The sequence below is a fragment of the Pseudomonas sp. B21-017 genome (assembly GCF_024749245.1).
GTDB lineage: Bacteria > Pseudomonadota > Gammaproteobacteria > Pseudomonadales > Pseudomonadaceae > Aquipseudomonas.
In genome coordinates, this window is the sequence record NZ_CP087194.1 from 3,058,888 (window position 1) to 3,174,230 (window position 115,343).

General features: G+C 58.3%; 95 protein-coding genes and 5 pseudogenes (1 of these 100 running past the window's edge). 36 read left to right on the plus strand and 64 right to left on the minus strand.

Translation table 11 applies throughout. The annotated features are described in order from the left end of the window. The 3 genes from LOY28_RS13855 to nudC all read left to right on the plus strand — a co-directional run. Positions 1-378: the end of a class I SAM-dependent methyltransferase gene (locus LOY28_RS13855; RefSeq protein WP_018929116.1), read on the plus strand. The gene continues 396 nt to the left of window position 1, outside the view; only the last 378 of its 774 coding nucleotides appear in the window; the start codon falls outside the window, past its left edge; the stop codon is at positions 376-378. 216 nt (positions 379-594) lie between these two features. Continuing rightward, a complete protein-coding gene (locus LOY28_RS13860) occupies positions 595-1,407 on the plus strand; it encodes a crotonase/enoyl-CoA hydratase family protein (protein WP_018929117.1) in 813 nt (270 codons plus the stop codon). A 6-nt stretch (positions 1,408-1,413) separates the two neighbouring features. Continuing rightward, positions 1,414-2,244: an NAD(+) diphosphatase gene (gene nudC, locus LOY28_RS13865; protein ID WP_018929118.1), complete on the plus strand. Its 831-nt coding sequence runs from the start codon at positions 1,414-1,416 to the stop codon at positions 2,242-2,244. Here the strand turns inward: nudC and LOY28_RS13870 are convergent. The 3 genes from LOY28_RS13870 to LOY28_RS13880 form a co-directional block, all read right to left on the minus strand. Then, positions 2,212-2,991, minus strand: a complete 780-nt coding sequence (locus LOY28_RS13870; RefSeq protein ID WP_018929119.1) for a TSUP family transporter — start codon at positions 2,989-2,991, stop codon at positions 2,212-2,214. The two genes, nudC and LOY28_RS13870, sit on opposite strands and share 33 nt — an antisense overlap. 133 nt (positions 2,992-3,124) lie before the next feature. Continuing rightward, the gene (locus LOY28_RS13875) at positions 3,125-3,601 is read right to left on the minus strand and encodes a nuclear transport factor 2 family protein (protein WP_018929120.1); all 477 of its coding nucleotides are present in this window, start codon (positions 3,599-3,601) and stop codon (positions 3,125-3,127) included. A 56-nt stretch (positions 3,602-3,657) separates the two neighbouring features. Then, the gene (locus LOY28_RS13880) at positions 3,658-4,221 is read right to left on the minus strand and encodes a TetR/AcrR family transcriptional regulator (RefSeq protein WP_086944324.1); all 564 of its coding nucleotides are present in this window, start codon (positions 4,219-4,221) and stop codon (positions 3,658-3,660) included. A gap of 228 nt (positions 4,222-4,449) precedes the next feature. Here LOY28_RS13880 and pssA point away from each other — a divergent pair, with 228 nt between their 5' ends. After that, complete coding sequence (gene pssA, locus LOY28_RS13885; RefSeq protein WP_258614298.1) at positions 4,450-5,793, plus strand: CDP-diacylglycerol--serine O-phosphatidyltransferase; 1,344 nt, start codon at positions 4,450-4,452, stop codon at positions 5,791-5,793. 89 nt (positions 5,794-5,882) lie between these two features. Here the strand turns inward: pssA and efeO (LOY28_RS13890) are convergent, their stop codons facing one another. Genes efeO (LOY28_RS13890) through efeU form a run of 4 tightly spaced genes read right to left on the minus strand, consistent with a single transcriptional unit; the run spans position 5,883 to position 10,098 of the window. Continuing rightward, complete coding sequence (gene efeO / locus LOY28_RS13890; RefSeq protein WP_111453294.1) at positions 5,883-6,707, minus strand: iron uptake system protein EfeO; 825 nt, start codon at positions 6,705-6,707, stop codon at positions 5,883-5,885. A 26-nt stretch (positions 6,708-6,733) separates the two neighbouring features. Beyond that, positions 6,734-8,032: an iron uptake transporter deferrochelatase/peroxidase subunit gene (gene efeB / locus LOY28_RS13895; RefSeq protein ID WP_258614299.1), complete on the minus strand. Its 1,299-nt coding sequence runs from the start codon at positions 8,030-8,032 to the stop codon at positions 6,734-6,736. An 18-nt stretch (positions 8,033-8,050) separates the two neighbouring features. Next, positions 8,051-9,250, minus strand: coding sequence for an iron uptake system protein EfeO (efeO, locus tag LOY28_RS13900; RefSeq protein ID WP_026286644.1), 1,200 nt, complete (start codon positions 9,248-9,250; stop codon positions 8,051-8,053). Positions 9,251-9,258: 8 nt separating this feature from the next. Further along, complete coding sequence (gene efeU / locus LOY28_RS13905; RefSeq protein ID WP_258614300.1) at positions 9,259-10,098, minus strand: iron uptake transporter permease EfeU; 840 nt, start codon at positions 10,096-10,098, stop codon at positions 9,259-9,261. Between the two features lie 274 nt (positions 10,099-10,372). Between efeU and LOY28_RS13910 the strand changes: the two genes are divergently transcribed. The 6 genes from LOY28_RS13910 (at position 10,373) to LOY28_RS13935 (ending at position 17,318) form a co-directional block, all read left to right on the plus strand. After that, positions 10,373-11,389, plus strand: coding sequence for an AraC family transcriptional regulator (locus LOY28_RS13910; protein ID WP_258614301.1), 1,017 nt, complete (start codon positions 10,373-10,375; stop codon positions 11,387-11,389). Positions 11,390-11,557: 168 nt separating this feature from the next. Beyond that, the gene (locus LOY28_RS13915) at positions 11,558-13,222 is read left to right on the plus strand and encodes an AMP-binding protein (protein ID WP_018929128.1); all 1,665 of its coding nucleotides are present in this window, start codon (positions 11,558-11,560) and stop codon (positions 13,220-13,222) included. A gap of 16 nt (positions 13,223-13,238) precedes the next feature. After that, positions 13,239-14,000, plus strand: coding sequence for an SDR family NAD(P)-dependent oxidoreductase (locus LOY28_RS13920; RefSeq protein WP_018929129.1), 762 nt, complete (start codon positions 13,239-13,241; stop codon positions 13,998-14,000). A gap of 12 nt (positions 14,001-14,012) precedes the next feature. Then, a complete protein-coding gene (locus tag LOY28_RS13925) occupies positions 14,013-15,206 on the plus strand; it encodes an acetyl-CoA C-acyltransferase (protein ID WP_018929130.1) in 1,194 nt (397 codons plus the stop codon). Positions 15,207-15,386: 180 nt separating this feature from the next. Then, on the plus strand, positions 15,387-16,514 hold the full coding sequence (locus LOY28_RS13930; protein ID WP_019649660.1) for an acyl-CoA dehydrogenase: 1,128 nt from the start codon (positions 15,387-15,389) through the stop codon (positions 16,512-16,514). Positions 16,515-16,544: 30 nt separating this feature from the next. Further along, positions 16,545-17,318 (plus strand): enoyl-CoA hydratase, encoded by a 774-nt coding sequence (locus LOY28_RS13935; RefSeq protein WP_019649661.1) that lies wholly within the window; start codon positions 16,545-16,547, stop codon positions 17,316-17,318. A 108-nt stretch (positions 17,319-17,426) separates the two neighbouring features. Here LOY28_RS13935 and LOY28_RS13940 read toward each other — a convergent pair whose 3' ends face one another. From LOY28_RS13940 to argH, 11 genes are all read right to left on the minus strand, one after another. After that, positions 17,427-18,578, minus strand: coding sequence for an acyl-CoA dehydrogenase family protein (locus tag LOY28_RS13940; protein WP_018929133.1), 1,152 nt, complete (start codon positions 18,576-18,578; stop codon positions 17,427-17,429). A gap of 3 nt (positions 18,579-18,581) precedes the next feature. Then, positions 18,582-19,688 (minus strand): enoyl-CoA hydratase/isomerase family protein, encoded by a 1,107-nt coding sequence (locus tag LOY28_RS13945; RefSeq protein WP_192379116.1) that lies wholly within the window; start codon positions 19,686-19,688, stop codon positions 18,582-18,584. Positions 19,689-20,033: 345 nt separating this feature from the next. Beyond that, positions 20,034-20,729, minus strand: a complete 696-nt coding sequence (locus LOY28_RS13950; protein WP_086944471.1) for an HPP family protein — start codon at positions 20,727-20,729, stop codon at positions 20,034-20,036. Between the two features lie 160 nt (positions 20,730-20,889). Further along, on the minus strand, positions 20,890-22,068 hold the full coding sequence (locus LOY28_RS13955; protein ID WP_258614302.1) for an MFS transporter: 1,179 nt from the start codon (positions 22,066-22,068) through the stop codon (positions 20,890-20,892). Positions 22,069-22,123: 55 nt separating this feature from the next. Continuing rightward, complete coding sequence (locus LOY28_RS13960) at positions 22,124-23,467, minus strand: MmgE/PrpD family protein (RefSeq protein ID WP_258614303.1); 1,344 nt, start codon at positions 23,465-23,467, stop codon at positions 22,124-22,126. Between the two features lie 17 nt (positions 23,468-23,484). Next, entirely contained in the window at positions 23,485-24,372 is an 888-nt protein-coding gene (locus LOY28_RS13965; RefSeq protein ID WP_018929138.1) for a polysaccharide deacetylase, read from the minus strand. After that, complete coding sequence (locus LOY28_RS13970) at positions 24,365-25,213, minus strand: polysaccharide deacetylase (protein ID WP_018929139.1); 849 nt, start codon at positions 25,211-25,213, stop codon at positions 24,365-24,367. The genes LOY28_RS13965 and LOY28_RS13970 overlap by 8 nt, the downstream gene beginning before the upstream one ends. A gap of 77 nt (positions 25,214-25,290) precedes the next feature. Next, positions 25,291-26,115 carry an ABC transporter substrate-binding protein gene (locus tag LOY28_RS13975; RefSeq protein WP_018929140.1) on the minus strand — a complete coding sequence of 275 codons (825 nt, stop codon included), beginning with the start codon at positions 26,113-26,115 and terminating at the stop codon, positions 25,291-25,293. Positions 26,116-26,154: 39 nt separating this feature from the next. Further along, positions 26,155-26,919, minus strand: coding sequence for an amino acid ABC transporter ATP-binding protein (locus LOY28_RS13980; RefSeq protein WP_018929141.1), 765 nt, complete (start codon positions 26,917-26,919; stop codon positions 26,155-26,157). Between the two features lie 10 nt (positions 26,920-26,929). After that, a complete protein-coding gene (locus LOY28_RS13985) occupies positions 26,930-27,808 on the minus strand; it encodes an amino acid ABC transporter permease (protein WP_018929142.1) in 879 nt (292 codons plus the stop codon). Positions 27,809-27,953: 145 nt separating this feature from the next. Further along, positions 27,954-29,381, minus strand: coding sequence for an argininosuccinate lyase (gene argH, locus LOY28_RS13990; RefSeq protein ID WP_258614304.1), 1,428 nt, complete (start codon positions 29,379-29,381; stop codon positions 27,954-27,956). A 296-nt stretch (positions 29,382-29,677) separates the two neighbouring features. On the opposite strand from argH, the gene LOY28_RS13995 reads away from it, so the two are divergent. Continuing rightward, a complete protein-coding gene (locus tag LOY28_RS13995; protein WP_026286387.1) occupies positions 29,678-30,643 on the plus strand; it encodes a LysR family transcriptional regulator in 966 nt (321 codons plus the stop codon). A gap of 142 nt (positions 30,644-30,785) precedes the next feature. Here the strand turns inward: LOY28_RS13995 and LOY28_RS14000 are convergent, their stop codons facing one another. From LOY28_RS14000 to LOY28_RS14065, 14 genes are all read right to left on the minus strand, one after another. Further along, the gene (locus LOY28_RS14000) at positions 30,786-32,408 is read right to left on the minus strand and encodes a glycosyltransferase family 39 protein (protein ID WP_258614305.1); all 1,623 of its coding nucleotides are present in this window, start codon (positions 32,406-32,408) and stop codon (positions 30,786-30,788) included. Further along, a complete protein-coding gene (locus LOY28_RS14005; RefSeq protein WP_018925828.1) occupies positions 32,381-33,760 on the minus strand; it encodes a UDP-glucose/GDP-mannose dehydrogenase family protein in 1,380 nt (459 codons plus the stop codon). The genes LOY28_RS14000 and LOY28_RS14005 overlap by 28 nt, the downstream gene beginning before the upstream one ends. Further along, positions 33,757-34,170, minus strand: a complete 414-nt coding sequence (gene arnF, locus LOY28_RS14010; RefSeq protein ID WP_019578860.1) for a 4-amino-4-deoxy-L-arabinose-phosphoundecaprenol flippase subunit ArnF — start codon at positions 34,168-34,170, stop codon at positions 33,757-33,759. The genes LOY28_RS14005 and arnF overlap by 4 nt, the downstream gene beginning before the upstream one ends. After that, a complete protein-coding gene (arnE, locus tag LOY28_RS14015; RefSeq protein WP_018925830.1) occupies positions 34,167-34,511 on the minus strand; it encodes a 4-amino-4-deoxy-L-arabinose-phosphoundecaprenol flippase subunit ArnE in 345 nt (114 codons plus the stop codon). Before arnE ends, arnF begins: the two co-directional genes overlap by 4 nt. Then, positions 34,508-36,163 (minus strand): lipid IV(A) 4-amino-4-deoxy-L-arabinosyltransferase, encoded by a 1,656-nt coding sequence (gene arnT / locus LOY28_RS14020; RefSeq protein ID WP_018925831.1) that lies wholly within the window; start codon positions 36,161-36,163, stop codon positions 34,508-34,510. The genes arnE and arnT (LOY28_RS14020) overlap by 4 nt, the downstream gene beginning before the upstream one ends. Then, entirely contained in the window at positions 36,160-37,044 is an 885-nt protein-coding gene (gene arnD / locus LOY28_RS14025; RefSeq protein WP_111453311.1) for a 4-deoxy-4-formamido-L-arabinose-phosphoundecaprenol deformylase, read from the minus strand. Before arnD ends, arnT (LOY28_RS14020) begins: the two co-directional genes overlap by 4 nt. After that, positions 37,044-39,038, minus strand: a complete 1,995-nt coding sequence (gene arnA / locus LOY28_RS14030) for a bifunctional UDP-4-amino-4-deoxy-L-arabinose formyltransferase/UDP-glucuronic acid oxidase ArnA (RefSeq protein ID WP_258614309.1) — start codon at positions 39,036-39,038, stop codon at positions 37,044-37,046. Before arnA ends, arnD begins: the two co-directional genes overlap by 1 nt. Beyond that, positions 39,035-40,054, minus strand: coding sequence for an undecaprenyl-phosphate 4-deoxy-4-formamido-L-arabinose transferase (gene arnC / locus LOY28_RS14035; protein ID WP_258614310.1), 1,020 nt, complete (start codon positions 40,052-40,054; stop codon positions 39,035-39,037). The genes arnA and arnC overlap by 4 nt, the downstream gene beginning before the upstream one ends. Then, the gene (gene arnB / locus LOY28_RS14040) at positions 40,051-41,199 is read right to left on the minus strand and encodes a UDP-4-amino-4-deoxy-L-arabinose aminotransferase (RefSeq protein WP_018925835.1); all 1,149 of its coding nucleotides are present in this window, start codon (positions 41,197-41,199) and stop codon (positions 40,051-40,053) included. Before arnB ends, arnC begins: the two co-directional genes overlap by 4 nt. Before the next feature lie 416 nt (positions 41,200-41,615). Beyond that, positions 41,616-42,686 (minus strand): ABC transporter ATP-binding protein, encoded by a 1,071-nt coding sequence (locus tag LOY28_RS14045; RefSeq protein WP_018925836.1) that lies wholly within the window; start codon positions 42,684-42,686, stop codon positions 41,616-41,618. Beyond that, positions 42,683-44,281, minus strand: a complete 1,599-nt coding sequence (locus tag LOY28_RS14050) for an iron ABC transporter permease (RefSeq protein WP_111453405.1) — start codon at positions 44,279-44,281, stop codon at positions 42,683-42,685. The genes LOY28_RS14045 and LOY28_RS14050 overlap by 4 nt, the downstream gene beginning before the upstream one ends. 3 nt (positions 44,282-44,284) lie before the next feature. Beyond that, positions 44,285-45,301: an iron ABC transporter substrate-binding protein gene (locus tag LOY28_RS14055; RefSeq protein ID WP_258614311.1), complete on the minus strand. Its 1,017-nt coding sequence runs from the start codon at positions 45,299-45,301 to the stop codon at positions 44,285-44,287. 265 nt (positions 45,302-45,566) lie between these two features. Beyond that, positions 45,567-46,982 (minus strand): HAMP domain-containing sensor histidine kinase, encoded by a 1,416-nt coding sequence (locus tag LOY28_RS14060; RefSeq protein WP_258614312.1) that lies wholly within the window; start codon positions 46,980-46,982, stop codon positions 45,567-45,569. Next, entirely contained in the window at positions 46,972-47,637 is a 666-nt protein-coding gene (locus tag LOY28_RS14065; protein WP_064617807.1) for a response regulator transcription factor, read from the minus strand. Before LOY28_RS14065 ends, LOY28_RS14060 begins: the two co-directional genes overlap by 11 nt. Before the next feature lie 188 nt (positions 47,638-47,825). On the opposite strand from LOY28_RS14065, the gene secF reads away from it, so the two are divergent. Then, the gene (gene secF / locus LOY28_RS14070) at positions 47,826-50,399 is read left to right on the plus strand and encodes a protein translocase subunit SecF (RefSeq protein ID WP_258614314.1); all 2,574 of its coding nucleotides are present in this window, start codon (positions 47,826-47,828) and stop codon (positions 50,397-50,399) included. Between the two features lie 3 nt (positions 50,400-50,402). Here secF and LOY28_RS14075 read toward each other — a convergent pair whose 3' ends face one another. The 3 genes from LOY28_RS14075 to LOY28_RS14085 all read right to left on the minus strand — a co-directional run bounded on the left by LOY28_RS14075 (position 50,403) and on the right by LOY28_RS14085 (position 54,549). After that, positions 50,403-51,932 carry a glycosyltransferase family 39 protein gene (locus LOY28_RS14075; RefSeq protein ID WP_258614316.1) on the minus strand — a complete coding sequence of 510 codons (1,530 nt, stop codon included), beginning with the start codon at positions 51,930-51,932 and terminating at the stop codon, positions 50,403-50,405. A gap of 27 nt (positions 51,933-51,959) precedes the next feature. Continuing rightward, positions 51,960-53,681: a lipid IV(A) 4-amino-4-deoxy-L-arabinosyltransferase gene (arnT, locus tag LOY28_RS14080; RefSeq protein ID WP_018925843.1), complete on the minus strand. Its 1,722-nt coding sequence runs from the start codon at positions 53,679-53,681 to the stop codon at positions 51,960-51,962. A 187-nt stretch (positions 53,682-53,868) separates the two neighbouring features. After that, on the minus strand, positions 53,869-54,549 hold the full coding sequence (locus LOY28_RS14085) for a histidine phosphatase family protein (protein ID WP_258614318.1): 681 nt from the start codon (positions 54,547-54,549) through the stop codon (positions 53,869-53,871). 298 nt (positions 54,550-54,847) lie between these two features. Here LOY28_RS14085 and LOY28_RS14090 point away from each other — a divergent pair, with 298 nt between their 5' ends. Beyond that, entirely contained in the window at positions 54,848-56,119 is a 1,272-nt protein-coding gene (locus LOY28_RS14090; protein WP_111453316.1) for a HAMP domain-containing sensor histidine kinase, read from the plus strand. A 6-nt stretch (positions 56,120-56,125) separates the two neighbouring features. Here LOY28_RS14090 and LOY28_RS14095 read toward each other — a convergent pair whose 3' ends face one another. The 7 genes from LOY28_RS14095 to LOY28_RS14125 form a co-directional block, all read right to left on the minus strand. After that, positions 56,126-56,680, minus strand: coding sequence for a membrane integrity-associated transporter subunit PqiC (locus LOY28_RS14095; RefSeq protein WP_064617815.1), 555 nt, complete (start codon positions 56,678-56,680; stop codon positions 56,126-56,128). Between the two features lie 15 nt (positions 56,681-56,695). Continuing rightward, positions 56,696-58,351, minus strand: a complete 1,656-nt coding sequence (locus LOY28_RS14100) for an intermembrane transport protein PqiB (protein ID WP_258614320.1) — start codon at positions 58,349-58,351, stop codon at positions 56,696-56,698. Further along, positions 58,332-59,000 carry a paraquat-inducible protein A gene (locus LOY28_RS14105; RefSeq protein WP_086944304.1) on the minus strand — a complete coding sequence of 223 codons (669 nt, stop codon included), beginning with the start codon at positions 58,998-59,000 and terminating at the stop codon, positions 58,332-58,334. The genes LOY28_RS14100 and LOY28_RS14105 overlap by 20 nt, the downstream gene beginning before the upstream one ends. After that, a complete protein-coding gene (locus tag LOY28_RS14110) occupies positions 58,997-59,593 on the minus strand; it encodes a paraquat-inducible protein A (protein WP_019578875.1) in 597 nt (198 codons plus the stop codon). The genes LOY28_RS14105 and LOY28_RS14110 overlap by 4 nt, the downstream gene beginning before the upstream one ends. A 174-nt stretch (positions 59,594-59,767) precedes the next feature. After that, positions 59,768-61,069, minus strand: coding sequence for an FAD-binding oxidoreductase (locus tag LOY28_RS14115; protein ID WP_258614321.1), 1,302 nt, complete (start codon positions 61,067-61,069; stop codon positions 59,768-59,770). After that, positions 61,066-62,154 carry a polyamine ABC transporter substrate-binding protein gene (locus LOY28_RS14120; RefSeq protein WP_258614323.1) on the minus strand — a complete coding sequence of 363 codons (1,089 nt, stop codon included), beginning with the start codon at positions 62,152-62,154 and terminating at the stop codon, positions 61,066-61,068. The genes LOY28_RS14115 and LOY28_RS14120 overlap by 4 nt, the downstream gene beginning before the upstream one ends. A gap of 50 nt (positions 62,155-62,204) precedes the next feature. Then, on the minus strand, positions 62,205-63,563 hold the full coding sequence (locus tag LOY28_RS14125; RefSeq protein WP_018925852.1) for a glutamine synthetase family protein: 1,359 nt from the start codon (positions 63,561-63,563) through the stop codon (positions 62,205-62,207). Between the two features lie 162 nt (positions 63,564-63,725). Between LOY28_RS14125 and LOY28_RS14130 the strand changes: the two genes are divergently transcribed. Together LOY28_RS14130 and LOY28_RS14135 are read left to right on the plus strand one after the other, a co-directional pair. Further along, positions 63,726-64,652, plus strand: coding sequence for a helix-turn-helix domain-containing protein (locus tag LOY28_RS14130; RefSeq protein WP_019578879.1), 927 nt, complete (start codon positions 63,726-63,728; stop codon positions 64,650-64,652). Further along, positions 64,649-65,101, plus strand: coding sequence for a YMGG-like glycine zipper-containing protein (locus LOY28_RS14135; protein ID WP_064617823.1), 453 nt, complete (start codon positions 64,649-64,651; stop codon positions 65,099-65,101). Before LOY28_RS14130 ends, LOY28_RS14135 begins: the two co-directional genes overlap by 4 nt. Here LOY28_RS14135 and LOY28_RS14140 read toward each other — a convergent pair. The 3 genes from LOY28_RS14140 to LOY28_RS14150 are packed head-to-tail and all read right to left on the minus strand — an operon-like array spanning position 65,086 to position 68,777. Further along, entirely contained in the window at positions 65,086-66,117 is a 1,032-nt protein-coding gene (locus LOY28_RS14140) for a DUF2955 domain-containing protein (protein ID WP_258614324.1), read from the minus strand. The two genes, LOY28_RS14135 and LOY28_RS14140, sit on opposite strands and share 16 nt — an antisense overlap. Next, the gene (locus LOY28_RS14145; protein WP_258614325.1) at positions 66,107-67,246 is read right to left on the minus strand and encodes an HlyD family secretion protein; all 1,140 of its coding nucleotides are present in this window, start codon (positions 67,244-67,246) and stop codon (positions 66,107-66,109) included. Before LOY28_RS14145 ends, LOY28_RS14140 begins: the two co-directional genes overlap by 11 nt. Beyond that, positions 67,239-68,777 (minus strand): efflux transporter outer membrane subunit, encoded by a 1,539-nt coding sequence (locus LOY28_RS14150; protein ID WP_258614326.1) that lies wholly within the window; start codon positions 68,775-68,777, stop codon positions 67,239-67,241. Before LOY28_RS14150 ends, LOY28_RS14145 begins: the two co-directional genes overlap by 8 nt. Before the next feature lie 203 nt (positions 68,778-68,980). On the opposite strand from LOY28_RS14150, the gene LOY28_RS14155 reads away from it, so the two are divergent. Further along, positions 68,981-69,502, plus strand: a complete 522-nt coding sequence (locus tag LOY28_RS14155) for a transporter suffix domain-containing protein (protein ID WP_018925858.1) — start codon at positions 68,981-68,983, stop codon at positions 69,500-69,502. Positions 69,503-69,508: 6 nt separating this feature from the next. Here LOY28_RS14155 and LOY28_RS14160 read toward each other — a convergent pair whose 3' ends face one another. After that, complete coding sequence (locus LOY28_RS14160; RefSeq protein ID WP_018925859.1) at positions 69,509-70,141, minus strand: response regulator transcription factor; 633 nt, start codon at positions 70,139-70,141, stop codon at positions 69,509-69,511. Between the two features lie 33 nt (positions 70,142-70,174). Then, on the minus strand, positions 70,175-71,536 hold the full coding sequence (locus LOY28_RS14165) for a cache domain-containing protein (protein WP_018925860.1): 1,362 nt from the start codon (positions 71,534-71,536) through the stop codon (positions 70,175-70,177). A gap of 242 nt (positions 71,537-71,778) precedes the next feature. On the opposite strand from LOY28_RS14165, the gene LOY28_RS14170 reads away from it, so the two are divergent. From LOY28_RS14170 to LOY28_RS14180, 3 genes are all read left to right on the plus strand, one after another. After that, positions 71,779-73,836: a carbon starvation CstA family protein gene (locus LOY28_RS14170; protein WP_258614327.1), complete on the plus strand. Its 2,058-nt coding sequence runs from the start codon at positions 71,779-71,781 to the stop codon at positions 73,834-73,836. 14 nt (positions 73,837-73,850) lie between these two features. Beyond that, positions 73,851-74,048: a YbdD/YjiX family protein gene (locus LOY28_RS14175; RefSeq protein WP_007938220.1), complete on the plus strand. Its 198-nt coding sequence runs from the start codon at positions 73,851-73,853 to the stop codon at positions 74,046-74,048. Between the two features lie 323 nt (positions 74,049-74,371). Continuing rightward, complete coding sequence (locus LOY28_RS14180) at positions 74,372-76,135, plus strand: SulP family inorganic anion transporter (protein ID WP_258614328.1); 1,764 nt, start codon at positions 74,372-74,374, stop codon at positions 76,133-76,135. 75 nt (positions 76,136-76,210) lie between these two features. Here the strand turns inward: LOY28_RS14180 and LOY28_RS14185 are convergent. Further along, positions 76,211-76,321 (minus strand): annotated as a pseudogene (locus LOY28_RS14185) (ornithine carbamoyltransferase); the annotation flags it as partial. Positions 76,322-77,499: 1,178 nt separating this feature from the next. Here LOY28_RS14185 and LOY28_RS14190 point away from each other — a divergent pair. From LOY28_RS14190 to LOY28_RS14205, 4 genes are all read left to right on the plus strand, one after another. Next, positions 77,500-78,909 (plus strand): circularly permuted type 2 ATP-grasp protein, encoded by a 1,410-nt coding sequence (locus LOY28_RS14190; RefSeq protein ID WP_111453329.1) that lies wholly within the window; start codon positions 77,500-77,502, stop codon positions 78,907-78,909. 3 nt (positions 78,910-78,912) lie between these two features. Next, positions 78,913-79,863: an alpha-E domain-containing protein gene (locus LOY28_RS14195; protein WP_019578892.1), complete on the plus strand. Its 951-nt coding sequence runs from the start codon at positions 78,913-78,915 to the stop codon at positions 79,861-79,863. Then, positions 79,860-80,657: a transglutaminase family protein gene (locus LOY28_RS14200; protein WP_018925906.1), complete on the plus strand. Its 798-nt coding sequence runs from the start codon at positions 79,860-79,862 to the stop codon at positions 80,655-80,657. The genes LOY28_RS14195 and LOY28_RS14200 overlap by 4 nt, the downstream gene beginning before the upstream one ends. 80 nt (positions 80,658-80,737) lie before the next feature. Further along, positions 80,738-81,490, plus strand: a complete 753-nt coding sequence (locus LOY28_RS14205; protein ID WP_258614329.1) for a peptidase — start codon at positions 80,738-80,740, stop codon at positions 81,488-81,490. A gap of 72 nt (positions 81,491-81,562) precedes the next feature. Here LOY28_RS14205 and LOY28_RS14210 read toward each other — a convergent pair. After that, positions 81,563-81,697 (minus strand): annotated as a pseudogene (locus LOY28_RS14210) (OprD family outer membrane porin); the annotation flags it as partial. Between the two features lie 216 nt (positions 81,698-81,913). Between LOY28_RS14210 and LOY28_RS14215 the strand changes: the two are divergent. From LOY28_RS14215 to LOY28_RS30115, 6 genes and pseudogenes are all read left to right on the plus strand, one after another. Further along, positions 81,914-82,645, plus strand: coding sequence for a GntR family transcriptional regulator (locus LOY28_RS14215; protein ID WP_018925909.1), 732 nt, complete (start codon positions 81,914-81,916; stop codon positions 82,643-82,645). Between the two features lie 136 nt (positions 82,646-82,781). After that, on the plus strand, positions 82,782-84,071 hold the full coding sequence (locus LOY28_RS14220; RefSeq protein ID WP_258614330.1) for an MFS transporter: 1,290 nt from the start codon (positions 82,782-82,784) through the stop codon (positions 84,069-84,071). 28 nt (positions 84,072-84,099) lie between these two features. Continuing rightward, the gene (locus tag LOY28_RS14225; RefSeq protein ID WP_258614332.1) at positions 84,100-84,945 is read left to right on the plus strand and encodes an amidohydrolase; all 846 of its coding nucleotides are present in this window, start codon (positions 84,100-84,102) and stop codon (positions 84,943-84,945) included. 157 nt (positions 84,946-85,102) lie between these two features. Then, entirely contained in the window at positions 85,103-85,246 is a 144-nt protein-coding gene (locus LOY28_RS14230) for a hypothetical protein (RefSeq protein ID WP_168206167.1), read from the plus strand. Further along, the gene (locus LOY28_RS14235; protein WP_032833722.1) at positions 85,243-86,628 is read left to right on the plus strand and encodes a GntP family permease; all 1,386 of its coding nucleotides are present in this window, start codon (positions 85,243-85,245) and stop codon (positions 86,626-86,628) included. Before LOY28_RS14230 ends, LOY28_RS14235 begins: the two co-directional genes overlap by 4 nt. A gap of 108 nt (positions 86,629-86,736) precedes the next feature. After that, positions 86,737-86,856, plus strand: a pseudogene (locus LOY28_RS30115) (hypothetical protein); the annotation flags it as partial. Positions 86,857-86,989: 133 nt separating this feature from the next. On the opposite strand, the pseudogene LOY28_RS30120 reads toward LOY28_RS30115, so the two are convergent. Next, a pseudogene (locus LOY28_RS30120) lies at positions 86,990-87,116 on the minus strand (hypothetical protein); the annotation flags it as partial. Positions 87,117-87,302: 186 nt separating this feature from the next. On the opposite strand from LOY28_RS30120, the gene LOY28_RS30125 reads away from it, so the two are divergent. The 5 genes from LOY28_RS30125 (at position 87,303) to LOY28_RS14255 (ending at position 93,261) form a co-directional block, all read left to right on the plus strand. Beyond that, the gene (locus tag LOY28_RS30125) at positions 87,303-87,476 is read left to right on the plus strand and encodes an ATP-binding protein (RefSeq protein ID WP_408981042.1); all 174 of its coding nucleotides are present in this window, start codon (positions 87,303-87,305) and stop codon (positions 87,474-87,476) included. Positions 87,477-88,210: 734 nt separating this feature from the next. Further along, a complete protein-coding gene (locus tag LOY28_RS14240; protein WP_138867536.1) occupies positions 88,211-89,146 on the plus strand; it encodes a LysR substrate-binding domain-containing protein in 936 nt (311 codons plus the stop codon). Between the two features lie 173 nt (positions 89,147-89,319). Continuing rightward, positions 89,320-90,771: an FAD-dependent tricarballylate dehydrogenase TcuA gene (gene tcuA, locus LOY28_RS14245; protein ID WP_026286398.1), complete on the plus strand. Its 1,452-nt coding sequence runs from the start codon at positions 89,320-89,322 to the stop codon at positions 90,769-90,771. Beyond that, positions 90,758-91,915, plus strand: a complete 1,158-nt coding sequence (gene tcuB, locus LOY28_RS14250; protein WP_192350496.1) for a tricarballylate utilization 4Fe-4S protein TcuB — start codon at positions 90,758-90,760, stop codon at positions 91,913-91,915. Before tcuA ends, tcuB begins: the two co-directional genes overlap by 14 nt. 47 nt (positions 91,916-91,962) lie before the next feature. Then, entirely contained in the window at positions 91,963-93,261 is a 1,299-nt protein-coding gene (locus LOY28_RS14255; protein WP_192350718.1) for an MFS transporter, read from the plus strand. 608 nt (positions 93,262-93,869) lie between these two features. On the opposite strand, the gene LOY28_RS14260 is transcribed toward LOY28_RS14255, so the two are convergent. From LOY28_RS14260 to LOY28_RS14280, 5 genes are all read right to left on the minus strand, one after another. After that, a complete protein-coding gene (locus LOY28_RS14260) occupies positions 93,870-95,000 on the minus strand; it encodes an alpha-hydroxy-acid oxidizing protein (protein WP_032833723.1) in 1,131 nt (376 codons plus the stop codon). A 103-nt stretch (positions 95,001-95,103) separates the two neighbouring features. Next, positions 95,104-96,351 carry an MFS transporter gene (locus LOY28_RS14265; protein ID WP_225609188.1) on the minus strand — a complete coding sequence of 416 codons (1,248 nt, stop codon included), beginning with the start codon at positions 96,349-96,351 and terminating at the stop codon, positions 95,104-95,106. Positions 96,352-96,380: 29 nt separating this feature from the next. Further along, on the minus strand, positions 96,381-97,388 hold the full coding sequence (locus LOY28_RS14270; RefSeq protein WP_258614337.1) for a carbon-nitrogen hydrolase family protein: 1,008 nt from the start codon (positions 97,386-97,388) through the stop codon (positions 96,381-96,383). 144 nt (positions 97,389-97,532) lie between these two features. Beyond that, the gene (locus LOY28_RS14275) at positions 97,533-99,758 is read right to left on the minus strand and encodes a beta-glucosidase (RefSeq protein WP_258614338.1); all 2,226 of its coding nucleotides are present in this window, start codon (positions 99,756-99,758) and stop codon (positions 97,533-97,535) included. Positions 99,759-99,769: 11 nt separating this feature from the next. Next, positions 99,770-101,107, minus strand: a complete 1,338-nt coding sequence (locus LOY28_RS14280; RefSeq protein ID WP_258614339.1) for a carbohydrate porin — start codon at positions 101,105-101,107, stop codon at positions 99,770-99,772. Positions 101,108-101,493: 386 nt separating this feature from the next. Here LOY28_RS14280 and LOY28_RS14285 point away from each other — a divergent pair, with 386 nt between their 5' ends. Further along, the gene (locus LOY28_RS14285; protein WP_081626502.1) at positions 101,494-102,450 is read left to right on the plus strand and encodes a helix-turn-helix domain-containing protein; all 957 of its coding nucleotides are present in this window, start codon (positions 101,494-101,496) and stop codon (positions 102,448-102,450) included. A 63-nt stretch (positions 102,451-102,513) separates the two neighbouring features. On the opposite strand, the gene LOY28_RS30130 is transcribed toward LOY28_RS14285, so the two are convergent. The 5 genes and pseudogenes from LOY28_RS30130 to mdlC all read right to left on the minus strand — a co-directional run bounded on the left by LOY28_RS30130 (position 102,514) and on the right by mdlC (position 108,546). Then, positions 102,514-102,636 (minus strand): ketopantoate reductase C-terminal domain-containing protein, encoded by a 123-nt coding sequence (locus LOY28_RS30130; RefSeq protein ID WP_167331178.1) that lies wholly within the window; start codon positions 102,634-102,636, stop codon positions 102,514-102,516. A 16-nt stretch (positions 102,637-102,652) separates the two neighbouring features. Then, entirely contained in the window at positions 102,653-103,930 is a 1,278-nt protein-coding gene (locus LOY28_RS14290; RefSeq protein WP_018925925.1) for an OprD family porin, read from the minus strand. 118 nt (positions 103,931-104,048) lie between these two features. After that, positions 104,049-105,509: an aldehyde dehydrogenase family protein gene (locus LOY28_RS14295; protein WP_018925926.1), complete on the minus strand. Its 1,461-nt coding sequence runs from the start codon at positions 105,507-105,509 to the stop codon at positions 104,049-104,051. 50 nt (positions 105,510-105,559) lie between these two features. After that, a pseudogene (locus LOY28_RS14300) lies at positions 105,560-106,893 on the minus strand (MFS transporter). Between the two features lie 63 nt (positions 106,894-106,956). Continuing rightward, positions 106,957-108,546 (minus strand): benzoylformate decarboxylase, encoded by a 1,590-nt coding sequence (mdlC, locus tag LOY28_RS14305; RefSeq protein WP_018925928.1) that lies wholly within the window; start codon positions 108,544-108,546, stop codon positions 106,957-106,959. A 118-nt stretch (positions 108,547-108,664) separates the two neighbouring features. Between mdlC and LOY28_RS14310 the strand changes: the two genes are divergently transcribed. Next, positions 108,665-109,579, plus strand: a complete 915-nt coding sequence (locus tag LOY28_RS14310) for a LysR family transcriptional regulator (RefSeq protein ID WP_258614341.1) — start codon at positions 108,665-108,667, stop codon at positions 109,577-109,579. A 67-nt stretch (positions 109,580-109,646) separates the two neighbouring features. Here LOY28_RS14310 and LOY28_RS14315 read toward each other — a convergent pair whose 3' ends face one another. The 4 genes from LOY28_RS14315 to LOY28_RS14330 all read right to left on the minus strand — a co-directional run bounded on the left by LOY28_RS14315 (position 109,647) and on the right by LOY28_RS14330 (position 114,964). Next, positions 109,647-110,948: a carbohydrate porin gene (locus LOY28_RS14315; protein WP_258614342.1), complete on the minus strand. Its 1,302-nt coding sequence runs from the start codon at positions 110,946-110,948 to the stop codon at positions 109,647-109,649. A gap of 68 nt (positions 110,949-111,016) precedes the next feature. Next, positions 111,017-112,528, minus strand: a complete 1,512-nt coding sequence (gene iaaH / locus LOY28_RS14320) for an indoleacetamide hydrolase (protein ID WP_258614343.1) — start codon at positions 112,526-112,528, stop codon at positions 111,017-111,019. 98 nt (positions 112,529-112,626) lie between these two features. Continuing rightward, a complete protein-coding gene (locus LOY28_RS14325) occupies positions 112,627-113,346 on the minus strand; it encodes a LuxR C-terminal-related transcriptional regulator (protein ID WP_258614344.1) in 720 nt (239 codons plus the stop codon). Positions 113,347-114,046: 700 nt separating this feature from the next. Further along, the gene (locus tag LOY28_RS14330) at positions 114,047-114,964 is read right to left on the minus strand and encodes a ketopantoate reductase family protein (protein ID WP_018925933.1); all 918 of its coding nucleotides are present in this window, start codon (positions 114,962-114,964) and stop codon (positions 114,047-114,049) included. Positions 114,965-115,343: the final 379 nt, after the last annotated feature.

Below are 115,343 nucleotides of genomic sequence, written 5' to 3' on the forward strand. Positions count from 1 at the left end.
GGCGGCAAGCTGGGGCTGGTGTGGAACCTGCGCGACGCCAAGGTCAGCTGGATGCCAAAACTGGATGCGATTGTCAACGCGCTGGAAGGCGACACACCGCGTTATTACACCGGCGCGTGGCGCGAAGCCTTTCCACATCAGGCATTCGGGCCGTTGCAGGTGCAGTATTTCAGTCATGGTCATACGGGGTCGCTGGAGGATGTAATTTTCAATCGGGTGCGCTCCATCAGTTATATCGCTGCGTTGCCGGTGGCGGAGCGGGCGAAGGTTGATGCACAACTGCGGGCATTGATTGCCGGGGAACCGGCGCTGAGGGGGCGGGATGTGGTGACCGTGCCTTATGAAACCGTAGCGTTTGTGGCGGTGAAGGGCCGTTAGATCGGCGGTGCGGCCTTCGCGAGTAAGCCCACACACAGGGAATTTGTGAGCGCCAAAGACCCCCTGTGGGAGCAGGCTTGCTCGCGAAAGGGCCGGTCCAGACGCTAAAAAAACCTGAAGCCAGTCCCGCATTTGGCCGAACCGCTGCCTTACTGCCGGCACGGATGCCTTGTTATAGTTCGGGCTTCATTTTCTGCCCGGTAAAGGATCACTGCCATGTCTCAATACACCGCCTTCAGCGTCGAACTGGCCGATAACATCGCCCATGTGCAGATCAACCGTCCGGACAAGATCAACTCGATGAACGCCGCGTTCTGGAGCGAGATCATCGAGATTTTCCAGTGGATCGACGATACCGATGAAGTCCGGGTGGTGGTGCTCAGTGGCGCCGGCAAGCATTTTTCTTCCGGTATCGACCTAATGATGCTCGCCGGTGTGGCCAATGAACTGGGCAAGGACGTCGGCCGCAATGCGCGCCTGCTGCGGCGCAAGATCCTGGCATTGCAAGCGTCGTTCAACGCCGTCGACAACTGCCGCAAACCGGTGCTGGCGGCGGTCCAGGGTTATTGCCTGGGCGGCGCCATCGACCTGATTTCCGCCTGCGACATGCGTTACGCGGCTGAGGACGCGCAATTTTCCATCAAGGAAATCGATATCGGCATGGCGGCCGATGTTGGCACTTTGCAACGCTTGCCGCGGATCATCGGTGACGGCATGCTGCGTGAACTGGCTTACACTGGTCGCACCTTTGGCGCCGAAGAAGCGCGTAACATTGGCCTGGTCAATCGCGTCTACAGCGACACCGCCAGCCTGCTTGAAGGCGTGATGGGGATTGCCCGCGAAATCGCCGGCAAGTCGCCGATTGCCATCACCGGTACCAAAGAGATGATCAGCTACATGCGCGACCATCGCATCGACGACGGCCTTGAATACGTCGCCACGTGGAACGCCGCCATGCTGCAGTCCACCGATCTGCGCGTGGCCATGGCCGCCCATATGAGCAAACAGAAACCCGAATTTCTGGATTGATTAACCATGACTTCACGCTGGACCACTGCAGTACTGGACACCGATCAACCCGGCGGCTGGGCCGTGGCGCGCAGCCCCGAAGGCTTTTTGTTCGATGACAATGGCGCCCTGTTTCCACGGGAATGGCTCAAGCGTCAGGACTTGTCGGTTCTTGCCGAGCACGGCATCGGTCACCTGGATGGCGAACCGGTGTACCTGCTGGAACTGCGCAGTCACAGCGACGTGCCGGGTTGTAACTGGAAAGGCCTGCGGGCGTTCATGCTCGAGGGCGATCACACCGTCTACAAGGTTCTGGGCTATGCCGCGCAAATCGGTACCTGGGCCCGTGAGCACCGTTTTTGCGGCAACTGCGGGCAGGCGATGATCCAGGTGCCGCGCGAGCGGGCAATGTACTGCGAGCCATGCGATTTACGCAGCTACCCACGTATTTCGCCGAGCATGATTGTGCTGGTGACCCGTGGCGACGAGGTTCTGCTGGCCCGTTCGCCGCGTTTTGTCACCGGGGTCTACAGCACGTTGGCGGGGTTTGCCGAGCCGGGTGAGTCGGCCGAAGATTGCCTGATTCGCGAGGTTCGCGAAGAGGTGCAAATCGAGGTCAAGAACATCCAGTACATGGGCAGTCAGTGCTGGCCGTTCCCGCATTCGATGATGCTCGGTTTTCATGCCGAGTACGCCGGTGGCGAGATTGTCTGTCAGGAAGATGAGATCGAAGACGCCCAGTGGTTCAACGTGCACGAGCTGCCGCCGTTGCCGGCGTCACGCTCGATTGCCCGCTACCTGATCGACGTCTACGTGGCGCGGCGCTTAGGCCACGCTGAACCAGTGCTGCCAGGCTAGGCGCACGGTCAGGCCGAGCACCACCGTAATGAACACCGGACGAATGAATTTCGCACCGCCGCTGATGGCGGTGCGCGCGCCGAAGAAGGCGCCGACCATCACCGACAGGCCCATGCTCAGGCCGATAATCCAGTCCACTTGCCCGGAAAAGATGAACACCGACAGCGCCGCAATGTTGCTGACGAAGTTCATGCTGCGCGCCACGCCGCTGGCCTTGACCAGGTCGATGGGGTAGAGCAGCAGGCTGCTGACGGTCCAGAACGCCCCCGTTCCCGGGCCGGCCACGCCGTCATAGAAACCGAGGCTGAAGCCTTGACTCGATTGCCACTTTTTCTTGATCGGTGCATCGCTGTCCAGCGGCGCTTTCGGTGTGCCGCCGAACAACAGGTACAGGCCGCAGGCGAACACAATTACCGGCAGCATCTTGTTCAGCCATTCCGCCGGCAAATAATGAGCGACGATGGCGCCGCTGAGCGCACCAACCAACGTGCCGACGATGGCGTGCATCCACTGCCGTGGATGGAACAGCTTGCGGCGGTAGAAGGTGAAGCTGGCGGTGGCCGAGCCAAAGGTCGAACTGAGTTTGTTGGTGCCCAGTACCAGATGCGGCGGCAGGCCGGCGGTCAGCAGTGCCGGGGTGGTCAACAGACCGCCACCACCGGCGATGGCGTCGATGAAACCGGCAATGAAAGCGACGAGAGCCAGAACGGCCAGGGTAGTGGGGTCAACGCTGAGTTCGAAAGGCATGGAATGGGGCTTATTCGGCAGGGCGCAGAAGAGGGCTGCGGGGAAAGGCCGGTATCTTACCCATAAAGTTATCCGGGTACAGCCGATCGTTCCCAAGCGGGAGCGCGGGAACGATCGGTCAGGGGGATTGTGTCTACAGGCCTAGATCGGAGAGACCTGGGTGATCATCCGGCCGGCGACCCAGTGGCCAGTGGAATTTGCGCTCGCTTTCCTTGATCGGCAGGTCGTTGATGCAGGCGTAGCGGTTGAACATCAGGCCGTTCTCGTCGAACTCCCAGTTCTCGTTGCCGTAGGAACGGAACCAGTTGCCTGAATCGTCGTGCCATTCGTAGGCGTAACGCACGGCGATGCGGTTGTCGCCATGGGCCCAGAGCTCCTTGATCAGTCGGTAGTCCAGTTCCTTGGCCCATTTGCGGGTCAGGAAAGCTTTGGCTTCTTCGCGGTTGTGGGCGAACTCGGCGCGGTTACGCCACTGGGTGTCCAGGGTGTAGGCAAGAGACACCCGTTCCGGGTCACGGGAGTTCCAGCCATCTTCGGCCAGGCGAACTTTTTCGATGGCCGATTCACGGGTAAACGGCGGCAATGGCGGACGAACTTCGGCAGTAGACATATTAAGTCTCCCTATCAAATTAACGTTCAAGCAAGTTGTCGGGCTTATTTAAAGTGTTACAGGTCCAATAACTTTCGCGCCATGCATTGCGCATTATCGGCGGCACTGTGATCACCCATCACAAGCGCTACGGTAATGGCACCGTCGATCAGGATCAGCAGCTGTCTGGCCAGCGTCTCCGGGTCTGTTGCGCCATATTCGGTACAGAGCTCGCGCACGTAGTCGAGCAGTTTCTGTTTGTGGTCTTTGGCGACCAGGCGAACCGGGTCTTGCGGGTCGCCGGTTTCGCCGCTGGTATTGATGAATGCGCAGCCGCGGAAGCCTTCGGAGACGAACCAGGCCTTGAGCACGGTAAACAGGTTGAGCAGCCGCTCGGCCGGGGTTTGGGCCGTGCCGACTTCGCTCCGGTACCAGTGCATCCAGCGCTCATCGCGGCGTTGCAGGGCCGCGACGACAAGCTCCTCCTTGTTGGCGAAGTAGCGGTAAATACTTTTTCTGGAGACGCCGGCGGTTTTCACCAGAAGATCCATGCCGGTGGCAGCGATGCCACTTTTGTAGATCAACTTTTCGGTGACATCCAGAATGATGTCGCGTGTGTCGTTGCTAATGATTTCGTTCATGTGGCTAACAGTAGAATGATCGTTCTTCATGGTCAAGTAGTTATTTGTAGTGCCTATGAAATTGCCTTCGCGGGCAAGCCTCGCTCCTACAGGATTTGTGTTCCAAACGACGAAAAACCGTAGGAGCGAGGCTTGCCCGCGAAGAGGTCTTTACAGACAGTAACAAGACCCAAACCCATCCATGGTGTAAGCTCTCAGGCTCTTCGGATTCGACCCTTTGCGAGCCCTATGCCGTTGCTTTTCAAACGTTCTCTGCTGCCTAAATTGCGCAGTTTTCCGCTGACCGCCGATGCCGTCACCATCCTCTCTGGCGCTGCCGAGTTCCGTCGTTGCCTGCTGGAAAAAATCGCTCAGGCGACCCGGCGTATCTATATCGTTGCGCTGTACCTGCAACAGGATGAGGCCGGCCAGGAAATCCTCGATGCGCTGCACGCGGCCAAACTGGCACGTCCGGAACTGGACGTGGTGGTGGTCGTGGACTGGCTGCGCGCCCAGCGCGGCTTGATCGGTGCCGGCAAGCAACCGGGCAACTCAGCCTGGTATCAGGAAACCACCCGTACCCACGAAAGCGAAGTGCCGGTGTACGGCGTGCCGGTGCAGACCCGCGAACTGTTCGGCGTACTGCATTTGAAAGGCTTCGTGATCGACGATTGCGTGATCTACAGCGGCGCGAGCCTGAACAACGTTTACCTGCACAAATTCGACAAGTACCGCTTCGACCGTTATCACCTGCTGCAGAATCAGACGCTGGCCGATTCGATGCATCACTTGATCCAGCACGGTTTGATCACCTCCAAAGCGGTGCATCGCCTAGACCTGCCGAACCTGCCGACCACCCGCAGTCTGCGTCACGACATCGGCGACCTGCGCAGCCGTCTCAAGCACGCGGCGTACGACACCACGGCGGGCAGCACGGCAAAGGGCGGTTTATCGGTCAGTCCGTTGCTCGGTGTGGGCAAGAACAACCCGTTGAGTCGAGTCATCTGCGAGCTGATCGCCAGTGCGCAGCATCAGCTGACCATCTGCACGCCGTACTTCAACCTGCCGCTGGCGGTGACCCGGGAAATCAATCGGGCCCTGGCTCGCGGCGTGAAGATCGACATCATCGTCGGCGACAAGACCGCCAACGATTTCTACATCCCGCCCAGCGAGCCGTTCAAGGTGATCGCGGCGCTGCCATACCTCTACGAAATCAGCCTGCGACGTTTCGCCAAGCGTCATCAGCGCAACATCGACAGCGGCAAGCTGAACCTGCATCTGTGGAAGGATGGTGACAACACCTATCATCTCAAGGGCATGTGGATCGATCAGCGCTACACCTTGCTGACCGGCAACAACCTCAATCCACGGGCGTTCCGTCTCGACCTGGAAAATGCGTTGCTGATTGATGATCCGAAAGGCGAGTTGCTGGAGCCGCGTGGCAAGGAACTGGCGGAGATTTTCCAGCACACCCGCCGTATTGAGCGTTACCTGGATCTGCAAACGCTACCGGATTACCCGGCGGGAGTGGCCAAGTTTCTCAAGCGTGTGAGTCGGGTGCGGATCGAGCGGTTGTTGTATCGGATTTTGTAGGGTTCAAAAGCAAAGATTGCAGCCTTCGGCAGCTCCGCGCCTGTGGGCGCCGCCGAAGGCTGCGATCTTTTCACAGACAACGCCGATATTCAGTTCAACCCCAACTTCCCCCGCAACATCGACAAGTCCTCAGCCAAGGTATTCACCGGCCCGACCAGCGCTTTGCGGTCGCTGTCCTTCACCTTGTCATACGTTTCAAAACCACCCCCTGTAGTTTTGTACTTGGCTAACGTCTTGTTCACCGTAGCGAAGTTCTTGTCGACTTTGGCCATGAATGCCGCGTCTTGCTTCTCGATCTGCGGACGGAACAGGTCGACGATTTTCTTCGCGCCGTCGATGTTGCCCTGGAAATCATAGAGGTCGGTGTGGCTGTAGCGATCTTCCTCGCCGGATATCTTGGTGGCGGCCACTTCTTCAAGCAGCGCAGCGGCGCCGCCGACGACTTTTTCCGGTGGGAAGGTCAGGCCGGCGACGCGGGTTTGCAGGTCTTTCACGTCTTTGTTCAAGCCGTCAGCCAGCTTGTCCAGACCCTGGGTGCTGCTCTCTGAAAACAATGAATATTCGATGCGATGGAAACCGGTGAAGTCTTCGGCCTTCACGCCTTTTTCGTGGTCGTCGACCCGCGAGTCGATGGACGCATCGAGGTCACTGAACAACTCGGCAATCGGTTCGATCGACTCGTAATAGACGCGGGTCGGTGCGTAGAGCTTTTTCGCGGTGGCCAGGTCGCCTTTTTTCACTGCATCGGTGAATTGCTGAGTGTGGCTGGCGAGTTCATCCAGTTGTTCGGTGACGTAGATCTTGTAGTCAGAGATCGGCCCCACCAACTCCAGTGGCGCCGTCGCCGCGAAAGCCGAAAACGGGGTGTTGAGCAAACCAAGGGTCAGCAGTAACGCGAGGGGCGACTTTTTCATGGGACGGTTCCGTGGAGTGGTAAGGGTCAGACTGAGGCTTTGGGTTGTGTAGCGTTGAGCAGCGAGCGGCCGATGAAGTCCTTGTCGCCGGTCACACCCGGCAGGGTGAAGAAGTACCCGCCGCCAACCGGTTTCAGGTATTCCTCCAACGGCTCGCCATTGAGTCGGGTCTGCACGGTGATGAAGCCTTTTTGCAAATCCGCCTGGTAACAGATGAACAGCAAACCCATGTCCAGCTGACCGTTCTTGTTCACGCCGTTGGAGTAGTTGAACGGCCGGCGCAGGATCAGATTGGCCTGGGTTGCGGCGGTGCGCGGGTTGGCCAGGCGGATGTGGGCGTCGAGTTTGGTCAGCTTGCCTTTCGGGTCTTTGGCGTAATCCGGGACTTGGGTTTCATGCGCACCATCCATCGGTGCACCGGTGCTCTTGACCCGGCCGATAATGCTTTGCTGTTCTTGCAGCGGCGTGCGGTCCCAGCGCTCGACGAAGTTGCGGATGATCCGCACCGCCTGGTAGCTGCCGTTGACCGCCCAGGCCGGTTCGTCGCTGCCGGGCTGGACCCAGACGATGCTGTCCATGGCCTTGGCGTCGTTGGAGTCGGGGTTGGCCGATCCGTCGCGAAAACCCAGAAAGTTGCGTGCGCTTTGCGCCGGCACACCGGGTTTCGTCGGGGCTTGCGGAGGCACGCTGCCTTCCTGTTTCCAGCGCACCAGCAACAGGTCCGGCAGGTTTTTCACGATGTCGCGCAGGGCGTGGATGTTGGTGTCGGCGGTGTTGGAGCAGAACTGCAGGCTAAGGTCGCCGTGGCAGCAGTCGGCCTCCAGTGCGTCGTTGGGGAAACCGACCATGCGGACCAGCCGCTTGGGCTTGGCGCTGGCCAGACCGAAGCGCTCGTCGAACAGCGACTCGCCCACCGATACGGTGATGGTCAGGTTGTCCGGTGTGACCACCGGGCCAAGAATCCCCGAGTCCAGCGGCGGCAGTTTGGGGTCGACCTGGGCCACCGGACCGCCCTGCATCAGGAACGCGATACGCTCGTTGAGCGTGCGAAACAGCCGCTCCAGATCTGCGCGGTCGCTGGCCAATACGTCGAACGACACCAGCATGCCGGATGTTGGGCGCGGGGTGACGATGCCGGTCTGGTGCGGGCCGTGGAAGGCGTGGCGGTCCTCGGTCTTGTCGCTGCTCGGTGCTTCGGTGACTTGCGCCGGGGTCGCAGCCATGACCGGGCAACTCAGGGCCGAACCGGCTATCGCCACACCGGCGGCTCCCATACCCATCAATACACGACGGCGTTGTGCTGAAAACTGTTCTGAGTCGTTCATCTGTCTGAGGTCTTCTGCTTACAGGCCGGAAAGGCCAAGGGCGGGATCGATTCCATCGAGTGCATCGGCCAGAACCTTGGCCTTGTCGGCGATACGTTTGCGCTGTTCGGCGCTGACAGTGTCGTAGCTGGCGTAGCCATCCTTGACCTTGAAACCGTTGAGTTCGGCGTCGAAGGCCGTGACCGCGCTGTCGATTTTCGCCAGTAGTTCAGCGGCAGGTTTGCTCAGCAATGGCCGCAACAGGTCGACGACTTTGCGGGTCGCGTCGAGGTTGGCGGCGAAACCGTTCAGGTCGGAGTGGCTGTAGCGTTCTTCTTCGCCGCTGCTGGCGCGTACCTCGGCGAGGCTGTTGAGGTTGCGCACCAGCATGCTCACCAGTTGTTCCGGTGGCAGCGACTGAGCCAGCAGTTGCTGTTTGAGATTGGCGACATCCATGCTCAGGCGTTGTGCAACAGGCGTCAGACCGTCGAGGTTGCGTTGTTGGAACAGCGCGTATTCGAGGCGGTGGAAGCCGACGAAGCCCGGATCCTGCTCGCGCTTATCGAAGTAATCGGCGCGGGCGTTGATCGCGTTGTCCAGCTCCGCGAGGCGCTGGGCTGCTGGAGCCAACCGTTGATAGGCCGCACGAGCCGGCACATACAAGGCTTGTGCCTGGCTCAGGTCGCCGGCCTCGATCGCTTGCTCAAGCGCGGCGACGGCTTTGATCAATGCGGTGCTCTGGCTGCTCAGGTACACGCGAAATTCCGACAGCGGGCCAATGAACGCCACCATCGACGGACGCGCCTTGGCCGCCGCATCGGATGCGGCGGTCGGACTGACATGTAAGGTGCCGCGCGGGTTGCTCAGCAAGCCGCAGGTGATGGCGTAGTCGCCGGGCAACAGGTTGGCGTTGATCACCTGGCTCAGGCCAGGGGCGATGTTCTCGCGCTCTTCGACCACCAGCACGCCGTCAAGAATTTCCCATTCGACGGCACGGTCCGAGCGGTTGACGATACGGAAACTGGTGCGACCGGCCGGAACCGTCAGCGCATTCGGTTCGCAGCTGTGCGGGTGAAGGGTAACCAGCACTTGGTCGTGGTTGCTCTGGCGCTTGGCGGCGGCCATTTTCGAGGCGTAGTAGAACAGGCCGCCGGCGGCGATCATCACGATCACCGAGCCGGCTACCGCCCAGCGCAAGGCGCGCGGAGGTGAAGCCACTGGAGGAACTGGCGTTGACATGAAGGCCCTTATTGGCTGGAAACGGAAGAGGGTGTTTGCGCGGGCGTGGCCGCCGGGAGAAAAAACATCACCAGCGCCACCAACAGATAAAGCAGATACGCCCCGAGGGTGCTGACGGTCGGCGCGTCCTGGTAGCCGAACATGCCGGCCAGCACCGAGCCCAGCGGGCCGTCCATCGGCAGCGTGGCACTGAAATCGAAGAGCACGGTTTGCAGGTGATTCCACACGCCGGCTTCATGCAGGGCTTGCACCGAGTTGGAGAGAATCCCGGCGGCTACCACCAGAATGAACAGACCGGTCCAGCGCAAGAACGCCGAGAGATTCAGGCGCAGGCTGCCGGTGTAGATCAGGAAGCCGACGATGATCGCCAGGGCCAGGCCGAGCAGGGCGCCGAGCGGTGCGGCCGGGCCTTCGCTTTGCTGGAACACGGCGAGCAGGAAGAACACTGTTTCCAGGCCTTCCCGGGCGACGGCGAAAAACACCATGGCGATCAGCGCGGTCACTTGATGCCTGGAGCCGGTCAGCGCCTGATCGAGGGAAACGTGCAGCGAATGCTTGATCGAACTCGCCATCTTGCGCATCCAGAACACCATGGAGCTGAGAATGCCGACGGCCAGCAAACCGACCACACCTTCAAACAGCTCTTGCTGCTTTTGCGGGAATTCAGCACTGATCAGTTCCAGGCCACCGCCGACCAGCAGGGCCAGCGCGGCGGCGAGGAATACACCGACCCACACTGCCGGCATCCATTGGCCGCGACCGGTCTGCTTGAGGTAACTGGCGATAATGCCAACGATCAACGCGGCTTCGATGCCTTCGCGCAGCATGATCAGAAAAGGAACGAGCATTCAGCACCGGGGAGTAATTAGATAGGGTGCTAATTTGTAACATGATGAAACTCATTCTCATATGGTAGTTATTGCTAATTGCCTGAACCTAAGCTGAACAACCCTGAAGATCCCACCATCCCGTAGGAGCGAGGCTTGCCCGCGAATCAGGCAACTCGGTCTGTCGGTGAAACCGCGTCATCGTTCTTCGCGGGCAAGCCTCGCTCCTACGGAATCGGTTTGGTGTGCGCTAATATGCCCATCACTCAAACACGAACAAGGCTCACCCCGGTCAATGTCGGAAAAAGACACCATCGCCATTCAACTGGTGCGTGAAGCACTGTTGCAAAGTTGCGCCCCTGGCGCTGCCACCGCAGAGGTGTTGAACAAGGTCGGCATCGATCCGGCGCTGCTGGACAGCACCGACGCCCGTGTCCCGGCCGCCGCCTATGCGCGCCTGTGGCGTTTGCTGGCCCGGCGTGGGGACGATGAGTTTTTTGGCATGGACCCACGCAAGCTCAAGTCCGGCAGCCTGGAGTTTCTCTGTCGCTGCTCCATGGTTCAGCCGAGCCTGGCCGCCGGGCTGACCTCGGGCCTGAGCTTTCTGTCGTTGATGCTCGAACGCCTGCCCGCACAACTGGTTCGCCAGCAAAGCCTGGCGGAAATCGTCCTGCTGGAGGAGGACGAAGAACCACGCCGCGCCTTCACCTATTTCACTTACTGGATGATCGTGCACGGCGTTGCTTGCTGGCTGGCGGGGCGGCGGATTCCGATCCTGGCCATCGAGTTGCGTTGCCCGGAGCCGGATTTTTGCGATGACTATCGGGTGATGTTTTCCGAGAACCTGCGATTCGACCGGCCGCGTACGCGGATGATTTTCTCCGCCGATTGCCTGGATTTGCCGATCAAGCGCAGCGCTGAAGAGCTCAAGCGCTTTCTGGCCCATGCGCCGGCGAACATTCTGGTCAAGTACCGCGACCCTGAGAGCCTGGCCAGCCGGATCAAGCACGATCTGCGGCAATTGCCCGCCGAGCGCTGGCCGGAAACCGAAGCGCTGGCGCAGCAACTGTGCATGTCGGCCTCAACGTTGCGCCGCCGCCTGGCCGAAGAAGGGCAGACGTATCAGGGGCTCAAGGACAGCGTGCGCAAGGAACTGGCCATCGTCTGGCTGGCCGAACCGGCCATCAGCTTCGCTGAAATCGCTACCCGTTTGGGGTTTGCCGATGCCAGCTCGTTCTACAAGGCGTTTCGCAAATGGTCGGGGTCCAATCCTGGGCATTATCGGAGTTTGATTCTTAACGAGGCGGACTGATCCGGATCCTGGGGGGCTGACGCCATCGCGGGCACGCCCTCGAACCTTGGCCAAACCAGTCACACAACTTGATAGCTTTGACCATTGTCCCGCTCCCCGCGCAGAGCGAGTATTTCCCTGTTGATTACGGTTCCCCCAACCTAATAAAAATACAGAGGGATTCTGGCAATGCGCGATTACTTGTCTGCTACGTCACAGTTCAATTATCAGCACACCGTCGATGCCGCGCTCACAGGGTCGTTGACCGCGCTCAACGCCTGCGTCGAGTGTTGCGACCGGCATGCCTTGCCGGGGCGCATTGCGCTGTTCTGGGAAGGCCGCGACGGTAGCAGCGCGACCTATACTTTCAGCGACTTGCAGGACAAGGCCGCGCGTTTCGCCAACTTTCTGGTGGCCCAGGGCGTGAAGAAGGGCGACAAGGTCGCAGGCCTGCTGCCCCGCAACTTCGAATTGCTGATCACCGTGTTTGCCGCCTGGCGTATCGGGGCGGTTTATCAGCCGCTGTTCACCGCCTTTGGCCCCAAAGCCATCGAACACCGTCTGAACAGTTCCGGCGCCAAAGTGGTGGTCACCGATGCGGTCAATCGCCCGAAACTGGCTGAAGTGGCCGACTGCCCGACCATCGTCACCGTCGGCGGCGCGAAAGGCCAAGGTATTGTTCGGGGTGATTTCAGTTTCTGGGCGGAACTGGCCAACTACTCCAGCATCTGCGAACCGGTATTGCTGACCGGCGAAGACCCGTTCCTGCTGATGTTCACCTCGGGCACTACCGGCCCGTCGAAAGCGCTGTCGGTGCCGCTCAAGGCCATCGTTGCGTTCCAGAGTTACACCCGCGACGCTGTAGACCTGCGCCCCGAGGACGCCTTCTGGAACGTCGCCGATCCGGGTTGGGCCTACGGTATTTATTTCGGTGTCACCGGGCCGATGGCGATGGGGCATCCGATCACCTTTTACGATGGCCCGTTCACCCTGGAAAGTACCTGCCGGGTGATCAACAAATACGGGATTACCAACCTCACTGGCTCACCGACCGCCTATCGCTTGCTGATTGCCGGTGGCGATGAATTCGCCCGTTCGATCAAGGGCAAGCTGCGCATCGTCAGCAGCGCCGGCGAGCCGCTGAATCCGGAAGTGATCCGCTGGTTTGCCGACAACCTCGGTGTGGTGATTCACGACCATTACGGCCAGACCGAACTGGGCATGGTGCTGTGCAATCACCATGGCCTGGAACATCCGATCCACATGGGCGCCGCCGGTTTTGCCTCGCCGGGCCACCGTATCGTGGTGCTGGATGAGGAATACAAAGAACTCGGCGTTGGCCAGCCAGGAATCCTGGCCATTGACCGTACCCAGTCGCCGATGTGCTGGTTCGGTGGTTACGAAGGCGTACCGACCAAAGCGTTCGTCGGCAATTATTACCTGAGCGGCGACACCGTCGAGTGGAACCCGGACGGCAGCATCAGCTTCGTCGGCCGCAGCGACGACGTGATTACCACCTCGGGCTACCGCGTCGGCCCGTTCGACGTGGAAAGCGCGCTGATCGAACACCCGGCGGTGGTCGAGGCGGCGGTGATCGGCAAGCCCGACCCGGAGCGCACCGAACTGGTGAAAGCCTTCGTCGTGCTCAGCCCGCAATACCGCGCCGAGCCTGCGCTGGCCGAAGAACTGCGGCAACACGTGCGCAAGCGTCTGGCGGCGCACTCGTACCCCCGTGAAATCGAATTTGTCAGCGAATTGCCGAAAACCCCAAGCGGCAAATTGCAGCGCTTTATCTTGCGCAACCAGGAAATCGCCAAGGCTCAAGAGGCCGCCGCGAAGAACGTTTCAGCTTGAATCCAAGGAAACAATGATGCAGATCGAAAACAAGGTTTTTCTCGTCACCGGCGGTGCTTCCGGCCTCGGTGCCGCCACTGCTGAAATGCTGGTGGCGGCCGGCGCCAAGGTGATGTTGGTGGACATGAATGCCGAAGCCGTTGCGGCGCAGGCGGCACGTCTCGGCGCGCAAAGCGTGGTAGCCGACATCAGCAATGAAGCGGCGGCCGAAGCGGCGGTGCAGGCGACGGTCAAAGCGTTTGGCGGCCTCAATGGCCTGGTCAATTGCGCCGGCATCGTGCGTGGCGAGAAGATCCTCGGCAAGACCGGACCCCATGCGTTGGCCAGTTTCAGCCAGGTGATCAACGTCAACCTGATCGGCAGCTTCAACATGTTGCGCCTGGCTGCGGCGGCGATTGCCGAGACCGAAGCCGATGCAGACGGCGAGCGCGGGGTGATCATCAACACCGCATCGGTGGCGGCCTTCGATGGTCAGATTGGCCAGGCCGCGTATTCGGCGTCCAAAGGCGCGATTGCCAGCCTGACCTTGCCTGCCGCCCGTGAGCTGGCGCGTTTCGGCATCCGCGTGATGACCATCGCACCGGGCATTTTCGAAACGCCGATGATGGCCGGCATGACCCCGGAAGTACGTGATTCACTGGCCGCTGGGGTGCCGTTTCCGCCACGCCTGGGCAAGCCGAGCGAGTACGCCGCGTTGGCCAGGCATATCATAGAAAACAGCATGCTCAACGGTGAGGTGATCCGTCTCGACGGTGCCTTGCGCATGGCCGCCAAATAAGGAGTATTTGTCATGACATTGTCCAACGATCCGATTGTTATTGTCAGCGCCGTCCGCACCCCGATGGGCGGTTTCCAGGGCGAACTGAAAAGCCTGACCGCACCGCAACTGGGCGCTGCTGCGATTCGTGCCGCGGTCGAACGCGCCGGTATCGCCCCTGAATCCGTCGAAGAAGTGCTGTTCGGCTGCGTGCTCTCCGCCGGCCTCGGCCAGGCCCCGGCGCGGCAAGCGGCACTGGGCGCCGGGTTGGATAAATCGACCCGCTGCACGACGCTGAACAAAATGTGCGGCTCGGGCATGGAAGCGACGATCCTGGCCCACGACATGCTGATCGCCGGCAGCGCCGACGTGGTGGTCGCTGGCGGCATGGAAAGCATGTCCAACGCGCCGTACCTGCTGGACCGCGCCCGCAGCGGTTACCGCATGGGCCATGGCCAGGTGCTCGATCACATGTTCCTCGATGGTCTCGAAGACGCCTACGACAAGGGCCGCCTGATGGGCACCTTTGCCGAGGATTGCGCCGAGACCAATGGCTTCAGCCGTGAAGATCAGGACGCGTTTGCCATCGCGTCGACCACCCGCGCCCAACAGGCGATCGAGGAAGGTAGTTTTAACGCCGAGATCGTGCCGCTCACCGTGACGGTCGGCAAACAGCAAGTGCTGATCAGCCACGACGAACAACCGCCGAAAGCCAAACTGGACAAGATCGCTTCGCTGAAACCGGCGTTCCGCGAGGGCGGCACGGTGACGGCGGCCAACTCCAGTTCGATTTCCGACGGCGCGGCGGCACTGGTGCTGATGCGCCGTTCCGAAGCCGAGAAACAAGGCTTGAAACCACTGGCAGTGATTCATGGCCACGCGGCGTTCGCCGACACCCCGGGGCTGTTCCCGGTGGCACCGGTGGGTGCGATCAAGAAGTTGATGAAGAAAACCGGCTGGTCACTGGACGAAGTCGAGTTGTTTGAAGTCAACGAAGCTTTTGCCGTGGTGAGCCTGGTGACCATGACCAAGCTGGAAATCTCCCACGAGAAGATCAACGTCCACGGCGGTGCCTGTGCCTTGGGCCACCCGATTGGTGCATCCGGCGCGCGGATCCTCGTCACCTTGCTCTCGGCCCTGCGCCAGAAAGGCCTGAAACGTGGCGTTGCAGCGATCTGCATCGGTGGCGGCGAAGCGACGGCCATGGCCGTTGAATGCCTGTACTGAGGCTAATGAGGCGCAACCTGTGTGTGGGTTTTATGTGGCGAGGGAGCTTGCTCCCGCTGGGTCGCGAAGCGGCCCCAAAAGCTTTGCGACTGCTGCGCAGTCGAACGGGAGCAAGCTCCCTCGCCACACAAGCCCGCTCCCACAGGTCTTGCGTTTCAACTTGATTTTTAAGGAATTGGCATGATCCCCAACGACGAACAACTTCAGATCAGCGACGCGGCCCGGCAGTTTGCCCAGGAACGGCTGAAACCGTTCGCCGCCGAATGGGACCGCGAACATCGCTTCCCCAAGGAAGCCATCAGCGAGATGGCTGACCTGGGCTTCTTCGGCATGCTGGTGCCGGAGCAGTGGGGCGGTTGTGACACCGGATACCTGGCTTACGCCATGGCCCTGGAAGAAATCGCTGCCGGCGACGGCGCCTGCTCGACCATCATGAGCGTGCACAACTCGGTGGGTTGCGTGCCGATCCTCAAGTTCGGCAACGACGACCAGAAAGAACGTTTCCTCAAACCGCTGGCCGGCGGCGCGATGCTCGGTGCGTTTGCGCTGACCGAACCGCAAGCCGGCTCCGATGCCAGCAGCCTGAAAACCCGTGCCCGGCTGGAAGGCGATCACTACGTGCTCAACGGCTGCAAGCAGTTCATCACTTCCGGGCAAAACGCCGGGGTGGTGATTGTGTTTGCGGTGACTGACCCGAGTGCCGGCAAACGCGGGATCACCGCGCTGATCGTGCCCACCGATTCGCCGGGCTATAAAGTCGCGCGGGTCGAAGACAAGCTCGGCCAGCACGCCTCTGATACCTGCCAGATCCTCTTCGAGGATGTGAAAGTGCCGGTGGCCAATCGACTGGGTGAGGAGGGCGAAGGCTACAAGATCGCCCTGGCTAACCTCGAAGGCGGACGTGTCGGCATCGCCTCGCAATCGGTGGGCATGGCCCGCGCCGCATTCGAAGCGGCCCGCGACTACGCCCGCGAACGCGAGAGCTTCGGCAAGCCGATCATCGAGCACCAGGCGGTAGCGTTCCGCCTGGCCGACATGGCCACCCAGATCGCCGTGGCCCGGCAGATGGTGCATTACGCGGCGGCATTGCGCGACAGCGGCAAACCGGCGCTGGTCGAAGCGTCGATGGCAAAACTGTTCGCCTCGGAAATGGCCGAAAAGGTTTGTTCCTCGGCGTTGCAAACCCTTGGCGGTTACGGTTACCTGAACGACTTCCCGCTGGAGCGGATCTACCGCGACGTGCGGGTGTGCCAGATCTACGAAGGCACCAGCGACATTCAGCGCATGGTCATTTCGCGCAATCTTTGAGAAGGAGTCCCGTCTGTGAGCAATAAAGAGCTGAACTACGAAACGATTTTGCTGGAAACCCACGGCCGTGTCGGCCTGATCACCCTCAACCGTCCGCAAGCCTTGAACGCGTTGAATGCCCAAATCGTCAGTGAACTGAACCACGCCCTCGATGGCCTGGAAGCCGATTCGAACATCGGTTGCATCGTGTTGACCGGCTCGAAAAAAGCCTTCGCCGCCGGTGCCGATATCAAGGAAATGGCCGAGCTGACTTACCCGCAGATCTACCTCGATGATCTGTTCAGCGACAGCGATCGCGTGGCTAACCGCCGCAAGCCGATCATTGCCGCGGTCAACGGTTTCGCCTTGGGCGGTGGCTGTGAACTGGCGCTGATGTGCGACTTCATCCTGGCCGGCGACAATGCAAAATTCGGCCAACCGGAAATCAACCTCGGCGTATTGCCGGGCATGGGCGGCACCCAGCGCCTGACCCGCGCCGTGGGCAAGGCCAAGGCCATGGAAATGTGCTTGAGCGGGCGCTTGATCGATGCGGTGGAAGCCGAGCGTTGCGGGATCGTGGCGCGCATCGTGCCGGCGGATGATCTGGTGGACGAAGCGCTGAAAGTCGCGGCGCTGATTGCGAAGAAATCACTGCCGATTGCGATGATGATCAAGGAAAGCGTCAACCGCGCTTTTGAAGTCAGCCTGTCCGAAGGCGTGCGTTTTGAGCGCCGGGTGTTCCATGCGGCGTTTGCCACGCAGGATCAGAAGGAAGGGATGGCGGCGTTTATTGCCAAGCGTGAGGCCGAATTCCAAGGCAAGTGATGTAGCGTTCTCACGGACGTATTCGCGGGCAAGTCGGATCGCCGCACCGCTCGCGCCTACAGAGGATATGCATTCCCCTGTAGGAGCGAGGCTTGCCCGCGAAGCTTTTTAGATCAGGTAGTTCTTGAGTTCCCGGGCAATCACCATCCGCTGTATCTCGCTCGACCCTTCATAAATCTGCGTGATCCGCGCATCCCGGTAGTAACGCTCCACCGGGTAGTCCTCCAGATACCCATACCCGCCATGAATCTGAATCGCCGACGAGCAGACTTTCTCCGCAATCTCCGAAGCAAACAGCTTGGCCTGTGAAGCCTCCGACAGACACGGCTTGCCGGCACTGCGCAAGCGCGCGGCGTGCAGGATCAACAGGCGCGCGGCGTTCAGTCGGGTCTGCATGTCGGCCAGCATATTGGCGATGCTCTGGTGTTCGATGATCGGCTTGTCGAACTGCACCCGATCCCGCGCGTAAGCCAGCGCCGCTTCGAACGCCGCACGGGCGATGCCCAGGGCTTGCGCAGCGATGCCGATGCGGCCGCCTTCGAGGTTGGAGAGGGCGATGGCCAGGCCTTTGCCGCGTTCACCCAGCAAATTGGCTTCAGGGACGGTGCAGTTGTTCAGGGTGACGGCGCAGGTGTCGGAAGCGCGGATGCCCATCTTGTGTTCACTGCGGTCGACGATGAACCCCGCTGTTTCGGTCGGCACCAGGAATGCCGAGATGCCACGCTTGCCCAACTCCGGATCAGTCACGGCGAAAACGATTGCCAGCTTCGCCCGTTTGCCGTTGCTGACGAATTGCTTGGCGCCGTTGATCACCCACTGGCCGTCGCGCAGTTCGGCGCGGGTGCGCAGGTTATGGGCTTCGGAACCGGCTTGCGGTTCGGTCAGGCAGAAGCAACCGATGGCCTGGCCGCTGGCGAGGTCCGGCAGCCATTGCTGTTTTTGCTCTTCGGTGCCGTAGTTCAGCACCGGCCCGCAGCCGACAGAGTTGTGGATGCTCATCAGCGCGCCGGTGGCGCCGTCACCGGCGGAAATCTCTTCCACCGCCAGCGCGTAGGCCACGTAGTCGACATAGGTGCCGCCCCATTCCTCGGGCACCACCATGCCCAGCAGACCCAGTTCCCCCATCTTCGCCACCAGACCGTCATCGATCCAGCCGGCCTTTTCCCAGGCTTGTGCGTGGGGCGCGATTTCGCCGCGGGCAAAATCCCGGGCCATGTCGCGGATCATCACTTGTTCTTCGCTCAATTCGATATCGTGCATGGCTCAGCTCCCGCTCTGGTCAAACCCGGTGAAAAAACTCGCGACGTGCTCGGCGTCCAGCGCCTGCAAGGTCGGCGGGTTCCAGCGCGGGTTCTTGTCTTTGTCGATCAGCAAGGCGCGCACGCCTTCGATCAGGTCGCCGCGTTCGAACCACTGGCGATCCAGGTGCAGTTCGAGGGCGAAGCACTGTTCCAGGCTCAGGTGCCGACCGCGCCGCAGCATTTCCAGAGTCACGCCCATGGCCAGCGGTGAACGGCTTTCCAGCAAGTCGGCGGTGGCCATGGCCCACTCATGGCTGTCGGCGACGGTCACTGCACGCAGTTGTTCCACCATACTCGGCACATCGGGCAGGGCGAAGAAGTGGTCGATGACCGGCCGCAGCGCCGCCAGCGGCGCTGCCGGCAGTTGCTGCACGGCGAGTTTCGCCAGCGCGCCTTGCAGGTCCTTGAGCGGGGTGTCGTGCCATTCCAGATGGTCGAGTCGCTCGTCCAGCTCGCCCAGGCTGGCGCTCTCCAGATACCAGTCGGCCAGGCCGCAATAGAGCGCATCGGCGGCGCGGATCTGCACGCCGCTGACGCCGAGATAGATGCCCAGCTCACCGGGAATGCGCGGCAGGAAGTAGCTGCCGCCGACGTCCGGGAAATAACCGATGGCCACTTCCGGCATCGCCAGACGGCTACGCTCGGTGACCACTCGCAAATCGGCGCCTTGCACCAGCCCCATGCCGCCGCCCAGGACAAAGCCGTCCATCAAGGCCAGGACCGGTTTGCGGTAGTGATGGATCGTGAGGTCGAGGGCGTATTCCTCGACGAAGAAATCTTCGTGCAGCGTGTCGCCGCTTTTGAAGCTGTCGTACAGCGAGCGGATATCGCCGCCGGCACAGAAGGCTTTCTCGCCAGCACCGCGCAACACCACCGCATGCACCTGCGGATCCTGTGCCCAGGCATCGAGTTGCTGTTGCAGGCTGCGGACCATGTCCAGGGTAATGGCGTTGAGGCCGGCGGGGCGGTTGAGGGTCAGGTGACCGATGTGATTGCGAACCTCGGCCAACACTTCGTTTTGCGTGGCATCCATGGACGGTGTCCCCGGGGATGAAACCTGAGCAGTCATCACTAACTCCCTGCTTTTATTGTTCTTTATAGAGAAGCTCGCGCGCGAGCGATGCAGGATCGTAACAGTGCAAATTTGCCCTGTACAACCGAGATACGTGCAGGTTCTTTCTGCATTTTTACCTTAGTGCAAAATCAAAAGATCGCAGCCTTCGGCAGCCTGACTCCGTTTTGAATCAACCTTGAATTTGTGGCGAGGGGGCTTGTCGGATCGCCGCACCGTCCCGTTCGACTGCGTAGCAGTCGCAGATAAGGGCAATGAGCTATGCCTGGAAAAATTCGTTAGCAGGTTTTGGGGCCGCTTCGCGACCCAACGGGGGCAAGCCCCCTCGCCACAAAGATGCCTTTAGGTTCTGCTGCTCAGCACTTCACCGATACTGCGGCGCTTGGCATGCAATTCACTGGCATGAATCAACTGCTCGAGGTCTTCAGGGGTGACGTCGTAGAAGGCCTCCATGTCGGCGAGTGCCCGTCGCAGATCTTCGGCGGTGATCGCCTGGCTGTCGGCCGCGGGCATAAGCGGGGCCGGTTCGGCGGGACGCTTGGGGTAACGAATGCGCGTGAAGTTGTTGTACGCCAACGCGCTGAGCAGCATCGTCGAGCCACTGAGCATTACCGGGCCGAGGGCTTTCCAGTCCATGGCGATGGTCGCCGGGTCTGCCAGCACCATCAGCAGCGCCAGCGCCCCGGCGGGTGGGTGCAGGCAACGCAGCCAGCACATCAGAATCAGCGCCATGCCCGCCGCGAGGCAGGCGCTGCCGAGGGTGCGGCCGAGTACGTGAGCGACCAGCAGCGAGATCACCCCCGCGCAAAGGTAACCGCCAAGAATCGACCACGGCTGGGCCAGCGCACCCGAGGACACGGCGAACAGTAATACCGCCGACGCGCCCAACGGACCTATCAGATGCAGCGCCACGTCGATGCCGAACACCTGGCCGCACACCCAGACACTGAACATCGTCCCCATGGCCATGCCGATGGCGGCACGGCTCCATTCGGAGGGGCGGGTGTTGATGGCGGCGGGCAACCAGTGAGCGAGCATGACGAACATCGATCCTTTGACAAAAACCAGGGCAAAAAAAAGGCTTGTCCGGATACCCGGAAAGCCCTTGAAGTGGTTCCAACTATTGGGGGAGGAACGGCGCACAGTGTGCCGGTCATTACCGATACTGACAAATTCATATTAATGCAGCTTCAATGCATTATTTTTGCAGTATCGCGACGCGTCGACCGCTCATGAAACAGAGAAAACCGCCCATCGCCGTCAACGCGCTCAGGGCGTAGAACATGGTGGGCGCGGGCGTGTGCATCAGCAAGAAGCCGCAGATCACCGGGCTCAGCGCACCACCGAGGGCTGCGAGGTTCTGCGCGCCGTAGTAGCTGCCGCGCAGTTCTTCCGGGGCCAGGGTGTCGACGAAGAGGAATTCGGCCGGGTAAATGATCATTTCGCCGAGGGTGAAAATGAACATTGCGATGCACCAGCTCACCAGGCCGTCGGCCAGGCTGAAACCGATCAAGCCGAGGATGAACAGGCTGCTGCCGCCGACAATCCAGTAACGCAGTTGTTCGCGTTTGAGAAACCGGCCGATCTGGTATTGCAGCAGGATCACGCTGATGGCGTTGCAGGCGAGCAGGGCGGCCATGGTTTCCAGCGCTCGTTTGGAGTCGTGGGTCACCAGCAGGTATTGCGACAGGTACAAGGTAAAACGACCGTGGACCACGGTGCTGAGCAGGCAGCCGCAGGTGAACATGATCAGCGTGCGGTCGTTTTTCAGGGTGACCAGGGTTTTGAGAAAGCTTTGGGGCTGGCCGATGGCGGGTATCTGGGCCGGGTCCTTGGGAATGCCGCTCATCAGGAAAATGCTGAAGAACGCGATGCCGCCGGCGATCAGGAACGGGGCAATCGGGTACACGCCGGCGATCACCACACCGAGCATCGGGCCGGTGGCGTAGCCGATGTTGGTCAGGGTGTAGCGCAGCGAAAAGGCCTTGGCGCGCTGACCCATGGGCAGGTTTTCGCTGAGAATCGCCTTGGACCCGATCAGAAACAGCGCCGAGGCGGTTTCGGTGATCACCAGGGTGGCGGTGGTCAGGTAGAGGTTTTCGGCAAAGGTCAGCAGCACGAAGCCGATGGCACTGGACAGCATGGCGAGGATCAACAGACGACGCTTTTCGAGGCGGTCGATGATGTAACCGCCATAGAGCGCGAGCAGGGTGGCGATAAACACCGCGATGCCCAGCAACAGGCCAACGTCCTGTTGGTTGAGGCCGAGCTTGGTGCTCAGGAACAGCGTGAGCAACGGGCTGGTGATGGCGCGACTGACGACGATGGTCAGCGAGCAGATCATCAGCCGGCGGATAACGAGGGAGTAAGTGGCCACGGTGGGGTAAATGTCCTTATTCAGATTCTGTGGTGTTCGACGCGCGACGCCAGGCTCAACTCAGCCACCGATCAAGTGCCCGAACCGACTCCAGTTCTTCCAGCCGCCACAACTGCTCCAGCAGCTCTTTTGCCTGCTGCAGCGGTATCACCCGTCCGGCCAGGCTGAAGAATTTTTCCTCCAGCGCCGCATCGCTCAGCGGATTGCCCGGCGCCCCCAACGGCACCTCAACGCACAGGCTCGCTTGCCGACCGTCCACGGTCCGCACGCTGACGACAGGCTCGCCATCCTCGGACAGATGCGGGTCGACTTCAAGGCGAATACGCGACATCCAGTGCGCAATCCGCGGGTGGCGGCGCTGTTCATCGTCGTAGGCTTCCAATCGGCAATGCCCATGGAGCAGCCGGGCCGCCAGGGCATAACGCAGGCTCATCTGCGCCGCCGGCAACGTGCTGACGTCCTGGCCACCGCACATGTCTTGAAGGAATCCGCACAGCGATACCTGAACGTCCTCGACCTGCTCGGCGCTGACCTGCAATTGATCGAGCAACAGGCCCAATGCGTCGATCGCCGAATGGGTCCCACGGCAAGCCGCATAGGGCTTGATCGAGCAGCGCGCGAGTTTCCATACGTGGCCCAGTTCGGCGTCCAACGCCTCGGGCGCGGCGGTGTCCGCCGCGAGCGTCCTGAGGAAACCGCCCCAGACGTCGTCGAACAGTTTTGTCGGCCCGGTGATGCCTTGTTGAGCAAACCGCGCGGCCAGCAATCCACCTTCGGCGGCGCGTCCGCTGTGGAGTCTTTTGCTTTGCGAGCCGTCATGGATAAACGCCCACAGACCACCACTGAAGCTGCCGGCGATGCCCAGTGCCGATAAGGTTTGTTGCGCATCCAGCCCCAGAATCCGTGCACTGGCCGCCGCCGCGCCAAACACTCCGCACGTCGCCGTGGAGTGCCAACCGGCGCCGTTATGGGCCGAGTAACTGCCGCAGGCTTCGAGCACCCGACGGCCGATTTCGTAGCCGATCACCACGGCAGTGATCAGTTCGCGGCCGTCTACTGGCTTCGTTGACATCGACAGCGCCGCCATCACCGCCGGCAGCACCACCGCGCCGGAATGGTCGCAGCCGCCGGTATCGTCCAGCTCCAGGGCATGCGCGGCGATGCCGTTGAGCATGGCGGCTTGCGCCGCGCCGACTCGCTGACCGGTGCCCCAGACCAACGTGCTGCCGGCTTCTCCCTTGAACACCTGACGCGCCTGTCTGGCGACATCGCTGCCGGCTCCGGCCAGGGCTGCGCCGAAGGTGTCGAGAATGTGTCGCTTGGCTTGCTCCACCAACGCGGCAGGTAACTCTTCGAAACGGGTATCGACGCAGAACTGCGCCAGCCGCGCCATTCGCATAACCCCATCCTGATCTCTCATACGCCGTAATCCCGATAATGACGCTCGTACACAGCGGCCGGGTGATCCTCGGTCACCGGCGCCGCCGACTCTGCCCACCACTGAGCCACTTCGGCACCGGTGGCGATCCACACGTCATCGTGCTGCTGAATGCTTTGCAGCAATTCGCGCAACACGCCGATCCGCCCTGGCGTGGCGATGATTTCCGGGTGCAGCCGCAGCACGTAACACAAGCCGAATCGGTGAAACCCGGCGAAGTCCATCTTCAGATTGCCAAGGGTGTGGCTGTAAGAGGCGATGCGCGATTGCGCCGGTGGCACCGCCGGGCTGAGGTTGAAGGCGAAATAGGGCTCGTCCTCCAGTTCGTAGTGCAACGGCAGTTCGATCACCTCGGGCGCCGTCGGGTGAGCGAAGGGCAAATCATCGCCGCGCCATGACGAGGACCAACGGATACCGTGCTCGCGCAACGCCTCGATGAAGCCGGGTGCGCCATTGCCGGCGGGAATGCGAAAGCCTGTCGGACGCTGACCGGTCAGCGCGCTCAAGGCCGCGCAGCCCTTGGCGATTTCGGCGCTTTGCTCGGCCAGGGTCAGGTGGTCGTAGTGCTGATGGCGGTAGCCGGCGCAGGCAATCTCGTGCCCGCCGGCCTGGATCGCCCGTAGGTGTTGCGGGTTTTCCTCGGCAACGATGCCGGGCACGAACCAGCTGCTGGAAACCCCCAGTTCTGCTAACACGCCAAGCAAACGCTCGACCCCGCGCTGGGTGCCGTAGCGCCACACCGACAAGGTCTTGTCGCGCCCGGCGACTTCCGGCGCCTGGGTGAGGATGCCGTGGATGTCGTTGTAATCGACGGTCAGCACCACGGCGCAGCGGTAGCCGTTGGGCCAGACAATGGAATCAGCCATGGTGATGCTCCTTCAGCCACCAGTGGGCGACATCGCGGCAGGTGGCGAACCACACGTCATCGCGTTGGCGCATGTGTTCGAAGAGTTTTTCCAGTAACAGGATGCGGCCCGGTTTGCCGGTGATCTTGGGATGGAACAGGGTGGTCAGGCACAGGCCTTCAGCCATGGCGCCATCGAACTCGCGGCACCAGTTATCGAGGGTCAGTTCGTAGCTGGCGGTTCGGTCCAGCCCGGAAGGGAAGTCCGGTGCGCGGGTGTAGGCGAGGGAGGCGTAGTCGTCCATTTCCCAGCGGCCGGGGATTTCCACCAGTGGTGTATCGAAGCCCGGCACCTTGACCAGGTAGGGCCGGTCATCGCCGCGCATGCTGCTGGAATAGGTCACGCCGGCTTCCACCAGCATGGCCGGCGTTTCGGCCCGCCAGTCGCCGGACGGCGTGCGGAAACCTTCAGCGCGGATGTTCAGGTACTTCCAGAACACCTCGCGGGATTTGTGCATCACGTCCTTCTGCTGCTCCAGCGTCAGGGCGTAAAAAGATTCGTGTTTGTAGCCGTGATAGGCCACCTCATGCCCGCGCTCGACAATCGCCTGGCACTGTTTCGGCCAGTTCTCCACGACCCAGGCCGGAACGAAAAACGTGGTCGGGATGCGGAACTCATCCAGCAGATCGAGAATCCGCGGCAGCGCCCGATAGGGGCCGTAACCGCCGAAACCGAAATACTCGGGCTTGCGCCAGATCGAGCCGTTAAGCATGGCATCGCCGGTGGGGCCATCGAGGTCGAAGGCCAGGGCGAGGCAGGCCTGGTGCTGGTCGGGCCAGGTGGGTTGCAGCGAGGAGGACATCGTATGGCGCTCCAGAATTAATAGTTGAAACACCCGTAGCAGCTGCCGAGCCCGCGAGGCAGCTGCTACGAACCGTGTTACTTGCCGGCGTTGATGGTCACGGTCTTGATCGCGCCCAGTTCCAGGTCCCATTTCTTCAGGATTGCCTGGTAGCTGCCGTCATCGATCATGCTTTGCAACGCGATTTTCACCGCTTCGCTCAGCTCAGTTTTTTTCTTGCTCACACCCATGCCCGAGAACTGCTTGGAGATCGGCAGTCCCACGGTTTTGTACATGTCCTTTTCCTGGGTCTTGAGGTACGGCAGGGTTTCGCTGCCCTGCATGGCCGCGTCGATACGGCTCTGACGCAGTTGCGCACGGGCGTCGGCCGAGCCTTCGGTGCCGATCACGTTGATCGCAGGTTTGCCGGCGGCTTCGCAGTTTTCCTTGCTCCACGCGGCGATTTCCGCCGGGAAGGTGGTACGGCGGCTGGTGCCGACTTTCTTGCCGCACAAGTCGACGATCTCGTTGGTGTCCTTGTTTTTCTGCAAGGTGTAGAACTGCGGACCGCTGGTGAAGTAATCGACGAAGGTCACGCTGGCCTGACGCTCGGCGGTGTCGGTCATGCCCGACAGCACCATGTCTACGCGGTCGGTCGTGAGCGCGTTGATCATTTGCTCGAAGCCGGTTTCCTGCCATTTGATCTTCACGCCCAGACGTTCGGCCAGGGCGTTGCCCAGGTCATAGTCAAGGCCGGTGAGAGTGTTGGTGGCCGGGTCCTTGAAATCCATCGGCGGGTAGTTCGGCATGATCGCAACAACGATCTCGCCCTTGTCCTTGATGCTGGCCGGCAACTCGGCAGCGAAGGCGAAACCGGATGCCAGGACACTGGCAAGTACTGCTGGGATTACTAGGTTCTTCATGGTCGTTCTCTTATGAGTGTTGTGAGCGCCAAAGGGCGCTTAGGTTCGAACGGCAGAAATGAAGCTTTGGGTGCGTGGGTTTTGCGGACTTATTAGTATTTCTTCGGGGCTTCCAGCCTCCACGATCTGCCCGCCGTCCATGAACACCATGCGGTTGGAAACCTCGCGAGCGAAGCCCAGTTCATGGGTGACGACGATCATGGTCATGCCGGTTTGCGCCAGATCGCGCATCACCGACAGCACCTCTCCGACCAGTTCCGGGTCGAGTGCCGAAGTGGGTTCATCGAACAGCATCAGCTTGGGGCGCATGGCCAATGCACGGGCAATAGCGACACGTTGTTGCTGACCACCCGACAGTTCGATCGGGTAGCTGTTGCGCTTGTCGGCCAGGCCGACGCGAGCGAGCAGTTCCACGGCTTCTTCGTGCGCCTCTTTGGGCGAACGCTTGAGCACCTGGCACGGCCCTTCGATGATGTTTTGCAGCACAGTCATGTGCGGGAACAGGTTGAAACGCTGGAACACCATGCCGGTGGCCAGGCGCTGGCGGGCAATCTGCGATTCGTTGAGCTCGTGCAGTTTGTTGCCGACGATCCGGTAACCCACCAGTTCGCCGTCGACCCACAGGCCGCCCTTGTCGATTTTTTCCAGCTGATTCACGCAACGCAGCAGGGTGCTTTTGCCGGAGCCGGACGGGCCGATGATGCACAGCACTTCACCTTGCTCGACCTCGATGTTGATGTCCTTGAGCGCGTGGAAATGGTCGTAATACTTGTTCAGGCTCACGGCCTTGACGATGCTTCTCATGTTGGGCTCCTCAAGAACGCTTGCCGGCGCCGCGAGCGAAACGACGCTCCAGACGGCTTTGACCGAAGGACAGGACGGTGACGGTGGCCAGGTACCAGATACCGGCGACGATCAGCAGCTCCATCACGCGTGCGTTGGCGTAGTAGATGTTCTGCGCGTTGTAGAGCAGCTCCGAGTACTGGATGACGCTCGCCAGGGAGGTCATTTTCACCATGCCGATGAATTCGTTACCGACCGGCGGAATGATGATCCGCATGGCCTGGGGCAGGATGATCCGGCGCAGCGCTTGCAGGCGCGGCATGCCGATCGACTTGGCGGCTTCGTACTGGCCGGTGTCCACCGACAACAGGCCGGCACGCACCACTTCGGCGGTATAGGCGCCCTGGTTGATGCTCAAGCCGAGGAGGGCGGCGACGAAGGGCGTCATCAGGCTCACGGTGTCCATTTCGAACAGGCCGGGGATGCCGATGGTGGGAAAGATCAGCGCCAGGTTGAACCACAGCAACAGCTGCAGGATCAGCGGCGTGCCACGGAACAGCCAGGTGTAGGTCAGCGCCACATAGCGCAGGATCGGGTTGGCCGACATGCGCATGATCGCCGTGATCACCCCGAAGACAATGCCCAGCGCCATCGCCAGCACCGCCATGACGATGGTGTTGAGCAAGCCCCACATGATCGCTTGCGAAGTGAGGAACTGGCCGATGTACGACCATTCAATCTTGCCTTCGGCGAAGGCTCGTACCAGGCCGATAATCGCAATGACGATGACGCTGGCGAAGAAAATCCGCCCGTAGTAACGCCGTGGCACGTGTTGGTACTGGGTGATATCGAACTGGTTTTCCGCCAGTTTGCGCTCCGCCTGGAGTCGTTCTGCCTGTGTCTGGCTCATGTTGGTTCTCCGTACACTGTTCTTTCAGATCAAGCACAATCCCCTTGTAGGAGCCGGCTTGCTGGCGATGGAGTGTCAGTCGACATCAATTCAGCTGACACACCATCGCCAGCAAGCCGGCTCCTACAAGGTTTTGCGTTGTCTATCAGAGGCGGAAGCCCTGATAGTTCTCGGTCCACTCGTGCTGCGCGACAAGGGCGGTTTTCAGTCGGCCGATCTGCTCGCGCACCTGTTGCGGCGCGGTACCGCCCCAGCCACTGCGGGCGGCGATGGCGGCTTCGAGGGTCAGGCTGTCGCGCACCTCAGGTGTCAGGCGCGGATCAATCTCGGCCAGCAGCGCCGGAGAGGCTTCCCACAGTTCGATGTCGTGTTTCTCACAGGCCTGGACCAATGCGCCGGTGATTTCATGCGCTTCCTTGAACGGCACGCCGCGCACTGCCAACCAGTCGGCGACTTCGGTGGCAAGGGTGAAACCCAGCGGTGCCTGACGGCGCAGTTCTTCGACGTTGACCTTCATGGTCGCGACCATCCCGGCCATGGCCGGCAGCACCAGCAGCAGGGTGTCGACGCTGTCGAGCACGCCGTTTTTGTCTTCGCTCAAGTCACGGTTGTAGGACAGCGGCAGGGATTTGAGCGTCGACAGCAGGCCGGTCAGATTGCCGATCAGGCGGCCAGCCTTGCCCCGGGCCAGTTCGGCGATGTCCGGGTTTTTCTTCTGCGGCATGATCGAACTGCCGGTGGCGTAGGCATCGTCCAAAGCGACCCAGCGAAACTGCCGCGACGACCACAGGCAGAATTCTTCGGCGAGGCGGGAAATGTTGATCCCGAGCATGCTGGCGATAAACAGGAACTCGGCGACGTGATCGCGGCTGGCCACGGCGTCGATGGAGTTTTCGCACACGCCGCTGTAGCCCATTTCCTTGGCCGACTGCTGGGGCAGGCGAGCGATGGCGGAACCGGCCATGGCCGCTGCACCCAGTGGCGACAGCGAGGTGCGCGCGTCCCAGTCCACCAGACGCTGCACGTCGCGCAGCATCGATTGGGCGTGGGCCAGCAAGTGGTGAGCGAACACGATCGGCTGGGCTTGTTGCAAGTGAGTGAAACCCGGGCAGATGCTCTCGACGTGTTGCTCGGCCTGCTCCACCAGTGCTTGCTGCAAGGCCAGCACTTCAACGGCCAAAGTACGGACGTGATCACGCAGGAACAGCCGCAGGTCGTTGGCGGTCTGGTCGTTGCGCGAACGGCCGGCGCGCAGTTTGCCGCCCAGTGCGCCGAGGCGTTCGGTCAGCAGGCGCTCGATGAAGGTGTGCACGTCTTCGTCGTCCAGGGTCGGCGCGATGCTGCCGGCACGGAAGTCATCACCGATGCGCTGCAGGGCGTCGAGCATGGTCTGGGTTTCCTGCTCGCTCAGAAGACCGGCGCGCTGCAATTCCCGGGCATGCGCCTTGGAACCGGCGAGGTCATACGGGGTGAGGCGAAAGTAGCGCTCGGGGCAACGGGACAGGGCCGCCAGGGCTTCGGACGGGCCGCTCTTGAAGCGGGCACCCCAGAGACGGTCGGTGGTTTGAGACATTGTTGTTTTCCTCGTCGGTAACGCGAACTGAAATCGGTGTGCAGAGCCTGAAACACTTCCCGGAAATCATTCAGGTGTGGTCATGGCTGAGCAGTGTTCAAGAGGGCAGTTGCTTCGTTGCGAGAGCTGATCGAAGTGTCAGCTTTTAATAGTTCGAAATCAGTGAGTTGGCACTGATTGGCGGAATTTATTAACGGTTGCCAAGCTTTGTTTTCTGTGTTCATTATTATTAGCCAGCACTGTTTTTGTTGTTGGACACAGGTTGTTGAATAGGGCGCCAGAGGTAAATAAGCATTATGGAAACCCCACTTTCCAATTCCGGTAACCCGCCGTTAAAAACGGTACATCGGGCGCCGTTGGCCCTCAGCGGCCTGGACTTCAAACTGCTCAAAGTATTCAAGGCCGTGGTCGAGGCTGGCGGCTTCAGTGCGGCGCAGAATGAGCTGAACGTGGGCTTGGCGGCCATCAGCAAACAGATTTCCGACCTTGAGATTCGCATCGGTATGCGTCTGTGTACCCGGGGACGGGAAGGGTTTCACCTGACCGAAGAAGGGCGTCTGGTGTATCAGGCCTCGATCGATTTATTTGCCTCGGTCGATAACTTTCGTGATCGGCTTAGTTCAGCTCAGAATGAACTTATTGGCGATCTTGGGGTGGGCGTCATTGATAATACAATTACGGATTCAAATTCTCCGTTAGTTGCGGCGCTTAGAAGAATAAATGAAGAGTCGCCGAAAGTAAGATTTCAACTTCAGGCATCGCAGTTAGATGAAGTGGAAAGAGGCGTGGTCGAGGGGCGGTTAGTGGCCGGGATCGTGCCGGTTTATCAAAAAAGAGAAGAGTTCGATTACTTCCCGCTGTATGAAGAACGCTCGTACGTGTATTGCGCTGTCGGTCATCCGCTGTTCTCGGTGCCGGAGGCGGACATGGGCGGCAATGTGCTGCAGGATTACGAGTGCATCAACCATCGCTACGCGATCCATCGGGACAAACTGAATTTTGCCCGCTACGACAGCTTTTCCGCTTCGGCGACTCAAGTGGAAGCCGTGGCGCTGCTGGTCAAGACGGGCCGTTTCGTCGGTTTTCTGCCCGAGCATTACGCGGCAAACCTGGTGGCTCAGGGACAGTTTCGGGCGGTGCGTCCGGACCTGATCAACATCGTCACGCCGTTCAATCTGATCCTGCGCCACAACACTGTGCGCAGTCCGTTGGTGAAGGCGTTTGCCCAGGCGCTGGGGGTGGATTTGAAGGCGCCGGTTTAACCTCAAACGTAGGCGTTCAAGTGTGGTTAACAGTAACTAACGGACAATACATGGATACGCAGGAGCTACTGCAGGCTGCGATCTTTGATCTTGCTCTTCAGCAACATCGAAACCATCAAAAGATCGCAACCTGCGGCAGTTCCTACAAGGGCGGCGTGTGCAGCAATACGAAATCGTTTTTATCGAAACGTCCGCTCAATACCGGTGGCTGGGCACCCAGCGGAGTGCCTTGCAAGGCGTTGTAGTCGTTTCGGTCCATCATCAGCCAGGCCGGCCCCGAGAGGGCTTCCAGCTCCTGAATCGATTCGGTGAACACCGGTTGAAAGTCCTGCTCGATATTGACCATGAACTTGATCGCCTTGGCGTCTTTGCCCATGCCGTGCAGCACCAACGGCGCCGGAGCTTTTTGAATCTCTGCGAACGTGGCTCGGCTGAAGGCTTGCGTATCGTAAAGCTGACGTTCGACCGGTTCATATACCAGGATATAAACCGACCACAGCGCGAGGACTGCGCAACAGGCCAGCACCTCGGCTCGCCAGCGAGCGCGAAACCAAGCCGCCAGCGTGATGACTTGCAGAGCCGCAAGCACGATCAATACCGGCACAAAGGCAGGAGGTTGTGCTGGCAGACGCCGCTGAATGATCAGCAATGCGACAATCAACACCCCCGGTATCACCAACCACAGCCCTTGCATCAAACCCCGCAACCAACCGAATACCCGACCTTGCGCCACCTGAAACGGGTACGCCGCAATGATCGCTGCCATGGGCAGCATCGGCAGCAGGTAACGGGCCTTTTTCGCCTGGGGAATCGATAAGCCAATCATCACGATCAACCCGGCCGCCGTGCAGTATTGCAACAAGCGTAATGCCGGACCTGCCTGCCGTGGATTCGTCAGCCAGACCGCGGCCAATACCAGCAGTGCCAATGGATAAGCGAGCGCATAGTTGCCAAACGAAGCGGTGAAGTAATACAGCGAACCACTGACGCCTTCACTGCCGTCCATGCGCCCCATGAACTGCATGCGCACCACGTCATGCATGAAGGCCGTTCCACCACTGGCTTCGGCCAGCCACAGCAGTGCGCCAACGCACACCACCAACAACACCGCCGCCAACAGGCCAAAACCGAACAACCGTGACCATTGGCGATTGAGCAGGTAGTAGCTGCACAACATACCGGTGGGGATAACCAGCCCGATCGGCCCGCGAATCCCGAAGCCCAACAGCAGCAGCACAAAAATCAGCGGCCACCGACGGGGCATCGCGAAATGATCGGCGGCGTACCCAAGGTAGAACACCGAAAAGGCCACGGCCGCCAGCATCAGGTCCTGGGACACGGCACGGGTTTCAGTGACAAATGTACTGGTGAGCAACATCAACGCGATGCTCAGCAGCGCCCAGCGTGTGGAGCAGGGCGCGACCAACCGGTACATCAACGTGACGATCACCGCAGCGCCGATGGCAGTCGGCAACCACGCGGTGAGGCTATTGACCTGACCGAACGGCAGGGACAACAGCCAGACAAACACCGTAGACAGCGCCGAGTAATCGGCATAGGGCTGGCCATAGGTGGTCGGGAAAAACGACGGCCCGTGGCGCAGCATCTCCTGGGCGAACAGCACGAACCGCGAATCGAAACCGATTGCTGTTTGCTGATAGACCCCCGCGATGAACAGCATGAACGTCAGCAGCCCGAACCCTAAGGACTGCCGACGAATGCTGGGCGATACCGTACTCACGCGACGCCTGAGGCCGATGGCCATTGCTGAAGGGGAATTGGCAATTTGCGGGATTCACCACGGCCCATCGGGAAATACAGGAAGCCGCTGCGGGCCAGGCGCTCTGCGTCGTACAGGTTACGTCCGTCGAAAATCACCGGTGCATTCAGGCGTTGCTGGATCAGGTCGAAGTCTGGCGCCTTGAACTGCTGCCATTCGGTGCAGATGATCAAGGCGTCGGCACCCGAAAGGACTGATTCCGGCGTGCCCATGAGCATCAGCTTCGGTTCGTCAGGATAAAGGTGTTGGGTTTCCTGCATGGCTTCCGGGTCGAACGCCCGTACATTGGCCCCCGCAGCCCACAGCGATTCCAGTAGCACCCGGCTCGGCGCATCGCGCATGTCGTCGGTGTTGGGCTTGAAGGCCAGGCCCCAAACGGCGAAGGTCTTGTCGCGCAAATCACCCTTGTAGAACGCGTTGATGCGTTCGAACAGTTTGTGTTTCTGCCGCTCGTTGATGGCTTCCACCGCTTGCAGCAGGTCGCTGTTGCAGTGGGCTTCTTCGGCACTGTGGATCAGAGCGCGCATGTCCTTGGGGAAACACGAGCCGCCGTAACCGCAGCCGGGGTAGATGAAGTGGTAACCAATACGCGAGTCGGCACCGATGCCCAGCCGTACCGATTCGATGTCGGCACCCAGGTGTTCGGCCAGTTCGGCGATCTGGTTGATGAAGCTGATTTTGGTCGCCAGCATGCAGTTGGCGGCGTATTTGGTCAGCTCGGCGCTGCGCAGGTCCATGAACATGACGCGGTCATGGTTGCGGTTGAACGGTGCATAGAGGTCGCGCATCACGTCGCGCACTTCATCGCCTTCACAGCCGATGATGATGCGGTCCGGGCGCCGGCAATCGGCCACGGCCGAACCTTCTTTCAAAAACTCCGGGTTGGAAACGATATCGAACTGCAGCTGACGGCCGGCCTTGAGCAGGTACTGGTCGATATGGGCGCGCAGCGTATCGCCGGTGCCCACCGGCACCGTGGATTTCTCCACCAGGATCACCGGCTGTTCACGATGACGCGCGACCGCTTCACCCACGGACAACACGTATTGCAGATCCGCCGAACCATCCTCCCGGGACGGTGTGCCGACGGCGATGAACAGCACCTGGCCATGTTGCACCGCGAACTTTTCGTCCGAGGTGAAGTGCAGCCGCTTGGCATCCAGGCTTTCACGCACCAGGCTGGCCAGCCCCGGCTCGAAGATGCTGACGTGGCCTTGTTGCAGCAACGCAACTTTTTTCTCGTCAATGTCCATGCACACTACGTCATGGCCGACTTCAGCCAGGACGGCGGCTTGCACCAGACCAACGTAACCGCTACCAAATACACTGATTTTCATGATGCACTCCTAAGTTCGGGCGCGCGAGCAGGTCGAGAATTAATAGTAATGACCCCCAGGATGACCAGCGCCACTCCCAGGGTTTTTGAAAGACTGAAGGATTCGTTGAACAGTGGCAGGCTGGCGGCCAGCACATACACCAGCGCGTAGCTGATGCTCAGCAGCGAATAGGCCCGACCCAGCGGCACATCCCGCAGGGCCGCGAGCCAGGTGAGCATCGACACGGCATAGGCGAGGATGGCGGCCAGTACGACAATCACAGCGGGCATATCGACGCTGCCGCTGCTCAAGGCCGCTAACCACTGTTCAGGATGTGGCAAGCGAGTCATGCTCCAGCGCATGCCCAACTGCGCGGCGGTGCCCAGCACTACGCTGCCCATGGCAAAGGCGATTCCGCGACGCAGGCTCATGCGTGTTGCCCCAGCAACGCCACGCCACCAATCACCAGCGCCACGCCCAACCAGTGACGGCGGTCGATGACTTCGTGAAAGACGAAACGGGCGACCAGTGTGATCAGCACGAAATTCAGGCTGAGCATGGGATAGGCGATACCGACTTCGAGGCGCTGCAACACCAGCAGCCAGACCAGCAAACCCAGCCCCAGAGAGGCGAGCGCCAGCCACAGCCAGGGCGAACGCAGTTTCTCGCCCCAACCCGAGGTCTTGCCACGCCAGCTTTCCACGGCGTACTTCTGGGCGATCTGGCCAAGGCAAGTCAGCAGGCAGGCGGTCAGTAGCAGCAACAGGCTCATGACGCATCCCGAGGGAAGATCAGGATCACCAGGTTGCCTTGTTCATAACGTTTGCCATCCTTGGGCAGCAGTTCGATTTCTTGCAGTTCGTCATCCCCTTTGACCCGCATCACCACGCCGACCGAACCACTCTGACGCGCTTCGCGCATCCACTGTTGCACGTGCTCGAGATCGACCCGCTGCTGTATTGCATCTGGATCAGGATAGTCGAGGCCGTATTTCAATTCGCCTATCGTGTTGTACAACGCCACCTCCGGGCGTTTCAAGCGCCAGGCCAGGGCCGAGGCAGCGCCCAGGTCGTTGCTCAACAGCTTGTCGGTCTGCGCCAGTTCCGGGGCGTGCTGGAGGATGAACTGGTCGGGCATCTTGTTAGCCACCACCGAATCCGGCATGCCGGCCGGCAGCACGCCGATCAGCAGCAAACTGCCAAAAGCCGGTGCCGCCCAGCATTGCAAGGGACGGAAGGCCTGCAGCAGGTTGGCCATGATCCAGCCGATCAACCCGATGAACACCAATACCAGGTTGTGCAGTTCGTGGGTGTACAGCGGTTTTTTCAGTTGCAGATAAACCAGCGCAATCAGGACGATCAGGCCCAGCGTCATGTTCAGCAGGCCATTGATCCCCAGCACCCGGCCTTGTTCCAGCTTCAGTCGGTCCGCCAGGGCATGGCCCAGCAACAACGCCAGAGGCAGCAGGCAGGGCATGATGTAGGTCGGCAGCTTGCCGTTGCTCAGGCTGAAAAACAGCAAGGGCATCAGCAACCACAGCAGCAGGAAAGCGATGTTGGCCTGACGCCGGGTCTGCCAGGCCTGTTTCAGCGCCGATGGCAGCAACGCCGCCCATGGCAGGCTGAACGCTACCAGCAGCGGCAGGTAGAACCACCATGGCGCATCGTGTTGGGCGTCATCCCCGGCGAAGCGGCGAATGTGTTCGTGCCAGAAGAAGAACCGCCAGTAATCGGGTTCCTGCGCGTGCACCGCCAAGGCCCACGGCAGGCTCACCGCGATGGCGACGATAATCGCCACCGGGCCGTAAGTCAGCAGTTCCCGCCAGCGTTTCTGCCAGAGCACCCAGGGCAGGGCGATCAACACCGGCAACGCCCAGGCGAGGAAGCCTTTGGTCATGAAACCCATGCCACAGGCAAGCCCCAGTACAGTCCAGCCGAGCAGACGCTGGCCACGGCTGGTGCTGTCCAGCGCAAACCACAAAGCCACCAGGCTCAGGTTTACCCAGAAGGTGAATTGCGGATCGAGGTTGGCGTAGCCGGCTTGCCCGGCGATGATCGCAAAGCTCATGTACAGCAGCGCACAGGCAAAACTCTTGCGCGGCTCGTTCCACAGCCGGTGAGCGATCAGGTAGCACAGCAACACGCTCAGCCCGGTGCTCAGCACCGAGGCAATACGTACGCCAAACAGATTGTCGCCAAACAGCGCCTGGCCGATAGCGATCATCCAGTAGCCCGCGATGGGCTTTTCGAAGTAACGCAGGCTCATGAAATGCGGCGACACCCAGTTACCGCTCAGGAGCATGTCCTGGCTAATCTGGGCGTAACGGGTTTCGTCGGGAATCCATAGGCCGTGGGTGCCCAGTGGCAACAAGTACGCCAGCAGCAGAACGACCAGTAATAACGGCAATGCCCAGGGTTTGCTCATGCGCCTTGAACCCCTAGCCAACCTTCGCGACCCTCAAGGGTGCCGCGTACAACCCGGCCCTTCGGCAAGATGGCGGGGGCGTCGGGAAGCAAATTGCCCAAGGGCTGGAAATGAATATCACGTTGGCGAGCATCGGCCAATAATTGGCGAAAATCGTTGGCCATCAGAATCCCTTCTACTTCGGCATGGACAGTGTAGACATTGAGTTTTTGCGGGGAGAACCGCTCAAGAATGAAGGTGTTGAAGTCTTTGGCCGCAACGGTCGGGCCAACCACTTCGTCGAAGGTCGGCAGGTCCACCGGAATCTGCGGTGCGCCCAGACTACCATTGGTCAGGATTGGCTGGAACATATGCTGGCCTCGACAATCGCTGTTGTAGCGAAAGCCGAAACCTTGCTTGGCTTCGATCACACGCTCGTCCGCCCGCCAACCGGCGGACGCCGAGCATTCGACTTTTTGGCCGAGGATGTCACTGAGGCTGTCGACGCCACGACGAATCTGCTCGATCAGTTGCGCCTGGCTCCAGCGTCCGGCATTGGCCTGCCAGCCGTGGTGATCCCAGGCGTGCAGGCCGACTTCATGCCCAGCCGCCTGGGCTTGACGCATCAGGTGCCCGAGGTCCCGACCGATCGGTTTACCCGGCCACGCAGTGCCTGCCAACAAAATGTCCCAGCCATACAGGCCGGCAGCGTTGGAACGAAGCATCTTCCAGAGAAACTGCGGACGGATAAGGCGCCACAAGTGGCGCCCCATGTTGTCTGGCCCGACGCTGAAGAAAAACGTCGCCTTGACCTGTGCTTCATCGAGTATTTCGAGTAACCGCGGCACCCCTTCACGGGTGCCTCGGTAGGTGTCGACATCGATTCGAAGGCCTGCCTGCATCAACGTTTTTTGTCCGCGATTTCGAGCATGGCCTCGCGCAGGAAGAAGTCCAGCGTGTTGCCGATGGTTTCCTTCATCTCCACGGTGGGTGCCCAGTCAAGCAGACGCTTGGCGTTGGCGATGCTCGGTTTGCGGTGAGACACGTCCTGATAGCCAGTGCCGTAGAAAGCCTTGCTTTCGATATCGCGGAAACCGGCGAATGGCGGGAAGTTGTCGCGCAACGGGTGAGCTTCGAACTGACGCAGCAGTTCTTCGCCCAGCTGACGAATGCTGGCTTCGTTGTCCGGGTTGCCGATGTTGATGATCTGGCCGTTGCAGACATCGTTGTCGTTGTCGATGATCCGCGCCAGGGCTTCGACGCCATCGGCGATGTCGGTGAAGCAGCGTTTTTGTTCGCCGCCGTCGAACAGGCGAATTGGCGTGCCTTCCACCAGGTTCAGGATCAACTGGGTGATGGCCCGGGAGCTGCCGATACGCGCCGAGTCCAGACGGTCCAGGCGTGGGCCCATCCAGTTGAAAGGGCGGAACAGGGTGAAGTTCAGGCCTTTCTGGCCGTAAGCCCAGATCACTCGGTCAAGCAGCTGCTTGGAGATCGAGTAGATCCAGCGTTGCTTGTTGATCGGCCCAACCACCAGGTTGGAGCTGTCTTCGTCGAAGTTGGCGTCCTGGCACATGCCATAGACTTCGGAGGTCGACGGGAAGATCACGCGCTTGTTGTATTTGACGCAGTAGCGAACCAGTTTCAGGTTCTCTTCGAAGTCCAGTTCGAATACACGCAGCGGATTGCGGGTGTATTCGATCGGCGTGGCGATCGCCACCAGCGGCAGGACCACGTCGCATTTCTTGATGTGGTACTCGATCCACTCCGAGTGGATGCTGATATCGCCTTCGACGAAGTGGAAGTTCGGATGGCTGCGCAGGCGCTCGATGGCGTCCGAGCCGATGTCCAGGCCGTACACTTCATAGCGGTCGTCACGCAGCAGGCGCTCGGACAGGTGATTGCCGATGAAGCCGTTGACGCCAAGGATCAGCACGCGGGTGCGACGCGGTGCACGGCCCGATTCGGCGCCACGCAGCACAGAACCGTCGACCAGCCCCAGCTCATTGGCCAGTTGTGGACCGCTGAGGTACAGGCCGTTGTCGTTGCGTTGGCCGGCGTTGACCACCAGCGAGTCTTCGCCGCAGGCGATGCGCAGCGGATCGACGCTGATAACCCGGCCCGGTGCCTGACCTTCGTTGCCCTTGACGACATCCGCGCTCCAGACAATCAACTTGTGCTCGCCCACGGCACAGAACGCGCCTGGGTAAGGTTGGGTCACGGCGCGGACCAGGTTGAACAGTTCTTCGGCAGGTTTACTCCAGACCAGTTTGCCGTCCGCCGGGGTGCGACGGCCAAACACTGTGGCTTTGGATTCGTCCTGTGGAGTTTCGCTGATTTTGCCCTGAAGCAATGCAGGCAAGGTGTCGCGCAGCAGATCGCTGGCGGCCTGGCGCAATTTGGCGTGCAGGGTCAGCGCGGTGTCGACGCGCTCGATCGCTACCCGCTCCTGGGCAATGATGGCGCCGGCATCGGCACGTTTGACCATGCGGTGCAGGGTCACGCCGGTCTCGGTTTCACCGTTGACCAGTACCCAGTTGGCCGGTGCGCGGCCACGGTAGCGAGGCAGCAACGAACCGTGCAGGTTGAAGGCGCCTTTGCTGGCCGTGGCCAACAGTGGTTCGCTCAGCAGGTTGCGGTAGTAGAACGAAAACAGGTACTCGGGGTTGAGTTTGCTGATGCGCTCGATCCACAGCGGGTGGTTGGCGTCTTCCGGGGCGTGCACCGGGATGCCTTTACGGGCGCACAGTTGCGCAACCGAGCCATAGAACGCATTTTCCTTCGGGTCATCGGGATGGGTGAACACGGCTGCAATCTCGAAACCGCTGGCAAGCAGGGATTCGATGCCGGCACAGCCAATATCGTGATAAGCGAAGACAACAGCTTTTGCACTCATGAGAGAACCTGATCTGAAGAAGTGGAAGTGAGACCGTCAACGGTGACAACGGGGGCAGGAGCAGAAGGGGTGCTACGTAAAACTTTTTCGATAAAGAACCGTGGACGTGCCCGGACGTCGCTGTACATGCGGCCCAGGTACTCGCCCAGCAGGCCCATGCCAATGAATTGCCCGCCGGTGAAAACGAACAATACGGCGAACAGGACGAACGTACCGCCGCCCGCCCAACCGGCGCCGAAAGCCATGCGCAGCACAATCAACGCGATGGCGAACAGCACGCCGAGGCCGGCCATGCCGAAGCCGACGATGCTCAGCAATCGCAGGGGTGTGGTGGTCATGCAGGTGATCAGGTCGAACATCAGGTTGATCAGGCGCATCGGGCTGTATTTGGATTCGCCGTGTTCACGCTCGGCGTGGGTCACCAGAATTTCCGTGGTGTGCCGGGCGAAGCTGTTGGCCAGGATCGGGATGAACGTGCTGCGTTCGCGGCAGGCGAGCATGGCGTCGACGATGGTGCGGCGGTAGGCGCGCAGCATGCAGCCGTAGTCGCTCATGGCAACACCGGTGGAGCGTTGCACGGCAAGGTTGATCAGCTTCGACGGCCAGCGACGCAAGGCCGAGTCCTGACGGTTGTTGCGCACCGTGGCGACTACGTCATAGCCCAGTTCAGCCTGAGCCACCAGCCGCGGGATTTCTTCAGGCGGGTTTTGCAGGTCGGCGTCGAGGGTGATCACCACGTCGCCCTTGCATTGTTCGAACCCTGCCATGATCGCCGCATGCTGGCCGTAGTTGCGGTTGAGAATGACCGCCACCACCGGGCTGCCGTCGAGACTGGCCGCGTCCTCGAGGATTTGCGCCGAGTTGTCGCGGCTGCCGTCGTCGACCAGCACAATTTCGTAGTCATGATGCAGTTGCTGGCACGCCGCTTCGGTGCGCCGAAGCAACTCAGGCAGACTGTCTTCCTCGTTATAGACCGGGATGACGATTGATACGCAACGGATCGGATAAGGTTTCACAGGCTTCTGTCCAGTGTTTTTTCAATGGCGCCGACGACACGATCGACATCATCGGTAGTCATGTCGGGGAACAACGGGATCGAACACAGCCGCGCCGAGTTCCATTCGGTGTTGGGCAGGTAGATGTTGGGGAAACGCTGCCGGTAGTAAGTGTGCAGGTGGGTGGCGATGAAGTGAATACCTGTGCCGATGTTCTGTTCCTGCAACGCCTTCATGAACGCCTCGCGATCCAGCCCGCAACGTTCGGCGTCGATGCGCAGGATGAACAGATGCCAGGCGTGCTGTTGCGCATGGGCCGGAATGGCCAGCGGTTGCACCGGCAGGCCTTCAAGGCGTTGCAGGTAGGTCTGGGCCAGCTCTGTGCGCTTGGCGTTGATCGCGTCCAGGCGTTCCAGCTGAACCAGGGCGATGGCGGCATTGATGTCGGCCAGGTTGTACTTGAAGCCGGGTTCGATCACCTGGGCCTGGGGTTTTCGGCCGTGGGTGAGGCGGTCGTAGGCGTCGACGCCCAGGCCATGGAACTTGAGCATGCGTACCCGATTGGCCAGGGCTTCATCGTCGCTGACGAACATCGCGCCCTCGGCGCAGGTCATGTTCTTGATCGCGTGGAACGAGAAGATCGCCGTGCCTTGGGCGCCGACATGCCGACCTTTATAGAAAGTGCCCGCCGCGTGAGCCGCGTCTTCGATGACGGTGATGCCATGTTTGTCGGCCAGAGCGTAGAGCGGATCGAGGTCGAATGCCGCGCCGGCGTAATGCACCGGAATGATTGCCTTGGTGCGAGGCGTGATCGCCGCTTCGATGCTCTCCAGGTCGCTCATCAACGTGTCGCGGTCAACGTCGACGAAAACCGGCGTCGCACCGAGCAGGCAGATCATGTTGGCGGTCGACACCCAGGTCTGGGACGGAGTGATGACTTCGTCACCGGGACCGATACCCAAGGCCAACAAAGTAATGTGCATGCCACCGGTGGCCGAGGACAATGCGACGGCATGCCGACAGCCGACATAGTTGGCGAAGTGTTCTTCCAGTTGCTGGTTTTTCGGCCCGGTAGTGATCCAGCCAGAGCGCAGTACTTGCTCTACCGCAGCAATTTCTTCATCGCCGATACTCGGGCGAGAGAAGGGGAGAAACGCCTGACTCATGGGCACCTCGGAACTGAAAAAAAAATTAGACTATCAGGCTTGAACGTTGGATCCAACATCAGCGTAGACGCTAAAACAAAAGCGGCATCAAGCAGTTGCCAGTAATTTGTGACAAATTACATCGGTTGACTTTGCTTGTCATGCCCGACGGGTTGGACGCTATCAAGACGCCATCTGTGATCCGTTGAGGGTAAGCGCGATTTTGTGAAAGGAACATGAAAAACCGGTAGGTGATTCGTTTTATTTCAAGCCCATACAGGCACTGTTCAGGCTTCTACCGGCTCATCGCATTTTTTGTAGGGAAAGGCGTACAGAAGTGTCTGCCTTGATGGACTTGCGCTGCATTGCTTAGTTGTTTTTTTGAATTGTTATATTCGGGGGCGATTTCGTTTCTCGCCCGTTACCGATTCAAAAGCTTAAGGTTCGCTCAGTACATGAGCATGGCCGATGGTCGACACATGAACCTCGCTCCCAGCGGGTGGCGCATGCATGCCGGAACTGCGCACCAGCAATGAACGCCCCGGACGGTCATCAGCGTTCAACGTCTGCAATTCCACGGTCAATGTGCAGGTATTACCGCCGAAGTCGCATTCGGTGACCACGCCGCGACAGCCGTCCTGTTGCTCCAGGCCGTGGGGCGCGCTGATCAGCTGAAGTTGCTCGGGGCGCAGCATGATTTGCGCTGATCGGTTGTTTCTGTGGTTGTTGACCGGTATGCGACCCAGATCGCAATGAGCCCAACCCGCTTCGATTCTGGCCGGCATGACCACGGCATCCCCGAGAAACAGGGCGGTTTGTTCATCGGCGGGATAGCGGTAAAGGTCCAGCGGATGTCCGGATTGCACTAGCCGGCCCTGACGCATCACCGCCAACTGATCGGCGAATGACAACGCTTCACTTTGATCGTGAGTCACCAGAATGGTCGTGACACCGGCGTCAGCCAGAAGCCTTGCGACCAATTTGCGCATGGCGGCGCGCAAACCGGTATCGAGTGCCGAAAACGGCTCGTCCAGCAACATCAGCCGTGGTTGTTGCGCCAGGGCCCGGGCCAGCGCGACACGCTGTTGCTGGCCGCCGGAGAGTTCATGCGGCCAACGATTGGCCATACTCGAGTCCAGTGCCACGCTGTCCATCAACTCGGCGACACGTTCCTGTTTGGCAACGCCCTTGGCCGCCAGCCCGAAACCGATGTTGGCGGCTACGGTCATGTGCGGGAACAGCGCACCATCCTGCGGAACATAGCCGATCAAGCGTTGATGCGCGGGGACCTCGCGGGTGCCGTCGACCAGCATTTGACCATTGAGCGCAAGGCTGCCCGAGTCCGGGAACTCGAAACCGGCGATCATTCGCAGCAAGGTGGTCTTGCCCGAACCGGACGGGCCGACGATCACCGTACGGCTTCCCGTCGGCACCGACAGGCTGATGTTCTCCAGGGCTCGGTGAGAACCGTAGGACTTGCAGATCGAGTGGAGTTCAAGAGCGTTCATCGGCCAGCCGTGCGTTTGGATTGATGGTAAAGAAGTCCGGTTAACGGAAGCGACAGCAGAATCATGAGCAAGGCATAGGGCGCCGCGGCGGCATAGTCGATTTCACTGGTCATTGCCCAGAAACCGGTAGCCAGGGTGCGCGTGCCATTGGGGGCGAGCAGCAGGGTGGCGGTCAACTCATTGCTGACCGCCAGAAACACCAGCGCAGCGCCAGCGGCAGCACCGGGTGCGGCCAGACGCAGAGTGATCAGCCACAACGCCCGACCAGGCGAACGGCCGAGGCTGCGCGCCATGTTCTCCAGTTCCACCGGCGCCTGGGCGATGCCTGCGCGCAAACTCACCAGGGCGCGGGGCAAAAACATCAGTAAATACGCCAGCAGCACCGTGATGGTGGTCTGGTAAATCGGCCGGGCAAAATGAATCGTCAGCGTTACCAGCGCCAGCGCGACGACAATCCCCGGCAACGCGCTGGTAATGTAGTTGCAGCTTTCCAGCACACGTTGCAACGGGCCCGGTGAGCGAATCGACAGCCAGGCGATCGGGATGGCCGCGCATGTGGTAATGAGCGCGCCGGCGGCCCCGAGCATCAGCGTCTGCTCCAGCGCCGGCAGCAGTTCGCTCAGGTTCCAGACTTGCGCGCCACCGTCGATCAGCCACTTGCCAAGGGTGATCAACGGCACACCGAGTGCCAGCACACAGGTCATGCCTTGCAGCGTCAGCGCGAGCAGGGTGGTGCGCAACTTCAAGCGCACAATCCTTTGTTCGCGCGCGCTTCCCGACCCGACCCGGGCGTAGCGCGCCGTGCCGCGAGCAGCCGACTCGGCCGTCAGCATGGCCAGGCAGCAGAGCGCGAGGACGCCGGCCAGCATATTGGCGGCAGGCCCGTTGAAGGTGGACTTGAACTGATCGAAGATGGCCGTGGTGAAGGTGTCGAAGCGAATCATCGCGTACAGACCGTACTCGGCCAGCAGGTGCAGCCCCACCAGCAAGGCACCGCCGCAGATGGCCAGGCGCAACTGCGGCAGCACCACGCGAAAGAACACTGCCCAGGGCTTGAGCCCCAACGACTCGGAGACATCTTCGATAGCCGGATCGAGCCGGCGCAAAGTCGCTGCTATCGGCAGGTAAAGAAACGGGAAATAGGCGATGACCGACACCAGAACGCCGGCAAACAGGCCATGAATCGGTGGCACCAGACTGACCCACGCATAGCTGTGCACGAATGCCGGCACCGCCAGCGGCGCCGTCGCCAACAGCGACCACCAGCGCCGCCCCGGCAAGTTGGTGCGTTCCGTCAACCAGGCCAGCGCCAGACCCAGTGCGATGCACAAGGGAATGGTGAGCACCACCAGCAGCACGGTGTTGATCAGCAACTCGCCGACGCGTGGGCGCCATACCAGCGTCACCAGCGTCGCCCAGCCAGTCTGCACCGATACGCCGATCACGAAAGCAATCGGCAGCAACGCCAGCAACGACATCAGCACCGACAGGCTAATCACCCAGGCGCCGCCGCGGCCCGAGAAGACGCCGCGAGAGCGTGCGCGCAAGTTTACAGAGGACGCCGCAGCGACCTCTGCCGGTAGCGTTTCAGGCAACAATTAGAGCAACCCGGCCTGGGTCATCAGCTCAACCGCTTTTTTGCTGTCGAGTTTCGAGACGTCGACAGTCGGAGCGTCGAGTTGCTGCAGCGGCACCAGTTTCGGATTGGACTCTGCATTCTTGCCCACGGCGTATTCAAAAGAGTTGCCGTTCTTGAGGATCGCCTGGCCGTCTTTGCCGGTAATCCATTTCAGGAATGCCTGGGCCTGTTCCTTGTGTTGACTGGAGGCCAGGACGCCACCGCCGGACAGGCTGACAAAGGCACCTGGATCCTTGTGTTTGAAGTAGTTCAGCGAGGTGTTCTTGCTGTTCTCGCCGGTCTTGGACTGATCGACGAAGCTGTAATAGTGATAGATCACGCCGCTGTCGATCTGACCGGCATTGACCGCCTTGAGCACGGCGCTGTTGCCCCGGTAGGCGGTGAAGTTGGTTTTCATGGCTTTCAGCCAGTCGAGGGTCGCGGCTTCACCCTTGAGTTCCAGCACGGCAGCGACGATGGCCTGGAAGTCGGCACCGGCCGGCGAAGCGGCCCAGCGGCCTTTCCAGTTCGGTGCTGCGAGGTCCATCAGCGATTTTGGCAAGTCTGCTTCAGCCAGCTTGCTCGGGTTGTAGACGAACACCGTGGAGCGTGCGGCAATCCCTACCCATTTGCCATGCGCCGGACGATAGGCCGCGCCCACTTGTTCCAGCGTGCTCGGCGCAACCGGTGCAAACAGCCCCGCGTTGTCGACCAGCACCATCGCCGGGGAGTTTTCGGTCAGGAACACGTCGGCCGGGGAGGCTGCACCTTCCTGCACGAGCTGATTGCCCATCTCGGTGTCGTCGCCATTGCGCACGGTCACTTTGATGCCGGTTTCCTTGGTGAAACCTTCGACCCAGGATTTGGTCAGGCTTTCGTGTTGAGCGTTGTAGACCACGATACCCTCCGGCTGCGCAGCGGCATACACGTGACCGGCGCTGAGGAAAGCAGTGGTCAACAATGCGTTTTTAAGGAACGAGGGGATACGGGAAATCATTCTGTCGACGGCTCCTGTTTTTTTAGTCAACACGCGCAGATTCATTATTGGAACAATGCGAATCATTTGCATGTTTGAGTCGCCGCGAATGTAGAGCGCCAAATGAGAAAAAAACGTCAAAAAAATCGTAAATAGATGTCATTTCACTGTCGACGGAAAACTTGAGCCGACACGGTGGTGGGCAACTTTCAAACGATATCTTCGATCGGAGTGTGGCTTTGGGCCCCTTGGCTGAACTTTGGCCTGGTCTGAGGTGACGCCGGGTTCAAGGCTTATAACGCATCATGGCAATGGTCACGCGTGTTCCTGTCTGCGGCGTACTTTGAACCGTCAGATGTCCACCCAGTCTTTCGACAATCCGCTTGCAGTGGGCAAAGCCAAGCCCGAACGACGATGATTGCGACCGTGCGGCGTCGGCACGGAAAAACACTTGCCCCAATTGCCGGACTTCTTGCGTGGACATGCCTGCACCGTTATCTGTGATCCTGATGATCAAACCGCTGCCCGGTTGTTCGTCCAGCGTGACGTCGACGGCGCCGCCGGCCGGGGTGTACTTGATGGCGTTGTCCAGCAGGTTGCCAAACACCACCTCCCACTGTTCCGGTCCTCCGGCGACTTGGGCCTGATAATCCTCCAGCAGATGCAGGGAGAGACTGAGACCTTTGAGTTCGGCAGCCTTGCGCCAACGCTCGACAGCATTGAGTGCATTGTCATTCAACCCACTTGCCTGCCCGGCAATCTCGGCGGTGCCCTCCAGTTGCGCAAGGTCCAACAGGCCGAGAGACAGGCGCTTGAGCACCTGCATTTCGGCCAGCACATCACGACAGGTCTGGGCGTAATCTTCGGCGTGCCGTGGCCGCGCCAGAATGACCTCCAGCGCAGAGGTCACGGCAGCAATCGGCGTCTTCAGTTCATGGGAGGCGTTGGCGATAAACAGCCGTTGATGTTCCAGCACCTCCTGAACCGCCGCTTCCATTTGCGCGTAGCTGTCGAACAGCAGTTTTTCTTCCGCCGAGTGCGCCTCGAACACCACCCGGCGGGTGAATTCCGGCGGCTTCAAGGTGCGCAGTTGTCGAGCGAAATGGCGAAGGTTGCGGGTGGAGAGCGACACCACGATAAAACTGCCAAGCGTCGTCAACAGCAATATCCCTATCGCGGCCAGCGCCACCACCCGTTTGAAGGCGTTGACCGCATTGAGCACCGGTTGCGCGTTGGTGGCCACCAGCAGCCTGGCTTTCAGCGGGCCTTCGGGGCTGGCGCGCTCAAGGTCGCCCATCTGTGCGATCCATTTCTCGTGACCGACATCGAACAGGAAAGTCTCTTCGTCGCCCGCGCGAACCTGACTCATGGCCTCGCGAAGCGCTTTGCGCATTGACGGCGTTGGTCCCCAGGATTCTTGCAGCATCTCACCCGATATCGATGACAAGTCAAAAAACAGGTCGTGATCGTGATCCAGTTCCGAGGCGAATTCACCCTGGCGCTGATAGACCAACTGCGCGTTTTCGACGCTGATCAGCGACTCGATGACGTCCGACTGGGTATCGAGATGGTGCCGCAGTTCATCGAGCCGGGTGGTTTGCACCCAATGACTCAGCCACACATAGCCGACGAACAACACACACGCCTGAACCACGAACAACGTGAGCGCGATTTTGATGTTCAGTGCCAGGTTACGCCACACGAAGGATCAACCCTTTGCCGCGAACGGTTTCAATCTCGACGTCGGCCCCAGCCAACTTGCGTCGCAGGCGATTGAGCAGCACGTCCAGGCTGTTGCTGTCTGGCTCGCTGTCGAAAGGGTAGAGCAACCCCAGCAATACCGTGCGGGTCTGCAACTGATTCGCCTTGCCGGCCAGCGCCACCAGTAGATTGTATTCCATGCCCGTGAGATCCAGCGGACGGTCGCCGATGCTGACCCGCAAGGTGTCGAGTTCGATGTTCAGATTGCCCAGTGTCAGCGATTTCGAGCCACGGGCGATCGAGCGCCGATAGAGGGCATTGAGCCGCGACACCAATTCGATCATTTCGAAAGGTTTGCTCAGATAATCGTCGGCGCCGCGATCCAGGCCCTGCACCCGATCCACTACTTCGCTTCTGGCCGTGACCATGATCACCGGCACGTCGTTGCCCTTGCCGCGCACCACGCTGAGTACTTCCAGACCCGATATCTGCGGCAGCATCCAGTCCAGCACCAACACGTCGTATTCACTGGCATCGGCATAGTACAAGGCCTCTTTGCCGTCCCTGGCCAGATCCACCACCCAGCCTTCTTCCTCAAGCCCGCGCTTGATGCTGTTACCCAGCAGGGCATTGTCTTCGGCCACCAGAACCTTCATCGCTCGCTTCCTGATCAGGCATTGCAGGCGTGCATTCATTGCATGTCCGGCACGCACTGGCAAGCCGTCGCACAGCCATGTGACTTCGTTAACAAGCGGTTCATTTTCGCTTCTTTAGACTGCCCGCCAGTGGTGAGCGAGCCCTTCGGCTTCGATTCGCTTTTCAGTCCCTTTTCTGGATTTCTTCCATGAGCCTTTCCAGTCGACGCCTGTCGTTCATCCTCCTGACGGGGCTGCTGGCCTGTCTGGTGGCTGCGACATTTTCCAGCCTGGCCACTCATGTGCGCTTCGGGCTGGAGTTTCGCGGTGGTTACGAGATTTATTACGTTGTGAACCCGGCACCGGGCAAAACCCGGCTCGCCAAGGATGACTTGTTGCAGACGGTCGCGATCCTGAGTAAACGCGCCGACAGCATTGGTATTACCGAACCGGACATCCGGGTCGAGGGCGCCAACCATATTCGGGTGAAACTGGCAGGCCTGACGTCCGCCGAAGAATCACGCTCGCTGCTCGGAAGTTCGCAGGGGTTGCCCACGCAGCTGACCGAGAAATACACCCAGACCGTCGGCAGCGTACTCGGCAAAACCGCGCTGGCGGAAACCGTTCAGGCAGGTTTGATCGGCATCGCCTGTATTTTCCTGTTGCTGGTGGGGCTGTACCGCACTGCCGGTTTGATCGCCGCGTTTTGTACGCTGGTCTACCTGTGGCTATTGCTGATTGTATTCACCGCCTCGGGTGCCACCTTGTCGCTGTCGGCGGTGGTCGCGTTTGTGCTGGGCATTGGCATGGCGGCGGATGCGAGCATCATTTGCCTGGAACGTATTCGCGAGGAAATCGACCTTGGCCGGTCTCTGCGCGAAGCCGTGGATAACGGTTTCAAAGGCTCGCTGCCGACGATACGTGATGCAAACCTGGTGACCGCGCTGGCGATGATTGCCTTGTTCGCGGCCGGCATCGGGCCGATTCAAGGATTTGCGCTGACCATGCTGGTGAGCATCGTGATCAGTGTCGCCACTAACTTCTTGCTGATTCGCCAGCTGATGCTGTGGCTGGTCGATACCCAGTGGGTCAGCCAGCGTTGGTTGATCGGAAAGAGCAAGCCGCGCGCCACCAAGGCTCGCCGTTTCAACTTCTTGGGCCTGGGTAAAACGGCGATTGTGGTCTCGTTGCTGACCATCGTTTCCGGCTCGCTGTATTACCGCGCTCACGGCCTGAACCTGGACATTGATTTTACCGCCGGCACTGCGCTGGACATCGACGTCGACCGTGCGATCACTCAGGAAACCGCCACGCAAATCATGACCGGGGCGGGCACCATCCCGGCCACCGTGGCCGTGGGCGGTGCACAGAATCAGCACATCGCCGTACGCTTCGATGAAGTGCTCAAGTCCGCTGATCTGAAGCAGATCATTACTGCGTTCAAGGGTAAGTATCAGACCGTAGAGTACGAGGAAAACACCGCAGACCCGGGCGTTGCACGGGATTTTGCCACTCGGGCCATTTATGCGGTGATTGCGGCATTCGCCAGCATCGCAATCTATATCGGCCTGCGTTTCTCCTGGGCCATCGCCTTGGCAACCTTGCTGCCGATCGTTCAGGACATCCTCATCGTTTCGGCGATCTTCTCGCTGTTCAAGTTCGAGATCGACGTCACTTACATCGCTGCATTGCTGACGATCATCGGCTATTCACTGAACGACAAGATCGTGATCTTCGGACGCATTGTCGAAAACGTGAAAAAGTCCCCGCCGGTGGATGCGCTGGCCTTGTGGAGCCTGATCAACCTGAGCATCAGCCAGACCCTGAGGCGTTCGCTGTACACCGTGCTGACAGTGGTGATGGCGTCGACCTGCCTGTATCTGTTTGCCTGCGAACCGTTGCAGATGTTCTCGCTGGCTCTGGTGCTGGGTCTGATATCCGGCGCGGTGTCGTCGATTTTCATGTCCAGCGCTATCTGGCTGACGCTTTCCCGGCGAAGCTTTCGGGTGGCGAAGGTTGGTTCAACATTGAAACTCAGCCCCAAGCGTGTCCCGCATCTGGCGTCCACGCCGTTCCTGGGGGCACTGCTGTTCGTCTGCACGGTCGGCGTCGGTGGGTGGTTCTGGGTGCCGGCTCAGGCAACGGCCGGTAAAACGACGGTGAGCGCCTTGACGGTGACCGGTTCCCTTGGCGATTTGTCGAGTTTCCGGACGATTACCGTAGACACTGCCCGTTTAGTGGACGCCGGCGACCTGAAAGCAGCCAAGGCTCGCATCACCGATCTGGAAACAGCGTGGGATCAAGCCGAAGAAACCTTGCAGCCGAAGTCGCCGGCTGACTGGACTTCGGTCGATAAATCGATTGACCGTGCACTGTCCCAACTGCGCTCCGGCAACCCGGATCCGCAAGCCTGTGCCGAAGCCTTGAAGACTCTGCTGGCCAAGTTTGATAGCAAGCAGATCAGTGCCGCCATCCCCGTAGCAGCCACTCCCGCCGGGTCGATGGGCGATCTGTCCTACCTGATGGCCATCATTACCGACACCAAAAAGCTACTGGGCAGTGGCGACATGAAAGGTGCAAGGGCCAGGATCACTGACCTGGAAAGTGCCTGGGACCAAAACGAGGAACAACTGCGACCGATTGATCCTGAAGGCTGGACCTCCATCGACAAGTCCCTGGACCGGGCGTTGAAGCAAGTCAGAACCGGGTCGCCGGATCTGACTGCGTGTACTGAGGCGCTGGAAACCCTGGCGACGAAGATCGACAGCAAGCGCCTGCACTGACACCTATTCGGCCCGGGGAATATACGCCACGCTCTGGTCTTCACGGCCGTGGAATATGCGCTCGCCGTTGGTGGGCGTGGTGGTGATGACCTGATGGTCTGCACTCAGGTAGTCCAGCGGTACTGCATCACCGTTGCGGTACTGGGTGATAACGATGGTGCGTTGCGGGTCCCAGTGCTGGCCGCTGGTGTTGTCCAGCCAGGTCATCAGCGCGGCGGTATCGCCGGTGCGAGGAAAGTCCTGGCTTTGCTGCACGTAATAGAAGGGGGCGCCGCCGGTTTGCAGGTACATCGGCACTTTGTTGTCCACCTCGATCATCACCATGCGCCATGTATTGAGCGGTGCGCGTTTGCTGGCCTCAAGCCTGACCGTCTCACCGAACTGAACCACGCCGCCACCGCCGTTGGTCCAGGGATAGAACACACCGAGTATCGCCATCAACAACACAGCGGTCAGGCCGAAACCGATTTTCAATCGGCGACTACCGAACCTGTCTGTGGCGTTGCGTTCGGCCATTCGCCGGGTGATCCACCAGGCGCCCAGCAACTGGGCGAAGGGCACCAGGGGCAATACGTAGTAACTGCGTCGACTGCCGCTGGCCGTGAAAAACAGCATCAACAGACCCAACCCCCAAACCAGCCAGCGCGTATTGGGTTCGACGCTGCGCCAGTGGCGCAGCGCAAACCACAACCCCAGCATCCAGCAAGGCGCCCATGGCAGGGTGTATATCGGGAGGTAAAGCAGATAGGTGTAGATCGGTCCGATGTTGTCGAAGGGCTGGAAAAACCGCACGACGTTTTCCCGCAGCACCAGGCCCAGGCCACTTTCGCCATAAGTCGGCGCGCCGTAGAGGTGCGACAATATGAATGGCGTCATGTAAAACGCCCCGGCGATGACCAGGGCGCCGCACAGCCGCAGATTGAGATGGCTTTTCCAGCGACCGTCCTGCACCACATGCGGTAATAGCAGCAAGCCCGGCAGAATGAAGCCGATCAGGCCTTTGAACAATGAGGTCAGGGACAACAGCAGGAAAAACACCAGGTAACGGCTGAAACGCGTGTCTTGCGGCCCGCGCCAATACCACCACACCGCCGCCAGCACACCGCAGACGGTGAGGATGTCGGCGGTGGCGACCCGTGCCCAGAACACGAAATAAAAGGTGGTCGCCAGCATCCACCCGGCAATCAATCCGGTGCCTTTGCGCATTAGCTGCTCGCCGATCAAGTACACCAGCCAGACGCTCAGCCAGGCGGCAACCACCGAAGACAAGCGTAATGACCAGTGCCCTAAACCGCCGGTCAGCCAGGCGGTGGCCGTGATCAGCCAGTAGGAGGGCAGCGGTTTGTCGTAATACGGCCCGCCCTTGAGGTAGGGATCGAAATAGTCACCGCTCTGGAGCATTTGCAACGCGATGTTGGCCCAGCGGGTTTCCGGCCCCCATAACTCCCGCGTGCCCAGGCCCAACAACAAAATCAGCGCAGAGGCGCCGAGCAGGAGCGCCAAGGCGCCCCTGTCACTAGCCCGAAGGTTCATAGCGGGTTTCCTGTAGGAAGAACGGTGTCAGGGTTGGCTCTGCGGGAATATCAGAATCTCCAGGTGGCCGCGCTGATAGCGCTTGCCATCGATGGGCAACATCTCGACTTCCTGCATCTCCGCGACACTGTTAACCCGCATCACCACGCCGACCGCGCCTTTTTTGCGGGCCTCGGTCATCCATTGCCCGACGTTGTCCAGGGTGACTTTACGTGACGCCATAGCGGGATCGTCGAGGCCATATTTCAGCTCGCCGACAGTGTTGAACAGATCGACCTGAGGTCGCTTCAGGCGCCACGACAAGGCTGACGCCGCGCCCAGATCGTTGCTGAGCAACGATGTCGTCTGACTCAAGGCATCCAGATGCTCGGCGATGAACTGGTCAGGCATTTGGCTATTGACGATCTGCGCCGGCATCGCTGCCGGCAACAACGCTACCAGCAGCCAGATGCCGAGTGCCGGCATGGCCCAGAATATCAATGGACGCAGCACCTGCAAGGCGTTGGTGATGATCCAGCCGAGCAACACGATGAACGCCAGGGACAGGGTGAACATCTCGGTGTTTTCGTAGACTTCCTTGGTGGCTTGCAGATAAAGCAGGGCGATCAGGGCGCTGGTGGCGATGACGACGTTGATCACGCCGTTGATGCGAATGATCCGGCCTCGTCCTTGATTCAATAGCTCCATCACTGCGTGTCCCATCAGCAATGCCAATGGCAACAGGCACGGCATGATGTAGGTCGGCAGTTTTCCGCTACTCGAGCTGAAGAGCGCCAGCGGCAACAGCATCCAGAGCAACAGAAAACCGATCACGGGCTGGCGCTTTTGCTGCCAGGCCTGGACGAGTGTCGTTGGCAACAAGGCAGCCCAAGGCAGGCTCGAGGCGACCAGCAGCGGCAAATAGAACCACCACGGGCGCGCGTGTTGCGCATCTTCGCCAGCAAAACGGCGGATGTGTTCGTGCCAGAAGAAAAACCGCCAGAAGTCCGGTTCCTGATGATGAATGGCAAGCACCCACGGCAGGCAGACCACCGCCGCCACGACCACCGCCAGTGGTCCGTAGCGCAACAGCTCGCCCAGGCGTCGCTGCCAGATCATGTAGGGCAGGGCGATCAACACCGGCAACAACCAGGCGAGAAAGCCCTTGGTCATGAAGCCCATGCCACAGGCAAAACCCAACAGCGCCCAAGCGCCGAGTTTGCCGCGGGAGGAATGGCTATCGATGGCAAACCACAACGCGACCAGGCTCAAGTTGACCCAGAGCGTGAATTGCGGATCGAGGTTGGCGTATCCGGCTTGTCCGGCGATCAGGCCGAAGCTCATGTAGAGCAAGGCGCAGATAAAGCTCTTGCCCGGATCATTCCAGAATCGGCGAGCAATCAGGTAAGTCAGCCAGACGCTCAGCCCGGTGCTCAGCGCCGAAGCGATACGCACACCAAACAGGTTGTCGCCAAACACCGCTTGGCCGATGGCGATCATCCAGTAACCGGCGATGGGTTTCTCGAAGTAGCGGATACCCATGAAGTGCGGGGACACCCAGTTACCGCTCAGCAGCATTTCCTGACTGATCTGGCCATAGCGGGTTTCATCGGGAATCCATAGACCATGGGTGACTAGCGGCAGCAGGTAGAAGACCACGTACGCCAGCAGCAAGCCGGGCACGATCCAGCGTTCGGTGATGGGCAGCGCACGCGCGGTGCCACGCAATAAAGAGCCGTCGGGGTGGGGCAACAAGTTATTGGACGTCATGACTCGACCTTGGCGCAGAAGGAAGTTGCTCCGCCAGGTGCACGCTTGCACTAGCGGAACTTTTTACATAAAGCAACACAATAGCGATGTGGACTACAGAAGTTGCGTCAGCCATCTAATGGTTACGGACTAGTTATAGTCTGCCCGAGCAAAAAGGCTTTCTCGGCTTCGACTTTTTTTTCCGCGATTATTGTTTCAAGGCTTTGCCGTGCAACAGCGTCTGCCAGTCAGTGGCATTCACAATGCCGAGTACCTGAGGTTGCCCGTCGGCGGCAATTTGCACGAACAAGGCACTGCCATACTTACTGGTCGTCGCGTGCTCGAAACCGGTCTGGGCTTCGAAATCACTGATGCAACCGCTGTGCGTGACCAACACCAGGTTTCGATGGGCTTGCTTGTGCGCCACCACATCGTTACGCAGGGTTTTACCGCAGCTGACCAGCCATTCCTGGGTCATCGCGTCTTTGCCGAACATGTAACGCGAGGTTTGTGCCGTGCGGGTGGCTGGGCTGCTCAGCACATCGGTCTGGGTCATGCCCAGCTGCATAAAACCTTGGCCCACGGCTGTGGCGGCTTCGCTGCCGACTCGGGTAATGCCGTCGGCGGGGCCAAGGCACGGATTGCTGGACTGGTCGCAGCGTTCCGCATGGCGAACCAGTACCGCCACTTCACCGGCTTGCCAGCGATCGACCAGGCTGTTGGTCGCTTCGGACCCGGCGGTCGCCAGGTTGATCGGAGATCTGGGCCACCAGACAAACCCCGTGACGAGTGCCGCGATAACCAGAGCGGCCGTTGCCGCGACCAGTTTGCCGAGCCGCGATGTAACGATTCGTGCCGCTGGCTGTTTGCGCGATACATGATCAACCATGTTTTGTTTACCCGTCGGTACGCAATAGAGAACAACTTTCAAATACAACCCAGCGTAACAACGCTTGAAGGGGCCTGGAAAGACACTAGTTCAAGGCAGGTGTCGGAGTGGTGAAAGGGATGTGAAAAATTTGCGTAGAAAAATTTCAGTACTTTTTTTAGTTGGTTGTTGCAGCGCTTGTCTTGAACACCACGTACAGTGGTCTATGGTCTATCTTTGGTTCGCGTCTCGGCTCTGCGGCATCGGCCCGATTCAGCAGATGGCGCGGTTTGAACCGGCAGTGGAGCCAAGCAACAGAATGGATTTCAAACTGAGTCTGAATAAACGGATTGTCATCGTATTTGCCTTGATGAGTACCTTGGTCGCGGGCGTATTTGCGATGGGCATCGTCGCGACCGTGCATGTGGTGGATCGAAATATCACGGCTTCCCGCCTGGTAGGAGGGCTGCACCGCTTGCTGTCGATGGAAAACAGCGCCGGGTGGAGCCATCAGCCGGAGAAAGACGAACTGTTTTTCATCCAGGAAGGTCCGGGTGCGATGGCGCTGGATAAGGAACTGGCGGCGCTTGCACCAGGTTTTCAGGAAACGCTCTACGCGGGTTCTAAGTACTACGCCATGGTAAGCCTGGTGGGCGGTCGCAAATACGTTTTGTTGCGAGACCGGCGAAGCGTCGAACAGCGTGAACAGGCGTTATTCTCGGTGGTGGTCGTCGGGTTCGTCTTGAGCATCCTGCTCGCGGTTTTGTTAGGCCGGATGCTGGCCAGGCGTGTGATGGCGCCGGTCATTCGTCTGGCGCACCAGGTGCGTCAACGTGAGCAGTTGCTGGAACTGGCCCCTGAGCTTCATCCCGACTACGCGGCCGACGAAGTGGGAGCGCTGGCACTTGCCTTCGATCAGACCCTGGGCCGGTTGCGTGAGGCACTGGACCGGGAAAAACTCTTTACCAGCGATGTCAGCCACGAACTGCGCACGCCATTGATGGTATTGGGCAGTTCCTGCGAATTGCTGCTAGCCAATCCCTCGCTTGACCGGCGCTCCGTGGCTCAAGTCAGTCGAATTGCCCGCGCGAGCGACGAAATGCGGCAATTGGTCGATACGTTTCTGATGCTGGCTCGCGATCGGGAAGACTCTGATACCGCAGCAAGTGCGACGCTCAAAGAAGTCGCCGATGCTCTCGTGGATATCTGGGCGCCGCTGATCCGGGAAAAAGGCATCGAGTTTATCTACGACAATGAACAGGTTTCGTCGGATCGCCATAACCTGACGTTCCTGCGATCGGTCATGGGCAATTTGCTGCGCAATGCCTGGCATTACACCGATCACGGCTACATTCGCCTGACCCTGCGGGCGCGCGGTTTCAGCGTCGAAGACAGTGGCATAGGCATTTCGGAAGAAAAACGCCATACGATGTTTCAACCGTTCGTTCGCGGTGACGAGCGCCGGGGAGAAGGCCTGGGACTGGGGCTTTCACTGGTCCAACGGATTTGCACCCATCAGAATTGGCGAGTGGAACACAGCAGCCTTCAGCCCAACGGCAGTTGTTTCACCATTGAACTGGAAGGCGTCTGATGACTGTTATTTAGTTGCCGGGCAGCTTTTCGATGTGCCGGCGGTAGCCTGGCTGATGGTGGCGGCCAAGCGCTTCACATTGTTCTGATGAGCCACCACCAACTCATCGATACTCGTGCCGGAAGGCGTCTGCAAGGTGCTGCGGCAGGTGACTAATGCAGCATCGCCTTCGCCGAGTTTGCGCAGGCGCCATTTGACGTCGATCAATGCGTACTGACCGGGTATCGAATCAAAACGCTGAACGTCCAGGCGCAACGACACTTTGCGCTGCGGGTTACTGTTGACCAGTTGATCGACCAGGGCACTGCGCAGTTCCTCCGACAGGCTTGCGCCCCACCATTGTGTTTCGAGGATTGCCAGGCCGGCGTTGCCTTGACGAATGACGATCTGCGGACGGTCGACCTGGGGCGGCACGGTGATGCTTTCGATCTGGATGTCCGCTCCGCCGCTTGCACCGCTCGGTTGAGCCGGGGTCAGGGTGTGGAATTGAATCGGCTCACTGCGGCAAGCGGCGAGTAGCAACAACGCAGTGACCAGCGTGATCTTCAGCGAAAATGCCATGGGTAGCTCCTGTGGTCAGTTGCGCGGTGGCCCTTGCAGATCCATCGGCGCGGCATTGTCGGGGCGGCCGCGAATCAGCGATTCCGGATGCCGTCCCATGTAGTCCGAGAGTTCACGCAACGAGCGCGACATGCGTCCAAGCTCGTCCAGAGTCTGGCTCAGTTGTTCCCGTTGCGGCGAATCTTCGGCGAGGGTCGAACTGGCCGATTGCAAGGTCTTGCTGACGTCCGATAGGGTGGTTTGCACGCCGGGCAGGGTCTTGGCGTTGAATTGCGCTAAGCCTTTGCGCAGTTCGACGAGATTGCTGTCCAGGTTGCCGGCTATGCGTTCGATAGGCAGTTGGTTGATTTTGTTGACCATGCTCTCGAGTTTTTCCTGCAACTGCTCAAGGCTCCCGGGAATGGTGGGAATGACGACGGGACGGGCGGTCGGATCGAACACGACTTTTTCAGCTTTGGGGTAGAAGTCGAGCGCGATGTACAGCTGGCCGGTCAACAGATTGCCGTTACGGGCCTGGGCTCGCAGGCCGTTTTCGATGAAGGAGCCGATCAGGCGCACGCTGGCGGCTTCATCGTTGGGGTCATGTTTCAAGGCTTCGAGCAATTTGAGATGAGCCTTACCGAGGCGTTGCGGGTAGATCACGATGCCGACATTGACCGGGAAGCTGCGGTTTTTCACGTCGAAATCCAGATTGACTGCCACCACCCGGCCGATCTCTATGCCGAGGAATTCCACCGGTGCATCAACCTTGAGCCCGCGCAATGCCTGATCGAATCGCAAGCTCAGGTACTGCGCCTTGCCGTTGGGCGGGGCGAGGGCGGTATGCTCATCCTCGAACAGGTCGAAGGCATTATCCTCGGCCGCCACTTGGTCGTTGGGGCTGTATTCCGGCGCGCGAAACGCGATGCCGCCCACCAACAGGGCCGACAGGGATTCGGTCTTCACCGCAAAACCGTTGGCGCCGACATTCACATCTATACCGCTGGCGTTCCAGAACCGGGTGTTCTCGGTAACGTAGGCATCGTTGGGTGCGTGCACGAATATTTCGATGTTCACCCCTTTGCCGTCGGCATCCAGTTCATACGCCACCACTTGCCCGACGGGGATCTTGCGGTAGTAGACGGGGGAGCCGATGTCCAGCGAGCCGAGGTCCTGAGTGTGCAGCATGAAGCGTTTACCCGGTTCGCCATAGGTAATGGGTGGCGGGTTTTCCAGCCCGATGAAGTGTTTGGAGCGGGCATCGGCCTGGCCGATGTCGGCACCAATGTAGTCGCCCGACAGCAAGGTATCGATGCCCGAAACGCCACCGGCACCGATGCGCGGCCGCACAACCCAGAATTGCGAGTCTGCGCGAGTAAAGCTTTCAGCTTGTTTGTCGAGCTGGATCGTGGCGTCGACGCGTTTCTGGTCGCCGCTCAGTTTCACTTCCGAGACGCGGCCGATGACCACATTGCGGTATTTGACCTCGGTCTTGTTGGCCACCAGGCCGCTACCGGTCTTGAATGTGATGGTGATGGTCGGGCCTTCCTGCAGCCAGCTGTGCACCACCAGGGAAATCCCCACCAACACCGCTACGATCGGCACGATCCATACCAGCGAAACGCTGAAGCGACGGGTCTTGATCGCGGCTTGGCCAGGGGCTTGCGGACCGTCAGTGGCTTGGGACTTCATCCATGGGCTCCTCATCTTGTGGGTTTTGCAGCGCTCTATCCCGCTCGTTATCCCAGATCAGCCGCGGGTCGAAACTCATCGCCGACAGCATGGTGAACACCACCACCAGACCAAAGAACAGAATGCCCGGGCGCGGTTCGATATCGCCCAGGGCCTGGAATTTCACCAATGCCGCCACCAGCGCAACGACAATGACGTCGAGCATCGACCAGTAGCCGATCAGCTCGACAAAACGGTAAAGCCTCGAACGTTCCTTGCGCGCCCAGAAGCTGCCGCGTTGCACCGTGATCAGCAGCAGGGAGAGAGCAACGAACTTGATGCCCGGCACCGCGATGCTGGCAATGAAAATGATTAGCGCAATGTCCCATGCACCGTGTGCCCAGAACTCCAGCACACCGCTCATGATGGTGCTGTCGGAGCCGTTGCCGAACAGACTGGTGTTCATGACCGGCAGCAGATTGGCCGGGATATAAAACACCAGTGAGGCCAGCAGATAGGCCCATGTCCGGGTCAGAGAGTCAGGTTTGCGGGCATGCAACGGCGCGCCGCAGCGTTCGCATTCGTGAGGTTGATCGGTCATGTCGCAGGCCATGCCACAACTGTGGCACAGGCACAGGTTGAGTTCGCTGGCGAGCGGTGGCCTGTTCATAGGGTGTCCCACAAATCACGTACATCGCGCCCGGCGATGCGGATCAGCAACAGGCTGAGGACCGCCAGGGCAAACATGCCGATACCCGGCAGCACATCCAGCAGCCCGGCGAGTTTGAACACCGCGACCATCGCCCCAAGCAGGCAGACTTCCAGCATGCTCCAGGGCCTGAGGGTTTCCAGCCAGCGCATGCATAGCTTGAAGCCTGGGGAACGTCGGGAGGTGAGGGCAAAGCTCAATACCCAGATCAACAGGAGCAGCTGGAACATCGGCGCGATGATGATGGAAATCGCCGCCACTAACGCAATGAAAGTGATCGGCCCCTGGCTCAGCGCCACCACCGAATCCCACAGCGTCGCGCTGTTCTTCATGCCCTTGAGGCTGATGGTCATGACCGGATAGAAATTCGAGAAAGTCCACAGCACGGCCGCCGTGAAGCTCAGCGCCAGGCGTTGCTGCACCGACAAGCCGTTGTAACGCGCAAGCACACCGCCGCAACGTGTACACAGGGCCTTTTGATGTTTGGCGAGCGTGACTTTTTCATACACGCAGTCGCAGTGCTCGCAGATGATCAATGGAGCAGTCGTCGCCATGGGCAGCACTCGCCGGGAGGCAGAAAAGTCAGAGCACTCCCTCAATATAGAAGTGACTTGCGATTGAGCAAATCTAAAGGCTACTCCAGGGATAACCCGAATGCGGCACTAGAGGGCATTTGTAGCAGACTGCACTTCGGCTTCTGGGTATGTGCAAAGCCATTACCACGAATCTCAGCCAAGCAATTCGCGCAACCGGTACCAGAACATGCCAAGCGCCAGCAGCGGTGAGCGCAGGGCTCGTCCGCCGGGAAAGGTCATGTGCGGCACGGCGCTGAACACGTCCAACCCCTGGCTGTGGCCGGCATGAATCGCTTCGGCCAGCAGCCGGGCGCACCAGTGGGTCACGTTCAGGCCATGGCCGGAATAACCCTGGGCGTAGAACACGTTCGGGTACTGGCTCAGGCGGCCGGCCTGGGGGAAACGGTTGGCGGTGATGCCGATCTTGCCGCCCCATTGATAGTCGATGCGCACATCCGCCAATTGCGGGAAGACCTTGAGCATTTTCGGTCGCATATAGGCGCCGATGTCCACGGGGTCGCGCCCGGAATAATGGCAGGCGCCGCCGAACAGCAAGCGTCGATCCGCCGAGAGCCGGTAGTAATCAAGGCCGACTTTCTGGTCGCACAGCGCCAGGTTCTGCGGGATCAGCTGAGCGGCCACCTCGGGTGCCAACGGTTCGGTGGCGATGATGTAACTGCCCGCCGGCAGCACCTTACCGCTCAGGCGCGGTTCGAGTTCTTCCAGATGTGCGTTGCAGGCCAACACCAGGCTGCCGGCGCGCACTGTACCGCCGGCGCAGCGAACCTGCCCGGTGCTGCCGTGGACCAACTCCAGCACCGGGCTCTGCTCGAAAATCCGTACCCCGAGAGATTGCGCCAGCCGCGCTTCGCCGAGCACCAGATTCAGCGGATGCAAGTGCCCCGAACCCATGTCGATCAGGCCGCCGGCATAAAGGTCCGAGCCCACCACTTGCTGGCGGATCTGCTCGGGGCCGACGAGTCGGGTTTCATGGGCGTACTCCAACTCGGCGAGGCTATGCAGCTCTGCCTTGAACGCAGCGAACTGCGCCGGGGTATTGGCCAGTTCGCAAAAGCCCCAGCGCAGGTCGCAATCGATGCCATGTTCACGGATGCGATTGCCCACCAGCTCCACGGACTCGATGCCCGCACGCTCCAGATAACGCACGCCTTCCTCGCCGACATAACGTGCGAACCCGCTGACGTCATGGCCAATGCCACGGATCAACTGCCCGCCATTACGACCGCTGGCGCCCCAGCCGATCCGCCGGCCCTCCAGCAGAATCACCGAGAGCCCGCGCTGTGCCAGTTCGATCGCAGTGTTGACCCCGGTGAACCCGCCACCGATCACGCAGACATCGGCTTCAAGGTCCGAATCCAGCGTAGGGTAGGGTGCCATGCCATTGGCCGATGCCGCGTAATAGGAGCGGGCATGTTGCTTGTCATGCTGATTCATTGGTTGGACTTCACTTTGCTCCAGGAACGGGTCATCAGACGCATGATCGCCTGGGGCGGGGTGGTGGAAATGTAGAGTTTGTCGAGGACGTCCTGGGGTGGGTAGACCTCAGGATTATTGACCAACTCTGCATCCATGTAGGCCTTGGCCGCCGGGTTCGGATTGGCATAGCCCACCGAGGCGCTGACCTTGGCGATCACTTGCGGGTCCAGCAGGTTATTGATGAAGGCGTGGGCCTCTTTCGGGTTGCTGGCGTCGGCGGGAATTGCCAGCAGGTCGAACCACAGGTTGCTGCCTTCCTTGGGGATCGAGTAGGCGATGTTCACGCCGTTCTTCGCTTCCTTGGCGCGATTGGCCGCCTGGAACACGTCGCCGGAGTAACCGAAGGCCACGCAGATGTCGCCGTTGGCCAGGCCCGAGACGTACTTGGAGGAATGGAAGTAGGTGATGTAAGGCCGGATGCTCAAGAGTTTGGCTTCGGCTTTTTTAAAGTCCTCAGGGTTTTCGCTGCGTGGGTCCATGCCCATGTAGTTGAGGACTGCCGGGAATACTTCATCAGCCGAGTCCATCATCGACACACCACACTGGCTGAGTTTCTTCAGGTTCTCGGGTTCGAAAAACACGGCCCAGGAATCGATGTGATCAATGCCCAGCACTTGCTTGACCTTGTCGACGTTGTAGCCGATGCCGTTGGTGCCCCACAGATACGGTACGGAATGCGCGTTCTGCGGATCGTTTTTCTCCAGCAGCGTCAGCAGTTTCGGGTCGAGGTTTTTGAAGTTGGGCAGCTGCGAGCGATCCAGTTTGAGGAACGCACCGGCCTTCACCTGGCGCGCGAGAAAGTGGTTGGACGGCACCACCACGTCATACCCGGTGCGGCCGGCGAGCAGTTTGCCTTCCAGGGTTTCGTTGGAATCGAATACGTCGTAGATCACCTTGATCCCGGTTTTTGCCTGGAAGTCGGCGAGGGTGGTCTCGCCGATGTAATCGGTCCAGTTGTAGACGCTGACGCTTGGCTGAGCCTGCGCCCCGGCGCTGAACAATACCGCCAGCGCGACCGGAACCACGGATTTCAATAGACGCATATCGACACCTCTTTGAGTTATTTGGCTTTGTGGGAGCGGGCGTGTGTTTTTTAGACGCTGAGCAGCAGGAACTCGCGCTCCCAGGAGCTGATCACGCGCTTGAAGTTCTCGTGTTCGGCGCGCTTGACCGCGACATACCCCCGGACGAATTTGCTGCCCAGGTAGCGCTTGATGGTTTCGCACTCTTCCATGCGCGTGAGTGCGTCCTCGATGGTGATCGGCAGGCGCAGGTTGCGTCGCTCGTAGGCACGACCCTGCACCGCGGCGCTCGGCTCGACCTTTTCGACCATGCCCAGGTAGCCGCACAACAGGCTCGCGGCGATCGCCAGGTAAGGGTTGGCGTCGGCACCCGGCAAACGGTTTTCCACGCGCATGGCGTCGGGGCTCGAGGTCGGCACGCGCAGGCCGACGGTGCGATTTTCTTCGCCCCATTCGACGTTGACCGGTGCCGAGGTGTCGGGCAGGAAGCGGCGGAACGAATTGACGTTGGGCGCGAACATCGGCAGCACTTTGGGGATGTACTTTTGCAGGCCGCCGATGTGGTGCCGGAACAGCTCGCTCATCTGCCCGTCGGCATCGGCGAAGATCGGCTGGCCGCTGGCGATGTCGACCACGCTTTGATGGATGTGCATGGCGCTGCCAGGTTCGTCACCAATGGGTTTGGCCATGAAAGTCGCAGTCACGTTGTGCTTGAGTGCCGCCTCGCGCAGGGTGCGTTTGAACACGGTGATCTGGTCCGCCAGGTCCAGCGCATCGCCATGACGGAAGTTGATTTCCATCTGCGCCGGGCCGTCTTCGTGGATCAGCGTGTCGAGGTCCAGGCCCTGCAGTTCGCACCAATCGTAGACGTCTTCAAACAGTGGATCGAACTCGTTGGCGGCGTCGATGGAAAAAGACTGTCGACCGCTTTCCGCACGGCCAGAACGCCCCAGCGGCGCCTTGAGTGGCAAGTCCGGGTCTTCGCAGCGCTGGGTCAGGTAGAACTCCATTTCCGGCGCGACAATCGGCTGCCAGCCTTTGTCGGTGTAAAGCTGCAGCACTTTCTTCAGCACGTTGCGCGGCGACAGTTCGATGGGGTTGCCGAACTTGTCGAAGGTGTCGTGGATCACGATGGCGGTGGGTTCGATGGCCCACGGCACCACGTAAACCGCGTCGGCGACAGGTTTGCAGACCATGTCGATGTCGGCCGGGTCGAGCAGGTCGTAGTAGATGTCGTCGTCGACAAAGTCCCCGGTTACCGTTTGCAACAGCACACTTTCCGGCAGACGCATGCCTCGCTCATGCAGGAACTTGTTGGTGGGTGCAATCTTGCCGCGAGCAATGCCGGTCAAGTCGCTGACCACACACTCGACCTCGGTAATCTTGTGATCTTTCAGCCACGTGAACAGCTGATCGAAAGGGACATTCATAAAGACCTCATTGTTGGTTTGAATTACGCCGGGGAAGGCGCCTTCATCCACCGGACACTTCCCCTGTGGCGCGTTGACGACTATCTTGGGTGAGCCGTGGCGTTCCATCTATCCACTTTAAGCAGCACCAAAACGCACCAAACGAGTGCGTAAGGTCACCCCATGACAGCGTGCAATCCGTTACAGGTTCAAGCCTTCAACACCGCCGACGTGGCCGAGCAGATCCGCGCCACACCGGGTTGGGTGCAGCACTATCAGCAGATGTCACCGGGGCATTTCGCCGGGCGGGTGCGCTATCTGGACTTGCAAGGCGTGGAGATTTACGAAGAGCAGATGAACACCCGGGTCGAGCAGAATTTCAGCGCCCCCGAAGGTTCACTGGCGTTCTGTTTCGATCGCAACGACAACTCGCTGTACATGTTGAACGGCGAGAGCCGCAACATCTGGATCACCCCGGAGAACTACCAGGAAATCGCCGTGGTGTTCGGGCCGCAATTCGTTCAACGGCATGGCCTGGACGTGGCGCGGCTCGAAGGCTTGTTCATGTCGCCGCTCAATTGCGGGCAGAACGCGCTGTTCAGCCGCTGGTTGAGCGGCACCTTGACGCGACTGGAGCAGACGCTGGATCCGCCGAGCAAAGAGGCATTGACCCAGCAGTTGCTGGAGGACTGTTTGTTCATCCTCGATAACGCTTGTGTGTGCCTGGATCGCGCAGGCTTGCAGCGTCGGGCCGAAGAGCGAACGATCATGAAGCGCGTCGCCGAATGGGCCGCCGATACCCCGGAAGAAACCCTCAACTTGCTGGAACTGTCCCAGGTGGCCGGGGTTTCGTTGCGTCAGTTGCAGCACGCGTTCAAGGCGTACACCGGGATGACGCCCTCGCATTGGTTGCGTTTGCGCCGGCTCAACAGTGCGCGCCGTGAGTTGCTCAGCCGAACGGCCAGCGACACGACAGTCGCGCAAGTGGCGATGCACTGGTCGTTCTGGCATTTGGGGCGGTTTTCCAGCAGTTATCGAGCGTTGTTCCAGGAGCTTCCCAGCCAGACGCTCGCCCGCCAACACAGTGGACCTTGTCGGAGGTCATCATGAGTCGGTTATCGTCTTTCAGTCTGTGTGTCGTAGTGTCGATGGCCTGTACGCAGGTCCAGGCCGAAACGGTTGTGCCGTTGAAAGGGCAGAGTTCGCAACAAACCCAGCTGGACATCAACGATTGCCGCAACGTCGCGGCGAGTCAGAGTTCCTCAACACCACCACCCTCGGGCGGGCGCTTGCGCGGTGCTGCGGTGGGTGCTGCTGCCGGGGCGGTGGGCGCTGAGGTCCGGGGGCGTCAGCATGACGAGTTTTACGAGGGGGTCGACGACGATGTGAAACAGGAATATCGGCAGAACCGGGCCGGGCAAACCGCAGCGGCGGGCGCAGTGGTTGGTGGCGCGCGCCAGCGTCAGGAGCGTCGGGCGCAGCAAAAGACCAACGCGTCGACCAGTTCAACCGCCTATACCAGCTGCCTGCAAGGGCGGGGTTATCAGGTAACGCCCTGAGCACCGGGCGTTCTCTGCCGCTGTTCAATCAGGTGAACCATCAGGTCGGCATAGAGCGTGAGGGCGATAAACAACCCCATGCGCACGGCGAAGGCGGTATAGACGTCTTTCCCGGCAAGACTGTCCTGAACCGATTGGCCAAGCAGAATGATCAGCGTGACCAGGGTGTTGAGCCAGAACCCCGGGGTTTGTCGAGTCGGACTCAGGGCATAGAGCTTGCGCGCCAACAGCAAGCCGAACAGCAGCATCCACAGAAAGAACATCCACAAGTGCACGAACAGGCTGAGCGCGCACCAGAACATAATGGCCAACAGCCCGCCCATCAAGGTCGAGCCGAGCAGTTCGCGACTGGCGTTGCGCGTCGTTACCGTCGAACTCTGCTGGCCCAGACTGACCGCTTTCAAAATGATCGGCAGATAGCTGGCCGGGTCGATCAGCGCCAACAAGAACGCTGGGATCACGATCAGGGTGGCACGCAGTGCTATCCTTGGCACTTCTTGCGCCGGCATAGCGCTGGCGGCAGGTGGCAAGGGTGCATTGGCCGGGTCGGGAAACAGCCAGTGACTGATCGCGACGACGATGACGGCGAGGAGCAAGGCCTTGACCAAGGCACCGATGACCATTATCGCCAGATCGAACTCGGCAACGCCGGCCGAGGAAATCATCGTCAGGCCGATGATCAGAAAGGTCACGACCAAGGTGTTGCCGCCGCGCAGCCCGAAACCAAAGGCCAGGAACAGACCGACACCGATCAGCAGCACGCCGCTGAGGGGGTAATAACGCAGGACCGGGATCAGTAACAGCCCGATGCCGGTGGTCAGCATCGCAACCACTGCCAGCATCACGCCTGCCTTGAATGGCAGGGGTTTGTTAAGCGTGGCCAACAGCAACACGCAAAGCACCGGCGCAATAAACGGAATCGGCAGTGCCAGGCCGAAGCTGATGGCCAGGCACAGCGCCGTGCCGACGGCCAGACGCGGCGCCCGTTGGAATCCGGGCGGGCGATCAGTAGGCATAAGACAACCAACTCATCAGCCAGAAAAACACGCGTCCCAAGGGATTCAGCGGATTATTCTGCGCAGGAAAGGCCATGACTTCGGCCTGGCCGCCGGCACGAATGGCGCGACTGTCACGCAGCACCTGCATCGCCTCGTCAGAAAATTCGATGATCACCGGGAAGCGTTGGGCCGGACGCAACCAGTCGCGACTGTTTTGCACACTGGGCAAGGTGCCCGGCGCCGGCGTCTGCCCCACGCTGACGCCGTAGCCAACGCTGCGCACCCGCCCCTCGAAGACCTCGCCCGGCAGCGCGTCCAGCACGATCGCCACCGGAGTTCCAGGCTTGACCCGCCCCAGGTTGTTCTCGGTCATGTCCGCACTGATCCACACATCGTGGATGGCAATCAAGGTCATGACCGGCGTGCCGACCGAGGCGAATTGCCCGACGTCGGTGCGCAGGTCAGTAATCAAACCCGCCGAGCGCGCGCGGACTTGGGTGTTGGCCATGTCGAGTTCGGCTTTTGATAACGCCGTGGCGGCGCTGCGTAACAGCGCGTTGTCTTCCTCGCTGCCGCCTTCCTGTTCCCGTGCTCGCTGGACTTCAGCACGGGCCGCGGCGACTTGGCTGACGGCCTGCTCACGGCTGGCCCGCGAAGCTTCCAGCAGGCGCACGGAAATGGTTCCGCGGTCTTGGCGGTACAGGCTTTCAAGGCGTTCGTTATCCTGCCGGGCCTTGAGTTCATTGGCCTGGGCCGCCCGCAACGAGGCTTGCGCGGAGGCAATGCCGGCAGTGCTGGCACCGATCTGCCGGCGGGTAGACTCAAGATCCGCGCGTGCGCGGTCGGCGGCTATCTGATAGGGCTGCTGATCGACTTCGAACAGCACATCGCCTGCCTTGACGTCCTGGTTGTTGCGCACATTCACGCGGATCACCTGACCGGCCACTTCAGCCGCCACCGGAATCACAAAGGCACCGACCCGAGCCTGTTGCGTATACGGCGTGAAACGGTCAGCCAACAGATACCAGGCCAGGCTCAGGACGATCAGCAGCATCACCCATTTGATGCCTTTTTTTGCCGGATCGGCAGCCGGTTCGGGCGCCTTGGAAGAGGGCGCTTCAGTGGCGGGCGGTGAGGGTTCACTCATCGGCTTTGACCTTGTCTGACGTGGAAGAGAGGGCTGGTGAAGGGGCTGGTTCATGCAGCAGGTTGCCCCAATCGGTGCGGTGTTCCATTTGTTGGCGAGTGCCTGGGTCGACGGTTGGCAGGGCGCTGTACCAGCCACCGCCGAGGGCTTTGTACAGGGCGATCAGGTTGCTCACGGCATTGCTGCGGCTGACCAGGTAATTGTCCTGTTGTTCGAGCAATGCGCGTTGGGCATCCAGCACCCGCTGGAAGTCCGAGTAGCCTTCGCGGTATTGGCTGTTGGCCAGGCTCAGCGAGCGCTTGGCGGCGACCTGCGCTTCGCTCAGGATGCGCTCGCGTTCCAGTGATTTGCTCAGGCCGCTGGCGGCATCATCGGCTTCGCGTGCAGCCTCGCGGACTTTGTCGCGATAAACCTCGATCAGCTGCTGCAACCGCGCATCCTGCACCCGCACGTTGTTGCTGATCTGACCGTGATCAAACAGGTTCCAGCGCAAACTGGGGCCGCCGATCAGGTCCAGGCTGTTGGAGGTGCCCTTCAGCGTGTCGGTCGACCAGACGATGCTGCCGAGCAAGGTCAGCGATGGATAGAAGTCGGTTTCTGCCACTCCGATCAGTGCCGATTGGGCGGCGACGTTGAGTTCGGCGGCGCGTACGTCCGGTCGACGCAACAGCAGGCTGGCGGGTACGTCTTGCAGCACGGCACGGTCTACCAGCGGAATCAGTCCCTGGTTTTCGAGCAATCGGGGCAGGGCGTTGGGCGGCTGTCCGATCAGTACGGCCAATGCGTTGCGGGTGCGCAGCACTTGCCCTTCAAGCTCGGGAATGCTGCTCAAGGTGCCGAGGTACTGGGTCTTGGCTTGTTGCAAATCGAGCTCGGCGCTCTGGCCGCTGTTGAACAGTTTCTCGGTGATTTCAAAGTTGCGCTTTTGCTGTTCGGCGTTTTCCCGGGCGACGCGTAAACGCGCTTCGGTGGTGCGCAATGAGAAGTAAGTGTCGGCCACTTGAGCACGCAGCAGTACCAGTACGTCTTCATAATTGGCTTGAGCCGCAAAGTAACTGGCATCTGACGACTCGATGGCCCGACTGAAACGTCCCCAGAAGTCCAGCTCCCAACCGACATCAAAACCCACGCTGTGTTGCCAGAAATGGCTGTCTTGCGGGTTGTTGCCGCCGTATTGCCGACGGTTGATGTACAAGCTCTCGGCACTGGCCTGCTGCAGTTGCGGATAGCGTCCGCTTTGGGCAATCCCCAACCGGGCACGGGCTTCCATGACGCGAAGGCCGGCAATTTTCAGGTTGGAATTGTGCGCATCCGCTTCGGCGATCAGCCCGTCGAGGACCGGGTCGGCGAACACTTGCCACCACTGGCGCACATCGGGATAGGCGCGTCTTTGGCTGGCCTGTTCAAGCGCAGGGCTGCTCCAGAGTTTTGTCCAGGCCTCGCCCGGGGCTTGAAAATCCGGCCCCAGACGCACGCAGCCGCCAAGAGCGAAGGCGCTCAGTAGAAGCAGCCGACCCAAGCGCGTCAGCATCGCAGCACTGCAAGTAGGTCACGGGAAAACGTCATCCTAGCGTCCCCAATATTGAATGCCCTGGCTGTGCGGGCTTGAACCGGTTCCGCTTAGGTTAGTACAGCCAAGACAAACACAAGGTCATGTTTGACAAACAGGGCACCGAGCAACTGCTACGCTTTTGAAAGTTATTCATTCGGGTGAATAAGAAGGGTACGAAGACCATGACCAGTCCCCAGGACGAGATTGCCCCCAGCTCCACCGGTTGGCGTTTCAAAGCAGGCATCGGGATTCTCAGTTTGACAGTGCTCGCCTGGCTGTTGGTGCCGCTCGCCGCCGCTGCGGATGTGCCCGGCCCAAAGATCGCGGCACTGACAGGCATTTTGTTTATCAGCAACAAGATTCTGCTGATCCTCGCCATCGCCGTCATGGGCAAGTCTGGTTTTCAGCAACTCAAGCGCAGCGTGTTTGGCTACGTTTCCACGCTCGCACCGACTGAACAGGAAGTAGGCCCGGCTCGCCATCGAGTTGGCCTGGTGATGTTTTGCCTGCCACTGATCTCATCATTTCTCGAACCTTACGTGGACACGCTGTGGCCGGGGCTGAGACCGAACCTCTGGCAGGTCCAGGCGCTGGGCGATGCCATGTTGGTCGGCAGCTTTTTCGTACTGGGCGGGAATTTCTGGGACAAGGTGCGTGCTTTGTTTATCCGCACGGCGCGTGTGGTCAACGTGAGTACGGTGTGAGTGCTTCTAACGAGAGATGATCCCGTGATCGATCGCGTATTTTACGAGGGCGGCGGGTTTGTCGATGTTGAGTTTGCGGCGGATGCTCAGGCGATGGGTTTCCACTGTGCGGACGCTGATGTCCAGCTCGCGAGCCATTTCCTTGTTGTTCAACCCCTGAGCCATTTTGTACAGCACCTGGCTCTCGCGTGGTGTCAGTTCGTTGTCGGTACTTTTATCGGCGATGAGCCGTTGGGCGATTTCGGCACTGTAGAACGTCCCACCACTGACAATGGCTTCGATGGCCGCAATGATTTCCCGTGAAGGCGCGTTCTTCAGTACATAGCCGCTGGCCCCCGAGCGAACCGATTCACTGACGTATTCGTAGTTGTCGTACATGCTCAGCACCAGCACCTTGAGCGACGGGTACTGGCTGCGCAACAGCCGGGTCAGCTCGAGCCCGTTGATATCCTTCAGGCTGATGTCGACCAGCAACAGATCCGGCTGACAGCGCCCGACCATCTCAATGGCATCGGCGCCATTCTCGGCTTCGCCCACCACTTCCAGCGGCGCCATGACCGCCAGCAGCGATTTGATGCCATCGCGGACCAGGGAGTGATCGTCGACCAGGGCGACGCGGATCGGGTAGGGCAGGTTCATCGCAGGCATTCACTCTAATTGTTATGGGGTGAGTCAGCGTTCTGTACCGGGTGGCTTCATCGGCAGCAGCACGTCCAGCTCACTTCTTCCCGGCATCGAGGTCAGGTCGAATCGACCGCCAAAATGCTCGACTCGCTCGCGGATATTACGCAGACCAATGCCGGCTTGGCGACGTTCGACCTGGGCGACATTGAAACCTATGCCGTCATCGATCACCGTCAACCGTACGGACTTTTCGCAGCCGTGCAGGGTAATGATGACGTGTTTTGCCTGGGCGTGGCGTTCGATGTTGGTCAGGCCTTCTTGCACAATGCGAAACAGCGAGGCGGCGGCGCCATCGGCCAGGTGACAGTCGAATTCGTTATCGTTGAAGGTTACAACAAGACCGCTGCGTTGCTCGAACTCGGCGGCGAGTTGACCGATCGCAGCTGGCAGGCCGAGGGTGTCGAGCAATGATGAGCGCAGGTCGTGGGAGAGGCTGCGAACCTCGCCGATCGCTTCCCCCAGGCGCTCGGTGGCGTCTCTTAAAATGCTCAAGCCTTTGTCTTGGCCATTCTCCAGTACATGGCTGGCCAGTTCGAACTGAAACTTGATAGAGACCAGCAACTGGCTGATACCGTCGTGCAGCTCTCGGGAAACCCGCGAACGCTCTTCCTCCTGCAGGCTGACGATACGTTGGGTCAGGCGCTGCAGCTTTTTGTCGGCCAGGCGATGTTCGCTGACGTTCAGCGTCATGCCGCTGGCGAACACAAATAGCACCGCTACAAGCGCCACCGCCGCAATCGCCAGCATGGTTGTGCGGATGCCCTGAGCCACCTCGGCACGCGCTTGTTGGGTGGCGCGTTCAACGTCTTCAAGGTAGATGCCGGTGCCGAGCATCCAGCCCCAACGATCGAGCATCACTACGTAGGCGAGCTTGTCGGTCACTTGGCCGGAAGAGGGTTTGTTCCAGGCGTAACGTTGAAAGCCTTCGCCGGATGCCGCGCTTTTGAGCAACGCCTGGATTACCGGCAGGCCGTGAGGGTCTTTCATGTCCCACAGGTATTGGCCCACCAGCTCTGACTGGCGTGCGTGCATCAGGCTGCGGCCTTCGCGGTCGTAGACGAAGAAGTAGCCATTGATGCCAAAACTGAGCTTGCGCAGTTCTTCCAGCACTTGTTGCTGTGCGTGTTCGTCACCACGGCCGTTGTCGTACAGCGGCGCGATCAGGCTTTGTGCCATTTCAACGTAGTTTTTCAGCTCTGCGCGCTTGCTGGCCAGAATGCTGTCTTCGATCAGTTGCGCCTGTTGATCACCCAATTGGCGGTTCAGGGAAATCACCAGCGCGCAGATGACCGCGATCGCCAACACCAGCGGCAGAATGCCGAGCGCGACGATTTTGTGTTTGAGCTGCATCTCTACTCCTGGCCAGACCGAGGGAGGGCGAAGGCCCGGCATCATATGCCAAAGATACGCGCCTCCAGTAGCAGTGCTGGACAGAATGACAAACCGTCTACGTAGAACTACGTAGACGCCACGTACGTAGTAACGCGGATTTATTTGTCGACAGCATGGGTGGATATTGGGCCCGCTCCGCAAAGCGGACACAATTATAATAATTACCGCCGCAGTCACTGACTGTCGGCAGGAGACACGCTATGCCCCGTCTGGCTAAACACCTCGCCTGGTTTGCCGTGGCTGTCTTGGGAGCGTTTGCGCTAAGTGTCGTGGCCCTGCGCCGCGGCGAAGCCATCAACGCCCTCTGGATCGTAGTCGCAGCCGTCGCTATTTATCTCGTCGCATACCGCTATTACAGCCTGTTCATCGCCACCAAGGTGATGCAGCTCGACCCCAATCGGGCCACTCCCGCCGTACTCAACAACGATGGTCTGGACTATGTGCCGACCAATAAACACGTACTCTTCGGTCATCACTTCGCAGCCATTGCCGGCGCGGGGCCGCTGGTCGGTCCGGTGTTGGCGGCGCAGATGGGCTATCTGCCCGGTACGCTGTGGCTGATTGCCGGCGTGGTGCTGGCCGGTGCGGTTCAGGACTTCATGGTCCTGTTCATGTCCACTCGCCGCAACGGCCGTTCCCTGGGCGACATGGTCCGTGAAGAAATGGGCCGCATCCCCGGGACCATCGCGCTGTTTGGCTGCTTCCTGATCATGATCATCATCCTCGCGGTGCTGGCGCTGATCGTGGTCAAGGCCCTGGCCGAGAGCCCGTGGGGCATTTTCACGGTGATGGCGACCATCCCGATCGCGATGTTCATGGGCATCTACATGCGCTACATCCGTCCGGGCCGTATTGGTGAAATCTCGGTGATCGGCGTGGCGTTGCTGCTCGGTTCGATCTGGCTGGGCGGGCAAATTGCTGCTGACCCGGTCTGGGCCAAAGCCTTTACCTTCACTGGACTGCAGATTACCTGGATGCTGATCGGCTACGGTTTCGTGGCGGCGGTGTTGCCGGTATGGCTGATTCTGGCGCCGCGTGATTACCTGTCCACGTTCCTCAAGATCGGCACCATCGTCGCCCTGGCGATCGGCATTCTGATCACCATGCCCGTGCTGAAAATGCCGGCATTGACCCAGTTCATCGACGGCACCGGGCCGGTGTGGAAGGGTGGGCTGTTCCCGTTCCTGTTCATCACCATTGCCTGTGGCGCAGTGTCCGGTTTCCACGCACTGATCGCTTCCGGCACCACGCCGAAGCTGCTCGCCAGCGAAGGCCATGCCCGTTACATCGGTTATGGCGGCATGCTGATGGAATCCTTCGTGGCGATCATGGCGATGGTGGCCGCTTCGGTGATCGAACCGGGTGTCTATTTCGCCATGAACAGCCCGGCGGCCCTTGTCGGCGCCGACGCTGTTTCGGTTGCACAGACAGTCAGCAGCTGGGGTTTCGCGATTACCCCGGAAGCGTTGCAAGCGGTGGCCAAGGACATCGGTGAAACCACCGTCCTGGCCCGTGCCGGCGGTGCGCCGACCCTGGCGGTCGGTATCGCGCAGATCCTGCACCACGTGCTGCCGGGTGAAAACACCATGGCGTTCTGGTACCACTTCGCGATCCTGTTTGAAGCGCTGTTCATCCTCACTGCGGTCGATGCCGGTACCCGTGCCGGGCGTTTCATGCTGCAGGACTTGCTCGGCTCCTTCGTGCCGGCGCTGAAACGCACCGAATCCTGGACCGCCAACCTGATCGCCACCGCCGGTTGCGTGGCGATGTGGGGTTACCTGCTGTACCAAGGCGTGATCGACCCGTTGGGCGGGATCAACACCTTGTGGCCACTGTTCGGTATCTCCAACCAGATGCTGGCCGGTATCGCGCTGATGTTGGCAACCGTTGTGCTGATCAAAATGAAACGCCAACGCTATGTGTGGGTGACCATGCTGCCAGCGGTATGGCTGCTGATCTGCACCACCACTGCAGGCTTCATCAAGCTGTTCGACGCCAACCCGGCGATCGGTTTCCTCGCGCTGGCCAAGAAATACAGCGATGCCCTGGCCAACGGTCAGGTGCTGGCGCCGGCCAAGAGCATTGAGCAGATGCAGCACGTGATCTACAACGCCTACACCAACGCGACGCTGACGGTGTTGTTCCTGCTCGTGGTGTTCAGCATCCTGTTCTTTGCGCTTAAAGTCGGCATTGCCGCCTGGGGCACCAAAGAACGTACGGATAAAGAAGCGCCATTCCATGCGCTGCCAGATGCTTGATCGAGGAGGGCAGCATGTTCAATGACCTGAGTCGCCTCGGTAAATACCTCGGTCAGGCCGCGCGCCTGATGGTCGGCATGCCCGACTACGACAACTACGTCGAGCATATGCAAACCGAACACCCGGACAAGCCGGTGATGAGCTACGAGATGTTCTTCCGCGAACGTCAGGAGGCTCGTTACGGCGGCAAGGCAGGGCCGAAGTGTTGCTGACCTGACAGCCAGGTTGATCCAAACCCTGTGGGAGATTCTATGTTGCAGGACAACCCTGCAACGGTCGATTCGGTTGGTATTCGCTCTGGTTTTTCATCAGGGCGAACGCCCCTCATGATCGCTGATCATGTTCTAGACTCACCGGGGGCCTGATGGAGTTAAACGTCAAGAGCAGAAGGACCGTCCACGCGATCTGGATAAAACGAATGAGCGGTCTGCAAGAGAAGGCAGGCGGTTATCGCGAGCCGGATTATCCGTTGCGGCGAATCCCCGAAAAATTCTGACGGATTGCCGAGCGAGTCTCCGCCAAGGGCTGCATTGCCATGAGTCATTCGGATATTGTGCCTCCCGTCCCGGAACCGGGGCGGATTGCGCACCGCAAGTCGAACGACGGCCAGACCCTCTGGGACCGCTGGCTCCCGGGACTGCGTACGTTGCGCGGATACCAAATGATTTGGTTGCGCCACGACCTCGTGGCCGGACTGGTGCTCACCACAATGCTGATACCCGTCGGCATCGCCTATGCGGTGGCATCGGGCGTACCCGGTATTTACGGGCTCTACGCAACGATCGTTCCATTACTCGCTTATGCGTTGTTCGGTCCCAGCCGGATTCTGGTGCTTGGGCCAGACTCTTCGCTGGCTGCTGTCATCCTGGCCGTCGTCTTGCCACTGTCCGGCGGCGATCCGCATCGCGCAATCGCCCTCGCGGGCATGATGGCGATCGTCTCGGGGGTGGTGTGCATCCTGGCTGGCATCGCGCGTCTGGGCTTCATTACTGAGCTGCTTTCCAAACCGATCCGCTACGGATACATGAACGGGATTGCGCTGGTGGTATTGATCAGTCAACTGCCAAAGTTTTTCGGTTTTTCGATCGAAACCGACGGGCCGCTGAGAAATGTATGGGAGATCGCTACAGCAGTGATGGCTGGGATAACCAACTGGGCCGCGTTCACGGTGGGCGCAAGTACTCTGTCGGTGATCCTGCTACTCAAGGGCAATAAACGCGTGCCGGGCATTCTGGTCGCAGTGGCAGGCGCGACCGTTGCCGTTGGTGTACTGGACCTTGCAGCTCGCGCCGGGGTGTCGGTCCTGGGATCGCTCCCACAGGGGCTGCCAGCATTCGCCATTCCCTGGATCACCAGGGCTGATATCGTCCCCGTCCTGATTGGTGGTTGTGCCGTCGCCCTCGTTTCGTTCGCCGACACCAGTGTGCTCTCTCGTGTCTATGCGGCGCGGACTCGTACTTATGTGGACCCGAACCAGGAAATGGTCGGGCTCGGCTTCGCCAATCTGACCGCCGGGCTTTTTCAGGGGTTTCCAATCAGCAGCAGTTCATCCCGGACACCCGTGGCCGAGGCCGCAGGCGCGAAAACCCAATTGACCGGTGTCGTCGGTGCGATCGCCGTTGCCTTATTGCTGATGGTGGCGCCGAACCTGTTGCAGAACCTGCCTACCAGCGCATTGGCGGCAGTGGTGATCGCATCCGCCATCGGCCTGATCGAAGTGACCGACCTGCGACGAATCTATCGCATCCAGCGCTGGGAATTCTGGCTGTCGATCGTCTGCACCATCGGTGTGGTCGTACTGGGCGCGATCGAGGGCATCGGCCTGGCCATCGTGATCGCCGTCATCGAGTTCCTATGGGATGGCTGGCGCCCGTACTCGGCGGTTCTGGGCAGCCCGGAAAAGATCCGGGGTTACCACGATATCAAGCGCTATCCCGACGCGCGCCTTATCCCAGGCCTGGTTTTGTTTCGCTGGGATGCGCCTTTGTTTTTCGCCAATGCCGAGCTGTTCAATGACCGGGTACTGGACGCCGTGGCAACATCGCCTTCGCCCGTGCGTTGGCTGGTTGTAGCGTCGGAACCGGTCACCAGCGTGGACGTAACTTCTGCCGATATGCTGGCTGAACTCGATGAAACCTTGCGTGGGGCGGGTATCAAGTTGTGCGTGGCCGAGATGAAGGATCCGGTCAAGGACAAGCTAAAGCGATTCGGGCTTTTCGCCAAGCTGGGCGAAACGGCGTTTTTTCCAACGATAGACGATGCGGTCGAAAGTTATCTCGTGATTTATCCAGTGGGTTAGCCCGCGCCAATGAGCTTCGCAGGCGGGATTTCCCGGGAAAGCAAAGCGCGCGTGGACGCTCGGATTTCACAGAACGAATGCCGGAAGGCAGTGCATGAACCGGGGGCGCGGGTTGCCGGTGGCTTTCATCAAGTCCGTGTTGACCTGGTACGGCAGCAGTTGCTTGATACGTTCGGCCCAGGCTTTACCAAGTGAGGTTCATCGTGCTGATCGAGAGGCGGACTACGGGAAATCGTTCCCGGCCATAAAGGACGGTTTGTAATCATTTCCAGAGAGTGCGGGGCATTGATTCGGGAGTTCAATCTCTCGACAAAAGACTCGGCACCATCAAGGCTGCGGAAGCTCGCCATCCACAGACCCATGTGAACCCACCAACAATTCTGTGCAGGGTCTTTTTCAACATAAATCTTCATTGACGGCGCTCCAAAAAGGCAGGAATCAATCATCCTGATGTGTGCAGGCTCATCCTTTGCTTTCTGAGTACGCTGGCGGTGAGCAATCCATGGCATTGCGTCGTTGCGTGCTCGACAGCGTGTGCGCGATCAACCGGCAAACTATTGATCAGGATCAACTATCCTGATCTGTTTGCCCGCGGCCTGATGCCGTGCGTCGGACAGCAACTGCCTAGCTCAATGCCTATTGCGTTGTAGCTTGGCCATCGGGGCGTGGAATATGGTTTTGGCGTAGTACGGATGGTAAGGCTCAGTGTCGGGCCGTCCTCCATGCCTCACTACTTTGCAGCTTCGCTTCAGGCGTCATCTCCGGGTGCATTTTATTGACCATTAATAGTGCGTCGGTATTCATCAATGCGCCGCGCTGGACGCCTTGTATTACAAGCAGAATAAAAACAGTGAGTAGGAATTTCCCGCTTGTAGGGCATAAAACTCAAATCAGTTGCCAAATGCACCATTTTCGTCCGATCCAGAGTTGTGCAAGTTACAAGTGGAAAAACCGTTTCAGTAGTCTTATCGATTTTTGTCTCAAAAATGAAATGATGTGTCGCAATTCAGGCTTGTCGGAGGGTTTTTAAGGTTTTTATCGGTCGTAACAATAGTTGGGCACAGCCCTTGCAAAAGTACTTTCAAACCACCGCTAGTGTGGTTTTTCATCGAAAAAAAATTATGGGGGAACGTTATAAATGGGGCGCCAGAAATCAAACCGCAAAGGCCAAGTCTCTGGCGTCGGAACGCGTCAAGAGGTTGCCGAATTCACGCGGAATTTGTTTCCAAATGAGACAGGAAGTTAACGACGCACACTGAGGTGCTCAACAGAAACAGTACTCACTAAAACAACGTAAGGCCTGATTTTATTGAAATAGCGAAGTTATAAGAAAATGCCGTCTGTATTGCGGCAAGGAGTAGGGTATGTCCCGAGCTTTTTTTAACGAAATGTATGATGCGAGTGGTGGCTGCCGCCCACATTACCAGGAGTTCGCGCGTTGGTTGGCGGACACACCTCTGGAGTTGCTGGATCAACGTCGTCGCGAAGCCGACCTGTTGTTCCACCGAGCCGGCATCACCTTCACCTTATACGGGGACGAGCAGGGCACCGAACGGTTGATTCCGTTCGACATCATTCCGCGCAGCATCAAGGCCAGCGAATGGCAAATGGTCGAGAAGGGCTGCATTCAACGGGTCCAGGCATTGAACATGTTCCTGGACGACATCTACCACGGGCAACGTATTCTCAAGGAGGGCATCATTCCGGCCGAACAGGTGTTGGCCAATGAGGGTTATCAGGTCGCCATGCAGGGCCTGAATCTGCACCGGGGCATCTACGCCCACATCGCCGGGGTCGATCTGGTCCGCGACGGCGATGGCAGCTACTACGTACTGGAAGACAATCTGCGCACTCCCAGCGGCGTCAGCTACATGCTTGAAGACCGCAAGATGATGATGCGTTTGTTCCCCGAGCTCTTCGCCGCCCAGCGTGTGGCGCCCATCGATCACTACCCGAACCTGCTGCTGGACACCTTGAGGAGCTCCAGTCCGCTGGACAATCCCACGACCGTGGTGCTGACCCCGGGCCGCTTCAACAGTGCCTACTTCGAACATGCGTTCCTGGCCCGTGAAATGGGCGTGGAACTGGTGGAGGGCGCTGATCTGTTTGTCCGCGATGATCACGTCTATATGCGCACCACCGCCGGCCCCAGACAGGTGGACGTCATTTACCGCCGTCTCGACGATGCGTATCTCGATCCTCTGTCGTTCAACCCGGACTCCATGCTCGGCGTACCGGGCCTGATTGCCGCTTACCGCTCAGGCAACGTGGTGCTGGCGAACGCCGTCGGCACCGGCGTGGCCGACGACAAGTCGATCTATCCCTATGTCGGCGACATGATCCGCTTCTATCTTGCCGAGGAACCGATCCTCAAGAACGTGCCTACCTGGCAATGCCGCAAACCGGAAGAGTTGTCCCATGTGTTGGCGAATCTGCCTGAGCTGGTGGTCAAGGAAACCCAGGGCTCCGGTGGCTACGGCATGCTGGTCGGCCCGGCGGCCACGGCGGCGGAAATCGAAGACTTCCGCGCGCGCCTCAAGGCACGCCCCGAAGCTTATATCGCCCAACCAACCCTGTGCCTGTCGACGTGCCCGACCTTTGTCGAAAACGGCATCGCTCCACGCCACATTGACCTGCGCCCGTTTGTGCTGTCGGGCAGAGAAACCCGTCTGGTGCCCGGTGGCCTGACCCGCGTGGCATTGCGCGAAGGCTCGCTGGTGGTGAACTCGTCTCAGGGCGGCGGCACCAAAGACACTTGGGTAGTGGAGGACTAAGACATGCTTTCAAGAACCGCTTCGGACCTCTACTGGATGTCCCGTTACCTGGAGCGCGCCGAAAACCTGGCGCGCATGCTCGAAGTCAGTTACTCGTTGTCGTTGATGCCTCAGGCGGGGCGTACCGATGGCCGCGCCGAACTGGCAATGTCGCTGCTCGCCGCCGGTACGCTGGACGATTACAACGAGCGTTATGGAGAGCTCAACACCGAACGCATGTTGCACTTCTTCGCGCTGGATGAAACCAACCCCGGGAGTATCTATTGCTGTTTGCAAGCCGCGCGAGCCAATGCTCATGCCGTGCGCGGACGCATCACCGCCGACATGTGGGAGAACATCAACGCCACCTGGCTGGAGATGCGCAACATCGCCAGCAATGGTCTGGCGCGCTATGGCATCAGCCATTTCTGCGAGTGGGTCAAGGAGCGTTCGCACCTGTTCCGCGGTGCGACCTCGGGCACCATCATGCGCAACGATGCCTACTGCTTCATTCGCCTGGGGACTTTCCTTGAGCGGGCAGACAACACGCTGCGCCTGCTGGATGCACGCTACGAAATGTTCGGCGAGGAGTCGGAGGAGGTGAGTGACAACTCCGCGCGCGGCTACTACCAGTGGAGTGCCTTGCTGCGGGCCTTGTCGTCCTTCGAGGCGTTCAACGAGATATACCGCAATGCGCCGGGCGCCGAGCAGGTCTCCGAGATGCTGTTGTTGCGCAGCGACGTCCCGCGTTCGTTGCATGCCTGTATCGAGGAACTGGACCATATACTCGCCAGCCTGCCGGGCAGCAACGGGCGGGCCGCCCAGCGATTGGCCGCCGAGTTGAATGCTCGGCTGCGCTACACCGGTATCGACGAGATTCTAGGCTTCGGTCTGCACCTTTGGCTGACTGACTTCATCTCCCAGGTTCGCCATCTCGGCCAGACCGTTCACGAGTCCTATCTGGAGGCCGTATGAAACTGTCCATACGCCACGACACCACCTACAGCTACGCCGATGAAGTCTGCACCAGCATTCAGTTCCTGCGTCTGACGCCGCAGAACAGTGAACGCCAGCGCATCCTGGAATGGCACCTGGAACTGCCGCGCCTGGTGCGCAGCCAGTTCGATCCGTACGGCAACATCCTGCATGTGTTGACGATGGACGAACCCCATGGGGCCTTGGTACTGACAGCTTATGGTCAGGTGGATATCGACTCGGACCGTGAGCTGGAGCGCGACAGCCAATCGCCTTTGCCGTTTTTGCGCACCAGTAAGCTGACGATTGCGGACGATGCCCTGAATGCCTTCGCCGTGCAGCACTGCGGCATACGGCGTGATCGAACGGCGTTGATCGACCTGATGCACGGCCTGGCCGACCATATGGTCTACAACCCGGGCGCAACCACCGTGGACACCACGGCCGCCGAGGCGTTTGCGGGCGGAGGCGGGGTCTGTCAGGACCACACTCACGCCTTCCTGGCCTGCGCCCGTAGCCTGGGGATTCCTGCGCGTTATGTCTCCGGTTACTTGTGCACCGAAGATGAAAACCACTTGGCCAGCCATGCCTGGGCCGAAGCCTGGCTCGACGATGGTTGGTACAGCTTCGATGTCACCAACCGGCTGTCCCGGCCCGAACGCCATCTGAAACTGGCGGTGGGCCTGGACTACCTCGACGCCTGCCCGGTACGTGGCATGCGTCGTGGTGGCGGGGCCGAGTCGATGCTGGCGCGGGTACAGGTAACGTCGCTGTTTCAGGTTCAGCACCAATAAGCCTGAAACGTTCATCGTAATTGGCCATGCCGTCGGGGAGACGGTATGGCCTTTCATCCAGAATTCACGAGTAAGCGCAAATGACTTATTGCGTCGCTATGCACCTGGCCGACGGGATGGTGTTCATCTCCGACTCACGGACCAATGCCGGTATCGACCAGATTTCAACGTTTCGTAAGTTGTTTATTTTCAGCACGCCGGGCGAACGGCTGATTGTGTTGCAGACCGCGGGCAATCTGGCCACCTCGCAATCGGTGGTGAACTTGCTCAAGCAGCGTTGCAGCGGGCCTGGCCCGCACCTGTTGAATGTCCGCACACTCTATGACGCGACTGTGCTGGTGGCCGAAACCGTTCGCGAAGTCGTCGCCCGGGACCGTACCAAGTTGGCAGGCAAGACCGACTTGAGTTGCTCTTTTCTGGTGGGCGGGCAGATCGCGGAGGGGGCGATGGATGTGTACAGCATTTACCCGCAAGGCAACTTCATTCAGGCGACGGAGGACACGCCTTTCCTGCAATTGGGTGAAAGCAAGTACGGCCGACCGATACTCGATCGCAACCTCACGTACCGCACATCACTCGAAGAGGGCCTGCGCTGCGGGCTGATCTCGTTCGACTCGACCATGCGCAGCAACCTGTCGGTGGGTATGCCGCTGGATCTGCTGGTGTTCAGAAAAGACAGTTTTGGTGGTGCAAAAAGTTATCGCATCACGGCCGACGACCCGTATTTCATGCGTATCCGTATGCAATGGGCCACCGGACTGCAAGACATGCTTGCCGCATTGCCGGAGCCGCCTGACGCTTACATGTCGGGGGGGCTGCCAATAAAGCGCTGACTCTGCATCAGCGCTGAAGTAAAGCGGCCGGGCCAGCGATTACCAAGTGCGCGATATCGTGATGTCGATTGGCTAAAGCAGCGGAATGCTGTAGCTCACGATCAAGCGATTCTGGTTCTGGTCACGCGCCGCCTCGCTGTTGGACTTGCCGTTGCGCCATCCAAATCCGACACCTTTAAGCGTGCCGGACTGAATCACATAGTTCAGATCATGCCCACTACGGACGCGACGCCAGAGGAGATTTTAGAACAGGCTGAGCGGGTAGGGCTCTCTCGGATTGAGGCAGTGGGTCATTCCAGTTGACCTAGGCTCACCCACCTTTCGTCAGCGAGATCAGCAACCCTTGTTGACAGAAAAATGCATCAGGAGAATACTCGCCTCAAGATTCATATATATGACTAGATAACAAGGTGAATAAAGTCGATGAACTCCTTATCCAGTGATGTCCGGCTACCGCTTTATCAGCGCCTGCGAGATCAGTTGGCTGAACAGATTGCCAACAATCGTTGGCGTCCCGGGGAGGCCATTCCCACCGAGGCTGCACTTTCAGCGGAGTACCAACTGTCCACTGGCACCGTACGCAAAGCGGTTGACGCGCTGGTCAGTGAGGGCGTTCTTGAGCGTCAGCAAGGTCGAGGCACCTTCGTTCGCCGGCCGCAGTTTCAATCGTCACTGTTCCGATTTTTCCGCTTCCAGACCGCTGCGGGCGAGCGCCAGGTGCCGGAGAGTCGCATCTTGTCGATTGAGCCGGTAGCCGCACCCTCGGCGGTGGCCCAAACGTTAGGCCTGCCAATCGACGCACCGGTTATTCGCATTGTTCGCGTACGTCTTCTCGATGTTCAGCCGGTACTTGCCGAAGAAATCTGGCTACCTCGCAGCCGGTTTCAGCCGCTGCTGGAGATCGACCTGAGTCGAAAAGGGCCGCTGTTGTATCCGATTTACGAAGAAGTCTGCGGTCAGGTCGTCGCTTCTGCCGAAGAAACACTCACCGCCGAGTCTGTAAACGACGTGCATGCGCGATTGCTGCAAGTAGCGGTCAACAGTCCCGTGGTGGTGATCGAGCGTCTGGCGCGTGACTACGCCGGGACGCCTCTGGAATGGCGTCGCTCCCGTGGTCATGCCCAGCATTTCCGTTACAGCGTGGATATTCGCTAGCGCCTTGCCTCAATAGCGGATCGCTCATCGGCGCCTGATCTGCGCCGTCTTCATCGTCTTGCTTGCCATGCCTGGCCTCGTAGCGGCGCGGTTCGCTTTCGGCTGCCTCACGTTTCACTTATAAGGATAAGAAATCATGTTCAGCTGGTATCGCCAAGTCACTCCTCGGGAGCGCAAAACGTTCTGGGCCTGCTTCGGCGGATGGTCGCTGGATGCTCTGGAAGTACAAATGTTCGGCCTGGCCATTCCGGCATTGATCGCTGCGTTCGCACTGACCAAGGGCGATGCCGGGCTGATCAGCGGCGTCACGCTGGTCACTTCGGCCATCGGCGGATGGGTAGGGGGGACGTTGTCCGACCGCTACGGCCGGGTGCGTACGTTGCAGTGGATGATTCTGTGGTTCTCCTTCTTCACCTTTCTGTCCGCCTTCGTCACAGGGTTCCATCAGTTGCTGATGGTCAAGGCACTGCAAGGCTTCGGCATTGGTGGTGAGTGGGCTGCCGGCGCGGTATTGATGGCCGAAACCATCAACCCGAAATACCGCGGCAAAGTGATGGGCGCTGTGCAAAGTGCCTGGGCGGTCGGTTGGGGGCTGGCGGTCGGGGTATTTGCGCTGATTTATACGTTCGTACCGCAAGACATGGCCTGGCGTGTGATGTTTGTCGTAGGCCTGCTGCCCTCGTTCCTGATCCTCTGGGTACGGCGTAATGTCGAGGAGCCTGACAGCTTCCAACGTTTGCAGAAAGAACACGCCATTCCACAGAGCTTCTTCAAATCCCTGGCCGGTATTTTCCGACCTGAACTGCTCCGCGTAACGCTGTTCGGCGGGTTGTTGGGCTTGGGCGCACACGGCGGATACCACGCGGTGATGACTTGGCTGCCGACATTCCTCAAGACTGAGCGCAACCTGTCGGTGCTGAACTCTGGCGGCTACCTGGCCGTGATCATCTTTGCCTTCTGGTGTGGCTGCGTTGTTAGCGGATTCTTGATCGACCGTATTGGCCGCCGCAAAAACATCGTGTTGTTCGCGTTGTGCTGTGTCGTCACCGTGCAGTGTTATGTGTTCCTGCCGCTGACCAATACCCAGATGCTGTTTCTGGGGTTCCCGCTCGGCTTCTTCGCGGCAGGCATTCCTGCGAGTCTTGGTGCGCTGTTCAACGAGTTGTACCCAGCGGATGTACGCGGTGCCGGTGTCGGTTTCTGCTACAACTTTGGCCGGGTGCTCTCTGCAGTATTCCCGTTCCTGGTCGGTCACATGAGCGACTCCATGTCCTTGGGTTCGGCGATTGGCATCGACGCTGGGATTGCCTACGGCGTGGCGGTGATCGCGGCACTTTGTCTGCCGGAAACCCGTGGACGTAGCCTCGAAGCTTCGAGTGCATCGGTGCCAGCAACGGTCAACGGCAACGAGAGTGCGCGGGCCTGATGCCCTTTACCTTCTATAGATGAACGCTATGACTGACACCTGTTCTACGCCGATCACCGGCATCGACTCCCATGCTCATGTGTTTAGCCGTGATCTATGTCTGGTCGGTGCACGGCGCTATACCCCTGATTACGACGCCACGCTTGAGCAGTATCTGACGCACTTGCACGCTCATGGTCTGAGTCATGGCGTATTGGTGCAACCGAGCTTTCTCGGCACCGACAATAGCTACTTGCTGGCGGCGTTGAAGCAAGCGCCGGAGCAGTTGCGAGGCGTGGTTGTGCTGGAGCCAGGCGTCAGTCGCGCCATGTTGAATGACATGGATCACCTGGGCGTGGTCGGCGTTCGCTTGAACCTTATGGGTATGGCGTTACCTGATTTTCGTAACAGTGCCTGGAGAGAGTTTTTCAGCCACATTGCTGATCTTGACTGGCATGTCGAGTTGCATAGGGAGGTAAAGGATCTGCCGGGACTGATCCATCAATTGACGCCGTTCGGTTTGAAGTTAGTGATTGATCACTTTGGTCGGCCGGATGCCAATTCGGGCGTCGATCAGCCCGGCTTTTGCGAGTTACTGGAGTTGGGATCGAAAGGTTCGATCTGGATGAAGGTATCGGGAATCTATCGTTTGGGAGGTACGCCGCAACAGAACATCAATTTCGCTCGAATGGCATTACCGCTGCTGGAACAAAGTTTCGGCCTTCGCCAGTTGGTGTGGGGCAGCGACTGGCCGCATACGCAGCATGAGCAAAGCATCGGTTTCAGCACCGTAGTCGATCAGTTGCAAGCCCTGGAGTGTTCGACGCAGGTTAGCTATTCGTTGCTGGTGCAAGTCCCTCGAAGGTTATTCGGTTTTGCGAAAGGCGAAAGCTGAAATTTACGCCTGCATTTGCAGATGACCATTCATCTCACCCATTTAAACGAATACATACAGAACATTCGAAGTGCGACCGTTGCAGTAAAACCTATCGTGGCTCATCGAGAAGTTCTGTGTAATAGCAGCATATTCCAATTACAAGAGAGTAGATTCCATGAACACGTCATCCAATGCCGAAGTTGAAAGCACCCAAACGATGTTTGGTTTATTGCGTGCGCCGACAGGTGTTACGGTTTCAAACTTCTCTTTCAAATCTGAGTGCAGTTTGAGCGCCAGCCCAACCGAGATCCTTTCATGACTCCCTTAGATGTAGACCTCTTACTGACCGCATTGGTGAGCGTCCTGGTGCTGGTGGCGCTCATCGTGTCGCGTCTCAAAATGCACCCGCTCCTGGCCTTGCTAGTAGTTTCCGTTGGCGTTGGCTTTGCAACCAGTATGGAACCAGAAACCATAGTCTCCCACTTGATCACCGGCGTCGGAAAGACACTGGGGGCAGTAGGGGTCGTAATCGCGCTTGGAGCGATGCTAGGCAAAATTCTTGCTGACGCAGGCGTCACAGAGCAGGTCGCCGAGGTCATCCTCAAGCGAACATCGGATCGGATGATACCTTGGGCCATGATGATGGTTGCATTTGTAATTGGCATTCCCATGTTTTTCGAGGTGGGCTTGGTGATCATGCTGCCGCTGATATTCAGCGTGGCGCGAAAGCTGGAAAGCCAGGCTCGCTTCAAAGGTTCAGCCTATGTGTATGTGGGTGTTCCGGTGATTGCGGCACTTGCAGCCATGCACGGGATGGTACCGCCGCACCCTGGCCCCTTGACGGCCATCGCCGCGCTCAAAACCTCGGTCGGGCCCACAATGCTCTATGGCTTCCTTGCGGCTATTCCTGCAATGATTTTAGGCGGCCCGCTTTATGGCGCATTCATTTCGCCGCGCATGAGCACTCGGCCCGATCAGGTTTTGCTAGATCAGTTCACCCTGGCTGAAAAAGCCGACGATCAACCAAGCACCAGCGTATGCCTTGGCGTGCTGGCAGCCTTGCTACCGGCGATCCTGATGCTGATTCATGCCGTCGCTGAGATGGTATTACCCAAGGACAATGCGATCCTGAAAATGGCTAGTTTCTTGGGCAATCCCCTGATCGCCATGCTCCTGGGCGTGCTGTTCGCAGGGGCAAGTCTGGTACTCGCGCGGGGCGGCGATGCGGGGCAATTGCGCGAATCCCTGGGCAAGAGCCTCAAGCCAATCGCCTCAATCATCATGATCATCGCCGGCGGTGGTGCCTTTCAGGAGCTGTTGACCAGCGCCAAGGTGGGCGATGCCATTGTGCACCTGACTCAGCAGTCTGCGTTCCCTCCGCTGATCTTGGGTTGGTTGATCGCGATGTTGCTCTCGGTATCTACCGGTTCTGCCACTGTCGGTATCGTTGGTGCTGCTGGCTTGCTGGCGCCGCTTGCAGGTGCTGATCCCAGCCTCAACCTGCCTCTGCTTGCCTTGTCCATAGGCTGCGGCTCGCTGTTCTTCAACTATGCGAACCATGCGGGCTTCTGGATGGTGAAGGAATCCTTCGGCATGACTATGGGCGAAGCCACCAAGACCATTTCAGTGGTTCAATCCATCGTGGCCGTGGTCGGTTTGATTGTGGTGTTGATGTTGAATGCGGCTGTCACGGTGGTTTGAGTCAGGATCTGTTCGCAGTTAGTAACCCTGCCCGAACGAGTTAGCCGAGGGGGGGAGATAGAGTTACGCTCCACAGGGTGTTTTACTCGGCTCTAACCCTAAAGTGTCGGCACGCATAAGCCCCGCCAGGTGAAGGTCTACAAAAAACCTCACACAGGCGAAGTTGTAGAAACGAAGGGCCCTTCAAGGGCCCTTTGTTGTATGCGCTTTCGAAATTGTTCAGATTAATGATCTATGAAAAAAGGAAAAGGGGGTGGAAACGGTTTTACTGTCAACTCAGGAGGGACAATACCTCAGAGCCTACGCATGTGGTCTGTCCCGGTATTAGTAGAGTGAAGAGGGGGCAGGAACGATAACGGTGGAGGTCGAGATCGTAGACCAAGATGTCGACTACGCGAACCGGATTGGCATCGTGGGCATAGTCATCAAGGCTCTCGGGAAGTAAAGGTGTCTTGGCCTCGATGTTCACATTGGATAAAGCGCTTCATAGGCGATCCCTGCGACGAAACCCTCAAAAACCATAGCAAGTGTTCGCGACGGCGTTTTTACACACTCTGGGCCAGATCATTCAGAAACCGTCAAAATGCCTTTTTCCTGCCTCGCGCCCACGACTTTGTTGATTAGTTCATCCCAAGGTGGCGTTGAAGGGAACAGCTCAATCAGAAATGCGAGGAATGCCTGTCAAATCCCAAATCGGCTTTAGGGGCGCTGATGATTTCACGGGTGGTTCGGGCTTGGACCTATCCACCGTCGAACGTGTTGTAGATCACCTTGGATGGGGCATTCGACATGAGCCCAATCCGAATGGCGGTAGCCGCTTCACCTTGCAGCTTCCCGATAGTGTGTAGTTTTCCATCGACAGTAAAATCGACACACCGCACGCACATAGGTTGATTCATCAGAGATCGTCCTGCATTTTCCACCACAAGCAAGAGCATCGAATGAAAGGGATCCTCGAAAACCTGCGTCCGCTGGACTAATCTTGAAACATAATGTTACGTGTAATGTATATTATGTTAAATGATGTGTCATGTCATAGATGTTCATGAACCGCCTAAACCACTGATTCGACAAACCTGCTAGCGCCGTTGCCCATACTCATTCGAGATTGAACGACGCTTTGAAAGCCATATCATCAATGTTCGTCCCGACCACGCTCGTTACCGCAGCCTGACAGATACGCAACTCCAGATCCTTTGATCCACTCATTTCGGAACGCCAAGCGCCGGATGATTTGCAGGACTGCTCATACCTACAGCGCAATTATGGATTCGCGCTCAGAAAGTATGATTTGAAGGCGATCAAAGTTAAGTCGTCGACATTCAGTCTCGGTGCCTTCTCGAGACTCATAGGTAGTCTTCAGACGTAGTTTCTCTTCCCTACCATAGATGTTGAAACCTTTCGGTACAGTCTGGCAGTAGAAGCGCGCTCCGTTACGCATTGATCCTGTTTCTGTTTGGATTGTAGGAACAACAACGAATCTCAAAATTTTCAGGCCCTCTCCTATATTGTCTTGCGGTTTGGTGCTCGCCGCGGTAATCGATAGGCATTCCAACAACAATTTGACGTGGAGCAGCAACGCTTGGAATTGAGACAACTGCGATATTTCGTAAAAATCCTCGAACACGGCAGCTTGGGACGCGCAGCTCTTGAACTGGACGTCGGCGTATCAGCCCTTAGCCAACAGATCGCGAAACTTGAAAGTGAGCTGTCAACCCGCCTCCTTAATCGCACCACTACTGGCGTCACACCTACCAGCTCCGGTATGGCGTTCCTGCACCATGCCCAGCTGTGTTTGCGGCAAGCCGAAAATGCGATCATGGCCGCTCACCGTGGGCGAATGAGTGGGTACGTCACCGTCGGAATGGCGCCCACGACTTCCACTGTTCTTGCCCTGCCATTGATCAACGCGATGCGAGAGCGTTACCCGGATATTCAATTGCACCTGGTCGAAATGCTATCCGGGCATTTGGCCACGCAACTCAATGCTCGCCAGATCGACCTGGCCATTCTGTTTCAACTCGAAGGTGGTAAGCGCTGGAGCGTGACACCGCTGCTCGACGAAAAACTATTTGTCATCAGCTCACCGCACCTGCCCCACGCACCACAAGGAACCAGCGTGCAACTGGCGGATCTGGGGCAACTTCCACTGGTAATGCCGAGTGCGCAACACGGTTTGCGTTCTACGCTGATGGTTGCGTTTGAACGTTCGGGATTGGCTCCCAACATCATCATGGAAGTGGATGGGCTTGCCGTATTGATGAACGCCGTACGCGCAGGTCATGCTGCCACCATCCAGCCCGGTGCGGCAGCAGCGCTCAAAGGTGAGTCGGGACTTTCAGTGGTGGAAATTTCCGATGCTCACGTAGGTCGACGAAACCTGCTGGCGACACTGCCTGATGATGAGCTGTCTCCCGCTGCTCTGGCGGCGCGACTGGTCATCACCGATGTCGCTCGACAGTTGGTCGTTGATCAACAATGGCCGGGAGCATCGTGGATTGAGGACGTCGCGTCATGATCCCGGCGCACCCTCTTCCCGGTTTCCAATACTGAGGTGTCCGCGCCAAAGCCTTTATGAAAACTAAACACCCCCATTCATTTCGCGCCTTTCGACAATAAGCTGACAGCTCTACCTTCCCCCCACTCGCGAGGAGCACTTCGTTCATGCCTCCTTGCGATTGAGGAGTGATGATGATCGACGTATTAGTAATTGGCGGCGGCAATGCCGCCTTGTGTGCAGCGTTGATGGCGCGAGAGGCTGGTGCTAGCGTGATGCTGCTGGAGGGCGCACCGAAAATCTGGCGTGGTGGCAACTCGCAACACACACGAAACCTGCGATGTATGCACGACGAACCGCAAGATGTGTTGGTCGATGCCTATCCCGAAGAAGAATATTGGCAGGATCTGCTGAAAGTCACCGGTGGGATTACTAACGAAAAGCTTGCACGTATTGTCATCCGCGCCTCGTCGAACTGCCGTGACTGGATGCGCTCCCATGGTGTGCATTTTCAGCCGTCGTTGTCTGGTGCCCTACATGTTGCGCGCACCAATGCGTTTTTCATGGGCGGCGGCAAAGCGTTGGTTAACGCGTACTTCCGCAGCGCCGAGCGGCTGGGTGTGAAGATCCGCTACAACGCTCAAGTCACCGACATCGAGTTGAAGGACGGAGCATTCGTCGCAGCCCACATCGGTGAGCGTGAGGTCAATGGTCAGCGTTTGCCCGCCGAGCGGATCCAGGCCAAGACGTGCGTTCTGGCGGCTGGCGGTTTCGAGTCGAACCGCGAGTGGCTCCGTGAGGCTTGGGGCCAAAACGATCGCGGAGAATGGCCGTCAGACAATTTTCTGATTCGCGGGACGCGCTTCAATACTGGTGTACTGCTTCGGCGCATGCAGAGCTTGGGCGCCGATTTTATCGGTGACCCAACCCAAGCGCACATGGTGGCCATCGACGCCCGTGCGCCCCTGTATGACGGTGGTATCTGTACCCGTATCGATTGCGTATCGCTGGGCGTGGTGGTCAATCGCGACGGCGAACGCTTCTATGACGAAGGCGAGGATTTCTGGCCCAAGCGCTATGCGATCTGGGGCCGCCTGGTGGCGGGTCAACCCGGTCAACAGGCCTACTCGATCATCGACCAACAAGCCCTCGGCCGTTTCATGCCTCCGGTGTTTCCGGGCACTAAAGCCAACTCTCTGCAAGACCTGGCCCGCCAGTTGAAGCTTCCCGTGACGCAATTTGTCAAAACCATCGAGGAATATAACGCAGCCTGCTGCGTCGGCACGTTCGACCACACCGCGCTGGACAATTGCCACACCGAAGGTTTGACACCCGCCAAAACCCATTGGGCCCGCCCATTGGTAAAGCCCCCATTCTGTGCCTACCCACTTAAACCTGGCGTGACCTTCACCTATCTAGGCCTCGCTACCGACGATACCGCCGCCGTTCACTTCAACGGCAAGGCTAGCCCCAACCTGTTTGTCGCAGGAGAAATGATGGCGGGCAACGTATTGGGCAAGGGCTATACCGCCGGCATCGGCATGGCCATTGGTACCGCATTCGGTCGCATCGCCGGTGTGCAAGCCGCGGCTGCGGCCGGCTTCCTGACCCCTTCCTCCACGGAGCCCCAACATGCAGCTGTTTGATCCCAAGGCACCGGGTAATTTGATTCCCGTACTCAACCTTGATGAAAGCGAAGTTCAGCGACAAATGACCGTTTGCAATGCCTGCCGTTACTGCGAGGGCTTCTGCGCTGTATTCCCGGCCATGACAAGGCGTCTGGAGTTTTCTCAGGCGGATATCCATTACCTGGCGAACCTTTGCCATAACTGCGGCGCATGCCTGCATGCCTGTCAGTACGCTGCCCCTCACGAATTCGTAATCAATGTGCCCAAGGCCATGGCCAAAGTCCGCCTCGACACTTATACCGAGTACGCCTGGCCACAGGCGATGGGCACACTATACCGACGCAACGGACTGACTCTGGCACTGTCCGCCGGTGTCGGGCTGGCACTGTTCCTGTGTCTCACGTTGATGGTGATGGGCAACCTGTTCACGGCGATGCCCGGGGGAAATTTCTACGGGATCTTTCCGCACAACACCCTGGCCGTAATGTTCGGTGCAGTTTTCGGATTCGCGGTACTCGCGTTAACCCTTGGCGCGCGGCGCTTCTGGCGCAATGTTTCACCGACCGACGCGCCCGCGCAGGAAAAAACCGCTGCTGCACTGGAAGCCACGGCCAACGTCGCCCGGCTCAAATTTCTGGACGGTGGCCATGGCGAGGGCTGCAATAACGCTGATGATCGATTCACCTTGTGGCGGCGGCGCTTCCACCACTTCACCTTCTACGGCTTCATGCTGTGCTTCGCCGCCACTGGGGTCGCCACGCTCTACCATTTCCTTCTGGACTGGTCGGCGCCCTACCCCGTCTTGAGCTTGCCGGTGATGCTGGGCATCAGCGGTGGGCTCGGGTTGCTGGTCGGCCCTGCGGGTCTGTTGTGGTTGAACCTGCGTCGCAACCCCGAACACGGCGACGAAAACCAGAAACCCATGGATCGCGGCTTTATCGCACTGCTGTTCCTGGTCAGCGCCAGCGGCCTGGCACTCCTGGCGTTCCGTGAAACCGCAGCCTTGGGCCTGTTGCTGGCAATCCATCTCGGCCTGGTCATGGCGTTTTTCCTGACCATGCCCTACAGCAAATTCGCCCATGGCATCTTCCGCAGCGCCGCGCTGCTCAAGTACTCCATCGAAAAACGCCAACCCAACCCGATCAACGCAGGTAGCGACTGATCGGCGATCCATTCATTCCAAAAACAATATTGATCACCACGGTAGCCATGATGAAAACAACAACTCAAGACACCCGATCCAAGGGGGCCAAACTGGGCGCCATCCTGCGGGTCACTAGCGGCAATTTTCTCGAACAGTTCGACTTCTTTCTGTTCGGGTTTTACGCGACCTACATCTCCCAGACGTTCTTTCCTACCACCAGCGAGTTCGCCTCGTTAATGATGACCTTCGCCGTATTCGGCTCGGGATTTCTGATGCGGCCGCTGGGCGCTATCGTGCTGGGCGCATACATCGACAAGGTGGGCCGGCGAAAGGGGCTGATCGTGACGCTGTCGATCATGGCCGCGGGCACGGTCTTGATCGCCTTGGTTCCGGGCTACGCCAGCATAGGCATCGCAGCGCCGATATTGGTGTTGCTCGGGCGACTGTTGCAGGGATTCTCCGCAGGTGCGGAAATGGGTGGTGTTTCCGTGTACCTGGCTGAAATCGCCACGCCCGGACGCCGGGGTTTCTATACCAGTTGGCAGTCGGCCAGCCAACAAGTGGCGATCATTCTTGCGGCTGCGTTGGGCTATACGATTAACGCGTCTATGGAGGCCGCCGACGTTGCAGCCTGGGGCTGGCGTATCCCATTCTTCATTGGTTGCCTGATTATCCCGTTCATCTTCATCATTCGCCGCTCGCTACAGGAAACCGATGCATTCAAAGCGCGCAGCCATCACCCAAGTGCCAGTGAAGTCTTTCGCTCGATGCGGGACAACTGGCGCACGGTACTGGCTGGTGGTCTGTTAGCGTCGATGACCACGACCACGTTCTATCTCATTACCGTCTACACCCCGACTTTCGGCCGGTCTGTACTGAACCTGAGCACCAGCGACAGTCTGGTGGTCACGCTCTTCGTCGGCCTGAGCAACTTCATCTGGCTGCCCATCGGCGGTACGATCTCTGATCGCATTGGACGCCGCCCCTTGTTGCTGGCGGTCACCTTGCTGTGCATCTTCACCGCCTATCCCGCCATGCATTGGCTGGCCGCGGCGGCAAGCTTCGAACGACTGCTCGCCGTGCTGCTGTACTTCTCTTTTTTCTTTGGCATTTACAATGGCGCGATGGTTGCTGCATTGACTGAGGTAATGCCTCAGAACGTACGAGTCGTAGGATTTTCACTGGCATTCAGTTTGGCAACGGCTGTGTTTGGCGGCTTTACACCCGCCGTATCAACAATCCTGGTGCAGGCAACAGGTGACAAGGCGTCGCCCGCCTACTGGCTAATGTTTGCTGCGTTGTGTGGGTTCACAGCGACGACGATCCTGTATCGCAGGCAAAAAGCAGTGCCAGTCAACGCTTGATCAAAGAGAGGTTTCGGCGGAATTCAGGGCTTTGCACTGAATAAATATCGCGCCCTGGCCTGCATTGTATGCGTCCGGCAAAGGCATCTAGCCCGCTCTGCTAAGCCAAGACAGGTGTGCACTTCAATTTAAGTGGACACCTCGTCTAGCCTTTTTAAGCAGATACTCCATGCAGTCAATGCGCCGTTCCTATTCCAAATCCTTCAAAACCCAAGTATTCGGAAAGCCGTAGCCGCACTTCAGTAGATAGGCTTCGGCAATGGGCCAGTTTGGGATCTTGATGATGGTGGATGACAGCTGTTTGACTCCAAGGAGAACAGCATCTCAAAGTAATAATGGATGTCGTTCCTTTGCTGCCTGATCATCGCGGAAATCTGGAGCTTTTTCAGGCTGTATTTCAATCACTCCTGCACCAGCTCGCGCACCTCCACAATTCGTGTCTTGGACGCATTGATCTGCAGCTCAAACCAACTGACGCATTTTATGATTACCGCAAGCGCCCTCCTCCGCTTCTTCCCGCCGGTTGAAAAAAAACGTGAAATCGTCGATGCACGAGTTGAAACGTTCAGCCATACACAGCGCCGAGGCCGCAGATACGGCTGTTGGTATCACCCCCTGATTGAGGTGACATGGTCGGGCGACAAACTCGCCATGGAGGCACACCCCATGTTCGCAAGTGTGCGATCCATCTCATCTTTGATAATGCTCAGCACCTGGCTAGCCCCTTCCTCGCCACCTGCAGCCAGACCGTAGAGTAGTGGCCTGCCTAGAAGAACACCACCCGCACCGAGCGCCATAGCTTTAACAACGTCAGAACCACGTCTGAAACCGCTATCAACAAGCACCTTGCCCGGATGAGCATTAGCAATTTGCTTAAGAACAGGCATAGGCGAGCAGCTCGAATCAAGTTGACGCCCGCCATGGTTTGAGAGGATTACGCCGTCAGCTCCGAACGCCATACAACGCGCAGCGTCTTCAGGGTGAAGTATTCCTTTGACTAACAGCCGATGTGGCCAGAGTTCTCGCAATCTTTTAAGTGAATCCCAGTTGAAACTGGCATCCATTTTCCGCGACAGCAGCGCAGCTTGAAGCTCTACGTTGTTGGCGTCCTGATTGGCGAAATTTGCCATCTGCGGCATCCCGCCTGCAAGCAAGCTTATAGACCAGCGCGGATGGAGCATTCCATCGAGCATTACCTTCGGCGTGTACTTGAAAGGCAGGCCAAAACCACTACGTAAATCACGCTCACGCTTGCCGTTCACCGCAACATCAGTGGTCAGCACTAGCGTTCTGTAACCTGCCGCCAGTGCACGAGCTACGAGTTGATCAGCAAGTGACGGGTGCACTACATAGAGTTGGAACCACAGCTCCCCTCCCGCTTTTTCCGCGACCTCCTCAATGGACGCATTGGCCGCCGTGGACAATATAAAGGGGATACCGGCTTTCCTAGCCGCCCTTGCTAAAGCGATATCGCCCTTCGGCCAAAATGCCCCATTAAGCCCCATCGGAGCTACCAGGAGCGGCAGTGGCTGAGTAGTACCGAAGACGTTAACGCTCAGATCACGCTGGGCGACATCAACCAAGCGTCTTGGGATGAGCTCCCAATGGTCGAACGTGTCCCGGTTACGCTGCAGGCATTTCTCATCATCGGCGCCGCCTTCAAGGTAGTCGAAGACCATTCTGGGAAGGCGCCGTTGCGCCAGTGAACGAAAACCTTCAACGCTAAAAGCTAAGCTCATGGTGTCCTCACGGCAGTACGAGAATACAAAGTAAAAACCCCACTCTATTGAGCGGGGCCTAATTGATCAAATCGATACTATCCAGGCCCTGAATAGATCACGCTTATTCAGAAGTAACTGCAAGTGCTGAGGACGTGACTAGATGGGTAGCAGCACCAGGTGCGGTTTCGATCAGGAACAAACCAGTGACAGCCGCTGCAAGTGATACCGCTCCCACTACCATCATGGGTAGCGCCAAGCCGTATAGATCGGCCAAACCACCTGCAATCACAGGCATCAATACACCGCCAATTAATTCGCTCACACCCGTTGGCACACCAACTGCTGCTCCGGTCATATTGGATGGGACGGACTCGCTAGGAATCACGGCCAAGAACAATGGTGCGATGCCAAATCCGAAGATACCGGCGGCAAACAGGATCGAAAACATCACCCAAGGGCCGGCGTGGCTCAGAGCAAATGCGAGCATCAGCAGACCGTAAATAGTGGCGCAAGTCACCAGCACAGGTTTACGCCCCCATCGATCCGACAAGGCGGGTACGGCGATCATTCCTATGAAGCCACCGAACCCCCAGCCCGAGACGATCAATCCCGTCGTGCTCAACGACAGCCCCACCACTTGAGTGAGGTAAAGCGCGACGAAGGTCGAGAATACGAACAAGCCCGTTTGAAACAGAGAGCCGATGACTGTAGTCACCCAGATATTGCGGAATTTGAGCACGCTGGTGATAGGAGCGCTTTTGTGTGCATCGCGCTCGACGGTCACCTTCCTGGGTTCGCGCATGAGCTTCGCGAGCATCACCGTCAAAATCAACCCAGGAATCCCGAGCAGAAAGAACACCCACTCCCATGGCATGTACAAGCTTAATTGAGTCGCAATGATCGGGCCCAAACCGATGCCCAACAGTGGAAAGAATGCTTGGTGAATGCCCATATTGAGCCCTCGCCGTTTGGGCGTCGATATCTCTGCGAGCGTCGCGACACTGGCACTGAAAACCCCGCCTTCACCTACGCCAAGAAGGCCTCGAACGACCAGCATTCCAGTGAAGCTTTTTACCGCTCCCGTCATCCATGTCATGAGTGAGAAGAAAATGCCGGAGTAGATCAACACCTTCTTCCGACCGTGGCGATCACTCACGCCACCAAGAACATAAGTAGACAGCGCCCATGTCAGCGCCAATACAGAAGCGATTGCACCGGCTTGGGTATTACTCAACCCCAGCTCTGGTATCAAGATTGGAAACAAGTACACCACCACCAACCGATCCAGACCTACGATGCCAAACAGCACCGCTAGCAGCCACACCATTTTCCACTCGTAAGCTGAATCACCAAGCGATTTATGCTGCATGTTATGCACCCATCAAAAAGGGATATCGATTAATTGGCTTCAAGGTCGTCAACAAGAGCGAGCTTGTCATCCGAACCGATTGATGCGTCCTCTGTAACGGGCCTGCGTGGCTCGCTGTTAAACAGCAGTCTTGTGACATCGCTTCGGGAGTAGTGGCCAACCGGATCTGCTGCAACTTTGGCCATCGTGACGGCGTCAAGGTTGATGTCCCCGTACAGCAGTCCTTCCTGCTCTGGCGGCAATGGAGTGGCCAAATCGGCGCCGTCGGGGCCATAGATGCGCGCGAAGCCTCCCCCGACCTTTAGCAAATTACGTGCTTCATCCGTTTGGCAGAGCAACTCAACAACATCCTCGGAAACCATCCCGCACGGGGCGAGAACGAAACACTGGCCTTCAACAGCATATGTGCGGCTTACGGCGTTATTAACCTCACCACCAATTGCTGGGGTGACGTCCGTATAGAGGGAAAAACCTGGCCATGCGGCGACGTGCACTTGCTCATGCTTGCTGTACATCGCGAATTTGGTCAGTGGCTGAATATGCTCCCAGCAGCACAGTCCTCCGAGCCGACCAATGTTGGTTTCATGAACTTGGATATCACTACCGTCGCCCTCCCCAAAGACCATGCGCTCTGCCACGGTTGGTTTGAGCTTGCGTCGGGTCGACAGGGTACGGCCCTGGTCGTCAATGAAAGTCTGCGCCATGTACAAGCTGCCATTGGATCGCTCGGTGAAGCCGAGGCACACGAAGATTTCATGGTCGGCTGCCGCTTGCTCCAATCGACGATAGTCCGGGCTATCAATCACCAAGGCCTGCTCGTGATATTGCAGCATGTACTGCATTGCCCAAGCTGGTGACCCTAGCCAGAAAAACCATGGGTAACCAGGAATGAAGTTTTCCGGAAACGCGATTACCCGAGCACCGTTGCCAGCTGCCTCGGCAATCAATTGAATGCACTTATCAACCGTCGCGCTGCGATCCATGAAGACGGGTGCTGCCTGCACCACTGCGACTCGATACGAAGTTGAAAAAGACATAGAAACCTCAAAAAAAGATGGCGCTCAGCCGTTGCTGCATCTTTGATGAAAATGCCCAATTGGAATGTGCTGAAAGTCTTGTCAGATTTGCTCTAGCTTCTCCATGCCATGGGTGGAGGGCACCCAGGCATGAAGAAAAATGGCTTAGCGGCTCACGACGGGATCTGCGAAATCCTGCTTGGGCAGATCTACATGCCGCTGGGCAACGAATTCTGTAGCGCTATGGCCTAGGCCCAATGCATACGCTCCTGGCGCTACAGACCAGCGCTGTGCCTTGACGTCAAAATCGGCGAGCAGGCGTGAATCCACTTGCAGGGTTATGGATCGCGATTCCCCGGCACGGAGCTCGATCTTGTTCCACCCCAGCAAGCGTTGCTGAGCTCGACCAGGCATACCCGTCAGATAGAGCTGAGGAACATCTTGTCCCGTCAGCTTGCCGATGTTGGTCACGTTAAAGCTAACGGTGAGCGGAGAGGTTTTTTCGACCTTCAGCCCATCATATTTAAACTGTGTGTAGGAAAGCCCGAAGCCGAATGGGAACAAAGGATTGATGTTTTTTCGCGCAAACCATTTATATCCAACGTCAGCGCCTTCGATGTTGTAGTCCACATCGATCTTGGCGTTTTCGGGGCCACCAAAGCCGGGTACCACAGGGCGAGGCAGTTGTTTGAGGTCTGCCGGGAAAGTGATCGGGAGGCGGCCCGATGGATTTACTTTGCCGGTCAGCGTGCGAGCGATGGCCTTACCACCACCTGCACCTGGATACCACGCCTGCATGACTGCTGCCGTTTTGTTGAGCCATGGCATGCTGATAGGGCCGCCAGTTTCCAAGACCACAATGGTTTTAGCGTTTGCGGAGGCCAATGTGTCAATCAAGCCATTCTGACCGCTAGGCAACTCCAGGTCGTAGGTGTCGTAACTCTCCATCATCCACTGCGTCGCGAACACGATGACCACGTCAGCGTTCTTGGCCAACGCAGCCGCTTCCCCGGAGTTACGGCCATCGTTGAAGGTAATGACTGCATCTGGCAGCTCCTCCTTCAGAGCCTTAAGCGGCGAGCTTCTATGCCAAACCATCTCGCGCAGTGAAGCGAACTGACCTTCGCCTCCCGTAGGAATTACCAGGCCAGCACCCTCTGGCTCTACAACCTGTGACGAACCGGCTCCAGAGAGAACCCCCTTGTCCGCGTTGCCACCCACTACAAGGATCTTCTTGGTCGCACCATTGAGAGGCAACGCATGCTTCTCGTTGCGCAACAACACCATCCCCTCTTCGGCAGCTTGTTGTGCTACGGCCTTGCTCGCTGCGTAATCAATAGGTGTTTTAACAGGAGGGTGCTCAAAGAGGCCAACATCAAACATCGAGCGCAGGACTCGCTGGCTCATTTCACCCAAACGAGTGCGATAAACTTGGTCTTGCTCAGCTTCGGCCAACAGTGGCTTCTCGAAGAAAACATCTCCAAATAACCACTTGTCCAACTGTGTGCCCATCTCGATATCCACGCCATGCATGGCGGCTTCGACACCGTGAACAGAACCCCAGTCGGACATCACAAAACCGCGATAGCCCCAACGATCCTTTAAGATGCGCTGAAGCAGATCAGCGTTGTCGCAGGCGTGAATGCCATTGACTCGGTTATAACCACACATCACTGCGCCCGGCTGGCCGCGCTCGATGGCGATTTGAAATGCCAGCAGATCACTCTCACTCAAAGACCGTTCACCGATGACAGCGCTCATGCCCATTCGCGCGGTCTCTTGATCGTTCATGGCGAAATGCTTGATCGTTGAAAGCACATGCTGGCTTTGAATGCCCTTGATGTTTTCACCTGCCATCGTGCCAGCAAGCAGGGGATCCTCGCCAAAGTATTCAAAATTCCTTCCATTGCGTGGATCACGAGCCAGGTTTACGCCACCTGCGAGCATGACGTTGAATCCTTTACTCCATGCTTCATGCCCGATCATTTGGCCGCCATCGTAGGCGACCTTCGGATTCCAGCTGGCAGCACTGCTGAGCCCTGAAGGAAGGGGCGTCCCCCCATCTCCTGGCCGGACATTGGCAGGGTTGGCAACGCCCAGGCTTGCATCGGTGATTTGGAGCGCTGGGATGCCCCGCGTTGTGTCGGCAGGCACAAACCCAGCGGATCCGATGGCGCCATCTGGCACTGTAAATCCAAGGATAGGCATGGCCATTTCGCCGTGTACTCGGCGTATTTGCTCTTCAAGTGTCAGATCTTGCTGAAGAAGCTTTGCACGATGATCAGATGATTTATCCGAGTCTAACCAAGGTTGAGACGCCGCGAGTACGTGGGTGTTTGTCATTATAAGTGTCAGCAGCATGGTGGCGCTTGAAGGAATTCGGTTTTTCATTGGGTTGTCCTTTAGAAGCTGATGTTGAATCGCAGGCCAAGCACCGTCGCATCCGGCACTTTGTCCACACCACCTGGAGCGTGGTAATACTGGATATTTGGCTGGAGGTAGAGCCACCTCGTGGCTTGGTAGCGATAGAACAACTCAGTCGAAACTTCGGTGTCGCCTAGCGGGAGATAACGGGGATCGTCGTAGTCATCGACGCCTGCCAACTGGTTAGTAAGATCTCGATTTCGTGTCCAATCTTTGTTGATCTTGATTGCCGTACTGGCAAATCCAAGCATGTCATCCGGGCGATTGTCGAAAAGGCCGTTGTAGTAAAGACCGGCGCCGTAGCCGTAATGCAGGACAGAAGTTTCCTTGTCATTGATCTCGGCGTTAACAAAAGCGCGCAGGCCTTGCTTACTGTCTCCGCCAGGCCCCGTCAGTTGCTGTTCAAAGAAAGCCCAAGCCGCCCGCTTACCATGGCGAGTCTTGAATCCAGCAGATGGATTAGATGCCTCCATCCCGCCGGCAGCACCTGCTGCAACATCGGGTGCGTCTACGTCGCTGTAATAGGCGCCAATGAAATAATTACCCGCTAACTTTCGCTCTCCCCAATAAGGGCGCCAGCCGAGCAGCACCGGGTAGATTTGCCCTTCAGTACCACGATCACTGAGGGAAATAGCTCTGTCATTGGTGGTGGTCTGGGGGTTCTGCTGGTAGACGCCAAACTTTACGTACCAATCCGGCGTCATGTGCCAGGTAGTCGTAGCCGCCCACGTACTGATTGGCCATCCGTACCAAATGTTGCTTATGCCAGGGACGGTGCCGCAGTTGACAAGACTTTGAAACTCACAGGTGGACGGAAAAAACTCTTCCGTCGGTGTCATTTTCCCAACCCTAAGGCTCAACTGTTTGTCGAAGAAGTTTTGCTGGTAGGTGAGTCGGGTCAAGCGCGTCACAGAACCAAAGCCCCACACTTCTTGCGAGAGATTGGGAAGTGAACCCGTGCGAGGGTCGTTCACGCGAGTGTTTGTAAGTAACTCATGGTTGTTTCGATTAGTTACGACGAGGCTGAACTCTCCATCCACACCGAGCTTTTTACTCAAATCGTAGTTAAACAGGGCTGTGGTCTGATCACTTGTTTCCAAAGCTGTCTTTTGGTCATAACCACCTCTCACGTTCGTAGCCAGTTCATTTACGTAGAACAGCCCAAAGGTGAACCCTTGCTCACTAAGCTCATTGCGTTTCCCCGACCAATCACCAGTCAGCCATGGCGAGTCTGAAGCTAAAGGCTCAGCAGCTAGGGCGGGGATGCTGATTGACCCTACGAGGGCTAAACCACCAGCTGCTATACGTTTCTTCAATTCGAGTGCTCCTTTTGTCGAGCGCAAAGGAGCTCGCCAGGCTCCTACTTGCTTCGTGTATATGTGTGGGGGCAGAAAAATCTTGATAGCGGCGCCAAGCTGTCTGCGTTGAGAACTATCGCAGGCCACTGGAGTAAGCCGCTGCCCTCCACTTCCTGAGGAAGTTGCCTCTATTTCTTAAGGTGGAGCGCGTCATCAGGCGAGCGTGAAAGTCGACGTCACGCCCTGAAATGAGGCGAGTTTCGGTGGCGAGAAAGCGAAACGAATGCCTTCCTGTACTCCGCTTCCACCATTACTGGGCTGTGGATCTCAAATCGATGAATCTCTTTGGGAGAGGCACCCTATTTGCTTGCTTTTAGGCAAGCAGCCAGCGCAGGACACTCAACATGCACACCACACTCTCAACAAGAGCAATACCCGAAGGTGACCGCCTACCTTTTTGGAGGGAAACAATTGGAAAAATGTTTATGCCTCTGGAGTGCGTTGCCGGCGCGGGGACGTCCTTTAGTGCGGATCTGCAACATGCGTCCGTGGGGCCAGTAGACTTAATGGCCATGACGGCCAGTCCGCATCAGGTGACCCGAAGCGCTCGTTTAGTCCGCAACTCTGACGCTGACTATTTTATGGTCAGCTATCAAATTTCCGGACAGGGTTTTTTGAGACAGAGTGATAAAGAATCCCAACAGAGCGCTGGAGACTTCGTTCTCTACGACAGCACTCGGCCATTTGAAATGGGATACTGCGAAAACTTCAGCAAGTATATCCTTAGAATTCCTCGCAGCCTTCTTAGCGCTCACGTGAGCAGCCCTGATCGCCTATGCGGATTGACAATAAGCGCCAAATCAAGCCCTAGCATTTTGCTTGGCGGCATGCTGCGCTCTCTGGCAGAAAGCAGGGCTGAGATGGCAACAACTGTGCTGGATCCGATAGCCAACGCTTTGATTGAGTTGGTAGTTGGAGGTTTGCAGTCCTTACCTCAGGCTCAACAAGGCGAAGTATCTAAACTTCAGACCTTTCATCTATCCAGGGTAAAGAGTTACATACTTCAGAACCTGAGAGACCCGAGCCTGAATATCGAGAGGATTGCTTTAGATCTTAAGATGTCGGTGAGTTCTCTATATCGGATTTTTGAAAAAGAAGATCAGCCACTTTCTCAGTGGATCTGGAGTCAACGGCTTCAGCTATGTCAACGCGACCTGAAGAGTCCTGTTTTGAAAGAAAAGAATATTGGTGATATCGCATTTGATTGGGGGTTCAGCAATTGCACGCACTTCAGCCGTGCATTCAAACGCGAAACTGGAATGACTCCCAAGGAGTTCCGTAAGCAACACATGACTGGATAAGATGATCCAGGGGCCACGTAACTCCATCATGCTTCGACTAGGACGAAGCACTCTGCCGCTTTTTCACGACAGCTCTTTCATGCCTATCAGAGCATGGAGGCACTGAGTAACAGGAACGTGAACACCAGCGGCCTGCCCTTTCTCCACAATTGCGCCCGCTATAAGTTCATTTTCAGTCTGGCGCAATGTGCATGGCTGCCTTCTAAAATTGGTAGGTATAAGTAGTGATCAGACGATTCTCATCGTAGTCCGGGCCAGACAATGAGCCGCTACCGAAGCGGGTTTTGACCTCGATGTGACGCCACTCAAAGCCGACGTTTTTGAAGAGGCCACTTTGGATGACATAGCTCAACACCAGGTTGCTTTCGCTCTCGACATTCTTGTCCAAGGCATTGCTACCTCGATCAATTCCGGTACCCCGCATATAGCGAGTCATCAGCTTCAGCCCCGGAGCACCCATAGCAGCAAAATCGTAGTCATACCTGAGTTGCCAAGAGCTCTCATTGGGCTTGAAGAATCCGAGTGTTGACCAGTTGACGAGATAGGGTTGTGGGGCATATCCATTGAAAAGCGGGAACGCTGATTCGCCAAGCATACGTTGATAGCCAATCCCGAATGCATGACCTGCCTTTTTCAGGGTAGTCATGGCACCATAGGTTTTATTGTCAATTTTCCCGTAGAGCGCGTCTCCATCCTCGCTATTTTGATAATAGCGCAAGTCAGTTTTCAACGCGTAACCGCCACCCAGATCAAAAACATCTGTAAGCCCAAGATAGTGCTGTTTGTAAATGTCTTCCAGCTGCCCATAGAAATAGGTTCCTGAAAGTCCAGGCGTGAACTGGTAAGTAGCCCCTGCAAAGTTCAGCCCATCGCTACGGCGTTTGATGTCAGGGCCATTCATCAAATAGATTTTTTCATGACTGGACGATTCGCGTGCAGCAATTTCAGTGATACGCCCGCCGGTGAGAGTAAGGCCTTCCCACTCTTTAGACTCCAGCAGTGCACCCTGATAAGTGGTGATGAGCTGGCGCGAATCGTCAATATAGGCAACTGGCAGAGTGGGACGTAGCTCACCGAGCTTTAGCTCTGTTTTGGAAACACGTATTTTTGCCGTGGCATTCGAACGCCCATATTCCCTGACCTGTTCACCTCGGCTGGCGTCGTAGGGTATGACACTATCGGGCCCTCTACCGCCGCCGCCATCTAATCGATACGCCCATTGAGCGCTGGTATCAAAGCCAAACTGAACTGGCCCCTCGGTATACCCAGAGATGAAACGCAAATCGAAACCCTGAGTCCAACTGCCGACCCTAGATTTAGGCGCATCGCTTTGTTTGAAGTCACGGTCAATATAAGCATTACGCAGACCTAATGTGACCTTGCTATCTTCGAGAAAGTCCGCTCTAGCAGATAACGGTTGCACACAGGACAAGCAAGTGACAGCAAGTACACCACATTTTGTCTTGGAGAGAGTCTGCATAAATTTACCTTTTTATTTTTTTTGGAGGCGATAGCAGGCCGCCGCCCTTATAAATAAGGGCAGCGGATACAATTTTTGTGAAAAGCTAAACTTTATATAGCAAGTAGTGCACTAGCACTTAGAAAGGGTAAGACCGAGGCGTCATTTGCACACTTACCCAATGGTCAGTGGTGAACTCTTCAATCGCCCACTCACCATTAAACCTACCAAGCCCGGAGTTTTTCTCTCCCCCAAATGGTGCGTGCGCCTCGTCATTCACGGGAATATCGTTGACATGCGTCATGCCGGCCTTGATCTGACGAGCAAAGCGAGCACCTCGCTCCAGGTCTTTGGTGAACACCGCGCTGGAGAGCCCATATTCACTGTCATTAGCCAGCAGCAAAGCATGGGCCTCATCGCGAGCACGCTGGATGCCAACGAGCGGGCCGAAAATCTCTTCTCGCGCAATTTCCATATCAGCGGTAACGTCGGCGAAAACGTGTGGTGGAAGTAGATTCCCGCGAACCTCCCCTTCAACGACGGTTCTCGCACCTTCTTCTTTGGCCCGAGAAACCTTGTTCAACAATCCCTCGAGCTGTTTACGATTGATAATGGGGCCAATCACCGTGTCAGCATCACTGGGATTACCAACCTTCAGCGCTCTGACCTTCTCCGCGTAGAGTTCTACGAACCGGTCATACAGGGCGTCTTCCACGATGATCCGGTTGATGGCCATGCAGATCTGTCCTTGGTGCAAAAACTTGCCCATGACAGCCGCTGCGACCGCTTGATCGAGATCAGCATCAGCCAGCACCACGAATGGGCTATTGCCACCCAGCTCCAGTGCCACATGCTTGAGATACTTGCCACCACTGGCAATGCGCCCAATGTTCAGCCCGACCGGCGTCGAGCCTGTGAACGAGATGAATTTGGGGATCGGATGCTCCACGAATGCATCGCCGATCTGAGCGCCAGAGCCCACCAATACACTGATGACGCCCTTGGGCACTCCTGCTTCCTCGAAAATCCTGGCAGCGAGCAACCCACCGGTGACCGGAGTATCGCTCGCTGGCTTGATCACGACAGCATTGCCCAATGCCAGTGCCGGCGCGACAGAACGTTGAGTCAGGTGAAACGGGAAGTTCCAAGGGCTGATCACCCCAACCACGCCGAGCGGTTCACGATAAACGCGATTTTCCTTACCCGGCACATTGGAAGGTAGGATCCGACCGTGAACACGAGCAGGAAATGACGCCGACTCTTGAGTGATGCCGCGAGCCGCCCCCCACTCGATCTGTGCCTTGATTCGTGTGCTACCGGACTCCTTGATGATCCAGTCGATAATTTCTTCACGGCGTTCGTCGAAGATTTGCACCGCTTTCAAGAGTATCGCCGACCGTTGTCCCGGGCCCATATTGGCCCAAGCTGCCTGAGCGTTCTCGGCAGAGATATAGGCCTGATTGAGGTCTTCGCGATCAGCCTGGACGATTTCTAACAGGGTGTCACCGGTGAACGGATCAGTAACGTTAAGCACGTTCCCGGCGCTGCCCTTACGCCACTCTCCTGCAATCGGCAGCAGATGCATTTCTTGGTAAGGCATACGGTTGGCTTGGCTCAAGTGATGTCTCCTTGGACGGTGTGACTTGAAGATCAGGAATGCGCGTCAATCGGCTGGGATTCCATCTCATTCGAATGCGCAGATCGCCGCTTGACCATGGCGATAGCAAAAATCGCGATCAGTCCTGGTATGGCGCAGAAGATAAAATTCAGTTGGAGCGGTAAGTTCAGGCTGAGCATAAGCCCCCCCAAAGCGGGGCCTGCGACGCCTCCGAAACGACCTATGGCTGAACACCAACTGACAGCCGTGGAACGGATATCACTCGGATACTGCTGAGCGGCAAAGGCATGAATTACAGCAAGAGTTCCGATGGTGGTAGCACCGGCAATCAATAACATTATGTTGAGCGTTACCGGGCCCGGCTTGATGCCGAGGATGCAAAGCGAAACGACCGCCAATGTAAAAAAAAGAATCAACGTAGGTTTACAGCCCCAGCGATCAGCCAGCCAGCCCCCCCAAGAGCGCCCGCCGTAGCGCCAAGATTCAACGTCACCAGAAACATGAGACTGGAGCCAAGTGGGTAGCCCCCTGCGACCATTATTTTCGGCAACCAGGTATTGAGGCCGTAAACCATCAGAAGGCACATGCCGAAACCTAGCCAGAGAAAGACGGTACCCACGCCTCTCCCCTCTTTGAACAGTCGGGAAAGAGGTGTGGATGTTGAGGTTCGTACAGCTGGTTCAAATCGGACAAAAGCAGTATCTATATCGGGAACGATACGCTTGAGAAGTGCCCCTGCTGCACGTTGATTTTTCGCCAGCAGATAGGGCAAAGACTCAGGGAGATAACGGTACATCCAAGGCATGCAAAGCAGTGGCAGTCCGCCGATGAAGAATGTTGCCTCCCATCCAAATTTGGGTATCACCAGCATGGCCACCAACGCCGAAATCATTGCACCGATGGAGTAAAAGCTGAGCATGATCGTAGTCAGAGTGCTACGACGAGTTGTGGGGGACAAGTCGCTCATCAGGGCAACGATGTTTGGAATGGCACCGCCGAGGCCGACACCGGTAAAAAATCTCAAAGCCGCGAAGCTGGGTACATCCCAGGCGAATGCATTTGCGAAAGCGCTAATGCTCGCGAGAGTGATCGCTCCGAGGATGATCTTGCGTCGCCCCATTCGGTCTGCAAGCGGGCCGATAGCGATTGCGCCGAACATCATTCCGAATAGAGCTGCACTCCCCATCCATCCCGCTTGGACTGGCGGGATAGACCACTGTTCCATCAAGCGGGGAACCACAGATCCGTAGATGACGAGATCATAGCCATCGAACAGCATGATGAACGAGCACCAAAACAACAGGCCGTAGTGGAACCTGCCCAACGGAGCTGAGCCCGCAATTTCTGTAGCATTTCTTTGAGTCATAATTTGGTCTCTTGTTTTTGTTATTCGGGGACTTACTAGGAGGCACAAGGCCCTTGGCACTCATCAATGAGGCTGGATCGTCACAGTGGGCACCTCGATCAAAGTAGGTTCGGTAGAGTCGAGAGCAGCGCGAAGGGCGGCCTCGAAACTATCGCGAGTGTCGGTATGTACCGCCTTGACTCCATACCCTTTTGCGATAGCGCAGAAGTCCAAACCAGGGACGTCCAAACCAGGCGCTTCCTCAACATTCAGGACGCCCGCGAACCAGCGCAGCGCACCATAGGTGCCATTTTTGAGGATGATGAACACGACTGGGATGTGATACTGCGCAGCCGTCCACAACGCAGTAATTCCGTAGTTCGCAGAGCCATCGCCAATCAAAGCGACCACGCGCCTATCGGGCTGGGCCAGTTGAACGCCCACCGCTGCTGGCAGACCGAAGCCCAATCCACCTGCTGCGGGGAAGTAGTAGCTACCAGGGTGACGCATGTTCATTCGCTGCCAGAACGCGGTCGTGGTGGAAGTCGATTCCTTGACGTAGATAGCATCTGGCGGAGCGACCGCGTCGAGGACGTCGAACAGCGTTTCCGGGCGCAAGTGATGAGGTTCATCTTGTACATCTGTCAACGCTGGTAGAGATGCTGGATAGGACTTTGCCTTCTCCTCAACGCCCTCTGCCAGTACGCGTAGAGTCTCTGCAATATCGCCGATCAAGGCGTCCCCCATAGGAGCGCGAGCTGCTTCCTGAGGATCTGACGTGATGTGCAAGAGCCGAGCTCCTGCCGGTAGATACTCGCCTGGTGCGAACTGGTGATAGCGGAAAACCGGCGCGCCGATGACGATGATCAGGTCGTGGCCAGCAAGCGTCTTGCTGATCCCTGCGATGGCAGCAGGCAAAACTCCACGGAAGCTAGGATGGCGAGTTGGGAACGGGCAACGTGATGCCGATGGAGCAACCCAGACAGGCAGTTTCAGTTTATCGGCCAAGGCGACGGCGTAATCGTTGGAGCGGGTAGCATCCACATCAGGGCCGAGAACGAGAACAGGGTTGTTGGCCTCATTCAAGTGCTTGGTCAAAGCTGCCAGCTGCCGCGCATCAGGAGCACCCGCAGTCTGGACTTCTCTCTCAAGAAGATGCTCCACACCGAGCGGAGATGGTTTCTCCCAGTCGTCGTATGGAATAGACAGATACACCGGAGCCTTGGGAGAAGTATTAGCAATGTGGATCGCCTGGCTAAGAGCCCGAGGCACATCCTGAGCCGTTGCAGGTTCATAGCTCCACTTGACCAGTGGTTTGGGTAGCTGTGATGCATCCACATTGGCCAGCATTGCTTCGACACCAATCATCGAACGCACCTGTTGACCTGCCGTGATCACCAACGGGCTGTGTGAATACCACGAATTGGTGAGAGCCCCCATGCCATTGCCCGTACCTGCTGCTGCATGGAGGTTTACGAAAGCAGGCTTACCGCTTGCGAGAGCATAGCCGTCCGCCATCCCCACCACAGCGCCTTCATGAAGACCGAGGACATACTGGAAATCCTCCGGAAAGTCCTTCAGAAAAGGAAGCTCGTTGGATCCAGGGTTACCAAAGATGGTGGTCATGCCATGGCGACGCAAAAGCGCATAAGCGGCAGAGTGAATTGTTTTCATTGGGTCATATTCCAGGGTGTGTCCGATTGCTCCTACTGTAAAAATTCGATTAAAATCGATCAAATCAATATTTTATGACTACTACATAGACACCACTTATTTTCATAAAGGTCTACGGATGGCTCATTTCGATCTAAATTTGATCACCACCTTCGTCACGCTTTACGAAACGCAGAGCCTGACGATTACCGCCGAGCGGCTGTTTGTCACCCAGCCGTCAATCAGCTACAGCCTGGGGAAACTACGTGAGCAATTCGACGACCCGTTGTTCATACGCAATAGCCAAGGAATGCAGCCAACGAGGCTTGCTGCTCAGCTATACGTAGGCTTCAAGCAGGCTGCACGTTGTATTGAGGAGTCAGTGGCTGAGGCAAGAAGGTTTGAGCCTGCCCACTCAAGCAGGCAATTTCGACTAGCGCTTTCTGACTTGGGGGAGATGGCGTTGCTGCCCAAGCTCATGGGTCAGCTAAATATCCTGGCGCCCAATATCGAGCTTGAGATCATTCCGCTAGAGATCGACCAGGTGGGGACATGGTTGAACGACGGTCACATCGACGCGGCCATCTGCAGCCGGGTCATCAGCGGATCTGGGCTTGCATTCAAGAAGCTCGTGAGCGAGCGATACGTTTGCTTGATGGACGCGAATCATCCTCGGATTGGTTCAGCGCTGACAATGGAACAGTTTCTCGTAGAGCCGCACGTCTTGGTCACAAGGACATCGGGGCATGGCATGGCCGAAGACGTGCTTCAAAAACTCGGGGTCAAGCGAAGGATCAAGCTCAGGATTCCTCACTTTTCAGTCCTTCCAAAGGTAATACCGGGCACAGAATTGTTGGTGATTCTGCCGTCCCAGATCGCGGACAGCTTTTGTGAAATGCCACTGGCCAAGCCGCTTAAAATGCTTGAACTGCCCTTCGATGTACCGTCCTTCGAAGTGACGCTCCACTGGCACTCCCGGAGCACTCAATCAACGGGGCTTAACTGGTTCTTCGAACAGATTCAGGCCACGCTAGGCGAGCCCGGCGTGGCCTGACGGATCAAGCTGCTGTCGATGTCCGACCCCGAGCGGCTGAGATCTGATCATCGCCCAAGGCGAGCACTTAAAGGCCGAGTTGAGCGCCCAAGTTATAAACTATCTGCAATCCGACGACGGCTCCATCGCTGCTGACCTCGGCCTGTGGATTGTAGAAGTTGCTGGGGTTGAACACGTACTGCACGCTTGGCTGAAGTGCTAGATAAGGCGTCGCCTGCCACACCATATTGAGCTCTACTCGCGACTCTCCTTTTGACATTCCTTGGTCAACACCGGTGGCCAGCAGTCGCTGATCGTGCTGATATTGAACTTGCTTGTCCCCCAAACGCAGGTAGCTCGCTTTCAAGCTGACTGAATCCTGAGGGCGCCCGAATGGGCCAACGCGAGTTATACCTGCTTCCACGAAGTGTTCGAAAGGCTGCAGATCGTCAGTACTCCAAGTCCACGCGCCGAATACTTGCCACGCTTTGTCTGGGTTTCCGGCAGAGGAACCGCCTTCGCGAGATAGCGTTTGCATAAAGCGGTAGATTAAGCCGCTGCTACCACGACGGGTCGAGCCATCCAATATGTCTGTCTGTTCGGAGGTATTGTAAAAACCATTAAGCTCGTAGTGATAGGCCAAGGGCGTCTGCGCGAAGCTCTTTTGAGCACCAACGCCTGCCAACCAAGTGATACCACTCGCGTCACCCGGATCCCAGTTCCAACCCTTGGTGCGTTTGATGTAATGGGCAGGATTGGACTCGAAAGCGCCAGCATGTATGTACTGACCGTTGTCGAATGAGTAACGCGAGTAACCGCCCCAGCTTCCGTATGGGTAAGGCAATATTCCGGTGGTGTTTTCAATGATGGGGTCGTTGCAAGTAACCCAGTTTTCGCAGTTCATCATGTAGAAATGCTGCTTAGCATTGCTACGGCCAACATCGAGCTCAAGATGGTTGTCCAACAGCATTTGCCGATATTCAAACTTCGACAGATATCCCTTGTCGATGTCGTTATGCATAGGTGCGCCACCTAGCGCGCTACCTGTGGCTCCTTGCCAGGCGCCAGCAGTTGGCTGACCTTCATTGCGCATCCACGGGAAAAATGTGTATTCAAACTGGAACGTGCCGCCTGGCAACCCCATTAGCTTGGACATGTCAAAATCGGCGCCGGCGAAAATTGCGCCAGCGTTGGCGAATGTATGGGGACGAGGGCCAGTGTTAAGGTTCTCCAGCATCAGATCGGTAACGATCAGGTGCGCCTTGACTGGACTACTGTCTGTGGGCGCCGAATCGGCCCATGCCGAGCTCGCCATACTACCCAAAGCCACAACAGCGGTTACACAAAATCGGCGCGCAGAAGTACCTGCGACGAGTGGGATCGCGTTCATTCATTTAATCCGAGAAAGGTTTTTATTCGCGCAGCCAGTGCAGCTGCGCTTAAGGTAAGAACGGCCGATCAGCGTGCGATGGGCGAAAGTGGGCCCGGCCCCCAGATCGACTCAAGCGTGCGACCGATTGCCAGAAGTTGGTCGTCCGTTCCAGGCAATCCGTCAATCTCCATACCTATAGGAAGTCCGGACTCTTTCCCAACACCTACGGGAATACTGAGACCCGGCATCCTCACGTTGCTGCTCGGGTCGGTGTTTCGAATAATCCGACCAAATTTTTGAGGCGTTCCGGCGTCAGGGCCGGTCTTGATTGCCACCTCTGGAACCGTGGGGAACAGAAGAGCATCGAGCTTGTTGTCCGCGAATGTCTTCTGATAGAGAGCTAGCAAGGCTGGGACACCCGTCTTGATCGCTTGCGCATAAGCCGGGCCGCCAGGAATCATCTTTCCATCAGCCCCTGGGACATTACCAGGCACGACCATGGCCGAGAAAATACCTTGGACGTCGGGACTCGAAATTTTGGCGGCCAGGGTTTCGAATGACACTCCGGTGGATTGTGATTTCAGGTAATCAGTCAGGGCCTTGCGCGCTTCCATGATCGCGACTGGCGTTGCCACAGCTGATGCCAATTGACCGATACCCGGCATGCTGACTGAGACGACCTCAACTCCTGAACTGCGGAGCTTCTCTACCGCGGCTTTGGCCTGTGTCGAGACTTCCGGTTCCAGATCTGCCCAGAAGAAATCTGGAATGCCCAGTCGAATTTGGTGGGCCGGTATTGGCTTCAGAGGCGGTACACCGCTAAGAATCGAATCCAGCAGCACGACATCTCCGACGGTATTGGCCATTGGGCCTGCCGTATCGCGACTGGTCGAAATAGGTGTGATGCCTACACCGCTATATCGACCAACCGTTGGGCGAAAACCAACACAGCCATTTAGCGCGCAAGGCTCACGGCTAGAGCCACCTGTATCTGTCCCCATAGCGATTGGAATCAAGCGAGCCCCCAGAGCGGCGGCACTCCCTGATGACGAACCACCGGCAATGCGAGAGTTGTCAAAGGCATTGCGCACACCGACCAGCTGTGGAAGATGAAAGGCGGTGTTGTAGCCGGTAGCGCCAAACGCGAGCTCATGCATATTGGTCTTGCCGACCACAATGGCGCCTGCGGCCTGGAGCCTATCGATAATCGGCGCATTGGCTTTCGGAAAGAAATTAGCGAGAGCTGGCGTGCCTGCTGTGTTCGTGAAACCAACGACCTGAATGTTGTCCTTGATTGCTATAGGGACGCCGCCCAAGGGAAGGCACTGCTCACCCTTAGCGAGGCGCGCGTCTGCAGCACGAGCTTCGCCCAAGGCTCTCTTTGGGTCTATAGAAATGAAGGCATTAAGCTCAGGATGCGTTTCAATACGGGCCAGCCAATAGCTGACAACCGATTCACTGGAAACCTTCTTTTCGCAGATGGCTTGTGCCATCTGCTCAGCGCTCATCAAGTAGAAGTCTTTCGGTACGTTCGACGCCGATGCGCCAGCGCTTGCTGCCAAAAGGCCAATCGCTAAGCAGGAGAGTCTGGTCTTCACGGATATTCCTTGAGAATCAGTCGATCCCCACTGCAGGTCTCGATGATTCATTTACGCACATGGAAATATCCGGCAAACATCCTCATTAATGAGGAGGTTTAGTGTATTCCCACCCGCATGGCGAGCTCGGTTCGATTGCTCGAATTGGTCTTGGCCATGGCGTTTTTTAGATGGGTACGTACCGTTGTGAAGCCAATGGACATGAGGCGCGCGATCTCCTTGTCACTGCGCCCGGCCGCTACGTGCTCGACAACAGCACGCTCTCGCGGACTCAGGGCACCATTTAGAGGCAGCTCAACCGAGAGCGCGTGCTGGAAGTACGGTGTGAGGGCGTTCAGCAGAGTGAGCTCCCTGGGGCCAAACGCAGGTTGGTCAGCGCTGCGCCATATGCGTAGATCCCCCACATCCCGTCCCTGGTTGAAGAAGAAAACGTTCACTCCATGGTGCATCCCACACGGTCTGAGGAACTCGGCGTAATGCTCACTGCGCTCCAAGGTAGGCCGACTGATAACATCATCCACACAAGCAGCTTGCCGCTGGGCTCTTAACACCGGTGTTACGGTATCGTGCATGTGAATCTGCTCATCGTATTGCCGCAGCATACGTGCATCAATATTGACTGCAGCGCAACGCGTGGATCGCCCCCTTGAGCTATCCCAGAGGTAAGAGGCTCCGAAGTCAGATCGAAGCAGCTGGGTAACATCACCGAGCACCTGCTGACGAACTTCATCCCCCGCACCACCCGTGCGGAGTCGCCAGACGATCTGAGCAAAAAGGCCAAGCTCAGAATTCGTCATGTCCATTTGATTGATATGCATAGGCATGCTCCCGGTTTTCACGCGAGTCTCCGAGCAATTTCCGGGCCTGAATTCGGTGGTTTGTTCTGTTAAACGCCTCAAAAATACTGGTATCTATCGCTAACAGTCGTTCAGAGGCAGGTGCTAGAGCACTCGAGATAGTGAACCTGTTCAGATAAAAAATCCGTCCGAGGTACTCTCTGCCAGGTACCAGATTGGTTGGTACCTCTACTAGATGGGTCGAATATTCACGGTGAGTATCGTAAAGACATTAGGGGCATGACTGAATCTGTAGCCGGGTCATCAGCGGCCCAAGACTAGCCTCCAAGAGACTTGTGAGCGAACGCTATGTTTGCCTGCTAGACGCAGGTCACCCTCGGATTCAAGAGGATTTGTCGATGGAAAACTTCCTTGCGGAACCTCATGTCCTAGTCACAAGAACATCGGGGCATGGAATGGCCGAAGACGTACTCCAAAAGCTCGGTGCCAAGCGTCGAATCAAGCTCAGGCTTCCACACTTTTCCATGTACCAGCGTTTGAAGGCACCCTTCACTGGCACTCCAGAAGCATTCAATCAACTGGCCTCAGCTGGTTCTTCGAACAAACTCAAGCCACTCTAGGTGAGCCTGGAGTGACCTGATTTGATATGGCGATATTTATGGCGCCACGGCGGGTCAGTGCTTTACCTTCCGATCTTCTCGAGGTGATGATTTACCACTATTCAGAGATACGCGCCCTCAATGAGCTTGACCAAGCTGTGCAGCGATGAAAGCACAGGGGTGTCGATCCCTTGCTCGTTGGCTCGCTCAACAACGGCGCCATTGATGAAGTCGATTTCAGTTTTTCGCTTTGCCTCGACATCCTGCAACATCGACGGCTTGTGCTGATGATGATTGGCAAAGGCGTGATTAACGGCATGCTCTACCCGACTGGCTTGAGCATCCACTCCGAGAGCATTCGCGACCTCTACCGTTTCTCGGATAACACCTGCGGTCAAACTCCTACCATGCTCAGAATCCCCAACGCCTCCCACGGTTTGGCGTGTAATCGCGCAGACCGAGTTCAAGGCAGCGTTGAAAGCTACCTTCTCCCAGATGGCAATTTGAACCTCTGGGTCGGCCCGACACGGTAACCCGGCTTGCTGGAAGGTCTCTGCGATATCCCGTGCTACCGACTTATCCTCACCATTCCATGGCCAAAGATTTATATGGCCATCACCATGGCTGTGGACGACACCTGGTTCAACCAGATCAGCAGGCAGATTGGTCATACCCACAATAATGCGCTCTGCAGGTACGACTTTGGAGATCAGCTCGGCGTTGCCCAAGCCATTTTGAACAGATAGCGCCCAGGTCGTAGGCCCGACAAGATGTCGCACCGACTCAATAGCAATATCCGTGTGAAAGCCCTTAGTAAAAATAACTACCAGATCGAAGGTTCCAGCGAAATCCTTCGCCCGCCCAATAGGCACCATCACGCGCTCCGTTGCCGAAGGCGTCACGAGCTGCAGGCCCTTGCGCTGGATGGCCGCGATAGTGGCTTCAGAGGCTTCAACAAAGGAGACCTCTTGCCCACCCAGCGCTAGGCGCGCACCAAAAAGCCCTCCCATTGCACCAGCGCCGACAATTGCGATTTTCATGAATAATCCTCGACTAATAGCTGGTAACTGTAGAAAAAGGGCCAGCAATCACACAAATAGATACCAAGCCTACTCAAGATAAACGCCTTCTATGTTGGTGACATTCACATCAGTTGTGCTGACTGCTGACCTGCACGATGAAGAGGATAAAGATATGCATATGGATTGGTCAGACGCGCTTTGAGGATTGCGAGGTGGCGCGCTCGCAACTAACGGTTCGAATCAAGCAATCGATGTCGCGTCGAGCAGAATCTTTTTGTGTGCCAGGTAAGGTGACTGGGGGCATCAACAGGTTATCACTGGAGTCTATGCAGTCTAGCAATCACACCTGAAATTGTGGGTTACGTGTAGAAGACGCCACAATTTTCGCCCGCGCTGG

What these genes read in the sequence shown, in the direction of transcription:
- LOY28_RS13940 (WP_018929133.1), bottom strand. Translation starts at nt 18,578, where the DNA reads ATGCACGATATCGAATTGAGCGAAGAACAAGTGATGATCCGCGACATG.
- LOY28_RS14215 (WP_018925909.1), top strand. Translation starts at nt 81,914, where the DNA reads ATGAACTCCTTATCCAGTGATGTCCGGCTACCGCTTTATCAGCGCCTG.
- LOY28_RS14275 (WP_258614338.1), bottom strand. Translation starts at nt 99,758, where the DNA reads ATGAAAAACCGAATTCCTTCAAGCGCCACCATGCTGCTGACACTTATA.
- LOY28_RS14110 (WP_019578875.1), bottom strand. Translation starts at nt 59,593, where the DNA reads ATGGCGACGACTGCTCCATTGATCATCTGCGAGCACTGCGACTGCGTG.
- LOY28_RS13980 (WP_018929141.1), bottom strand. Translation starts at nt 26,919, where the DNA reads ATGAGAAGCATCGTCAAGGCCGTGAGCCTGAACAAGTATTACGACCAT.
- LOY28_RS14255 (WP_192350718.1), top strand. Translation starts at nt 91,963, where the DNA reads ATGATGAAAACAACAACTCAAGACACCCGATCCAAGGGGGCCAAACTG.
- LOY28_RS14325 (WP_258614344.1), bottom strand. Translation starts at nt 113,346, where the DNA reads ATGCATATCAATCAAATGGACATGACGAATTCTGAGCTTGGCCTTTTT.
- LOY28_RS14150 (WP_258614326.1), bottom strand. Translation starts at nt 68,777, where the DNA reads ATGCTGACGCGCTTGGGTCGGCTGCTTCTACTGAGCGCCTTCGCTCTT.
- LOY28_RS14285 (WP_081626502.1), top strand. Translation starts at nt 101,494, where the DNA reads ATGCACACCACACTCTCAACAAGAGCAATACCCGAAGGTGACCGCCTA.
- LOY28_RS13915 (WP_018929128.1), top strand. Translation starts at nt 11,558, where the DNA reads ATGCGCGATTACTTGTCTGCTACGTCACAGTTCAATTATCAGCACACC.
- LOY28_RS14190 (WP_111453329.1), top strand. Translation starts at nt 77,500, where the DNA reads ATGTCCCGAGCTTTTTTTAACGAAATGTATGATGCGAGTGGTGGCTGC.
- arnB (WP_018925835.1), bottom strand. Translation starts at nt 41,199, where the DNA reads ATGAGTCAGGCGTTTCTCCCCTTCTCTCGCCCGAGTATCGGCGATGAA.
- LOY28_RS14195 (WP_019578892.1), top strand. Translation starts at nt 78,913, where the DNA reads ATGCTTTCAAGAACCGCTTCGGACCTCTACTGGATGTCCCGTTACCTG.
- pssA (WP_258614298.1), top strand. Translation starts at nt 4,450, where the DNA reads ATGCCGTTGCTTTTCAAACGTTCTCTGCTGCCTAAATTGCGCAGTTTT.
- LOY28_RS13995 (WP_026286387.1), top strand. Translation starts at nt 29,678, where the DNA reads ATGGAAACCCCACTTTCCAATTCCGGTAACCCGCCGTTAAAAACGGTA.
- LOY28_RS14220 (WP_258614330.1), top strand. Translation starts at nt 82,782, where the DNA reads ATGTTCAGCTGGTATCGCCAAGTCACTCCTCGGGAGCGCAAAACGTTC.
- LOY28_RS13965 (WP_018929138.1), bottom strand. Translation starts at nt 24,372, where the DNA reads ATGGCTGATTCCATTGTCTGGCCCAACGGCTACCGCTGCGCCGTGGTG.
- nudC (WP_018929118.1), top strand. Translation starts at nt 1,414, where the DNA reads ATGACTTCACGCTGGACCACTGCAGTACTGGACACCGATCAACCCGGC.
- LOY28_RS14330 (WP_018925933.1), bottom strand. Translation starts at nt 114,964, where the DNA reads ATGAAAATCGCAATTGTCGGCGCTGGTGCAATGGGAGGGCTTTTTGGT.
- LOY28_RS13945 (WP_192379116.1), bottom strand. Translation starts at nt 19,688, where the DNA reads ATGACTGCTCAGGTTTCATCCCCGGGGACACCGTCCATGGATGCCACG.
- LOY28_RS14105 (WP_086944304.1), bottom strand. Translation starts at nt 59,000, where the DNA reads ATGAACAGGCCACCGCTCGCCAGCGAACTCAACCTGTGCCTGTGCCAC.
- LOY28_RS30125 (WP_408981042.1), top strand. Translation starts at nt 87,303, where the DNA reads ATGCCTGTCAAATCCCAAATCGGCTTTAGGGGCGCTGATGATTTCACG.
- LOY28_RS14125 (WP_018925852.1), bottom strand. Translation starts at nt 63,563, where the DNA reads ATGAATGTCCCTTTCGATCAGCTGTTCACGTGGCTGAAAGATCACAAG.
- LOY28_RS13920 (WP_018929129.1), top strand. Translation starts at nt 13,239, where the DNA reads ATGCAGATCGAAAACAAGGTTTTTCTCGTCACCGGCGGTGCTTCCGGC.
- LOY28_RS14205 (WP_258614329.1), top strand. Translation starts at nt 80,738, where the DNA reads ATGACTTATTGCGTCGCTATGCACCTGGCCGACGGGATGGTGTTCATC.
- LOY28_RS14140 (WP_258614324.1), bottom strand. Translation starts at nt 66,117, where the DNA reads ATGCCTACTGATCGCCCGCCCGGATTCCAACGGGCGCCGCGTCTGGCC.
- arnE (WP_018925830.1), bottom strand. Translation starts at nt 34,511, where the DNA reads ATGAGCCTGTTGCTGCTACTGACCGCCTGCCTGCTGACTTGCCTTGGC.
- LOY28_RS13910 (WP_258614301.1), top strand. Translation starts at nt 10,373, where the DNA reads ATGTCGGAAAAAGACACCATCGCCATTCAACTGGTGCGTGAAGCACTG.
- LOY28_RS14090 (WP_111453316.1), top strand. Translation starts at nt 54,848, where the DNA reads ATGGATTTCAAACTGAGTCTGAATAAACGGATTGTCATCGTATTTGCC.
- LOY28_RS14235 (WP_032833722.1), top strand. Translation starts at nt 85,243, where the DNA reads ATGACTCCCTTAGATGTAGACCTCTTACTGACCGCATTGGTGAGCGTC.
- arnT (WP_018925843.1), bottom strand. Translation starts at nt 53,681, where the DNA reads ATGACGTCCAATAACTTGTTGCCCCACCCCGACGGCTCTTTATTGCGT.
- LOY28_RS14200 (WP_018925906.1), top strand. Translation starts at nt 79,860, where the DNA reads ATGAAACTGTCCATACGCCACGACACCACCTACAGCTACGCCGATGAA.
- LOY28_RS14175 (WP_007938220.1), top strand. Translation starts at nt 73,851, where the DNA reads ATGTTCAATGACCTGAGTCGCCTCGGTAAATACCTCGGTCAGGCCGCG.
- LOY28_RS14310 (WP_258614341.1), top strand. Translation starts at nt 108,665, where the DNA reads ATGGCTCATTTCGATCTAAATTTGATCACCACCTTCGTCACGCTTTAC.
- LOY28_RS14145 (WP_258614325.1), bottom strand. Translation starts at nt 67,246, where the DNA reads ATGAGTGAACCCTCACCGCCCGCCACTGAAGCGCCCTCTTCCAAGGCG.
- LOY28_RS13925 (WP_018929130.1), top strand. Translation starts at nt 14,013, where the DNA reads ATGACATTGTCCAACGATCCGATTGTTATTGTCAGCGCCGTCCGCACC.
- LOY28_RS14155 (WP_018925858.1), top strand. Translation starts at nt 68,981, where the DNA reads ATGACCAGTCCCCAGGACGAGATTGCCCCCAGCTCCACCGGTTGGCGT.
- efeU (WP_258614300.1), bottom strand. Translation starts at nt 10,098, where the DNA reads ATGCTCGTTCCTTTTCTGATCATGCTGCGCGAAGGCATCGAAGCCGCG.
- LOY28_RS13960 (WP_258614303.1), bottom strand. Translation starts at nt 23,467, where the DNA reads ATGCGAATGGCGCGGCTGGCGCAGTTCTGCGTCGATACCCGTTTCGAA.
- LOY28_RS14130 (WP_019578879.1), top strand. Translation starts at nt 63,726, where the DNA reads ATGACAGCGTGCAATCCGTTACAGGTTCAAGCCTTCAACACCGCCGAC.
- mdlC (WP_018925928.1), bottom strand. Translation starts at nt 108,546, where the DNA reads ATGAAAACAATTCACTCTGCCGCTTATGCGCTTTTGCGTCGCCATGGC.
- LOY28_RS14000 (WP_258614305.1), bottom strand. Translation starts at nt 32,408, where the DNA reads ATGGCCATCGGCCTCAGGCGTCGCGTGAGTACGGTATCGCCCAGCATT.
- LOY28_RS14170 (WP_258614327.1), top strand. Translation starts at nt 71,779, where the DNA reads ATGCCCCGTCTGGCTAAACACCTCGCCTGGTTTGCCGTGGCTGTCTTG.
- LOY28_RS14085 (WP_258614318.1), bottom strand. Translation starts at nt 54,549, where the DNA reads ATGGTTGATCATGTATCGCGCAAACAGCCAGCGGCACGAATCGTTACA.
- tcuA (WP_026286398.1), top strand. Translation starts at nt 89,320, where the DNA reads ATGATCGACGTATTAGTAATTGGCGGCGGCAATGCCGCCTTGTGTGCA.
- LOY28_RS13880 (WP_086944324.1), bottom strand. Translation starts at nt 4,221, where the DNA reads ATGAACGAAATCATTAGCAACGACACACGCGACATCATTCTGGATGTC.
- LOY28_RS14160 (WP_018925859.1), bottom strand. Translation starts at nt 70,141, where the DNA reads ATGAACCTGCCCTACCCGATCCGCGTCGCCCTGGTCGACGATCACTCC.
- efeO (WP_026286644.1), bottom strand. Translation starts at nt 9,250, where the DNA reads ATGTCAACGCCAGTTCCTCCAGTGGCTTCACCTCCGCGCGCCTTGCGC.
- LOY28_RS14180 (WP_258614328.1), top strand. Translation starts at nt 74,372, where the DNA reads ATGAGTCATTCGGATATTGTGCCTCCCGTCCCGGAACCGGGGCGGATT.
- arnT (WP_018925831.1), bottom strand. Translation starts at nt 36,163, where the DNA reads ATGAGCAAACCCTGGGCATTGCCGTTATTACTGGTCGTTCTGCTGCTG.
- argH (WP_258614304.1), bottom strand. Translation starts at nt 29,381, where the DNA reads ATGTCTCAAACCACCGACCGTCTCTGGGGTGCCCGCTTCAAGAGCGGC.
- LOY28_RS14065 (WP_064617807.1), bottom strand. Translation starts at nt 47,637, where the DNA reads ATGAAGGTTCTGGTGGCCGAAGACAATGCCCTGCTGGGTAACAGCATC.
- LOY28_RS14005 (WP_018925828.1), bottom strand. Translation starts at nt 33,760, where the DNA reads ATGAAAATCAGTGTATTTGGTAGCGGTTACGTTGGTCTGGTGCAAGCC.
- LOY28_RS13860 (WP_018929117.1), top strand. Translation starts at nt 595, where the DNA reads ATGTCTCAATACACCGCCTTCAGCGTCGAACTGGCCGATAACATCGCC.
- LOY28_RS14270 (WP_258614337.1), bottom strand. Translation starts at nt 97,388, where the DNA reads ATGTCTTTTTCAACTTCGTATCGAGTCGCAGTGGTGCAGGCAGCACCC.
- LOY28_RS14315 (WP_258614342.1), bottom strand. Translation starts at nt 110,948, where the DNA reads ATGAACGCGATCCCACTCGTCGCAGGTACTTCTGCGCGCCGATTTTGT.
- LOY28_RS14260 (WP_032833723.1), bottom strand. Translation starts at nt 95,000, where the DNA reads ATGAGCTTAGCTTTTAGCGTTGAAGGTTTTCGTTCACTGGCGCAACGG.
- LOY28_RS13975 (WP_018929140.1), bottom strand. Translation starts at nt 26,115, where the DNA reads ATGAAGAACCTAGTAATCCCAGCAGTACTTGCCAGTGTCCTGGCATCC.
- LOY28_RS14120 (WP_258614323.1), bottom strand. Translation starts at nt 62,154, where the DNA reads ATGCGTCTATTGAAATCCGTGGTTCCGGTCGCGCTGGCGGTATTGTTC.
- LOY28_RS13970 (WP_018929139.1), bottom strand. Translation starts at nt 25,213, where the DNA reads ATGTCCTCCTCGCTGCAACCCACCTGGCCCGACCAGCACCAGGCCTGC.
- efeO (WP_111453294.1), bottom strand. Translation starts at nt 6,707, where the DNA reads ATGAAAAAGTCGCCCCTCGCGTTACTGCTGACCCTTGGTTTGCTCAAC.
- arnF (WP_019578860.1), bottom strand. Translation starts at nt 34,170, where the DNA reads ATGAGCCTGCGTCGCGGAATCGCCTTTGCCATGGGCAGCGTAGTGCTG.
- secF (WP_258614314.1), top strand. Translation starts at nt 47,826, where the DNA reads ATGAGCCTTTCCAGTCGACGCCTGTCGTTCATCCTCCTGACGGGGCTG.
- LOY28_RS14265 (WP_225609188.1), bottom strand. Translation starts at nt 96,351, where the DNA reads ATGCAGCATAAATCGCTTGGTGATTCAGCTTACGAGTGGAAAATGGTG.
- LOY28_RS13950 (WP_086944471.1), bottom strand. Translation starts at nt 20,729, where the DNA reads ATGCTCGCTCACTGGTTGCCCGCCGCCATCAACACCCGCCCCTCCGAA.
- LOY28_RS14290 (WP_018925925.1), bottom strand. Translation starts at nt 103,930, where the DNA reads ATGCAGACTCTCTCCAAGACAAAATGTGGTGTACTTGCTGTCACTTGC.
- LOY28_RS13985 (WP_018929142.1), bottom strand. Translation starts at nt 27,808, where the DNA reads ATGAGCCAGACACAGGCAGAACGACTCCAGGCGGAGCGCAAACTGGCG.
- LOY28_RS13930 (WP_019649660.1), top strand. Translation starts at nt 15,387, where the DNA reads ATGATCCCCAACGACGAACAACTTCAGATCAGCGACGCGGCCCGGCAG.
- LOY28_RS14045 (WP_018925836.1), bottom strand. Translation starts at nt 42,686, where the DNA reads ATGAACGCTCTTGAACTCCACTCGATCTGCAAGTCCTACGGTTCTCAC.
- LOY28_RS14055 (WP_258614311.1), bottom strand. Translation starts at nt 45,301, where the DNA reads ATGATTTCCCGTATCCCCTCGTTCCTTAAAAACGCATTGTTGACCACT.
- LOY28_RS13870 (WP_018929119.1), bottom strand. Translation starts at nt 2,991, where the DNA reads ATGCCTTTCGAACTCAGCGTTGACCCCACTACCCTGGCCGTTCTGGCT.
- LOY28_RS14295 (WP_018925926.1), bottom strand. Translation starts at nt 105,509, where the DNA reads ATGCCTTACCAAGAAATGCATCTGCTGCCGATTGCAGGAGAGTGGCGT.
- LOY28_RS14135 (WP_064617823.1), top strand. Translation starts at nt 64,649, where the DNA reads ATGAGTCGGTTATCGTCTTTCAGTCTGTGTGTCGTAGTGTCGATGGCC.
- LOY28_RS14115 (WP_258614321.1), bottom strand. Translation starts at nt 61,069, where the DNA reads ATGAATCAGCATGACAAGCAACATGCCCGCTCCTATTACGCGGCATCG.
- LOY28_RS14100 (WP_258614320.1), bottom strand. Translation starts at nt 58,351, where the DNA reads ATGAAGTCCCAAGCCACTGACGGTCCGCAAGCCCCTGGCCAAGCCGCG.
- LOY28_RS14075 (WP_258614316.1), bottom strand. Translation starts at nt 51,932, where the DNA reads ATGAACCTTCGGGCTAGTGACAGGGGCGCCTTGGCGCTCCTGCTCGGC.
- LOY28_RS14225 (WP_258614332.1), top strand. Translation starts at nt 84,100, where the DNA reads ATGACTGACACCTGTTCTACGCCGATCACCGGCATCGACTCCCATGCT.
- arnA (WP_258614309.1), bottom strand. Translation starts at nt 39,038, where the DNA reads ATGAGTGCAAAAGCTGTTGTCTTCGCTTATCACGATATTGGCTGTGCC.
- efeB (WP_258614299.1), bottom strand. Translation starts at nt 8,032, where the DNA reads ATGAACGACTCAGAACAGTTTTCAGCACAACGCCGTCGTGTATTGATG.
- LOY28_RS14165 (WP_018925860.1), bottom strand. Translation starts at nt 71,536, where the DNA reads ATGCAGCTCAAACACAAAATCGTCGCGCTCGGCATTCTGCCGCTGGTG.
- arnD (WP_111453311.1), bottom strand. Translation starts at nt 37,044, where the DNA reads ATGCAGGCAGGCCTTCGAATCGATGTCGACACCTACCGAGGCACCCGT.
- LOY28_RS13875 (WP_018929120.1), bottom strand. Translation starts at nt 3,601, where the DNA reads ATGTCTACTGCCGAAGTTCGTCCGCCATTGCCGCCGTTTACCCGTGAA.
- LOY28_RS14095 (WP_064617815.1), bottom strand. Translation starts at nt 56,680, where the DNA reads ATGGCATTTTCGCTGAAGATCACGCTGGTCACTGCGTTGTTGCTACTC.
- LOY28_RS14230 (WP_168206167.1), top strand. Translation starts at nt 85,103, where the DNA reads ATGAACACGTCATCCAATGCCGAAGTTGAAAGCACCCAAACGATGTTT.
- tcuB (WP_192350496.1), top strand. Translation starts at nt 90,758, where the DNA reads ATGCAGCTGTTTGATCCCAAGGCACCGGGTAATTTGATTCCCGTACTC.